Annotated in this window: 102 protein-coding genes and 1 riboswitch (2 of these 103 only partly in view); of the genes, 43 read left to right on the forward strand and 59 right to left on the reverse strand. The window is 65.3% G+C overall.

Features of this window, described 5'->3' with window-relative positions:
* The 5 genes from AC2YJX_RS19820 to AC2YJX_RS19840 all read left to right on the forward strand — a co-directional run.
* On the forward strand, positions 1–326 hold the end of the coding sequence (locus tag AC2YJX_RS19820) for a DUF808 domain-containing protein (protein ID WP_436130034.1). Its footprint begins 661 nt before the window's first position; only the last 326 of its 987 coding nucleotides appear in the window; the start codon falls outside the window, past its left edge; its stop codon occupies positions 324–326.
* 130 nt (positions 327–456) lie between these two features.
* The gene (locus tag AC2YJX_RS19825; protein ID WP_487257049.1) at positions 457–1,047 is read left to right on the forward strand and encodes an OmpW/AlkL family protein; all 591 of its coding nucleotides are present in this window, start codon (positions 457–459) and stop codon (positions 1,045–1,047) included.
* 243 nt (positions 1,048–1,290) lie between these two features.
* Positions 1,291–2,208 (forward strand): L-histidine N(alpha)-methyltransferase, encoded by a 918-nt coding sequence (gene egtD, locus AC2YJX_RS19830; protein ID WP_055393810.1) that lies wholly within the window; start codon positions 1,291–1,293, stop codon positions 2,206–2,208.
* Positions 2,209–2,220: 12 nt separating this feature from the next.
* Positions 2,221–3,417, forward strand: a complete 1,197-nt coding sequence (gene egtB, locus AC2YJX_RS19835) for an ergothioneine biosynthesis protein EgtB (protein WP_487257050.1) — start codon at positions 2,221–2,223, stop codon at positions 3,415–3,417.
* A 153-nt stretch (positions 3,418–3,570) separates the two neighbouring features.
* The gene (locus AC2YJX_RS19840) at positions 3,571–4,413 is read left to right on the forward strand and encodes an SPFH domain-containing protein (RefSeq protein ID WP_055393814.1); all 843 of its coding nucleotides are present in this window, start codon (positions 3,571–3,573) and stop codon (positions 4,411–4,413) included.
* A 141-nt stretch (positions 4,414–4,554) separates the two neighbouring features.
* Here AC2YJX_RS19840 and AC2YJX_RS19845 read toward each other — a convergent pair whose 3' ends face one another.
* The 3 genes from AC2YJX_RS19845 to AC2YJX_RS19855 all read right to left on the reverse strand — a co-directional run bounded on the left by AC2YJX_RS19845 (position 4,555) and on the right by AC2YJX_RS19855 (position 10,739).
* A complete protein-coding gene (locus AC2YJX_RS19845; protein ID WP_487257051.1) occupies positions 4,555–5,838 on the reverse strand; it encodes an O-acetylhomoserine aminocarboxypropyltransferase/cysteine synthase family protein in 1,284 nt (427 codons plus the stop codon).
* A 169-nt stretch (positions 5,839–6,007) separates the two neighbouring features.
* Positions 6,008–8,701: a cation-translocating P-type ATPase gene (locus AC2YJX_RS19850; protein ID WP_487257052.1), complete on the reverse strand. Its 2,694-nt coding sequence runs from the start codon at positions 8,699–8,701 to the stop codon at positions 6,008–6,010.
* A gap of 34 nt (positions 8,702–8,735) precedes the next feature.
* A complete protein-coding gene (locus AC2YJX_RS19855; RefSeq protein WP_228894871.1) occupies positions 8,736–10,739 on the reverse strand; it encodes a peptidase U32 family protein in 2,004 nt (667 codons plus the stop codon).
* 220 nt (positions 10,740–10,959) lie between these two features.
* On the opposite strand from AC2YJX_RS19855, the gene AC2YJX_RS19860 reads away from it, so the two are divergent.
* The gene (locus AC2YJX_RS19860; protein ID WP_228894873.1) at positions 10,960–11,634 is read left to right on the forward strand and encodes a hypothetical protein; all 675 of its coding nucleotides are present in this window, start codon (positions 10,960–10,962) and stop codon (positions 11,632–11,634) included.
* Positions 11,635–11,891: 257 nt separating this feature from the next.
* Positions 11,892–13,022 (forward strand): branched-chain amino acid ABC transporter substrate-binding protein, encoded by a 1,131-nt coding sequence (locus tag AC2YJX_RS19865; protein WP_487257169.1) that lies wholly within the window; start codon positions 11,892–11,894, stop codon positions 13,020–13,022.
* Positions 13,023–13,102: 80 nt separating this feature from the next.
* Here AC2YJX_RS19865 and AC2YJX_RS19870 read toward each other — a convergent pair whose 3' ends face one another.
* Complete coding sequence (locus AC2YJX_RS19870) at positions 13,103–14,107, reverse strand: GlxA family transcriptional regulator (RefSeq protein WP_228894875.1); 1,005 nt, start codon at positions 14,105–14,107, stop codon at positions 13,103–13,105.
* Between the two features lie 101 nt (positions 14,108–14,208).
* Here AC2YJX_RS19870 and AC2YJX_RS19875 point away from each other — a divergent pair, with 101 nt between their 5' ends.
* The 4 genes from AC2YJX_RS19875 to AC2YJX_RS19890 all read left to right on the forward strand — a co-directional run bounded on the left by AC2YJX_RS19875 (position 14,209) and on the right by AC2YJX_RS19890 (position 17,658).
* Entirely contained in the window at positions 14,209–14,829 is a 621-nt protein-coding gene (locus tag AC2YJX_RS19875; protein ID WP_487257053.1) for a LysE family translocator, read from the forward strand.
* 64 nt (positions 14,830–14,893) lie between these two features.
* A complete protein-coding gene (locus AC2YJX_RS19880; protein WP_487257054.1) occupies positions 14,894–15,139 on the forward strand; it encodes a hypothetical protein in 246 nt (81 codons plus the stop codon).
* Between the two features lie 58 nt (positions 15,140–15,197).
* Entirely contained in the window at positions 15,198–16,589 is a 1,392-nt protein-coding gene (tadA, locus tag AC2YJX_RS19885; RefSeq protein ID WP_487257055.1) for a tRNA adenosine(34) deaminase TadA, read from the forward strand.
* 85 nt (positions 16,590–16,674) lie between these two features.
* Positions 16,675–17,658, forward strand: a complete 984-nt coding sequence (locus AC2YJX_RS19890) for an LD-carboxypeptidase (protein ID WP_487257056.1) — start codon at positions 16,675–16,677, stop codon at positions 17,656–17,658.
* A 66-nt stretch (positions 17,659–17,724) separates the two neighbouring features.
* Here AC2YJX_RS19890 and AC2YJX_RS19895 read toward each other — a convergent pair whose 3' ends face one another.
* Complete coding sequence (locus tag AC2YJX_RS19895; RefSeq protein WP_487257057.1) at positions 17,725–18,078, reverse strand: hypothetical protein; 354 nt, start codon at positions 18,076–18,078, stop codon at positions 17,725–17,727.
* Positions 18,079–18,410: 332 nt separating this feature from the next.
* On the opposite strand from AC2YJX_RS19895, the gene AC2YJX_RS19900 reads away from it, so the two are divergent.
* The 3 genes from AC2YJX_RS19900 (at position 18,411) to AC2YJX_RS19910 (ending at position 23,054) form a co-directional block, all read left to right on the forward strand.
* Complete coding sequence (locus AC2YJX_RS19900; protein ID WP_199727006.1) at positions 18,411–19,340, forward strand: adenylate/guanylate cyclase domain-containing protein; 930 nt, start codon at positions 18,411–18,413, stop codon at positions 19,338–19,340.
* Positions 19,341–19,458: 118 nt separating this feature from the next.
* On the forward strand, positions 19,459–22,023 hold the full coding sequence (locus AC2YJX_RS19905) for a penicillin acylase family protein (RefSeq protein ID WP_487257058.1): 2,565 nt from the start codon (positions 19,459–19,461) through the stop codon (positions 22,021–22,023).
* Positions 22,024–22,046: 23 nt separating this feature from the next.
* Positions 22,047–23,054: an asparaginase gene (locus AC2YJX_RS19910; RefSeq protein WP_487257059.1), complete on the forward strand. Its 1,008-nt coding sequence runs from the start codon at positions 22,047–22,049 to the stop codon at positions 23,052–23,054.
* A 70-nt stretch (positions 23,055–23,124) separates the two neighbouring features.
* Here AC2YJX_RS19910 and AC2YJX_RS19915 read toward each other — a convergent pair whose 3' ends face one another.
* Complete coding sequence (locus AC2YJX_RS19915; protein WP_487257170.1) at positions 23,125–23,751, reverse strand: hypothetical protein; 627 nt, start codon at positions 23,749–23,751, stop codon at positions 23,125–23,127.
* Positions 23,752–23,972: 221 nt separating this feature from the next.
* Here AC2YJX_RS19915 and AC2YJX_RS19920 point away from each other — a divergent pair, with 221 nt between their 5' ends.
* Entirely contained in the window at positions 23,973–24,704 is a 732-nt protein-coding gene (locus AC2YJX_RS19920; protein WP_487257060.1) for a hypothetical protein, read from the forward strand.
* 215 nt (positions 24,705–24,919) lie between these two features.
* On the opposite strand, the gene AC2YJX_RS19925 is transcribed toward AC2YJX_RS19920, so the two are convergent.
* The 5 genes from AC2YJX_RS19925 to AC2YJX_RS19945 all read right to left on the reverse strand — a co-directional run bounded on the left by AC2YJX_RS19925 (position 24,920) and on the right by AC2YJX_RS19945 (position 30,600).
* Positions 24,920–26,194 carry an acyl-CoA dehydrogenase family protein gene (locus AC2YJX_RS19925; RefSeq protein WP_055393845.1) on the reverse strand — a complete coding sequence of 425 codons (1,275 nt, stop codon included), beginning with the start codon at positions 26,192–26,194 and terminating at the stop codon, positions 24,920–24,922.
* Positions 26,195–26,248: 54 nt separating this feature from the next.
* Complete coding sequence (locus tag AC2YJX_RS19930; RefSeq protein WP_121419831.1) at positions 26,249–27,334, reverse strand: phosphotransferase; 1,086 nt, start codon at positions 27,332–27,334, stop codon at positions 26,249–26,251.
* 35 nt (positions 27,335–27,369) lie between these two features.
* Positions 27,370–28,089 carry a Crp/Fnr family transcriptional regulator gene (locus AC2YJX_RS19935; protein WP_055393849.1) on the reverse strand — a complete coding sequence of 240 codons (720 nt, stop codon included), beginning with the start codon at positions 28,087–28,089 and terminating at the stop codon, positions 27,370–27,372.
* 165 nt (positions 28,090–28,254) lie between these two features.
* A complete protein-coding gene (locus AC2YJX_RS19940; protein ID WP_487257061.1) occupies positions 28,255–29,034 on the reverse strand; it encodes an oxepin-CoA hydrolase, alternative type in 780 nt (259 codons plus the stop codon).
* A 42-nt stretch (positions 29,035–29,076) separates the two neighbouring features.
* Positions 29,077–30,600: a 3-hydroxyacyl-CoA dehydrogenase gene (locus tag AC2YJX_RS19945; RefSeq protein WP_487257062.1), complete on the reverse strand. Its 1,524-nt coding sequence runs from the start codon at positions 30,598–30,600 to the stop codon at positions 29,077–29,079.
* A gap of 72 nt (positions 30,601–30,672) precedes the next feature.
* Here AC2YJX_RS19945 and AC2YJX_RS19950 point away from each other — a divergent pair, with 72 nt between their 5' ends.
* Positions 30,673–32,901, forward strand: coding sequence for a hypothetical protein (locus AC2YJX_RS19950; RefSeq protein WP_228894886.1), 2,229 nt, complete (start codon positions 30,673–30,675; stop codon positions 32,899–32,901).
* Between the two features lie 41 nt (positions 32,902–32,942).
* Here the strand turns inward: AC2YJX_RS19950 and AC2YJX_RS19955 are convergent, their stop codons facing one another.
* From AC2YJX_RS19955 to thiO, 4 genes are all read right to left on the reverse strand, one after another.
* Entirely contained in the window at positions 32,943–33,866 is a 924-nt protein-coding gene (locus AC2YJX_RS19955; protein WP_487257171.1) for a thiamine phosphate synthase, read from the reverse strand.
* On the reverse strand, positions 33,859–34,671 hold the full coding sequence (locus AC2YJX_RS19960; protein WP_431152755.1) for a thiazole synthase: 813 nt from the start codon (positions 34,669–34,671) through the stop codon (positions 33,859–33,861). The genes AC2YJX_RS19955 and AC2YJX_RS19960 overlap by 8 nt, the downstream gene beginning before the upstream one ends.
* An 84-nt stretch (positions 34,672–34,755) precedes the next feature.
* Entirely contained in the window at positions 34,756–34,953 is a 198-nt protein-coding gene (gene thiS / locus AC2YJX_RS19965) for a sulfur carrier protein ThiS (RefSeq protein ID WP_055393858.1), read from the reverse strand.
* A complete protein-coding gene (thiO, locus tag AC2YJX_RS19970) occupies positions 34,950–36,080 on the reverse strand; it encodes a glycine oxidase ThiO (protein WP_487257063.1) in 1,131 nt (376 codons plus the stop codon). Before thiO ends, thiS begins: the two co-directional genes overlap by 4 nt.
* Positions 36,081–36,367: 287 nt before the next feature.
* On the opposite strand from thiO, the gene thiD reads away from it, so the two are divergent.
* Positions 36,368–37,216, forward strand: coding sequence for a bifunctional hydroxymethylpyrimidine kinase/phosphomethylpyrimidine kinase (gene thiD / locus AC2YJX_RS19975; RefSeq protein ID WP_487257064.1), 849 nt, complete (start codon positions 36,368–36,370; stop codon positions 37,214–37,216).
* Positions 37,217–37,284: 68 nt separating this feature from the next.
* Here thiD and AC2YJX_RS19980 read toward each other — a convergent pair whose 3' ends face one another.
* The 13 genes from AC2YJX_RS19980 to AC2YJX_RS20040 all read right to left on the reverse strand — a co-directional run bounded on the left by AC2YJX_RS19980 (position 37,285) and on the right by AC2YJX_RS20040 (position 50,414).
* Entirely contained in the window at positions 37,285–38,565 is a 1,281-nt protein-coding gene (locus AC2YJX_RS19980; protein ID WP_487257065.1) for a purine-cytosine permease family protein, read from the reverse strand.
* A gap of 72 nt (positions 38,566–38,637) precedes the next feature.
* Positions 38,638–38,742, reverse strand: a riboswitch (TPP riboswitch).
* A 37-nt stretch (positions 38,743–38,779) separates the two neighbouring features.
* Positions 38,780–39,661, reverse strand: a complete 882-nt coding sequence (locus tag AC2YJX_RS19985; protein ID WP_487257066.1) for a GyrI-like domain-containing protein — start codon at positions 39,659–39,661, stop codon at positions 38,780–38,782.
* A 12-nt stretch (positions 39,662–39,673) separates the two neighbouring features.
* Positions 39,674–40,033 carry a nuclear transport factor 2 family protein gene (locus tag AC2YJX_RS19990; protein WP_487257067.1) on the reverse strand — a complete coding sequence of 120 codons (360 nt, stop codon included), beginning with the start codon at positions 40,031–40,033 and terminating at the stop codon, positions 39,674–39,676.
* A 125-nt stretch (positions 40,034–40,158) separates the two neighbouring features.
* Positions 40,159–41,214 carry an NAD(P)/FAD-dependent oxidoreductase gene (locus tag AC2YJX_RS19995; RefSeq protein WP_487257068.1) on the reverse strand — a complete coding sequence of 352 codons (1,056 nt, stop codon included), beginning with the start codon at positions 41,212–41,214 and terminating at the stop codon, positions 40,159–40,161.
* A 124-nt stretch (positions 41,215–41,338) separates the two neighbouring features.
* Positions 41,339–41,668, reverse strand: a complete 330-nt coding sequence (gene fdxA / locus AC2YJX_RS20000) for a ferredoxin FdxA (RefSeq protein WP_055393870.1) — start codon at positions 41,666–41,668, stop codon at positions 41,339–41,341.
* A gap of 114 nt (positions 41,669–41,782) precedes the next feature.
* The gene (locus tag AC2YJX_RS20005) at positions 41,783–43,147 is read right to left on the reverse strand and encodes a sulfate adenylyltransferase subunit 1 (RefSeq protein ID WP_055393872.1); all 1,365 of its coding nucleotides are present in this window, start codon (positions 43,145–43,147) and stop codon (positions 41,783–41,785) included.
* On the reverse strand, positions 43,147–44,100 hold the full coding sequence (gene cysD / locus AC2YJX_RS20010; RefSeq protein WP_487257069.1) for a sulfate adenylyltransferase subunit CysD: 954 nt from the start codon (positions 44,098–44,100) through the stop codon (positions 43,147–43,149). The genes AC2YJX_RS20005 and cysD overlap by 1 nt, the downstream gene beginning before the upstream one ends.
* A 14-nt stretch (positions 44,101–44,114) precedes the next feature.
* A complete protein-coding gene (locus AC2YJX_RS20015; RefSeq protein WP_121506681.1) occupies positions 44,115–44,738 on the reverse strand; it encodes a phosphoadenosine phosphosulfate reductase domain-containing protein in 624 nt (207 codons plus the stop codon).
* A 25-nt stretch (positions 44,739–44,763) separates the two neighbouring features.
* Positions 44,764–45,159 (reverse strand): DUF934 domain-containing protein, encoded by a 396-nt coding sequence (locus AC2YJX_RS20020; RefSeq protein WP_370460173.1) that lies wholly within the window; start codon positions 45,157–45,159, stop codon positions 44,764–44,766.
* Between the two features lie 192 nt (positions 45,160–45,351).
* Complete coding sequence (locus AC2YJX_RS20025) at positions 45,352–47,136, reverse strand: nitrite/sulfite reductase (protein WP_176885708.1); 1,785 nt, start codon at positions 47,134–47,136, stop codon at positions 45,352–45,354.
* A 29-nt stretch (positions 47,137–47,165) separates the two neighbouring features.
* The gene (locus AC2YJX_RS20030; RefSeq protein WP_055393880.1) at positions 47,166–47,969 is read right to left on the reverse strand and encodes a sulfite exporter TauE/SafE family protein; all 804 of its coding nucleotides are present in this window, start codon (positions 47,967–47,969) and stop codon (positions 47,166–47,168) included.
* Positions 47,970–48,081: 112 nt separating this feature from the next.
* A complete protein-coding gene (mnmC, locus tag AC2YJX_RS20035) occupies positions 48,082–50,052 on the reverse strand; it encodes a bifunctional tRNA (5-methylaminomethyl-2-thiouridine)(34)-methyltransferase MnmC2/FAD-dependent 5-carboxymethylaminomethyl-2-thiouridine(34) oxidoreductase MnmC1 (RefSeq protein ID WP_487257070.1) in 1,971 nt (656 codons plus the stop codon).
* 89 nt (positions 50,053–50,141) lie between these two features.
* Entirely contained in the window at positions 50,142–50,414 is a 273-nt protein-coding gene (locus AC2YJX_RS20040; RefSeq protein WP_487257071.1) for an oxidative damage protection protein, read from the reverse strand.
* A 158-nt stretch (positions 50,415–50,572) separates the two neighbouring features.
* Between AC2YJX_RS20040 and AC2YJX_RS20045 the strand changes: the two genes are divergently transcribed.
* From AC2YJX_RS20045 to AC2YJX_RS20095, 11 genes are all read left to right on the forward strand, one after another.
* Positions 50,573–51,595: a sulfate ABC transporter substrate-binding protein gene (locus AC2YJX_RS20045; protein WP_121506678.1), complete on the forward strand. Its 1,023-nt coding sequence runs from the start codon at positions 50,573–50,575 to the stop codon at positions 51,593–51,595.
* Positions 51,596–51,708: 113 nt separating this feature from the next.
* Entirely contained in the window at positions 51,709–52,299 is a 591-nt protein-coding gene (ssuE, locus tag AC2YJX_RS20050) for an NADPH-dependent FMN reductase (protein WP_121506677.1), read from the forward strand.
* Positions 52,300–52,479: 180 nt separating this feature from the next.
* Positions 52,480–53,448 (forward strand): sulfonate ABC transporter substrate-binding protein, encoded by a 969-nt coding sequence (locus AC2YJX_RS20055; protein ID WP_487257072.1) that lies wholly within the window; start codon positions 52,480–52,482, stop codon positions 53,446–53,448.
* A gap of 26 nt (positions 53,449–53,474) precedes the next feature.
* Positions 53,475–54,494, forward strand: coding sequence for a sulfonate ABC transporter substrate-binding protein (locus AC2YJX_RS20060; protein ID WP_487257073.1), 1,020 nt, complete (start codon positions 53,475–53,477; stop codon positions 54,492–54,494).
* Positions 54,495–54,546: 52 nt separating this feature from the next.
* The gene (ssuD, locus tag AC2YJX_RS20065) at positions 54,547–55,725 is read left to right on the forward strand and encodes an FMNH2-dependent alkanesulfonate monooxygenase (protein ID WP_487257074.1); all 1,179 of its coding nucleotides are present in this window, start codon (positions 54,547–54,549) and stop codon (positions 55,723–55,725) included.
* A 24-nt stretch (positions 55,726–55,749) separates the two neighbouring features.
* Complete coding sequence (gene ssuC / locus AC2YJX_RS20070) at positions 55,750–56,613, forward strand: aliphatic sulfonate ABC transporter permease SsuC (protein WP_487257075.1); 864 nt, start codon at positions 55,750–55,752, stop codon at positions 56,611–56,613.
* A gap of 187 nt (positions 56,614–56,800) precedes the next feature.
* On the forward strand, positions 56,801–57,610 hold the full coding sequence (locus AC2YJX_RS20075; protein ID WP_487257076.1) for an ATP-binding cassette domain-containing protein: 810 nt from the start codon (positions 56,801–56,803) through the stop codon (positions 57,608–57,610).
* 75 nt (positions 57,611–57,685) lie between these two features.
* The gene (locus tag AC2YJX_RS20080; RefSeq protein WP_055393898.1) at positions 57,686–57,901 is read left to right on the forward strand and encodes a TOBE domain-containing protein; all 216 of its coding nucleotides are present in this window, start codon (positions 57,686–57,688) and stop codon (positions 57,899–57,901) included.
* A gap of 250 nt (positions 57,902–58,151) precedes the next feature.
* Positions 58,152–58,466: a GNAT family N-acetyltransferase gene (locus AC2YJX_RS20085; RefSeq protein WP_353848481.1), complete on the forward strand. Its 315-nt coding sequence runs from the start codon at positions 58,152–58,154 to the stop codon at positions 58,464–58,466.
* Positions 58,467–59,028: 562 nt separating this feature from the next.
* A complete protein-coding gene (locus AC2YJX_RS20090) occupies positions 59,029–59,439 on the forward strand; it encodes a GreA/GreB family elongation factor (RefSeq protein ID WP_487257077.1) in 411 nt (136 codons plus the stop codon).
* A 136-nt stretch (positions 59,440–59,575) separates the two neighbouring features.
* Positions 59,576–60,568 (forward strand): universal stress protein, encoded by a 993-nt coding sequence (locus AC2YJX_RS20095; protein ID WP_487257078.1) that lies wholly within the window; start codon positions 59,576–59,578, stop codon positions 60,566–60,568.
* On the opposite strand, the gene AC2YJX_RS20100 is transcribed toward AC2YJX_RS20095, so the two are convergent.
* Entirely contained in the window at positions 60,537–61,871 is a 1,335-nt protein-coding gene (locus tag AC2YJX_RS20100) for an aminotransferase-like domain-containing protein (RefSeq protein WP_487257079.1), read from the reverse strand. The genes AC2YJX_RS20095 and AC2YJX_RS20100 overlap by 32 nt on opposite strands.
* A gap of 133 nt (positions 61,872–62,004) precedes the next feature.
* On the opposite strand from AC2YJX_RS20100, the gene AC2YJX_RS20105 reads away from it, so the two are divergent.
* The gene (locus tag AC2YJX_RS20105; protein WP_487257080.1) at positions 62,005–62,616 is read left to right on the forward strand and encodes a DJ-1/PfpI family protein; all 612 of its coding nucleotides are present in this window, start codon (positions 62,005–62,007) and stop codon (positions 62,614–62,616) included.
* A 102-nt stretch (positions 62,617–62,718) separates the two neighbouring features.
* On the opposite strand, the gene AC2YJX_RS20110 is transcribed toward AC2YJX_RS20105, so the two are convergent.
* On the reverse strand, positions 62,719–64,323 hold the full coding sequence (locus AC2YJX_RS20110; RefSeq protein ID WP_487257081.1) for a methyl-accepting chemotaxis protein: 1,605 nt from the start codon (positions 64,321–64,323) through the stop codon (positions 62,719–62,721).
* Positions 64,324–64,587: 264 nt separating this feature from the next.
* On the opposite strand from AC2YJX_RS20110, the gene AC2YJX_RS20115 reads away from it, so the two are divergent.
* A complete protein-coding gene (locus tag AC2YJX_RS20115) occupies positions 64,588–65,718 on the forward strand; it encodes a sensor histidine kinase (RefSeq protein WP_487257082.1) in 1,131 nt (376 codons plus the stop codon).
* Between the two features lie 37 nt (positions 65,719–65,755).
* On the opposite strand, the gene AC2YJX_RS20120 is transcribed toward AC2YJX_RS20115, so the two are convergent.
* Positions 65,756–66,442, reverse strand: coding sequence for a response regulator transcription factor (locus tag AC2YJX_RS20120; RefSeq protein WP_436130068.1), 687 nt, complete (start codon positions 66,440–66,442; stop codon positions 65,756–65,758).
* Between the two features lie 213 nt (positions 66,443–66,655).
* Here AC2YJX_RS20120 and AC2YJX_RS20125 point away from each other — a divergent pair, with 213 nt between their 5' ends.
* Together AC2YJX_RS20125 and AC2YJX_RS20130 are read left to right on the forward strand one after the other, a co-directional pair.
* Positions 66,656–68,374, forward strand: coding sequence for a methyl-accepting chemotaxis protein (locus AC2YJX_RS20125; protein WP_487257083.1), 1,719 nt, complete (start codon positions 66,656–66,658; stop codon positions 68,372–68,374).
* A gap of 232 nt (positions 68,375–68,606) precedes the next feature.
* The gene (locus AC2YJX_RS20130) at positions 68,607–69,887 is read left to right on the forward strand and encodes a cyclic di-GMP phosphodiesterase (protein ID WP_487257084.1); all 1,281 of its coding nucleotides are present in this window, start codon (positions 68,607–68,609) and stop codon (positions 69,885–69,887) included.
* A 343-nt stretch (positions 69,888–70,230) separates the two neighbouring features.
* Here the strand turns inward: AC2YJX_RS20130 and AC2YJX_RS20135 are convergent, their stop codons facing one another.
* From AC2YJX_RS20135 to AC2YJX_RS20155, 5 genes are all read right to left on the reverse strand, one after another.
* Positions 70,231–70,722 (reverse strand): hypothetical protein, encoded by a 492-nt coding sequence (locus tag AC2YJX_RS20135; RefSeq protein ID WP_487257085.1) that lies wholly within the window; start codon positions 70,720–70,722, stop codon positions 70,231–70,233.
* A 168-nt stretch (positions 70,723–70,890) separates the two neighbouring features.
* On the reverse strand, positions 70,891–71,568 hold the full coding sequence (locus tag AC2YJX_RS20140; protein WP_487257086.1) for a YkgJ family cysteine cluster protein: 678 nt from the start codon (positions 71,566–71,568) through the stop codon (positions 70,891–70,893).
* A 36-nt stretch (positions 71,569–71,604) separates the two neighbouring features.
* Entirely contained in the window at positions 71,605–73,908 is a 2,304-nt protein-coding gene (locus AC2YJX_RS20145) for an ATP-dependent DNA helicase (RefSeq protein WP_487257087.1), read from the reverse strand.
* Complete coding sequence (locus AC2YJX_RS20150) at positions 73,905–74,798, reverse strand: hypothetical protein (protein WP_487257088.1); 894 nt, start codon at positions 74,796–74,798, stop codon at positions 73,905–73,907. The genes AC2YJX_RS20145 and AC2YJX_RS20150 overlap by 4 nt, the downstream gene beginning before the upstream one ends.
* Positions 74,799–75,199: 401 nt before the next feature.
* The gene (locus AC2YJX_RS20155; RefSeq protein ID WP_395455093.1) at positions 75,200–76,132 is read right to left on the reverse strand and encodes a LysR family transcriptional regulator; all 933 of its coding nucleotides are present in this window, start codon (positions 76,130–76,132) and stop codon (positions 75,200–75,202) included.
* Positions 76,133–76,215: 83 nt separating this feature from the next.
* Here AC2YJX_RS20155 and AC2YJX_RS20160 point away from each other — a divergent pair, with 83 nt between their 5' ends.
* Positions 76,216–76,959: a sulfite exporter TauE/SafE family protein gene (locus AC2YJX_RS20160; protein WP_487257089.1), complete on the forward strand. Its 744-nt coding sequence runs from the start codon at positions 76,216–76,218 to the stop codon at positions 76,957–76,959.
* 6 nt (positions 76,960–76,965) lie between these two features.
* Positions 76,966–77,157: a hypothetical protein gene (locus AC2YJX_RS20165; protein ID WP_487257090.1), complete on the forward strand. Its 192-nt coding sequence runs from the start codon at positions 76,966–76,968 to the stop codon at positions 77,155–77,157.
* Between the two features lie 209 nt (positions 77,158–77,366).
* On the opposite strand, the gene dgoD is transcribed toward AC2YJX_RS20165, so the two are convergent.
* The 13 genes from dgoD to AC2YJX_RS20230 form a co-directional block, all read right to left on the reverse strand.
* Entirely contained in the window at positions 77,367–78,515 is a 1,149-nt protein-coding gene (gene dgoD, locus AC2YJX_RS20170; RefSeq protein ID WP_487257091.1) for a galactonate dehydratase, read from the reverse strand.
* 57 nt (positions 78,516–78,572) lie between these two features.
* Positions 78,573–79,232 (reverse strand): 2-dehydro-3-deoxy-6-phosphogalactonate aldolase, encoded by a 660-nt coding sequence (locus AC2YJX_RS20175; RefSeq protein ID WP_116749616.1) that lies wholly within the window; start codon positions 79,230–79,232, stop codon positions 78,573–78,575.
* Positions 79,229–80,278, reverse strand: a complete 1,050-nt coding sequence (locus AC2YJX_RS20180) for a 2-dehydro-3-deoxygalactonokinase (protein ID WP_487257092.1) — start codon at positions 80,276–80,278, stop codon at positions 79,229–79,231. The genes AC2YJX_RS20175 and AC2YJX_RS20180 overlap by 4 nt, the downstream gene beginning before the upstream one ends.
* An 11-nt stretch (positions 80,279–80,289) precedes the next feature.
* Entirely contained in the window at positions 80,290–81,228 is a 939-nt protein-coding gene (locus tag AC2YJX_RS20185) for a dihydrodipicolinate synthase family protein (RefSeq protein WP_487257093.1), read from the reverse strand.
* Between the two features lie 108 nt (positions 81,229–81,336).
* The gene (locus AC2YJX_RS20190) at positions 81,337–83,070 is read right to left on the reverse strand and encodes an IlvD/Edd family dehydratase (protein ID WP_487257094.1); all 1,734 of its coding nucleotides are present in this window, start codon (positions 83,068–83,070) and stop codon (positions 81,337–81,339) included.
* Positions 83,071–83,104: 34 nt separating this feature from the next.
* A complete protein-coding gene (yjfF, locus tag AC2YJX_RS20195; protein WP_431152789.1) occupies positions 83,105–84,142 on the reverse strand; it encodes a galactofuranose ABC transporter, permease protein YjfF in 1,038 nt (345 codons plus the stop codon).
* A complete protein-coding gene (locus AC2YJX_RS20200) occupies positions 84,139–85,191 on the reverse strand; it encodes an ABC transporter permease (protein ID WP_487257095.1) in 1,053 nt (350 codons plus the stop codon). The genes yjfF and AC2YJX_RS20200 overlap by 4 nt, the downstream gene beginning before the upstream one ends.
* Complete coding sequence (locus tag AC2YJX_RS20205; RefSeq protein ID WP_487257096.1) at positions 85,184–86,734, reverse strand: sugar ABC transporter ATP-binding protein; 1,551 nt, start codon at positions 86,732–86,734, stop codon at positions 85,184–85,186. Before AC2YJX_RS20205 ends, AC2YJX_RS20200 begins: the two co-directional genes overlap by 8 nt.
* A complete protein-coding gene (gene mmsB, locus AC2YJX_RS20210) occupies positions 86,734–87,963 on the reverse strand; it encodes a multiple monosaccharide ABC transporter permease (protein WP_487257097.1) in 1,230 nt (409 codons plus the stop codon). Before mmsB ends, AC2YJX_RS20205 begins: the two co-directional genes overlap by 1 nt.
* 59 nt (positions 87,964–88,022) lie before the next feature.
* Positions 88,023–89,618, reverse strand: coding sequence for a multiple monosaccharide ABC transporter ATP-binding protein (mmsA, locus tag AC2YJX_RS20215; protein WP_487257098.1), 1,596 nt, complete (start codon positions 89,616–89,618; stop codon positions 88,023–88,025).
* Between the two features lie 110 nt (positions 89,619–89,728).
* A complete protein-coding gene (gene chvE, locus AC2YJX_RS20220; protein ID WP_142145499.1) occupies positions 89,729–90,799 on the reverse strand; it encodes a multiple monosaccharide ABC transporter substrate-binding protein in 1,071 nt (356 codons plus the stop codon).
* Positions 90,800–90,986: 187 nt separating this feature from the next.
* Positions 90,987–91,952: an ABC transporter substrate-binding protein gene (locus AC2YJX_RS20225; protein ID WP_137746565.1), complete on the reverse strand. Its 966-nt coding sequence runs from the start codon at positions 91,950–91,952 to the stop codon at positions 90,987–90,989.
* Between the two features lie 78 nt (positions 91,953–92,030).
* Positions 92,031–93,482 (reverse strand): aldehyde dehydrogenase family protein, encoded by a 1,452-nt coding sequence (locus AC2YJX_RS20230; RefSeq protein WP_487257099.1) that lies wholly within the window; start codon positions 93,480–93,482, stop codon positions 92,031–92,033.
* A 132-nt stretch (positions 93,483–93,614) separates the two neighbouring features.
* Between AC2YJX_RS20230 and AC2YJX_RS20235 the strand changes: the two genes are divergently transcribed.
* On the forward strand, positions 93,615–94,577 hold the full coding sequence (locus AC2YJX_RS20235) for a LysR substrate-binding domain-containing protein (RefSeq protein ID WP_108497702.1): 963 nt from the start codon (positions 93,615–93,617) through the stop codon (positions 94,575–94,577).
* A gap of 994 nt (positions 94,578–95,571) precedes the next feature.
* Here AC2YJX_RS20235 and AC2YJX_RS20240 read toward each other — a convergent pair.
* The gene (locus AC2YJX_RS20240) at positions 95,572–96,393 is read right to left on the reverse strand and encodes an SDR family NAD(P)-dependent oxidoreductase (protein ID WP_218299652.1); all 822 of its coding nucleotides are present in this window, start codon (positions 96,391–96,393) and stop codon (positions 95,572–95,574) included.
* A 120-nt stretch (positions 96,394–96,513) separates the two neighbouring features.
* Between AC2YJX_RS20240 and AC2YJX_RS20245 the strand changes: the two genes are divergently transcribed.
* Together AC2YJX_RS20245 and AC2YJX_RS20250 are read left to right on the forward strand one after the other, a co-directional pair.
* Positions 96,514–97,464 (forward strand): SMP-30/gluconolactonase/LRE family protein, encoded by a 951-nt coding sequence (locus AC2YJX_RS20245; protein ID WP_487257100.1) that lies wholly within the window; start codon positions 96,514–96,516, stop codon positions 97,462–97,464.
* 190 nt (positions 97,465–97,654) lie between these two features.
* Positions 97,655–98,608 carry an aldose 1-epimerase gene (locus AC2YJX_RS20250; RefSeq protein ID WP_487257101.1) on the forward strand — a complete coding sequence of 318 codons (954 nt, stop codon included), beginning with the start codon at positions 97,655–97,657 and terminating at the stop codon, positions 98,606–98,608.
* Between the two features lie 98 nt (positions 98,609–98,706).
* On the opposite strand, the gene AC2YJX_RS20255 is transcribed toward AC2YJX_RS20250, so the two are convergent.
* Both AC2YJX_RS20255 and AC2YJX_RS20260 read right to left on the reverse strand, forming a co-directional pair.
* A complete protein-coding gene (locus tag AC2YJX_RS20255) occupies positions 98,707–99,141 on the reverse strand; it encodes a DUF1801 domain-containing protein (RefSeq protein WP_487257102.1) in 435 nt (144 codons plus the stop codon).
* A gap of 12 nt (positions 99,142–99,153) precedes the next feature.
* Entirely contained in the window at positions 99,154–99,690 is a 537-nt protein-coding gene (locus AC2YJX_RS20260; RefSeq protein WP_487257103.1) for a GrpB family protein, read from the reverse strand.
* A gap of 184 nt (positions 99,691–99,874) precedes the next feature.
* On the opposite strand from AC2YJX_RS20260, the gene AC2YJX_RS20265 reads away from it, so the two are divergent.
* Positions 99,875–101,224, forward strand: coding sequence for a midcut-by-XrtH protein (locus AC2YJX_RS20265; protein ID WP_487257104.1), 1,350 nt, complete (start codon positions 99,875–99,877; stop codon positions 101,222–101,224).
* A 305-nt stretch (positions 101,225–101,529) separates the two neighbouring features.
* Positions 101,530–102,666: a GGDEF domain-containing protein gene (locus AC2YJX_RS20270; RefSeq protein WP_487257105.1), complete on the forward strand. Its 1,137-nt coding sequence runs from the start codon at positions 101,530–101,532 to the stop codon at positions 102,664–102,666.
* A gap of 1,003 nt (positions 102,667–103,669) precedes the next feature.
* Here the strand turns inward: AC2YJX_RS20270 and AC2YJX_RS20275 are convergent.
* A complete protein-coding gene (locus tag AC2YJX_RS20275) occupies positions 103,670–104,380 on the reverse strand; it encodes a hypothetical protein (protein WP_487257106.1) in 711 nt (236 codons plus the stop codon).
* Between the two features lie 59 nt (positions 104,381–104,439).
* Entirely contained in the window at positions 104,440–105,387 is a 948-nt protein-coding gene (locus tag AC2YJX_RS20280; protein ID WP_487257107.1) for a LysR family transcriptional regulator, read from the reverse strand.
* Between the two features lie 97 nt (positions 105,388–105,484).
* Here AC2YJX_RS20280 and AC2YJX_RS20285 point away from each other — a divergent pair, with 97 nt between their 5' ends.
* The gene (locus AC2YJX_RS20285; RefSeq protein ID WP_487257108.1) at positions 105,485–106,729 is read left to right on the forward strand and encodes an MFS transporter; all 1,245 of its coding nucleotides are present in this window, start codon (positions 105,485–105,487) and stop codon (positions 106,727–106,729) included.
* 111 nt (positions 106,730–106,840) lie between these two features.
* Here the strand turns inward: AC2YJX_RS20285 and AC2YJX_RS20290 are convergent, their stop codons facing one another.
* On the reverse strand, positions 106,841–107,437 hold the full coding sequence (locus tag AC2YJX_RS20290) for a putative pterin-binding protein (protein ID WP_426304244.1): 597 nt from the start codon (positions 107,435–107,437) through the stop codon (positions 106,841–106,843).
* Positions 107,438–107,676: 239 nt separating this feature from the next.
* Here AC2YJX_RS20290 and AC2YJX_RS20295 point away from each other — a divergent pair, with 239 nt between their 5' ends.
* Positions 107,677–108,873, forward strand: a complete 1,197-nt coding sequence (locus tag AC2YJX_RS20295; RefSeq protein WP_487257109.1) for an MFS transporter — start codon at positions 107,677–107,679, stop codon at positions 108,871–108,873.
* Between the two features lie 18 nt (positions 108,874–108,891).
* Here AC2YJX_RS20295 and arsB read toward each other — a convergent pair whose 3' ends face one another.
* The 4 genes from arsB to AC2YJX_RS20315 form a co-directional block, all read right to left on the reverse strand.
* The gene (gene arsB / locus AC2YJX_RS20300) at positions 108,892–109,914 is read right to left on the reverse strand and encodes an ACR3 family arsenite efflux transporter (RefSeq protein ID WP_063463003.1); all 1,023 of its coding nucleotides are present in this window, start codon (positions 109,912–109,914) and stop codon (positions 108,892–108,894) included.
* Positions 109,915–110,157: 243 nt separating this feature from the next.
* Entirely contained in the window at positions 110,158–110,670 is a 513-nt protein-coding gene (locus AC2YJX_RS20305) for an arsenate reductase ArsC (protein ID WP_252659671.1), read from the reverse strand.
* 13 nt (positions 110,671–110,683) lie between these two features.
* Positions 110,684–111,199: an ArsI/CadI family heavy metal resistance metalloenzyme gene (locus AC2YJX_RS20310; protein WP_487257110.1), complete on the reverse strand. Its 516-nt coding sequence runs from the start codon at positions 111,197–111,199 to the stop codon at positions 110,684–110,686.
* 51 nt (positions 111,200–111,250) lie between these two features.
* A complete protein-coding gene (locus AC2YJX_RS20315) occupies positions 111,251–111,577 on the reverse strand; it encodes an ArsR/SmtB family transcription factor (RefSeq protein WP_055397556.1) in 327 nt (108 codons plus the stop codon).
* 295 nt (positions 111,578–111,872) lie between these two features.
* Between AC2YJX_RS20315 and AC2YJX_RS20320 the strand changes: the two genes are divergently transcribed.
* Both AC2YJX_RS20320 and AC2YJX_RS20325 read left to right on the forward strand, forming a co-directional pair.
* Positions 111,873–112,928 (forward strand): methionine ABC transporter ATP-binding protein, encoded by a 1,056-nt coding sequence (locus tag AC2YJX_RS20320; protein WP_487257111.1) that lies wholly within the window; start codon positions 111,873–111,875, stop codon positions 112,926–112,928.
* A gap of 11 nt (positions 112,929–112,939) precedes the next feature.
* Positions 112,940–113,438: the 5' portion of a methionine ABC transporter permease gene (locus tag AC2YJX_RS20325; protein ID WP_055397552.1), read on the forward strand. It continues 167 nt past the right edge of the window; 499 of the gene's 666 nt are visible here — the first part of the coding sequence; it begins with the start codon at positions 112,940–112,942; its stop codon lies off the right edge, out of view.

The raw sequence follows: 113,438 nt of genomic DNA on the forward strand, positions 1-113,438 counted from the left end.
TGTGGCTCAACAACAAGGCCAGCAGCGCGGCCCGTGCCGTGGGGGCAGGCATCCTGCGCGCTGCTCCCTGGCTCATGAAGGGCCTGTCCATTGCTGGCACGGCGGCGATGTTTCTGGTGGGCGGTGGCATCCTGGTGCATGGCGTTCCGGTGCTGCACCATGCTGTAGAGGGCGTAGCTGCCGCAGCAGGCCAATGGCCGACGGGCGGGTTGTGGAAGGTGGTGGTGGAGAATCTGCTCAACGCGGTGGTGGGCATCGTGGCCGGGGGGCTGGTGCTGGCCGGTGTCACGCTGGTGCAGCGCCTGCGCGGCAAGTCCACAGCGTGAGAATGGGTATGCCTTGATCTAGGTCTAAGGGTTAGTACGGAGGTCTTGAGATAGGGCAAGGTCGGCGGGTGGATGCAGCGGTTCAATACATGCACGGGGGTCGTCCCCGTCCAACCGATGCGAAATCACCATGAAAAAAACTCTGCTGGCTGTAGCCGCTCTGTGTGTTCTGTCTTCTGGCGCTGCGCTGGCGCAACAAGCAGAAGGCCCCTGGATGGTCCGCGCGCGCGTTGTCAACCTTGACAGCGCCAACAAGGACAGCACACCGCTGGGCCTGACGGTCAACGACAAGACCATCCCTGAAGTAGACATCACCTACTTCTTCAATAAGAACATCGCCGCCGAGCTGATCCTCACCGTCCCCCAGAAACACACCCTGCGTGCGGGCGGCGCTGCCATCGGCACGCTCAAGCACCTGCCTCCCACGCTCACTGTGCAATACCACTTTGACGTAGCCGGCTTTAAGCCCTACGTGGGTGCGGGCCTGAACTACACGCGCTTCTCCGGCCTGCACCTGCCCGCTGGTGTGGACATTGACCGCAACAGCTTTGGCCCCGCCTTGCAAGCCGGTGTGGACATTCCGCTGTCCAAGAACCTGTACCTGAATTTCGACGTGAAGAAGGTCTACATCAAGACCGACGTGAGCGCAGGCGGTGCCAAGCTGGGCACCTTCAAGGTGGACCCCGTTCTGGTGGGCGTGGGTCTGGGCTGGCGCTTCTAAGGAGTCTGCGGTCAAGGTTGGCCCTGCATTCCTGGCAGCAAGAGTTCTCCAAGGTTAAAAGGGCTGGCGCCTGCGCCAGCCCTTTTTTTTTTGGGGTGCGGAAATGGCCTACACACAGTTGCAGGCGAGGCGACGCACAATGGCGTGAAGGGAGCGTGTGGGGCGTGCCGCCGTGCGTGCGCCCCAGGTGCCTCTGCTTTTGACCACCCGGCGGCGCTGCCGCACCCAACGTCTCATTGACCCATGCTCCTGCCTCGCTACTCCGACATCACGCACGGGCTGACCCAGCGGCCCGCACGCATCTCCCCCAAGTATTTTTACGACCAGCACGGCTCGCAGCTGTTTGAGGCCATCACGCGCCTGCCGGAGTACTACCCCACGCGCACCGAGATGGCACTGATGCAGACGCATGCGGACAGCATTGCAGGCACGGTGGGCCCGGGGCGTACCCTCATCGAACTGGGCGCAGGCAACTGCCAGAAGGCCCGCACCCTGTGCCGCCTGGTGCAGCCGGCGTGTTTTGTGGGTGTGGACATTTCAGCGGATTTTCTGGAACAGGCGGTGCAGGGGCTGCGCGACGACTTCCCCGCACTGGATGCCCGCGCACTGGCGGGCGACATGACCCTGGGGGTGGCACTGCCGGACGACATTCCCCGCACCGGCCGGCTGGTGTTCTACCCGGGCTCTTCCATCGGCAACTTCGATCCCCCGCATGCCCTGGAACTGCTGGGCCACATGCGCGAGCTTGTGGATGACGATGGCGGCCTGCTCATCGGCATCGATCTGCCCAAGGACGTGGCCGTGCTGGAGGCGGCCTACGACGATGCGGCGGGCGTGACGGCCGAGTTCAATCGCAACGTGCTGCGCCACGTGAACCGCCTGATCGGCAGCGACTTTGATGTGGGGCAGTGGCAGCACCGTGCGTTCTTTAACCCCGAGGCGTCGCGCATTGAAATGCACCTGGAGGCGACATCCGATACCGAGGTGTGCTGGCCCGGCGGTGGCCGCAGGTTTGAGCAGGGCGAGCGCATTCACACCGAGAACAGCTACAAGTACCCCTTGCCCGTGTTCACCGACATGCTGGCCCGCGCTGGTTTTGCACAGGCCCAGGCGTGGACGGACGAGCGCGGCTGGTTTGCGGTGGTGCACGCGCGTCCCTGATCAGTGGCTGCAATGACCACGACATCCAACACACTGCAGTCCCGCTACACCGCCGTGCGCGATCGCTCGGTGGCACTGGCGGCGCCCCTGTCGCCCGAGGACTGCTGCGCGCAGTCCATGCCGGACGCCAGCCCCACCAAATGGCACCTGGCGCACACCAGCTGGTTTTTTGAAACCTTCGTGCTCGAAGCGCACGAGCCCGGGTTTGTGCCGTTTGCGCCCGCGTTCCGGGTACTTTTCAACTCTTACTACAACGGTGTGGGGGCCAAGCACCCGCGCCCGCAGAGGGGGCTGCTGACGCGCCCCGCGCTCCATGAAGTGCTGGCCTACCGGGCCGATGTGGATGCCCGCATGGCGCGCCTGTTGTCTACCGTGGCGCACGATGCCGCTTTGTGCGCATTGATCGAACTGGGCTTGCAGCACGAGCAGCAGCACCAGGAGTTGATGCTCACCGACATACAGCACCTGCTGTCGTGCAACCCGCTGTTCCCTGTCTATGCGGCGGCTTGCGATGTGGCGCCACCGCCCGTGGCTGCAACTTTGACGTGGCATTCTTTCGACGGAGGGCTCATCGAAATCGGCCATAAAGGCGAAGGCTTTGCGTTTGACAACGAAGGCCCACGCCATCGCACGTACCTGCACCCTTACGCACTGGCCTCGCGCCTTGTTACCCAGGCTGAATTTGCGGCCTTTGTGGAGGGCGGGGGCTACCAGAACCCCATGCTCTGGCTGGCGGAAGGTTGGGATTGGCGGGCAGCACAGGGTCTGAATCACCCGCTGTATTGGCACCGCGTGGAAGGCGAGTGGTACTGCTTCACGTTGGCCGGCCTGCAGCCGCTGGAGGGCGACCAACCGGTGGTGCATCTGTCGTACTACGAGGCTGATGCCTACGCGCGCTGGGCGGGAGCCCGCCTGCCCACCGAGGCCGAATGGGAGCACGCGGCCGCGCAGGATGCCGACCCCATGGTGCAGCTCTTTGGCGTCGCCTGGCAATGGACACATTCGAGCTACGCCCCGTACCCCGGCTTTCAGGTGGCGGCAGGTGCCGTGGGCGAATACAACGGCAAGTTCATGGTGAATCAGTACGTGCTGCGGGGCTCGTCCTGCGCTACGCCACCGGGGCATGAGCGGCTGACCTACCGCAACTTCTTCCCGGCCACCGCGCGCTGGCAGTTCACGGGCATCCGGCTGGCACGCGACCTGGGCTGATACGGGGCTCTGCCGTCCCGAAGGCTGCTGTAGACAGCGGCGAACCACACGTTTTTGGTGGGGTAGGGCTCTCCTACAATCGCGCTCGCTCGCCCTGCCGGCGCAGCCACGGCGCGCCGTGCCTACCAACCCCTTTTGACCCGTGAGACTCCCATGACCGCTTTGCGAACCTTGTCCCTGTTGTGCCTGAGCGTTGCGCTGGGCGCGTGCAGCCAGATCGATACCGGCAATGTGGGTGTGGAGCGCACGCTGGGCAAGGTGGGGCAGGAGGCCCTGCCGCCGGGGCTTTACTTCACGCTGTTCAAGACGGTGGACGAATTCACCGCCAAGGAGGTGAGCTTTTCGCTGGAGAACCTCACCCCCAAGAGCCGTGACAACCTGACCATGCAGGACGTGGACATCGACATCTATTTCAAGACCACGCCGGCCTCCATCCCTACGCTGTTCGTCAAATACCAGGGCGATGTGGTGCAGCACAGACAAGTGGTCAAAGACGGCACGGCGGACTTGCTGGTGGCCTACAGCCGCGTGCAGCGCGAAGCCCGTGAAGCCATCTACAAGGCCATTGCCCAGATGGATGCGACCACCATGCACACCAAGCGCGCCGAGCTGGCAGAAAGCGTGCGCACCACCTTGCAGGCCGAGCTGGACGCCACGGACAAAGGCGCCTTCACTGTCACCGCCGTGAATGTTCGCAACATGCTGACGGACAAGGCCATCGAATCCGCCATCCGCCAGCGTGCCGAGACGGACCAGGCGATCGAGAAGAAGCGCAAGGAGATCGACCTGGCCAAGGCCGAGGCAGAGCGCCTGATCGTGCAGGCCGAAGGCGAGGCACGGGCCAATCAGATCATCAGCGCATCGCTCACGCCCGCGCTCAAGGAAATCCGGCTGGCCGAGATCCAGCGCGACACCGCCCTGGCCATTGCCAGCAAGCAGGGCAACACGGTGCTGATGGGCGGCGGCGCTGCACCACTGGTCAGCGTGGGCCGGTGAATCAGGGCGCCAAGCGTTGCCACTGTGGGTTGATTTGCTATTGAAATAATAGCTAATAGCGCTTTCCAGTCAAGCGCTGGAGGCTAAAAACACTTGAAATTTTGAGTGGCCACGCGCCTTCAGCGCATGGCCACTCGCCGTTCACACCTTGTCGAGCGCCTGGGCCAGGTCGGCCTGCAGGTCGTTGATGTGCTCGATGCCCACCGACAAGCGCACCATGCCCTCGCTCACGCCGGCCTTGGTCAGCTCCTCGGGGTTGAGCTGGCGGTGGGTGGTCGATGCGGGGTGCGTGGCGAGGGACTTCGCATCGCCGATGTTGACCAGGCGTGTGAAGAGTTGCAGCGCATCCAGAAAACGTGCACCGGCCGCACGCGGGTCGGCGTCGCTGTTCTTCACGCCAAAGCTCAGGATGCCCGAGGCCTTGCCGCCTGACTGGCGCTGCACCAGCGCGTGGTCCGGGTGGTCGGGCAGACCGGCGTAGCGCACCCATTCCACCTTGGGATGGCTTTGCAGGTACTTGGCAATGGCCAGCGTGTTGTCGCAGATGCGGTCCATGCGCAGCGCCAGGGTTTCGATGCCTTGCAGGATCAGGAAGGCATTGAGCGGCGCCAGCGCCGCGCCGGTATTGCGCAGTGGCACCACGCGCGCCCGACCGATGAAGGCAGCCGGGCCCAGGGCCTCGGTGTAGACCACGCCGTGGTAGCTCACATCGGGCTCATTCAGGCGCGGGAAGCGCGCCTTGTGCTCTGCCCACGGGAACTTGCCGCTGTCCACAATCGCGCCGCCCACGCTGTTGCCGTGGCCGCCCAGGTACTTGGTGAGCGAGTGCACCACGATGTCGGCGCCATGCTCGATGGGGCGCAACAGGTAGGGGCTGGGCACCGTGTTGTCCACGATCAGCGGCACGCCATGGTCGTGCGCCACCTTGGCCAGCGCAGCGATATCGGTCACGTTGCCCAGCGGGTTGCCGATGGACTCGATGAAGATGGCCTTGGTGCGCGCATCGATGTGCTGCGCAAAGCTGGCCGGGTCACGCGGGTCGGCAAAGCGCGTGGTGATGCCCTGCTGCGGCAGCGTGTGGGCAAACAGGTTGTAGGTGCCGCCGTAGAGCGTGCTGGCCGAGACGATGTTGTCGCCCGCCTCGGCAATGGTCTGGATGGCATAGGTGATGGCTGCCATGCCCGAGGCCACGGCCAGCGCGGCAATGCCGCCTTCGAGCGCTGCGACGCGCTTTTCGAGCACGTCGGTGGTGGGGTTCATGATGCGGGTGTAGATGTTGCCCGGCACCTTCAGGTCGAACAGGTCCGCGCCGTGCTGGGCGCTGTCAAACGCGTAGGCCACCGTCTGGTAGATGGGCACGGCCACGGCCTTGGTGGTGGGGTCGGGGCTGTAGCCGGCGTGGACGGCCAGGGTTTCGATTTTCATGAAGCTTGTCTCTTTCGTTGAAGGGAAGGGAGTGGCACCACCGGTCTCCACCCGTGGCTGGGCGGAGCTCGGTGCGCCGATGGCGCGGGCCATTCTGGCACCGCTGGCCGCTGGCGTCATCGAATCGTTGGCTATGTGCTTATGACGTTCTTGTGCGGGTTGGGCAACCTCACGCAGCAGGCTCGTCCATGGCGCTGTCGATGGGCTCTGGCGCGGTGCGCCGCTCCTGCTGGCTGCGCCGCCAGGCCTTCTCGATTTCCACGACCACCAGCACCACCAGTGCGGCGCCAATGCACAGCGCTAGCTCGCCAATACTCAGCGGCTCCGTGCGGAATATGGGGTTGAGCCAGGGCACATAAATCGTGGCCATCTGCAGCGCAAAGGTGAGCAGCACGGCGCCCAGCAGCGGGCGGTTGCTCAGCAGGCCTAGGCGCCAGATGGGTTCGGATTCGGAGCGGATGGCGATCACGTGCGCCATCTGCGCCAGCGTGAGCACGGTGAACACCATGGTCTGCCAATGCGCGTGGCCGGTGTGCAGGGCCCAGGCCTGCACCGCCAGGCACAGCCCGCCAATGAGCAGGCCCACGCCCAATATGTGCTGCCACATGCCGTGTGCAAACAGGCTCTCGCGCGGTGCGCGGGGCGGGCGCTGCATGATGCCGCGCTCGGCTGGCTCGGCCGCCAGTGCCAGGCCGGGCAGGCCGTCGGTCACCAGGTTGACCCACAGGATGTGGATGGGCAGCAGCGGAATGGGCAGCAGCAACAGCGGCGCGAGGAAGATGGTCCAGATCTCGCCCGAGTTGCCCGTCATCGCGTAGCGCACAAACTTGCGGATGTTGTCGTAGATGCGGCGGCCTTCGCGCACCGCCGCGACGATGGTGGCGAAGTTGTCGTCCAGCAGCACCAGGCTCGATGCCTCGCGCGCCACGTCGGTACCGCCCTGGCCCATCGCAATGCCGATATCGGCGCGTTTGAGGGCCGGGGCGTCGTTCACGCCGTCGCCTGTCATAGCCACGAAGTGGCCCTGGGCCTGCAGCGCTTCGACGATGCGGATCTTCTGCGCCGGGTCCACGCGGGCGTAGACCTGCACCTGTTCCACGCGGGCGCGCAGTGCGGCATCGTCCAATGTGGCCAGGTCGGCGCCGGTGAGCACGGGCGCGTCGGTGCTGGTGACGATACCCAAGCGGTGAGCAATGGCACGTGCGGTGGCGGGGTGGTCGCCGGTGATCATCACGGGCGTGATGCCTGCGCTGATGCAGGCGCGCACTGCGGCCTTCGCCTCGGCACGGGGTGGGTCGATGAGGGCGATCAGGCCCAGCAGCTCCAGCTGGTTTTCTACCGCGTCGATGTCGTTGGTGTCGGGCAGGCGGGTGTGGCTGCGGCGGGCCAGGGCCAGCACACGCAGGCCCTGGGCGGCGAGTTGCTGGGCGGTGGCGAGGACCTGGGCCGTGTCCAGTGCGGCAGCGCCTTCGGGCGTCCAGTGGGCGGTGCAGCGGGGCAAGACTGATTCCGGCGCGCCCTTGGTGTAGGCCACAAAACCATCGGCAGCGCGGTGGAAGGTGGTCATGCGCTTGCGTTCAGAGTCAAAGGGCTGCTCTTGCACGCGGGGGCTGCTCACATCTAGTTGGGCCTTGTCCAGCCCGCCGGCGTGGGCGGCGAGCACTAGCGCGGTTTCGGTGGGGTCGCCCAGCCACTGGGTGCCTGAATGACCCTCTTCGTTCTTTGTCTGGAGCGTGGCGTCGTTGCACAGCGCGGCGGCGCGCAGGGCCTCGGCATGGGCGGGGCCGGGCAGGGGGTCACCGGGCACCCAGCGCACGCCGTGGGCCAGCAGCAGCTCGGCATGCATGCGGTTTTGCGTGAGGGTGCCGGTCTTGTCCGAGCAGATGGTGGTGACCGAGCCCAGGGTTTCGACCGACGGCAGGCGCCGCACCAGCGCATGCACGGCCACCATGCGGCGTGCGCCCAGGGCCAGGAGCACGGTGACCACCGCAGGCAGTGCCTCGGGGATGGCGGCCACGGCCAGACTGATGGCGGTGAGGGCCATGAGCAGCGGCGCCTCGCCGCGCAGCACACCCACCACAAAGATCACCGCGCAGATGCCCAGCACCGCGATCGCCAAGCGCTTGCCAAAGGCCGCCAGGCGCAGTTGCAGCGGCGTGCTGCGGTCGCCGGTGTCGAGCAGCGTGGCCACCTTGCCCAGCTCGGTGTGCATGCCGGTGGCCACCACCAGGCCGCGTGCCCGGCCATGCGTGGCCGTGGTGCCCTTGAAGGCCATGTTGGTGCGGTCGCCCAGCGCGCCCACATCCTCGGCGGCCAGGGCCTCCGTCTGCTTGGCTACGGTGACGGACTCGCCCGTGAGGGCCGATTCATCCACCTGCAGCTGCGCAATCTCGATCAGCCGCAGGTCGGCCGGAATCTGGTTGCCCGCCTCCAGCAGCACGATGTCGCCCGGCACCAGCGCCGTGGCGGGCAACACCTGCACGGCTCCGCTGCGCAGCACCGTGGCGTGCGCCGCCGCCAGCTGGCGCAGCGCCGCCATGGCCTGGTCGGCGCGCCAGGCCTGAACAAAGCCGATGACGGCATTGAGCACCACGATCACCAGGATGACCAGCGTGTCGGTGACCTCCCCCACCAGGCCCGAGATGACGGCGGCGCCCAGCAGCACCAGCACCATGAAGTCCTTGAACTGGTCAGCCAGCAGATGCCACCAGGGGCGGTCTTGCCCCGCCGCCAGCTCATTGGCGCCGTGGGTGGCGCTGCGGCGCAGGGCTTCGTCGGGGTGCAGGCCCGCATCGGGGTTGACGCCATGTGCCTGGGCGACGGCCTCGGCGGTGTGCAGGTGAGGGGCTTGAGGAGGGGGCATGCGGCAATCTGGACAGAGGCCGCACGCCAGTGCGTCAGTGCGCGTTCTGCGGCCGGGCTTTGTAGAAGGTCAGGGGGATCTCGTTGGCCTGGTTCAGCACCTGGCGCTTGATCTTGCCCACCACATGCATTTCACAGGGCTTGCAGTCAAAGCGCAAGGTCAGCTTCTCCTTGCCGTTGATCAGCATCAAGGGTTCGGCCTTGATGGTGCCTTGCACGCCCGTCACGCCCTTGGCCTGCTTGGGGCACAGGCTCATCGAAAAGCGCACGCAGTGCTTGGTGATCATGAGGCTGACTTCGCCTTCCTCTTCGTGCGCCTCGTAGGCCGCGGCGATCACCTTCACGCCGTGGCGCACGTAGAAGTCGTGGGCCTTGTGGTTGAACACGTTGCCCAGAAAGGAGAGCGTGTCTTCAGGGTAGAGCGCAGGGGGTTCCACGGGCGTGGCGCGTGGCAGGCGGGCGAAGTTGCGGGCGCGGCTGGCTTCCAGGTCGGCTACGGCATCGCGGCGCAGGGCATTGAGCACCGAGGCGGGCACAAACCACGGCTGCGAGAGCTGCAGCGCAATGTCATGCACCGCAAACACCGTGGCGCCAAAGCGGCCCAATTGCTCGCGCAGGCTGGCCTCGGCCTTGGTGGCGTCGGTAGCACTCTGGTGGGGTTGCAGCACGTCGGCGCAGCCCACATTGCCGTCCTCGTCGGTCAGCAGCAGGCTGAAACCCGTGGGCGTTTCGCTCAGTTGCGCCCACAGGCCGATGCGGCGGTCGCTGGATTTTTTCTCCAGCGTGCGCACCCAGTCCATGTCGCGGTTGCGGTTGACCTCGGTGCCCTTGCGCAGGTCCTTGAATCCTTCCATCGGGTCTTTGGGGTACACCCGCCACTGGCCGACGCTGCGGGCCGACACGGGCTCGGCCACGTTGATGGCCATGCCCACCAGCTCCTTGTGCAGGTCGTAGTAGCACAGGCCGTCGCCGTTGTGCAGCACGGTGGCGGGGTCGCTCAGTTCCAGCTCCACAAAGTCTGGGCCCAGCTTGGTTACCCAGCCGATGGCCTGGCCGGGGTTCTTGGGGGTGTCGAATGCGCCGATGTCTTCCTTGCGGCCCGTCACGAAGTAGTCGGTGAACTCGCGGTTGAAGTTCTGCAGCGGGTCGGGCGTGAAGGTGAAGGTGGTGCGACCGCTGGACGAGCGCGACAGCGGTCGGCCTTGGGCCTCGCGCTCTTCGATGATCTCGTCGAGCAAGGTGCGGTAGTGGGCGGTGATGTTCTTCACGTAGCCCATGTCCTTGTAGCGCCCTTCGATCTTGAAGCTGCGCACTCCGGCGTCGATGAGCGCGCGCAGGTTGTCGCTCTGGTTGTTGTCCTTCATGGAGAGCACGTGCTTGTCGTGCGCAATGAAGCGGCCCTGCGCATCCGTCACCTGGTAGGGCAGGCGGCAGGCCTGGCTGCAGTCACCGCGGTTGGCGCTGCGGCCGGTCTGCGCATGGCTGATGTTGCACTGGCCGCTGTAGGCCACGCACAGTGCGCCGTGGATGAAGAACTCGATGTTAGCCCGGCCGGGGGCGTCCACTGGCCCCAGGGCCTTGTGCACGGCGGCGATCTGCTGCACCGTGAGCTCACGCGCCAGCACGATCTGCGAGAGGCCTGCGTCCTGCAGAAAGCGCGCTTTTTCGGGCGTGCGGATGTCCGTTTGCGTGCTCGCGTGCAGCTGGATGGGGGGCAGGTCGATTTCGAGCAGGCCCATGTCCTGGATGATGAGGGCGTCGGCACCGGCCTCGTACACCTGCCACGCCATTTTGCGAGCGGCCTCCAGCTCGTCGTCGCGCAGGATGGTGTTGAGCGTGATGAAGATGCGGCTGTTGAAGCGGTGCGCATGCTTCACCAGGCGTTCGATGTCGCGGATGTCGTTGCCCGCACTGGCCCGCGCGCCAAAGGCTGGGCCGCCGATGTAGACGGCATCGGCGCCGTGGTTGATGGCTTCGATGCCGATGTCTGCGTCGCGCGCGGGCGAAAGCAGTTCGAGCTGGTGGGGCAGGAGAGACATGGGGCGTGATTATTTCAGTTTCGCGGTGCCGTGGAGCTTCCGTCGGGTATCGGGCACTGCACTTTTGGTAACCATGTGACGATGCATTGTGCGGTGGGGGTCTGGTACAACGGGCGCAGCGTGCAAGCCTCGGCGGCCACCCCATGGTCTCTGTGAACCGCGTTCTTGCAAGGCCGTCGGCATCGTCGGCCACCCCGTAAAACCCAGTGAAAGGACTCTGATGAGCACCTCCCGCGTGAAGAAGCCCACCCAGCTGACACTGGCGATCAATGACCTCGACTTTTGCTACCTGCCGCCTCGGCTCAGCTTGTCTCCCATGCGGCACAACGACTTGGTCTGCACGGTGGACTGTTCGTGGTTCTTTTCCGAAGGTGCCAACCACATGGTGTTTGCACTGGACTGCACCGGCGGGCAGGGCAGCTACAACCCTCACTGCGGGCCGATCTACCGCCATGGCCAGAACCTTTGGTCCGAGGCCCGGGGCTTCATCATCTTTGCGGACGGCATGGTGATGGCCGAGCGATGGAACGGCACGGCCATGCCGGGGCTGGTGACGGTTACCAACACCTCGGGGGCGATCTTCAACCCGGCGACGCACCCCGTATTCACGCTTCGCGTCCAGGCCGGCTATCGGATGGGTGGGTTTGCCGACCGGATGCGCATCACCATCCACCAGGGCATCGCGGCCGATGGCCCGGTTTTGTTCGAAGGCGAGGTGACCGGGGCCGGGTGGGGCTGGGACTGGACGGGGTCGCACAAAGTGGCCATTGCCGGTATTGGTCCGCACTTCGTGACCCCCAATGACACGGGCTGCGTGGAAGAGCGCGTACCCCGCGACGCACCGAACGCCATCCTGCCGTTTACCAACTTCAAGTTGCGGATGGTGAAAGGTTGAGCGCTTGCCAACGGGCGCGCTGCCGCTCAAAGGGCAGCTTCATAGGGTGACTTCGGCGAATCATCTTGCGCCATTAGCCGTTTTAATGGCCCAGCAAATTACTAAGCTTGCATAGCAATTGGCGACGGCAAGGGAGGATGGTGGCTAGGATGCCGTGCGTTTTGCCCCGAAATGGTGCGCAAAGGCTGCGACTATATTTTTTGGAGATTTCTACCGTGTTCCGAGCTTTCACCCGCCTGCGTCCGTCGTCTTTTCCCGTGTCCGTTGTGCAGCTGGCTGCCGTGGGTGTGTGTGTTGCCGCCGCCACTGCAGCCACCGCACAGGATGTGCAAACCGTCAAGATCGCCCACGCCGGCCCCGTGTCGGGCGGCATTGCCCACATCGGCAAGGACACTGAAAACGGCGTGCGCCTGGCGATTGACGACCTGAATGCCCAAAACCTCGTGATCGGCGGCAAGAAGATCAAGTTTGAAATTGCGGCCGAAGACGACGCGGGCGACCCGCGCCAGGCCACCGCCGTGGCGCAGAAGCTGTGCGACCAGAAGGTGGCGGGCGTGGTGGGCCACCTGCAATCGGGCACGTCCATCCCCGCATCGGCCATCTATGCCAAGTGCGACCTGCCGCACATCACGGCATCGGCCTCCAATCCTGACCTGACCAAACCCGGCCACAAGACCACCTTCCGCCTGATCGCCAACGACAACGCGCTGGGCGCGGCGCTGGCCCTGTTTGGTGCCGACCATCAGAAGCTCAAGAGTGTGGCCATCATCGACGACCGCACGGCCTACGGCCAGGGCGTGGCCTCGGTCTTCAAGGCCACGGCGCAACAAAAGGGCCTGAAGGTGGTGGCTGAGGAGTTCACCAACGACAAGGCCACCGACTTCATGGCCATCCTCACCGCCATCAAGAACAAGAAGCCCGATGCGATCTTCTACGGCGGCCTGGACGCGCAGGCCGGCCCCATGCTGCGCCAGATGGAGCAGCTGGGCCTGGGCAATGTGAAGTTCTTTGGCGGCGACGCGCTGTGTACCGAAAAGCTGCCCGAGCTGTCGGGCAAGACCCCAGCGCTGAAGAACGTGACCTGCGCCACCGGCGGCGCATCGGTGGACAAGATGCAGGGCGGCGCCGACTGGAAGAAGCGCTACGACGCCAAGTTTCCCGGCCAGTTCCAGATCTACAGCCCCTATGCCTATGACGCCGCCATGGTGCTGGCCGACGCCATGAAGCGCGCCAATTCGGTGGACCCGAAGGTGTTTACGCCCTTCCTGGCCAAGGCGGAATACAAAGGCGTAACGGCCAACATCGCCTTCACCGCCAAGGGCGAGCTGACGACGCCCGCTGTGACGCTCTACACCTTCAAGGACGGCAGCCGCGTGGCGCTGAACTGAGGGGTCGCCCGCGCATGGATCGGTGCCGGTGGACTCGGGCACCCGATGGTCCTGCCTGCAGAGTGGAAGCGGAGCTTCAGTCAGTCCCTCGGACCGCCCGCGCGGGCCGCTCCGGGGCTGGTGCCGTAGTGCCGCCGGAAGAGTCGTGCCAGGCTGCTGGCGTTGCCCAGACCCACCTCGTCAGCGATGGCGGAGAGGCTGTGGTGTGAATGGGTTACGCGCCAGTGGGCGTGTTCCATGCGCATCGCTGTCCAGTGGTTGTGAGCGCTGTGGCCGAAGCGCTCGGTGAACAACCGATCCAGCTGTCGGCGGCCAATGCCGATGCGCTCGGCGATGCTGGCCACGGTAAGGCCGTCGGCCATGGAGGTGCGCATCAGCGCGACCGCACGCACCAGGTGGCGGCCCAGGTCCGGCCCGCCGCCTTCCATCGATTGCAGGTGGTGCCCCTGGTGGCGTGGTTCGTCCACCAGCATGTCGGCCAAGCCCTTGAAGGCGCGCTCCCGGCCGCAGTGGCGTGACAGCAACTCCACCGCCATGTCGATGGCCGCGGTGCCGCCCGCGCAGGTGATGCGGTCGCGGTCAAAGCAATAGATCTGCTCGCTGGCCACCGCTATGCGTGGGAAGGCATGGCGGAACTCGGTCACATGGCGCCAATGCAGCGCCACGCGGCGGCCTTTGAGCAGACCCGCCTCGGCGAGCAAAAAGCTGGCGTTGTCGATCGCCACGAGGGGCAGGCCCCGCGCTGCAGCCTGTCGCAGCACGGGCCCATGGGTGTGCACATGTCCCAGCGACGCTTGCACCGTGCGGCTGCCAAACACCACCAGATAGTCGAATGCCGCCAGGTCCACGGAGTCAGGCGTGGCCTCCATCGTCACCTGCACCCCGCTGCTGGACACCACGGGCGCGCTGTCGACGCCCATCAGCGTCCAGGCGCAGTAGCGCTGGCGGCTGCGGTCCGCTTCGTCGGCCGAAAAGCGCAGCTTGTCCAGAAACGCGCCAAATGGCAGCAGCGCGAAGTCGGGTAGCGGCATCAAGAGCAGGCGTACGTCTGGGCGCTGGAGAGGGCGGTCGTTGGCGGTGCTCATAAGGTATCCATTTTGGTATCAAAAATAGCCAGATTGGATTGCATACCACGGACAGGAGGTGCCTAGACTCCAGACCATGCTTTTCCAAGAAGGGTGCTGCGATGGAACTGAAAATATGGCTCGTCTACCTGTTGGCGGTCATCGGGCTGTCCTTGACCCCGGGGCCCAACAGCCTGCTGGTGCTGGCCCATGGCGCGCTGCATGGGCGCGTGCGCACGCTGTGGACCATTGCGGGCGGGGCGGTGGGCTTTGTGAGCCTGATCGGGCTGTCCATGCTGGGCATCGGCGCGCTGCTGCAGTCGTCGGCCCACGCGCTCACGGTGATGAAATGGGTGGGCGGGGCGTATCTGGTGTGGCTGGGCATCCAGCTGTGGCGGGCGCCGGCCATGCAGGTGCAGGCCTTGCCCCGTGCTGCGGGACCGGCATCGGTGACGGGCGGCAGGATGTTTCGCCAAGGGCTGCTGGCAGCCATTTCTAACCCCAAGGTGCTGCTGTTCTATGGGGCCTTCCTGCCGCAGTTCATCGCGCCGGGGCGCGACCTGTGGGTGCAGTTCGTGGCCATGGCGGGCACCTTCGCGGCGGTGGAATGCCTGGTCGAATTCGGCCTGGCGAGCGTGGCGCACCGCATCCGGCCCTGGTTGCAGCGCACGGGCCGCAAGTTCAACCGTGCCTGCGGCGGGTTGTTCGGCCTGATGGGGGCGGCGCTGCCAATGACGCACTGACTGAAGGCAGGGAAGGCCTTGCCCGGTTTACAGTGCAGTCCTGCACAGCATAGGGAGCACAGGCATGCGGGGATTGTTTGGTTTGGTGGGGCTGGTTGTCGTGCTGGCCATCGTGGGCCTGTTGGCCAAGAAGCAGTTGTCGGCCACGCGCGCCCCGGTGCCCGCGCTGCAGACGGCGCCCGGGGCCGACCCTGCGTCGGCACCGCCTGTCACCGTGCGCGACAAGAGTCAGCAGATCCAGCAGCAGGTCAAGCAACAGGTGGAAGGCCTGATGCAGCAAGCCCGGCCCATGCCCGACGAGGAAAAATAAGCGAAATTGGCCCCAGGCGCTTGTATATCAAGCGCTAGTAGCTATCATTTAAATAGCAATGACCCTTGACCAAGATTTGCACTGGATGCGCCTGGCCCTGGCCGAGGCGCAGGCAGCCGCGCAAGCGGGTGAGGTGCCCGTGGGCGCCATCGTGGTCAAGGACGGCCAGGTCATCGCCACGGGCCGCAATGCCCCCGTGGAGGGCCACGACCCCACGGCCCACGCCGAGATCGTGGCCCTGCGCGCGGCGGCGCAGCGGCTGGGTAACTACCGGCTCGACGGCTGCAGCCTCTACGTCACGCTGGAGCCTTGTGCCATGTGCAGCGGCGCCATGCTGCATGCGCGGCTGGCGCGGGTGGTGTACGGTGCGGCAGATCCCAAAACAGGCGCGGCCGGTTCGGTGCTCAACCTGTTCGGGCATCCCGAGATCAACCACCAGACCCAGGTGCGAGGCGGGGTGCTGCCCGAAGAATGTGGCGGTCTGCTCAGCGGCTTTTTCCGCCAGCGCCGCCATCAGCAACGCACCGAGGCACTGGCCCGCCATCCGTTGCGGGACGACGCTTTGCGCACGCCCGATGCGGCGTTTGCCAACGTGCCCGGCTACCCCTGGGCGCCTCACTACATCAGCGATCTGCCCAGCCTGGCGGGCCTGCGTTTGCACACCCTCGACGAAGGTCCTCGCGATGCGCCCCGCACCTGGCTGTGCCTGCATGGCAACCCGGCCTGGAGCTACCTGTACCGGCGCATGCTGCCCACCTTTCTGGCTGCAGGCGACCGCGTGGTGGCGCCCGACCTGATTGGCTTTGGGAAAAGCGACAAGCCCAAGAAAGAGGGCGCCCACCAGTTCGAATGGCACCGCCAGGTGCTGCTGGAGCTGGTGGAGCGGCTCGATCTGTGCAACGTGGTGCTGGTGGTGCAGGACTGGGGCGGCATGCTGGGCTTGACGCTGCCCATGACCATGCCGGATCGTTTTGACGGCCTGCTGGTGATGAACACCCTGCTGGCCACGGGCGATTCGCCACTGCCTGCCGGATTTGTCGACTGGCGTGCCATGTGCCGCGACAAGCCTCTGTATGGAGTAGGGCGCCTGCTGGCGCGTGGCAACCCGCATCTGACGGCGGCGGAGTGCGCTGCCTACGATGCGCCGTTCCCGGACAAAGGCTACCGCGCCGCGTTGCGGGCCTTTCCAGAACGCGTGCCCGCTGCTGCGGGTGACCCGGGCGCCGCCGTGTCGCGCGCGGCCCGCGATTTTTGGCAGCACCAGTGGCAGGGCCGCAGCCTGATGGTGGTGGGTGCGCAGGACCCGGTGCTGGGCCTGCCCACCATGCGTGCGCTGCAGCAGTGCATCCAAGGCTGCCCCGAGCCCATCGTGCTGCCCCAGGCCGGCCACTTTGTGCAGGAGCATGGCGAGGCCATTGCCACACAGGCTGTGGAATACTTCGCGCACTGACTTGTCCGTTGGCGCCGCCTGACCGCATGTGGCGCCCGGCATTCCCCCTGTTTACGGAGCAGGCCCCTCGGCGGGTCTGAGCGCTTTGCACGACCACCATCACGACCCTTCCCATTGCGACCACGACCACGGTCCCAAGCACATCTACATCTACTCGCCCTCCAGCGCCGTGCGCGACAAGGCCGCCTTCAAGCGCGGCATTGCCCGGCTCAAGGCCCTGGGCCATGAGGTGGAGGTGGATGAGGACGCGCTGGCCACCCACACCCGCTTTGCGGGCGACGACGAAACCCGGTTGGCCGCCATCCACCGTGCAGCGGCCAGCGGCGCCGATGTGGCGCTGATCTCGCGCGGGGGCTACGGCCTGTCGCGCATCCTGCCGGGCATCCGCTACAAGGCGGTGGCCAAGGCGATTGAAAAGGGCATGCACTTTGTGGGCGTGAGCGATTTCACCGCCTTCCAGCTGGCCGTGTTGGCCAAGACGGGGGCCACCACCTGGGCGGGGCCATCGCTGGGGGCTGACTTTGGTGTGGCGGGCGAGCCCGACGACATCATGGAAGCCTGCTTTGACGACCTGCTGACCGGCCACGGCGAAGGCACGGGCTGGCGCATGAACAAAGAGCAGCCCAACGCCGCCACGGGCAAGCCCGCTGTACCCAATGTCTATGTGAAAAGCGCCACGCTGTGGGGTGGCAACCTGGCGGTGCTGGCATCGCTGGTGGGCACGCCGTATTTCCCGCAGGTCAAGGGCGGCGTGCTGTTCATCGAAGACGTGCACGAGCACCCCTACCGCATCGAACGCATGCTGACCCAGCTGCTGCACGCCGGTGTGCTGGCCCAGCAGAAGGCTGTGGTGCTGGGGCAGTTCACCAACTTCAAGCTGGCACCGCATGACAAGGGCTACAAGCTGCAGTCGGTGGTGGACTGGCTGCGCACCCAGATCAAGGCGCCGGTGCTGACCAACCTGCCGTTCGGGCATGTTGAAACGAAGGTGCTGCTGCCCGTGGGCGCGACGGTGTCGCTGTCGGTGGAAGAGCGCGATGCGCTGATCTACTGGGGGCACCAGCACTGACGCGGTGAGGCCTTTACCCGCATGACACCGCCACAACGGCGGTTTGCCACGCGCGCGTGGTGCGCGTCAGGAGGGGGTGTGAGGGGCGGCCTGTGCTGGGCGCAGGGCGCGTGGGAGCTGCCCCTGGAACAGCTGGGTGACCTGGTCGATCACGCCCCGGGCACCGTGCTCACCCTGCAGCGGCACCAGTGTGCTGAAGAGGTCGGTGCGCAGGTACCACAGCGCCTCGATGTCGCCGGCATAACGCAGCCGCATGTTCATGCGTGCCACCTCGCAACCGGTCATGCCGGCGAGGCTCTGCAGCATGGCCCGGCGCACCTCTTCCAGCCCCTGGTTGCGCACCCATGCCGTGGACGACGGCTTGTCACGGCCCAGCAGGTCGTGAAGGTTGTTGCGGAGAGTCGGCTTGTTCCAGCGCATGGCGGGGTGAGGGCGGGCTTTTTGTAACAGGGACGGCCAAAGTAAGCGGGAGCGAGGTGCAGCGCAAGGGGCGTGCTCCTGTTTTTGCATAAAGACAACAACTTGCCCCGGCTTGTTGCGAATTTTTACGTGTTGGTGGATTTTCAGGCGACCGGGGTTGCACCTCCCTTTCGCGACGCTGACGATGTGCGGAGTCGTTGTGGTGAACGCTGCAACCGCCCCTTTCGCTGCGGCTGCGGCCTCAGGCAACACTTGTTGGCGCTTTGAAGGGTGCGCAGCCAGGGCGCTTGCACTAAACTGATTCACATGATGTTACCAACGGGCCCGCGTTCATGAGTGTGTTGTCGACGATGGTCTTTGCGGACATCTCAGGCAGCACTGCCTTGTATGAAGCGCTGGGCAACGAACGCGCTACCGAGGCCGTGACGCAGGTCACCCAGTGGATTGGTGACACCATCGAGGCCCACGGCGGCCGGGTGGTCAAGAAGCTCGGGGATGGGGTGCTGGGCGTCTTTGGCGATGCCTCCAGTGCGGTGTCTGCAATGGCCACCATGCTGCGCCAGCACAAGGTCCGCCTGGACCGCTGGCCCCATCCCTTGCGCATGGAGATCCGCGTGGGCGTGGCCAGCGGCGAAGTGGTGGATGTGGATGGCGATTGTTATGGCGACGCCGTCAACGTGGCTTCCCGGCTGTGCGAACGGGCCGGGCCCGCTGAAATCTGGGCTACCGAAACCACCGTGCTGCTTGCGGGCACGGCGCCCGATGTCTGGTACCGCAAGCTGGGCATGATGGACATTCGGGGCAAGGCCGAGTTGCTCATGCTCTACCACGTCGAATGGCGTGAGGACGAAGCGCCCGATTCCCTCACCATGCAGGCGGCACTGGTCAGCAACTTTGCACCGGTCGATTCCATCCTGGGGCAGATCCAGTTCTCCTGGCATGGGGTGGACCGCACCTTCACCTCGTCGGATGCCCCGGTCATGGTGGGGCGGGCCGAGCATGCCCAGCTGCGCATCAACGACCCGCGCGTGTCGCGCCTGCATGCGCGCATCGACTGGCGCAACAGCGGGTTCGTGCTGACCGACATGAGCAGCTTTGGAACCTGGGTGCGGTTCGAGGGCAGCGACTCGCCCGTGCGCTTGCGGCGCGATGCCTGCATCCTGCATGGCGCGGGGCACATTGCGCTGGGCGTTTCGTTCAACGAGCCCAGTGCGCCGGTCATGAGCTTTCATGTGGCGGGCGGCAGTGTGCACTTGAGCTGACACGCGCAGAGCTGGCGGCTCCTTCTGCATTGCAGTGTGGCCGCAGCGCAGGCGCGGAGCCACCATGGCTTTGCGTGCACAACATCAACAACAAGACCAACGGCAGGAGACAAGAAACATGGCATGGATGAAGCGGACAGCCCTCGGGCTGGTGGCAGTGGCGCTGCTGGCAGGCGCGGGCGCGGCGGTGTATGTGCAGCGCAGCTTTGCACAACTCGATGGTTCCCTGGCTGTGGCGGGGCTCAGCGAAGCAGTACAGGTGCGGCGCGATGGCGCCGATGTCACCCACATCCAGGCTCAGACCCCGCAGGATGCCTGGTTTGCAATGGGCTATGTGCATGCGCAGGAACGCACCTGGCAGTTGGAATTCAACCGCCGGGTCATGCACGGCCAGCTGTCCGAGGTTTTTGGCCCTGCCACGGTCGAGACCGACAAGCTCATGCGCAGCCTGGACATCATGGGCGTGGCCCGGCGGCAGTACGCAGGGCTGCCGCTGTATGCCCAGGAGGCCTTGCAGGCCTACAGCAAGGGCATCCATGCCTTCCACCAGAAACGTCCCCAGGCCTTGCCACCGGAGTTTCTGGTGCTGGGCGTGCAACCCGGAGGCGCCGCAGGCGCGGTGTGGGAGCCCGAGGACAGCGTGGGCTGGGCGCTGATGATGGCGCTGGACCTGGGTGGCAATTGGGGCACCGAGTTCGCACGCCTGTCGGTGGCGCGCACGCTGGACACCGACCGGCTGTGGCAACTGATGCCACCCTATCCGGGGGAGCCGCCCGCTGCGTCCGCAGACCTGGCGGCGCTGTATCGCCAGCTGGGGGTTTATCGTGCACCTGCCGCCGGTGCTGCAGCGGCTGCTGTGGCGCCACCCAACCGCGAAGGTCCGTTGTCCCGGCAGATCAGCGCCGGCATGCTGGCCTGGGCCGACGAGCTGACCCGCAACGCAGGCACCAACGAGGGCAAGGGCAGCAACAACTGGGTGATTGCGGGCACCCGCACCGTGAGCGGCAAGCCGCTGCTGGCCAACGACCCGCACCTGGGCCTGTCGGCCCCCGCCATCTGGTACTTTGCGAGCCTGCAGGCCCCTGCGGGCAAGGCGTCTGACGGTACGCCCTTGGGCCCCATTGATGCCGTAGGCGCCACCTTGCCTGGCCTGCCCTTCGTGGTGCTGGGCCGCACCGACAAAGTGGCCTGGGGCTTTACCAACACCGGTCCCGATGTGCAGGACCTGTATCTGGAGCAGATCAACCCGGCGGACGCCACGCAGTACCGCACCCCAGACGGCTGGGCGCCGTTCACGGTGCGCAACGAAACCATCCGCGTCAAGGGCGAGGCCGACCTGTTGCTGCAGCTGCGCAGCACGCGCCATGGCCCCGTGCTGAGCGACGTTCAGAAGTCGCACGCCGAGGTGCTGGACCTGGGCAAATATGTGATCGCGCTGCGCTGGAGCGCGCTGGACGATGACAACCAGACCGTGCTGGCGGGCTTCAAGACCAACCAGTCCAAGAGCGTGGATGAGCTCTTTGCGGGGCTGGCGCACTACCACTCGCCGATGCAAAGCGTGGTGGCTGCGGACGATCAGGGCAACATCCGCTTCAAGGCCGCAGGCCGTGTGCCGCTGCGCGATACCGCCAACGACATTCGGGGCGTGGCGCCTTCGCCGGGCTGGGACGCGCGCTACGACTGGAAGGGCTGGCTGCCGTATGAGCAAACCCCGCAGGACGATGGTGTCAGCGGAGGGGCGGGCGTCCAGGGCGCCCGGGGCTGGATCGCCACGGCCAACCAGCGCGTGACGGCGCCAGGCTACCCCCACTTTCTGACGCAGGACTGGGCCTTGCCCTACCGCTACGAACGCATTGCGCAGCTCATCGAGGCCACGCCCAAGCACGACGCGGCCAGCATGCAGGCCATCCACCGCGACGTGACCTCGCTCGCAACGCGGCGCCTGCTGCCGCACCTGCAGCAGGCGCAGTCCACGCACCCGCTGGCCGCCGCTGCGCAGAAAGAGCTGCAGGGCTTTGACGGCGTGATGGACGCGGGCCGCGCCGCGCCGCTGATCTTTGTGGCCTGGACGGACGAATTGGCACGCGGCCTGATCATTCCGCGCATTGGCGAAGACCGGTTCACAGCCACGTATGGCAAGCGCGACTACCGCGCGGCCATTGAAGGCATTCTGGAGCGCAACGACACCTGGTGGTGCCAGCCCGCATCGTGTGCCGAACAATCTGCCGCTGCCCTGGGCCGCGCGCTCGACCGCTTGCAGACTGCGTATGGCGCGGACCCGGCCCAGTGGCGCTGGGGCGCGGCGCACCCGGCGCTCAGCGCGCACCGGCCCTTCGGCAACGTGCCCGCACTCGCGCGTTTCTTCGATGTAAGCGTGCCCTCGCACGGCGATTCGTACACCGTGAACGTGGGCCAGTACAACGCGGGCGAAGCCTCTGGCCCGTACGTGAACCGCCACGCCGCCTCGCTGCGCGCGGTGTACGACCTGGCCGATCTGGAACAGTCACGCTTCATTTACCAAACCGGTCAGAGCGGGCTGGTGTTCTCGCCGCGCTACCGCGACATGAGCACCACCTGGGCCGAGACCGGCTATCGCGCGCTGCAGCGCCAGCCCGCGCGCTGGATGCACGAGCTCACACTCACGCCTTCCACTGCCGCCAGCAACGCCGCTGCTGCGCAGTGATGCAGGCTGCAAGAAAGCACACCATGGGTTTTGTACCGTTGATCGAAGTCAACCGCGGCGGACTGGTCGAGTGCCAGCACTGGGGCGCAGTGGCCGTGGCCGACCGCGACGGCAGGGTATCGGCCCAGGTGGGTGACCCGTACACCGTCACTTTCACCCGCTCCACCATCAAGGCGTTCCAGGCGCTGCCTTTCATGCAGTCGGGCGGAGCCCGCGCGCTGGGCTGGGGGCAGGGCGAGCTGGCGCTGCTGTGCGCCAGCCACAACGGCGAGCCCATGCATGTGGCGCAGGCCGAGCGCATGCTGGCCAGCGTGGGCAAGGACTACCACGCGCTGCGCTGCGGGTGCCACCGGCCGCTGTTTGCCGAGCTGGGGCTCGCCTCGCTGCCACAAGGTTTTGTGCCAGACGAACGCCACAACAACTGCAGCGGCAAACACGCGGGCTTTGTCGCGCACTGCGTGCAACAAGGCTTGCCGCTGGACGATCACCTCGACCCAGCGCATCCGCTGCAGGTGGCCATTCGCGACCACGTTGCGCAAGCGGTGGGGCTGGCACCAGAACAGCTGGCCATGGGCATTGACGGCTGCTCGGCGCCCAACTACGCCATGCCGCTGGCCAGCCTGGCCCGGGGCTACGCTCGCCTGGCCGGTGGTGCACCGGACACGGACCTGGACCAGAGCCTTGCCGAACTGGCCGATGCCATGGTCGCCCGGCCCGAGCTGGGCTCGGGCACCGGCCGGCACGACCTGGACTTTATACGGGCCGGGCAGGGCGACTGGGTATCCAAGACCGGCGCCGACGGCGTGCAGGTGGTGGGCAGCCGTAGCCGGGGCGAGGCCTTCGCGCTCAAGGTCATGGACGGCAACATGGTGGCGCAGGTGGCCGCCGCAGTGGAGGTCATGGACCAGCTCGGCTGGCTCGACGCCCGGCAGCGCGAGGCACTGGCGCCGCGCCGGTCGGGCCGTATCCTCAATGCCCGGGGCCTGGAGGTCGGCGGGCGCAGGGCCGTGTTCCAGCTGCGGCCTGTCTGAACCGGGAAGCCTGACGCCGCGCGGCGGCAGGCCGGATTCGAAAAATCAATTAAAAAATGGCCCTAGCGCTTTATGGGTAAGCGCTAGCAGCTATAAAAAAAGTAGCAAATGGCTCTGTGTCCGGCAGCACATACACCACGCCGCGTGCCTGGCCGAACACAGGCGCGATGAACTGGTTGTAGAACGCCTCGGGTGCGTTCACGCAGCCGTAGCTGATGCGCTTGTCGCTCACGCCCCGGCTTGCCAGGCGTTGCTGGCGGCGCTCAGCGGCATGAACGCTGCGCACGCGGTGCAGCGAGACGGCGGATTCATAGTCGATCCACACAATGTCGTCGCCGCGCAGGTTTCGCCCGGGTTCTGTCACGAACCGGCCAGCGGGCGTGGTGCGCTCCTCCGTGCGGATCTGTGACAGTGGCCGCTGCCCAATGTCCGGCGCAGACCGGTCGCCCAGCGCCGCGCCCAGCAGCACCGGAGCACTGCTCAGCCACTGCCCCTGGGCCGAGAACACATGGATGCGGGCGGTGGGCTTGTCGATCACGGCAAAAGGCAGACCCTGGTGGTCGCCGGTTTCGGTGGCCCAGCGCACCAGCTGGCGGGCCGTGGCCGAGGTGTCCCTGGGCAATTCCGCTGCGGCCGCAGGCAAGGTCCCCAGTACACCCGCAGCAGCCATGGCGGTCAGGGCAAAACGGCGGTTCATAGTCAAAAGTGGCATGTCGTTCATCCAAGCGCCGTACCAGGCCCCCACCTGCCGAAACTGGCGCGCCCCAGGCCAGTGCACCCGTGGATCTGGCTTTGCCAGTCCACCGGGTGCGTCCCCCTCAGGGGGAAGGCGCCGCAGGCGACTCAGGGGGAATTTCAATTTTCGCCCAATAATGCCTGTACCCGCGACTCTTGCGAAGCCTTGCGCTTCGGCCTCTCATGTTTGACCGCCTCCGCAAAGCATTCGGTACTTCCGGCTCCCCGGGTTCGGACCTGGGCCGGCCTGCCACCAACCGGGACGTGGCCCGCTGGGCTGCGAAACAGCAGCTGGCCATCGTTGCACATTCCACCGAGGGGCATTTCGATCTGGGCGGTGACATCCACGGCCACCCGTGGCGGCTGGAATGCGGTACACCCACACGCGACTACGTGTCGGGCCTGGAGCTGCGCGGGCGCGCCGACGTGGGCGCCGACCCCGATGCCGCCGTGATGGTGATCAACCGTCCCTTGCAGGAAATTCTGGAAGGCACGGCCTACACCGCCATCACCGATACGCTGCAGACCGCGGTGAGCAGCAGCCTGCCCGAAGAAATGCGCTGGTTGTCCATGTACGAGGAAATGGCCTGGCCCGGCCTGCCCGTGTCATTCCGCGAGCACTTCGCGGTGGTGGCAGAGCGCATTGAGCTGGCCCAGCGCTGGATCCATGCGCCCGTGGTCTCGCAGCTGCTCAATGCCGTGGAGGGGGAAGGGGGCTCCGAACGGGCGAAATCGCCCATGGTGCTGATGCTGGCGCGTGGCAAGGTCTACCTGCGCATGGAACACACGCAGCGCAGCCTGGCCGAGATCGCGCATGCCAAGCAACTGCTGCTGGTGGCCGGGCAGGCGGCCCTGCAGAACCTGCCGCCCATGTCGGTGGCGGGGCCGGACGACGTGCCCAACATCACCCGGTAGCGTTCCAGCCAGCGCCTGCGCCAAAGAAAACGCACAACGGAGCCTGTGGCCCCGTTGTGTGTTCTGCAATATGTTCCCGCAGGTTATGACGCTGGCACGCTGCAAGCCAATGCCCTGCGCAAGGGTCGCCCAGCCGCGTTGGGTGCGGTTCCCTCCCGCGCGTAGTGCGAGAGAGGAGGGGGAAAGGCCCAAGGGGCCTCTGGGGGGATTTCCAGTCAGCTTCCACGGGTGACGGGCACGGCCGCATCACGGCCGTAGGTGCCGTACTTGCCCAGCTCCCACTTGGCAATGGCGTTGCGGTGCACCTCGTCCGGGCCGTCTGCAAAGCGCAGCGTGCGTGCACCGGCGTAGGCATAGGCCAGCGGGAAGTCATCGCTCATGCCGCCGCCGCCGTGCACCTGCATGGCCCAGTCAATCACCTGGCAGGCCATGCTGGGTGCCACGACCTTGATCATGGCGATCTCGGTCTTGGCGACCTTGTTGCCAGCCACATCCATCAGCCAGGCGGCCTTGAGCGTGAGCAGGCGCGCCATGTCGATCTTGCAGCGGGCTTCGGCAATGCGCTCTTGTGTCACGGTCTGCTGGGCCACGGTTTTGCCAAACGCCACGCGCGACGAAGCACGCTTGCACATCAGCTCCAGCGCGCGCTCGGCCAGGCCGATCAGGCGCATGCAGTGGTGGATGCGCCCGGGGCCGAGGCGGCCTTGAGCGATCTCGAAGCCACGGCCTTCCCCCAGCAGGATGTTGGAGACGGGCACGCGCACGTTCTCGAACGTCATCTCGACGTGGCCGTGGGGCGCATCGTCATAGCCCAGCACGTTCAGCGGGCGGACGATGGTGATGCCCTTGGCATCGGCGGGTACCAGCACCATGCTCTGCTGCGAATGGCGGGGTGCGTCGGGGTCTGTCTTGCCCATGGTGATGAACACTGCACAGCGCGGGTCGGCCGCGCCGGAGATCCACCATTTGCGGCCGTTGATCACGTACTCGTCGCCCTGGCGCTCGATGCGCGTCTCGATGTTGGTGGCGTCGCTCGATGCCACGTCGGGCTCGGTCATCGCAAAGGCCGAGCGGATCTTGCCGTCGAGCAGCGGCTTGAGCCAGCGGGCCTTGTTGGCATCGTCGCCGTAGCGGGCAATGGTTTCCATGTTGCCGGTGTCGGGTGCCGAGCAGTTGAACACCTCGCTGGCCCATGGCACGCGGCCCATGATTTCGGCCAGCGGCGCGTATTCCTGGTTGGTCAGGCCCGCGCCTTCGTAGCCCGAGGCGGCGGCGCTATCGACCGGCAGAAACAGGTTCCACAACCCGGCAGCCTGCGCCTTGGGCTTGAGGTTCTCGATGGTGTTCAGCGCGCTCCAGCGCTTGCCTGCGGCTGTGTTGGCGGCCAGTTCGTCTTTGTAGGCAGACTCGTTCGGATAGATGTGGTCATCCATGAACTGGAGCAGCTTGGCCTGCAGTTCCTTGGTTTTGGGCGAGTAGTCAAAGTCCATGGGTTTCTTCTCCGTTGGTAATCGAGGGGCGGCGCTTGTACTTGCGTCGTGTGTTTAGCCGCGCTGGGCAAACGACCAGGCCAGTTGGGCCATGGGCCGCGCGGTGTCGCCCGATGCCTTGGCCTGCGCGCTGGAGGCCGTGCCAGCCTCCACCCGCTTGGCAATGCCTTGCAGGATGGCCGCGATGCGGAACATGTTGTAGGCGAGGTAGAAGTTCCAGTCGGCACGCAGTGCCTCGGGCGTTGTGATGCCGGTGCGCTCGCAGTACAGGCGGATGTAGGTGTCTTCGTCGGGGATGCCCAGCGCGGCCAGGTCCAGCCCTGCGATGCCGCGCCCGAGCGAGGCGGGGATGTGCCAGCTCATGCAGTGGTAGCTGAAGTCCGCCAGCGGATGGCCCAGCGTGGACAACTCCCAGTCGAGCACGGCAATCACGCGCGGCTCTGTGGGATGGAACATCAGGTTGTCCAGGCGGTAGTCGCCGTGCACGATGGACACATGGCCCTCGTCCCGCGCGCTGGCGGGCATGTTGGCGGGCAACCACTCCATGAGGCGGTCCATCTCTTCAATGGGCTGCGTGATGGACGCCACGTATTGCTTGCTCCAACGGCCGATCTGGCGGTCAAAGTAGTTGCCGGGCTTGCCATAGCTGGCCAGGCCTCTATCTGCAAATTTCACCGTGTGCAGCGCTGCGATCACCCGGTTCATCTCGTTGTAGATGTCGCCGCGCTCGGCTGGCGTCATGCCGGGCAGAGATTGATCCCACAGCACGCGGCCCTGCATGCACTCCATCACGTAGAAGGCGCGGCCGATGACGGATTCGTCCTCGCACAGGACAAACATGCGGGGAACGGGAACGTCGGTGCCATACAGGCCGCTCATCACCGCAAACTCTCGCTCGATGGCGTGGGCCGAAGGCAGCAGTTTGGCCACGGGGCCAGGCTTGGCCCGCATCACGTAGCTGGCACCGGGCGTGATGAGCTTGTAGGTGGGGTTGGACTGCCCCCCTTTGAACATTTCCACGGTCAGGGGGCCCACGAAGCCTTCCATGTTCCGTGCAAGCCACGCGGTCAGCGCTTCGGTATCAAAGGCGTGCTGATCGGAAACAGGACGGGTGCCGACGAAATGGTCAAAGTTGCTCATGGAGGAATGGGGGAGAGGTTCGGTCAGTCAATGAGTTAGTTGTCGGTTTCGGCAATGCGCATCAGGGCTTCGCGGTCACGCACCACCAGGCCGCCCGGCTCGATGCGAATGGCGTCCTCGCGCTCCATGGCCTTGAGTTCCTGGTTCACGCGTTGGCGCGATGCGCCCAAGAGCTGCGCCAGTTCTTCCTGCGCCAGTTGCAGGCTGATGCGCATCTCGCTGCCGTCCGACAGGCTGGGCACGCCGTAGCTGCGCACCAGGTGCACAAGCTGCTTGGCCAGGCGCGAGCGCAAGGGCAGGGTGTTGAGGTCTTCCACCAGCCCGAACAGCTGGCGAATGCGCCGCGCATGCAGTCGCAGCATGGCTTCGTACAGCTCGGTGTGCACCGCCAGAATCTTGCGGAAATCGGCCTTGGCCACACACAGGATCGTGGTGTCGCCATGCGCGTAGGCGTCGTGTGTGCGCCGGTCCCCGTCGAAGATCGCCACGTCGCCGAACCAGATGCCCGGCTCCACATAGGTCAGCGTGATCTGCTTGCCCGAGATGGAGGTCGAGCTCACCCGCACCGCACCGCGCGCGCAGGCAATCCACTCCTCGGGCGGATCTCCGCGTGCGGCAATGAGGCCGCCGTCCTTGAAGCGTTTGACGTATGCACATCGGAGGATGTCGTGGCGTAGAGAAGGTGAGAGAGATGAAAACCAGCGACCTGAGTTGATCGCTTCACGTTCTTCGATAGTAAGAATCGGGTCGTCCATGGCCTGTCTTTTGGGTGACTAGAAACAGACCCATTGTCGCGTCAGGGACCTTCGTGCTGCGTCAGGGTTGTCACCTGCGTGTCTGCACGGTGGCCACCAAAAAAGAAAACCCCCGGGCGCTGGAGTGCAGCGGGCCGGGGGCGGTCGGGTGGGTGTGTGCAGGTGCTATTCGTAGCGGGGCACGCGTTTCTCTAGGAAGGCAGAAATACCGGCCCCGCCGTTCGCATGGTGCAGGTTCTTCACGAAATGGTCGCGCTCATGGGCGAGGTGGTGTGTGAGCTGGGCATGGGGCGCTTCGTTGAGCAGCTCCTTGATGCTCGCGAGGGCATTGGGTGCACGCGCGTTGAGCTGCTCGGCCAGTGCCAGGGCGGTCTCCAGCGCGCTGCCGGTTTCTGCAATGCGGTTGACCACCCCGAGAGCGTGCAGGCGTTCTGCGCTGATGCGGTCACCACACATGAGGATCTCGGTTGCCACCTGGCGGGGCAGGGCGTGCGACAGGCTCCAGCTGGCGCCGCCATCGGGCGACAGGGCCACATTGCTGTAGGCCATCACAAACACCGCGTTGCGGGCCGCCACGATGAAGTCGCAGGCCAATGCCAATGAAAAGCCCGCACCGGCCGCCGCGCCTTCCACGGCTGCAATCACAGGCTTGGGGTAGGTGCGGATGGTCTCGATCCAGTTGTGCAGGCCTTCAATGCTCTGTGCCTGTACCTCGGGGGCTTCCTGGCGGTTGGCCAGCAGGCGCTGCAGGTTGCCGCCCGAGCAGAACATGCCATCGGCCCCCGTGATGACCACGCTGCGAATGTCAGGGCTGCTTTCGGCCACACCCAGCGCCTCCACGCCCGCTGCGTACATCACCGGGTCGATGGCGTTGCGCCGCTCAGGGTTGCGAAGGGTCAGGACCAGGGTCTGGCCCTGGCTGGTGCTCTGGAGTTCTGCGGGCATGGTGGCCTTGGTTGGGGAGCGGCTCTTGCTCTGTTCGCGCGATCAGGCTTCTTCGACGTGGGTCAGGCTCAGGCCGATGGCGCCGCGCCTGCGCAGCCAGGGGCTCGGGCGGTAGCGTGTGTCGCCGTACACGGTCTGCATGTTGAACAACACTTCGAGGATGTTGGTCGGCCCCCAGCGGTCGCCCATGGCCAGGGGCCCCAGGGGGTAACCCAGGCCCAGTGTCACAGCGGTTTCCAGATCCTTGGGGGAGCAGATGCCTTGCTGGCAGATGTCGCTGGCGATGTTGACGATGGTGGCCACCACACGCTGCGTGACAAAGCCGCCGCTGTCGCGGATCACGCTCACGGCCTTGCCGTCGCGGGCAAACAGCGCATGCGCTGCGTTGCGGATGTCCACGCGGGTGGCGGGGTTGGTGGCCAACACGCGGCGCTTGGTAGCGGCGTCGTCGATCAGCATGTCGATGCCGATGGTGCGCGCCGGGTCCAGGCGCTCCACGACCGCCACGGTGGTGATGTCAAACCCCAGCGGCGCGACCAGCGTGATGGCCTGGGGCGAGGGCGACTGGCCGGTTTCGATGGTGGCGCCCAGGTCCTTGAGCAGCTGGTACAGCGGCGCGCGGCGCGCGGCACGGGGCGAGACCCACACGGGGGGAATCTCTGCCACCACGGGCGGCGGCGCCTCTGCCGGTATCTGCGCCACGCCGTCCACGTAGCGGTAAAAGCCTTCGCCCACCTTCTTGCCCACCACGCCGCCTGCCAGGCGCTGCGCGGTGATCACACTGGGGCGAAAGCGCGGCTCGTCGTAGTACTGGCGGTAGATGGATTCCATCACCGGGTGGGAGACGTCCAGCGCCGTCAGGTCCATCAATTCAAAGGGGCCGAGCTTGAAGCCGACCTGGTCGCGCAGGATGCGGTCGATGGTGGCGAAGTCGGCCACGCCTTCGCCCACGATGCGCAGGGCCTCTGTGCCAAAGCCGCGCCCGGCGTGGTTCACGATGAAGCCGGGGGTGTCTTGTGCCTGAACGGGGGTGTGTCCCATTTCCCTCGCATACGTGGCCAGGGCGGTGCACACGGCTGCATCCGTCTTGAGCCCGGCAATCACTTCCACCACCTTCATGAGCGGCACGGGGTTGAAGAAGTGGAAACCTGCCAGGCGCTCGGGCCGCTGCAGGCCCGCGCCGATGGCGGTGACCGAGAGGGATGAGGTATTGGTGGCCAGCACCGCATCCGGGCGCACCACAGCTTCCAGTTCGGCGAACAGCGTCTTTTTCACATCCAGCCGCTCCACGATGGCTTCTACCACCAGGTCGCAGCCTGCCAGGTCGGCCACGACCTTGACGGGGTGCAGCCGCGCGGTCAGGTCACCGGCCTGCGCGGCATCGACGCGGCCCTTGGCCACCAGTTTGTTCCATTGCTCCTGGAGCGCCGCCTTGGCCGCATCGGCGGCGCCGGGGTTGGCATCAAGCAGAAAAACCTGGCTGCCAGCCTGTGCGGCGATTTGTGCAATGCCCCGACCCATGGCGCCGGTGCCCACGATAGCGATGTTGGGAAACTGAATTTTCATAGCGCCATTATGGCTCTGGCGTTGCGCGGGACTTATGTGCAAGAATGGGTTGCACCAAAAACAGAACATATTGTGAAAATCCGTAACGCCATTTTGGGGACCAGTCTGTGGGCGGTCGCTGCAGGCGCCTCGGCACTGTCCTTGGGCGGCAGCAGGGGCGTGGTGGTGTTGGGTGCCCCGGTAGATCTTTCCTTCGATATCCAGCCCGACCCAGGCACCGATCTGGCCTCTTCCTGCGTGACGGCCAAGCTGGTGGCCGGCGATACGGTGATTGGCGATGCCAAGGTGCGGGTAGTGCCTTTGCCCGACATGCGGGGGCGGTCTCCGGCGGTGCGGGTGCAGGCCGCCATCGCGGTGGACGAACCGGTATTGATGGTCACCTTGTCGGCAGGGTGCACAGGCAAGGTCACGCGCACCTACACATTTTTTGCCGAGCTTCCATCCACGGTGGCACGGTCCGCATCGCCGGTCGACGTCTCGCGGCTACCTTCCCTTGCGGCCGGTGGGGTCGAAGCACCCCGTCCGGCCCAGGGTGCAGCAGGGCAGCGCGCTGCAGGGGCTGCCACTGCGCCTGTGGCGCCTTCTCCGTTGGCATCCGTGCCCTTGTCTTCCGAAAATCGGCCCGAGCCCGTACCCAGCACCCCGTCGGTGGCCAAGCCTGCTGCGCGGACGGCACCGGTACGGCCCCCAGAGCGTCCGGTGGCGCGCCCCCAGGCCAGCGCTGAAAAAAACAAGCTGCCTACAGCCCCCAAGCCTGCTGACCGGGCTCGCTTGGTCGTCGAGCCACTCGACCTCTGGGTAGACCGTCCGCTGGCACTGCGCACCTCGCCTGAACTGCTGGTCATGCCATCAGACCAGCCCTCGGCCCAGCGTGCCCAGGCGGCAGCGCTCTGGAAAGCGATGAATGCCCAGCCCGAGGATGTCAACCAGGAGGCTGACCGGCTCAAGGCCCTGGAATCCGACGTTGCTGCCCTGCGGGCGCAGGCCGCCCGCGACCGGGCCAGCGCAGCGCAATTGCAGCAACAGCTGGAGCAGGCAGAGAGCGAGAGATTTCCTGCCACGGTGGTCTACGCGCTGGGCGGGTTGCTGCTGCTAGCACTGTTGCTCGCTGTGTGGGCCTGGGGGCGGATGCGCAGCGCCTCCGAAAAGGCGGTGCGCGCATGGCGCGATTCGGTGGCTGCGCTGGGTGGCCGAGATGCCGTGGTCGAGCATGGGGCTGCGCTGGGCCTGCCCCCCGACCCCAGCGATCACTGGCTGCCGTCCGACGAGTCCGCCGAAGCCAGGGAACCTTCCCCGGGCTCAGCTGCAGCCCCGCTGGTACCTCCTTTTGTGGCCACGGCCCCTTTGCCCAGTGCCCCGGTCCCCCTGAAGGCGACCGTTCCCCCGCCAGCACCTGCCGCTGTAGTCACGCAGCAACCCGCGCTGCACATCGTCAGCCCGGAAGAGCTTTTCGACATCCAGCAACAGGCCGAGTTTTTTATCTCGGTGGGGGAACACCAGCAGGCCATCGAAGTGCTGAAAACGCACATCGCTGAGCGCGGTGCCACTTCGCCGCTGGCGTATCTGGAGCTTTTGCGGCTGTACCACACGCTGAGCCGGGTGGAGGAGTTCACGCAACTGCGTACGCAGTTCATGCAATCGTTCAACGCGCAGGTGCCGGAATTTGCCAGCTTCCACCGCACGGGCCGCATGCTGTATCACTACACCGATGCGCTCGCTGACATCGAGGCTGAATGGACGTCTCCGTCCGTGCTGCAGCTGCTCGAAAAGCTGCTGTTCCGGCAGAACGGTGTCGGTTCGGTCGAGCCCTTTGACCTTGCGGCTTACGACGACCTGCTGCTGTTGCTCTCCATTGCGCAGACCACGCCCGCAAGTGCCCGAGGGGAGCCTGCGCCCCGCAAGCGCACCACACCGCTCGCCGCACCTCGGGACGAAACCCAGGTGCAGCAAGCGCCAGCCCCGAAGGTACCTGCGACAACGGCGGCATTACCGCAGGACTCGCGCGCGGCCAGCCTGGAGTTCGACTTTGACGGGATGCCTCCCGCTACAGGGCGGCCAGCTCAGGCATCGGGTGTTGCAGCGCCCTCCGCACTGGATGGCGACACGCGCGGTACGCCGCTGGATCTCGACCTCGACCTCGACCTTGATCTGTCAGAGCCGCCCCATCTCACCCTGAGCGATCTGCCGGCCGTGCCGGTGACCGCGCCCCCGGCCGCGGGTCAGGCCGTCGGTTTTGGCATGGACAACGACCTGGTCGAACTGCGGCTGGAACTGGAGCAGAAGAAAGGCGACCGCAAATAGGCCGATAGGCCGATAGGCCGATAGGCCAATGGATCGTCCCTTCAGCGGCTCGCGCGCTGGCTGTTTTGTTCCATCAGGCGCATCAAGTGCGTGGCGGTGGCTTCAGGGTCTGGGGCATTGACAAGGGCCCGCACCACCGCAATCGACCCCACGCCTGTGGCCTGCACCGGCGCAAACTGCTCGGCGCCGATGCCGCCAATGGCCACCTGGGGGTAGTGGCGCAGCAGGCGCGCATACACACCCAACCGGCCCACACCCTGCGGGGCCGTGGCCATCTTCTTGAGGGTGGTCGGGAATACGGCGCCCATTGCGATGTAGCTGGGGCCTACTGCATCTGCACGCACCATTTCTGCGTAGCCATGGGTGCTGACACCCAGGCGCAGGCCCGAAGCGCGCAGTGCTTGGAGTTCGTCGGAGGCCAGGGCATCCAGATCTTCCTGGCCCAGGTGTATGCCATAGGCACCCGCCTGGATGGCCATGCGCCAATGGTCGTTGATGAACAGCAGCGCACCCGTGCCCTGCACGGCCTGTACGGCGGCGTGCACTTCCCGGTCAATGGCGGCAGCGTTGTCCGACTTGAAGCGAAGCTGCACGGTGGGTACGCCCGCACGCGCCATGCGGCCTACCCAGTCGGCGTCGGGCAACACAGCGTACAGGCCCAGGTGCTCAGGGCATGGCGCGAACGCCTGGGCACGTGGCACTGGTTGCAGGCCAAAATCCTCTGGCGCGTCGGGCCATTGCTCAGGCTGGAAGGTGCCGGTGCGCAGGCTCTGTGCCAGCCAGGCCTGGGCCAGGCACTCCGCGTCGTGGGCAATAAAGCCCAGCGTGCTGCAGGCCTGCAGGGCTGCCAGGTAGGCGGCTTCCTGCCGCGTGGGTTTCGGGGCGGGCTCGGCGCCAAAGCCCGTGAAGGTGGCGGCGTGGTGCGCAAGAATGGCCTGCACCATGGCGCTGGTGTCGTCACGCATGTTGCTCATGGTGCCAGAAGGGGGTGCCGAGCACGGGCGTACTGGGCTGGGCCGCATCCTGCGCTGCCATGGCACCTGCCTGGCGCGCGGCGCGCCCGGCATTCACTGCGTCGGCGAAGGCGCCGGCCATGGCCACAGGGTCTTGCGCCAGTGCGACCGCAGTATTGAGCAGCACGCCGTCATAGCCCCATTCCATCACCTGGCAGGCGTGGGATGGCAGGCCCAGCCCGGCATCCACCAGCATCGGCACGTTCAGCCGTTCACGCAGCGTTTGCAAGGCATAGGGGTTGACGGGGCCGCGCCCGGTGCCGATGGGTGCCGCCCAGGGCATCACGGCCTGGCAGCCCACATCCACGAGGCGCTGGCACAGCACCAGGTCTTCCGTGCAGTAGGGCAGCACCTGAAAGCCTTCCTTGATGAGGTGTTCGGCCACGCCCACCAGGTTCAGGGTGTCGGGCTGCAGGGTGTAGTCGTCGCCAATCAGCTCCAGTTTGATCCAGGGGGTGTTGAACACCTCGCGCGCCATCTGTGCCGTGGTGATGGCCTCTTGCGCGCTGTGGCAGCCTGCCGTGTTGGGCAGCACAGGCACGTTGAGCTTGCGCAGCAGCTCCCAGAAGCTGCTGCCGCTTTCGGCCGGGTTGCTGCCCTGGCGGCGCAGCGATGCGGTGACCATGGCAGGCTTGGCGCGCAGCACGGCGGCTTCGAGCACTGCGGGGGATGGGTAGCGCGAGGTGCCCAGCAGCAGGCGGCTGGCGAACTGCTGGCCGTAGAGCACCAGGGGGTCTTGGGGCGTTGAAGTGGTCATGGTGTTTACTATGCTTTTGATAGCTGCTAGCGCTTATTTATCAGGCGCTAGGTGCCAATTTGGCTTCAAGTTTCAGGCGGCGGATCAGCCCCCCGTGACGGGCGAGATGATTTCCACGCGGTCGCCGGGCTGCAGGGCCTGCGCGGCGTAGCGGGTGTTGGGCACAAAGGTGGTGTTAACGGCCACGGCAAAAGGCGGGCGGGCCGCGATGGCGGCCACGGCGTCGGCCACGGTGGCGCCCTCGGGCAGTTCGTGCGGGATCTGGTTGATGGAAATGTTCATGCGAAAGCGGCGGCCGCGCTGGGTGGGGGCAGGGGGGTGGGCTCCAGGTCCAGCGCGAGGTCAAATCGTTGCGAAAGCTGCGATTGTCCTGCGTTCAGCACTTCCAGCGTCACATCCAGCATCGCGGGCGCGATCATGAAGCCGTGGCGGTACAGGCCGTTGATTTCCAGCACGCCCTTGCGCGGCTGGCGGATGGCGGGCAGGTTGTCGGGCAGCGTGGGGCGGCACTGCGTGGCCAATTCCAGGATGCGGCCCTCTGCAAAGCCGGGGTGCACGGCGTAGGCGGCGGAGAGCAGCTCCAGTGTGGAGCGCACACTGGCGGGCGAGAGGTCGTCCGATTCGATTTCGGTGGCGCCGATGACGAACAGATGGTCTTCCTTGGGCGCAATGTAGATGGGGTAGCGCGGGTGCACCAGCCGTGTTGGGCGCTGCAGCGTGACATCCGGCGCGTGGATGCGAACCACCTCGCCGCGCACGCCGCGCAGTGCACTCCACTGGCCCTTGGCGCCCAGGCCACGGCAGTCCAGCACCCAGTCGGGTTGGCCAGGGGCGCCGGGGGTGAAGGTTTCGGGCGACTGGGGGCTGTGCCAGTGCGTGCGCACCGACAGCCGCTGCATTTCCACCACCAGGGCGGCCAGCAGCTGCCGGTTGTCGAGCTGGCCTTCGCCGGGCAGGTACAGGCCCTGCGCAAAACGCTGCGCGAGGGTGGGTTCCGCCTGGGCCAGCGCGGCACCGTCCAGCTTTTGCAGGGCGGGTAGCTCTGGCACCTGGTGCTGGTTGGCCTCCAGCTGGCGCGTGAGCCGCTGGGCTTCGGCCACGTCCTGCCGGTGCCACACGATGAGCGTGCCGGCCTGCTGGAAGAACACGGGCTCGGCCAGCGCCGCCAGCAGTTGCGGCCAGCGGGTGAGGGCGTGGTGGCCCATGCGTACCACGCCGGGCTCGGTGATGGCCGATTCGGCCAGCGGCGCCAGCATGGCGGCGGCCACGGTCGCGGCCGAATGTTCGGCGGCCGGGCTGCCCGCGTCGTAGATGTCCACACGGTGACCCTGGCGGGCCAGCTCCACCGCAAGCAGGCGGCCCATGAGGCCCGCGCCCAGAATCGCAAAAGAAGAGGGTTGAAGTGGCATAGGTCCGTCGGTGTGTCCGTGTTGGCTGGCAACCATGGACAAAACGGGGGCAGCGCCGCTCTTGGAAACTCCCCACGCCAGCATGACCTGGATCGGGTAGCGGGGCCACGTTGCAGGCAGTGCCATGCAGCGCTGCGTGCGAGCCCCAGGGTATTTCTCAGTCGCACACCGAAGAACCTGATCAGGTTCTGAACGGAGGGACACCCCTGTTTCGTCCGGAAAAAATCAATTACAGCACAACCCTTGGTCGCTCTTTTTGCGCTAACGCATAGGCCATAATTTTTGCCATGACTTCATTGACCCCACCGACCTCCGCAGCGCGCCACTATGTGCGCGTGCTTTCCATTGCCGGTTCTGACAGCGGCGGCGGGGCGGGCATCCAGGCCGACCTCAAGACCTTCAGCGCCCTGGGCTGTTACGGAATGACGGCCATCACGGCCATCACCGCGCAGAACACCTGCGGCGTGACGGGCATCCACGGCATTCCGCCCGAGATGCTCAAGGCCCAGATCGACGCCGTGGTGCAGGACATTGGCGTGGATGCGGTCAAGATCGGCATGCTGCATTCGCCCGAGGTGGTGCGTGTGGTGGCCGATGCCATCCGCACCTACCAGCTGCCGCACGTGGTGCTCGACCCCGTGATGGTGGCCACCAGTGGCGACCGGCTCATCGCTTCAGAAACCGTGAGCGTGCTGGTGCAGGAGCTGTTTCCACTGGCCGAGGTGATCACCCCCAACCTGGACGAGGCCGGCTGGCTGCTGGGGCGCAGCATCAAGGGCGTGGAAACGCTGGACGAAGCCGCGCAGGCACTGTGCGCTCTGGGTGCACGTGCGGCGCTGCTCAAGGGCGGCCACCTGCCTGGAGACTGGGTGGTGGACGTTCTGGCCACCCGCAGCGGTGTGCGGCAGCGGCTGGAGTCTGCACGCATTGCCACGCCCAACGGGCACGGCACCGGCTGCACCCTGTCGTCGGCCATTGCGGCCCACCTGGCGCAGGGCCTGCCCTTGCAGCAGGCGGTGGAGCGCGCACGCGCCTACATTCTGGGCGCCATCGCCGCAGGGGCTGATGTGACCACCGGCCGCGGCCACGGCCCGCTCAACCACTGCTATGCGCCTGTGGCGCAGTTGGTGCTGTAGAAATTTAAGTGTTTTTGGCCGCTGGCGCTTATCTGGTAAGCGCTAGCAGCTCACAATTCGATAGCTATTCAACGGCCCCGTGGCCGTGTGGCCCAGGCCAGCAAAAAGCTGAACGCCAGTGCCGGCAGCGCCGAGCCCGCACCCGGCAGCACCTTGGGAGCCAGGTGGTAGACGGCAATCCCCACCAGCCAGATCGCCACGGGCGCCGCATTCACCTTGCGCGCCGCTGCCAGCAGTGCAGGTGCATCGGTGCCAAACGCCAGCCGTCCCAGGATCACGCCAAACAGCGGCACAAACACCGAGCTGAGCAGCAACAAAAACGGCTCCAGGCTGTGCATGGGCAAGACCAGCGCAAGGCCTGTGCATACCGCCGCCATGGCCAGGCCCCACTTGCGCACGTCCCAGCGCGGCAGCAGGCTGTGGGCCGACACCGCGCCCGAATACGTGTCGCCATAGGCGTTGTCCACCTCGTCGATCAGGATCAGCGACAGCGCAATCAGCCCGCCCTGGGCCAGCAGCAGCGCCTGCACCAGATCCTTGCTGGGCAAGGTCAGCGCCACCAGCACACCCAGCGAGTAGCACCACATGTTGGCCAGCGCGTAACCCAGCCAGGTGCCACGCAACGCGGAGCCGCCGTTCTTGCCGTGGCGCGCATAGTCGGCCACCAGTGGCAGCCACGAAATGGGCATGGCGATCACCAGATCCAGCGCAGGGAGCACTCCCATGCCGCCCGCGCCCTGGCGGTTCCACAGCGCATCAAACCCCTGGGCCTGCGCCAGCGACAAAAACTGCCACGACAGCCATAGCAGCGACAACACCACGAGCGGCAGCGCCACGCGCGCAATCACCTTGCGCACCAGCTGCACCATGGAGCCGCTGATCAGCAGCATCACCACGCCGCCCCACAGCAGCGTCGCCAGCACCGGCCAGTGGGAACCGGCCATGGCCCCTGATTGTTGGCCGATGGCCACGGTGGCATCGCGCATCACCACCAGCTCGAACGTGCCCCAGCCCACCAGCTGCACGATGTTCAGGATGATGGGCAGGCTGGCAAAGGTGCGGCCATACACGGCGTGCATCAGCCCCGCACTGGCCAGGCCGCTGTCGCAGCCCAGCTTGGCCACCCAGCCCAGCAGGCCCGCGCCCACGATGGAGCCGGCCACGATGGCGATGAGGGCTTCTTTGGTGCCCAACGCGGGCATCAGGTACGCACCCACCTGCATGACCAGCAAGCCCACGCCCAGGCTGAACCAGAGCGAGGCGTGGTCATGCCACTGGAAGACGCGGCGGTCGGGGGAGACGGGGGCCAGCGCTTCGTTGTGGGAAGGCGCGGCGGGCGATGAGGACATGGATGGCTCCGTGGCAGTACAGAGCAGGGGCGGCCCGCCAGCGCGCCCCAAAGTCATTTCATTCAGGGCTGGGCCAAAGCGGACGTGCTTCCCTGCGCGAGGATGATCTCAATCAGGTTCAAAGGGACTCTCTCAGTCGGTTCCGGCAGGCCGGTCTCGACACCCCTAGCGATGGCGCGCCCGAAGGAGCGCGGTTGCCATTGTAGAGGGTGGGTCAGCGCCCGGCCTGGGTGATGGGGATGGCGTAGTGCATCACGGAGTCCGCGGACGTCGGGTGGTATTGCGAGCCGTAGATTTCCAGATCCGGTCCCAGGCTGTGCGACTGGCTGGCCGACAGCAGCCAGCTGGAGTAGATGTAGTTCACCGTCGCATCGACGTTCTGGGCAGGACCCCGGTGGGTGAAGCATGCATAGGTGGATGCGGGGATTTCCATGGCCTCCATGCCCGGTGGCAGTGCACCGGGGCCACTCACTTCGATGCACGCCAGGTAGCGCAGCTCTTCCGTGTGCGGCCCCGCCGGGGCCACGACGCCATAGCAGACCCCGGGCACGGTGTTCGCAATCTCGCCCAACCGGGGCAGAAACTTCGCCCACAGGGGCGGCAGTTTCTGGCCCAGGTTGTTTTTTTCGGAATCGATGCCGTAGTAGTCGGTGGGCAGCCCGACCAATTGCATGGCGGGCTGCTGCTGGATGTCGGGTTCCAGGGAAATGTTGTGGTGAATGTGCGCGAGGTAGCTTTCGTCGAACCGGATCTTGCGCACGAACAGCGAGCGGTTGCCCATCTTGCGGTACTGCGACGGCGTGAGCCGAAAGCAATCGCGGAACGCGCGCGTGAAACTCTCCTGCGTCTCGTACCCGGACGCCAGCGCAATATCGAGCACGCTCAGCCGCGTGTTGGTCAACTGCTCCAGCGCCCGCGAGAACCGGCGCGAGCGGATGTAGGTCTTGAGGGTTTCGTTGGTCAGCGCCTTGAAGATCCGCTGGAAGTGCCACTGGCTCATCCCCGCAGCCCGTGCCACCTCGGAAAGCTGGATATCGGATTCGAGATGGGCCTCGATGAAATCGATGCCCTCCTGGATTTGCCGGAGATAAAGCACGGCGGCGTCGGTTCAAGGGGTTTCAAAGAAACCGGTCATGGCCACTAGACGGTTCTGGTCGTTGTACCGGCCGTAGCTCACGCCTTCCCCGATCACCTGCCCACTGCCATCCACCATGTTCCATTTGGCGATGCTCTGCTGGTTGTGGCTGGCGAAATAGTGGGTCACAAAATGCCCGCCGGGCACCTGGCTGTGAAAGTTGTCCATGTAGGCCGTCAATTGGTCCCAGCCCTGGGCTGTGGCCAGCGGGTCGTTGTAGGTGCAGGCGGGGTCGAGGGACTGGGTAAAAAGGGCTGTGCGGTCCGCGACCGAATCGGTCTTCCACGACGCGGTGTAGGCGTCCCAGATGGATTGAAGGGGTTGTTGGCTCATGGCGTGCTCCTGGTGGGTGGATGGAGACACCATCGTGCCGGGCGCTTGCGCGCCTTTTGGACATTTTGTGCTTATTTGTGGGCGCGTCGTTTGGGCACGAAGTGACGAACCCTGGCCCGCCGGGACTACACGGCGGCAGAAGGTGCCGATAACGGTGCGACACCCAGCAACTGGTGCAGCCGTGGACTGGTGGTGGTGTATTGCAGCGCCACCTTGTCGCCCTTGAGCACCTCGGCCGCACCAAAAGCCGCCAGCGTGGCTTCGTGGAAGCCGCACAGGATGAGCTTGCGTTTGCCGGGGTAGGTGTTGATGTCGCCCACGGCGTAGATGCCGGGCACGCTGGTGCGGAAGGCTTCGGTGTCCACCACCAGCTGTTTGCGGTCCATGGCCAAACCCCAGTCCGCAATGGGCCCGAGGCGGGGCGAGATACCCAGCACGGCCACCAGCAGGTCCAGCGCCAGGGCGCGGGTGCTGCCATCGGCGTCCACCACCTGCAAGGCCGTCAGCTGGTCGCCAGCGGTTTCAATGCCGGTGATCTGCGCAGACTCGACATGGATTCGGCCCGCATCGCGCAGTTGCTGCAGGCGCTGCAGCAGAGCATTCGGGGCGTGAAACACATCGCGGCGGTGCAGCAGGCTGACGCGTGCGGCCTGGCCTTGCTCGGCCAGTTCCACGGCGCGGGCCACGGCGGGCTCGTCGCCGCCGTGCACGACCACATGGAGCCCGGCTACGTGGGCCGTGGCGGGCAGGTTCTGGTAGTGGACCTGGGCGCCCACAAAGCGCTCGATGCCGTCCACCTTGAGCGTGCGTGGCACAAAGGCGCCCACACCGGCAGCAATGAACACCGTGCGGGCCAGCAGTTGTGCGCCCTGGGAGGTTTCGACCAGCAGGCGCCCATCGGCCTGCACGGTGAGTGCGGACACCAGCGTGTTCAGGTGCCACTGGGTCTTGAACGGCGCAATCTGCTGAAGCAGCAAAGCGGCCAGCTCACGCCCGGTGGAGACCGGGATGCCCGGGATGTCGTAGATGGGTTTGTCGCCGTACAGCTCGACGCACTGGCCGCCCGCATGGGGCAGGGCGTCGATGACATGGGCTGTGATGCCTTGCAGGCCCAGCTGGAAGACCTGGAACAGGCCCACGGGCCCCGCGCCGATGACGACAGCGTCGGTTTCTTGAATCATGCTCAAGCCACGCGCACAGCGCCCGAAACTGGCGCTGCCAAAGACCTGTTCCACCGTGGAACTGGCTTTGCCAGGCCACTGGTGGCGTCCCCCTTGGGGGATGGCGCGAAGCGACTCAGGGGGGTCACTTGACCAGTTCGTTGACCTTGCCCGGCTTGCCGTTCCATTCGTCGGCGTCGGGCAGCGCCGGCTTGCGCTTGGTGATGCTCTTCCAGCCGTCGGCAAAGGCCAGGTCGGCGTTGAGCTTGATGAAAGCAATCTGGTCGGCCGGCAGATCTTCTTCGGCAAAGATGGCGTTGGCCGGGCATTCGGGGATGCAGACGGCGCAGTCGATGCATTCATCGGGGTCGATGACAAGCATGTTCGGGCCTTCGCGGAAGCAGTCCACGGGGCACACGTCCACACAATCGGTGTACTTGCACTTGATGCAGTTTTCGGAGACGACGTGGGTCATGACAGGAGTTGTGTGGGTCGGTGAAAACCCTCAATTTTAGAAGCTTTCACCGACCTTTGGTTACAGGGTCCCTCACCCCGATGGGGTGACTGGGGTTCCGGGCGCTGATCTAGATCAGTTGACCAGCACGGCACCGGCCGTTTTGTGGCTCGCGGTGTCCACCAGGATCAGCGATCCGAGCACCCGGGCTTTGCCAAAGGGGGCGGCCGGAATCGCCTCTTGCAGCAGCAGGTCGACATGGCCGATGGCATTGGGGTCCAGCTGGGTGGCGGCTTCTTCGGCCAGCGTGTTGATGTTGAGCTTGTGCACCACGGCTTTCACCTTGGCCTTGACCCAGCGGTGGCCGTGCAGCGCCCAGTACACGCGGCCTGCGACCAGGGGCTCGTCGTCCATCCAGGCCACCGTGGTGCGCAGCTCGCGGCTGGCGGGCCATGCAGGCACGCTGGCGGGCGTGTCGAAGTCGTCTTCGGCGGGGGTGGCGACGGCAGGCGCCGCCAGAATCCAGTCGCCCCGCGAGACATCCACCTCGCGGTCCAGGATGATGCCGGCGCTGGTGCCTGCGGGCACGTCCTTGGGGCGACGGGCATGGTCCAGCACTTGCGCCACGGTCGCCAGCTGGCCGCTGGGGAAGATCTGTACAGCGGTGCCGGGCGCAAAGCTGCCCGCAGCCACGCGGCCCCAGAACACACGGCGGCCTTGCGAGGTGTCGGAGGACGACGAGAACTTCTCGACCCACTGCACCGGGAAGGCCGGTGCCAGCGCTGAGTCTGCGGGGGTGTTGGGCAGTGCTTCCAGCACCTGAAGCAGCGTGGGGCCGTCATAGCCGCACCAGCCCGCATGGGCGTCCACCACGTTCCAGCCCTTGAGGGCCGACACCGGCACCATGGCGCGCACGGTGATGCCTGCCGCTTGGGCAAAGGATTGCAACGCGCCCTGGATGTGCTGCCACGCCAGCGCGGGGTCTTCCACCGCGTCGAGCTTGTTGACGGCAAACACCAGCGAGTGCACGCGCAGCAGGTGGGCCAGCAGGCTGTGGCGGCGGGTTTGGGGCAGCAGGGCCAGGCCGGGGTTCTTCCAGTCGAGCTTGGTGGCATCGACCAGCACCACGGCTGCATCAGCGCTCGATGCGGCCGTGACCATGTTGCGGGTGTATTGCTCGTGGCCGGGCGCGTCGCCGATGATGAACTTGCGCTCTTCGGTGGCGAAGTAGCGGTAGGCCACGTCGATAGTGATGCCCTGTTCGCGCTCGGCGCTGAGGCCGTCGGTCAGCAGCGCCAGGTCGGTCTCGCCCTGGCGCTGCACCCCGGCGAGGTGGTCCTGCAGCACGGCCTTGCTGTCCACCAGCAGACGGCCGATCAGCGTGCTCTTGCCGTCGTCCACGCTGCCGCAGGTGATGAACTTGAGCGCGGAAATATGGTCATTTTTCCCTGTAGCGCTTGTAGGGATTGCGCTGGAAGCTATCGAATTCATAGTGGTCATCAGAAGTACCCGTCTTTCTTGCGCTTTTCCATCGAGGCATCGCTGGTCTTGTCGTCCATGCGGGTGGCGCCGCGCTCGCTCACGTCGGCGGCCAGGGTCTCGATGACGATCTCGGCCGGGGTGGCGGCGGTGCTCTCCACCGGTGCGGTGCAGGTGATGTCGCCCACGGTGCGAAAGCGCACGTCGCGTGTCTCGACCACGTCGCCTTCACGCGGCGGTGTCAGCTCGGTCACCGGCATCAACAGGCCCTTCTTGTCCACCACCTGGCGCTTGTGGGTGTAGTAGATGCTGGGCAGGGCGATCTGCTCGCGGTCGATGTACTGCCACACGTCCAGCTCGGTCCAGTTGCTGATGGGGAACACGCGGAAGTGCTCGTTTGGCTGCAGGCGGGTGTTGAACAGTGTCCACAGCTCGGGGCGCTGTGCCTTGGGCTGCCATTGGCCAAAGCTGTCGCGGTGCGAAAAGATGCGCTCTTTGGCGCGGGCCTTTTCTTCGTCGCGGCGGGCGCCGCCGATCAGCGCGTCAAAGCGGAACTCTTCAATCGCTTCGAGCAGCGTGACCGACTGGTGCACGTTGCGCGACTCGCCCGGGTGGGCCAGGCGCACGGTGCCGCGCGCCATCGAGTCTTCCACGCTGCGCACGATGAGGTCGGCGCCCAGCTCCTTGGCGCGGAAGTCGCGGAAGTCCGTCACTTCAGGGAAGTTGTGGCCCGTGTCGATCATCAGCAGCGGGTAGGGGATGCGGCCCGCGCCAAAGGCTTTTTCGGCGCACTTGAGCATGACCAGCGAATCCTTGCCGCCCGAGAACAGCAGGGTGGGGCGCTCGAAGGCGGCGGCGACTTCGCGCAGGATGAAGATGGTTTCTTCTTCCAGCGCGTCCAGGTGGGAGTTGTTGAGGTGGTAGCTCATGTTGTTGGTTTTCTCAAGCAGCGCTGAGTCTGTGCGGGCGTTCATGGTCGGGCCTGGGGTCAGTGGGCCAGGTGCAGGCCACACTCGCGGTTGTCTTCGCCCTTGGTGGGGTCCACATAGTCGAAGTTGTTGGGCAGGCCGTGCTTCACGCAGTATTCGTGCAGCTCCTTGGACGACCAGTGCAGCAGCGGCGCGACCTTGATCAGGCCATCGGGGTTGATGCTGACCGGGTCCATTTGGGCGCGCACGGCGGTGTCGGTGGCGCGCAGAGCGGTGAACCAGACCTTGGGCGCCGTTTCGCGCAGGGCGCGGGCAAAGGGTTCCAGCTTCACTTCTTCGGTAAAGGCTGCGTGGCGTGGGTCATCCAGCGCGGGGGTGGCGCCTTCCACGGCTTCACGGTGCGCGCGTGAGCGGCGTGGCAGGTAGATCTGCAGCTTCAGGCCCAGTTGCTTTGTCACCTCGTCGGCAAAGCGGTAGGTGGCTTCGGTGTTGTAGCCGTTGTCCATCCACACCACCGGCACATCAGGGTTGACCTGCGTGACCATGTGCAGGATCACTGCCTCGAAGGGGCGGAAGTTGGTGGTGACGATGGCGGGCTGGCCCAGCCCCAGCGCCCAGGCCACAAGGTCTGGTGCGTTGCGGCCGAGGTCGGCGTTGATGCGTGCGAGATCGATTTGGCTCATGGTGCAGGGCTTGTGGGTTGGGTTCTCAGGCGGCGGCGCGGTGGGCAAACAGCGGCTGGGGATTGACGGCGTCGCCCTGGTAGAAGCCTGGGAACAGTTCAAACTGGCGCTGGGCATCGGCGGCATCCACCCCCTCGGCCAGCACCGCGCTGCTAAAGCCCGTGCGCTGCATTTGCACGAGTTGGTCGATCAGCACATCACCCGTGGCGCGGATTTCGCCAGCAAAGCCACGGCGGCGGCGCAGCAAAAAGGCCTGGCTGAACGCACGGCCATCGGTGAAGTTGGGGAAGTGCAGGTCCACGCGTTCCACGCCTTCCAGCGGCAGGGCTGTGGCGTCGGCATCGTTGGCCAACGCCACCACGCGGGCGTCGCCTTCCGCCGGGGGCTGGTGTTCGTGGGATGCAAGAAGTGTCAGGTTCATCATCGTTCGGATTTCGGTGGCAGGGCGGCTTCAGAGGCTGGGAGTTTTTTGCCAGTGCCCGAAAGGTGTGTCAAAACGCCGCTGATCGAGGCGCAAAGCACAGCCATAGCTCGGGCCATGGCGCGCATTTGCAACGATGAGCAGCGGTGTTTTGGCGTGCATGGCGGGCATAGGAAAAAGACTCTCAGCCTCTTAGGCCGTGGCCAGGGTTTCGTCTTTGTGGCGGGCAAGCTTGGCGGCTTCCTTGAACGGGTCCAGGCCGGTGCGGCGCACGGTGTTCTGGAAGGTCTCGCCGCTTTCGCGCAGGTCGCGGTAGGTGCTGAGCACCGCCTCGATCACGTCGGGCACTTCGGCGGCCGAGAACGAGGGGCCGATCACCTTGCCCGCGACGGCAGCGCCCGACAGGTCGGAACCATCGGAGCCACCCAGCGTCACCTGGTACCACTCCTTGCCGTCTTTATCGACGCCCAGGATGCCGATGTGGCCGCTGTGGTGGTGGCCGCAGCTGTTGATGCAGCCGCTGATGTGCAGGTCGATCTCGCCGATGTCGTCCAGCTCGTCCAGGTCCTGGTAGCGCTGGGTGATGGCCTCGGCAATGGGCAGCGAGCGGGCGTTGGCCAGCGCGCAGAAGTCGCCGCCGGGGCAGGCGATCATGTCGGTCAGCAGCTGCACGTTGGCGCTGGCCAGGCCCAGGGCCTTGGCTTCTTGCCAAAGGTCAAACAGGCGGCTGGCGTGCACCCAGGGCAGCAGCACGTTCTGGTCGTGCGTCACGCGGGCTTCTCCGGCGGAGTATTTGTCCACCAGGTCAGCCAGGGCGATCAGTTGTTCGCTGGTGGCATCACCCGGCGACTGGCCGGGGCGCTTGAACGACAGTGTCACGGCGCGCAGTTGCGGGTTTTGGTGCGGGTGCACATTGCGCTGCAGCCAGCGGCCGAACATTACGTGCTCTGCCGCCAGGGCGTCCAGCGATGCCTGCAGTGCTGAGGGGGGCACATCGGCAATGTTGGCCAGCTTCGGCGTCACAAAGCAGGCCGCCACGCGGTCAAACTCAGCCTGCGGAATGGTGTGGGGGCCACCGTCGATCTCGACGATCTGGCGGTACTCTTCTTCCACATCGTCGATGTACTGCTGGCCTTCGGCCTTGACCAAAATCTTGATGCGGGCCTTGTACTTGTTGTCGCGGCGGCCGTGCTCGTTGTACACGCGCACGATGGCCTCGATGTAATTCATGATCTGGTTCCAGGGCAGGAACTCGCGGATCACGGTGCCAATCACCGGCGTGCGACCCATGCCACCGCCCACAAACACCTTGAAGCCGATCTCGCCCTGCTCATTCTTGAGCAGGTGCAGGCCCACGTCGTGCCAGCCCGTGGCGGCGCGGTCGTCCTTGGCACCGCTGATGGCGATCTTGAACTTGCGTGGCAAAAAAGCGAACTCGGGGTGCAGCGTGGTCCACTGGCGGATGATTTCCGCATAGGGGCGCGGGTCCACGATCTCGTCCACGGCAATGCCGGCCAGGGCATCGGTGGTGGTGTTGCGGATGCAGTTGCCGCTGGTCTGGATGCCGTGCATGTCCACAGTGGCCAGCAGGTCCATCACATCCGCACTTTTGGACAGCGGAATCCAGTTGAACTGCACATTGGTGCGGGTAGTGAAGTGGGCGCAGTTCTTGGGCAGGAAGGTGGTGCCCAGCTTGCCCTGGCCTTCCATGGCGGCCTTGAAGACGGCCGCTTCGGGTTCGTCGTATTCGCGGGCGATCTGGGCCAGCACGCGCAGCTGGCGGCTGGCGATTTCGCCGTAAGGCACAGCCACGCGCAGCATGGGGGCGTAGCGCTGCACATACCAGCCGTTTTGCAGGCGCAGTGGGCGGAAGTTGTCTTCGGGCAGCTTGCCGGTCTGCCAGCGCGTGAGCTGGTCACGGAATTGCCGTGCCCGCTGTTGCACAAATTGTCGGTCGAATTCTGTGTATTGGTACATCGTGGTCAGTGCAGTTCAGTGCGTGCAACTCAAATCAAGATCAGTTTGAAGCCCGCCCAGGCGAGCAACAGCGAGAGGATGGAGCGAATCAGGCGCTCGGGCGTGCGGGTCACCAGGCGCGAGCCCAGCCAGATGCCCGGCAGCGAGCCAGCCAGCAATTGTGCAAGCAAAGGCCAGTCCACCGAGCCCAGCGAGGCGTGGCCGAGGCCCGCCACCAAGGTCAGGGGCACGGCATACGCAATGTCGGCGCCAATGATGCGCGGCAGGGGCAGCATGGGGTAGACCAGCAGCAACACCGTGACGCCAATGGCGCCCGCGCCCACCGAGGTAAAGGTGACCAGCGTACCGATGACGGCACCCATCAGCACAGGCAGGCTCCAGTGGCGAGGGCGTGTGGGGTCGCCCGTGTGGCTCTTGCGGGCTGCGGCTTCGGCCGCCTGGCGCTGGGCAGAAAACGCCACCACCTTATAGAGCGTGGCCGCTGCCGTCAGCAGCAGGGCAAAACCCAGGGTGGTGGTCATCACACGCTGCGCGGTGCTGCTGGCCGGGCCCATCACCTTGAGCGCCCACAGCGCCAGCAACGCGGCCGGAATGCTGCCTGCGCAAAGCTGGCCCACCACTTTCCAAGGCACCAGGCGCTGGCGGGCCAGGCTGACGGTGCCGCCCATCTTGGTGAAGGCCGCGAACAGCAGGTCGGTGCCCACGGCCATGTGGGGCTTGATGCCAAAGAAGAAAATCAGGATCGGCGTCATCAGCGAGCCACCGCCCACGCCGGTCAGGCCCACAATCAGCCCGACCGCAAAGCCCGCAAAAACAAACGCCAATTCATGCATGGGTGCGAATGTAGGGGAGAGGCTTATGGAAGCAAACTATTGTTTCGCTCTGCTGATATGTCAATTTGCTTATAAGCAAGTGTGGGCGCGGTTTTTTACGCGTTTTCGGCGTTTACAGACGCTCGGTACCCAGCGCCCTGGCCAGCTTGGCGTCCAGCGGCAGGGGTTCGCCTTGCAGGCGGGCTGCCAGCAACTCGCCACAGAGCAGCGCCAGCGTCAGCCCCCGCGCGCCCATGGCGGTGTTGACCCACAGGCCCGGAAGGTCCGTGGCGTCCACAGGGCCGACGATGGGCAGGCGATCCGGTGCGGTGCAGCGCACGGCGGCCCAGGTTTTCAGGGCAGGCGGCGCTGCTAGCCCCCCTTCGGGTTCTGACGCTGCGGTGGGGGGAGCGAGCGACCCTTGGTGGAACGCGGGCGCCAATTGCGGTGCAATTGCGGGCAGCAGTGCCTGCAACTTGCCCCAGTTGGTGGCATGGGCTGCCTGAACGTCGGCGGCGCTGGGCGGCAGGGCCTGCACATCCCGCTCAAACGTGGAGCCCATTACCCAACCCCAGCCCTGGCGGCCACCCGCATCGCCGCCGAGCGGAAAGCGGGGCACCAGGTTGCCGTTGCCGTTGGCCGGAAACGGCAGCAGCGGCGCCGCAGGGTCTGCATGGTCCCCCCACGACACCTGCCCCCGAACCGGCTGCAAAGGCCAGCGGTGGTTGAGCAGCTCCAGACTGCCAGCGCCCGCCGCAATGACCACTGTGGGTGCCTCGGCCAGCACCTGGCCCTGGGCGTCCAGCGCCTGCCAGACCGTGGTGGCCGGGTGGTCATCGGCGGCGGGGGGCTCTGCGCGTCGTAGCTGTGCCACCTGGCACCTCCCTTGCCAGCGTATGCCGGGCTGCGCCAGCAAGGCCGTGGCCAGGCGGGCAGGGCGCACCCAGCCTGCCTGGTGGTGCCAGCAGGCCGTGGCATCGGGCGGTAGCTGAGCGGCAGCCAGGGCGGCGGGGGACGCAGGCTCGCTCCAGGCGGCGCCTGGCCCTTGGTCCCAATCGGGCGACAGGCCGGGCGTGCCATCGGTGCGATGCTCCAGCACGCCGCAAGGGTCCCAGTCCACGCCCTCGCTCAGCAGCCAGCGGGCCTGCTCCAGCGTGGTGCGGATGCCGCTGCGCGACAGGCGCGACAGCACGCTGTCGTCGGGCGACACATGGGGCGCAAACACCCCGGCAGGCAGGGCCGATGCGCCTGCGGCGGGCTCGGGGGCCTGGTCCAGCACTGTGACCTGCCAGCCGCGCCGGGCCAGGCTGGCGGCGGTGGCGGCGCCTGCAATGCCGCCGCCGATCACGATGCAGGGGCCGGGCAGGGCGGGCTCGGGCGTGGCCACAGGCTGGCGCGTGGTGCGCGGCTCCCAGCGTGGGTTGTAGGTGGCGTGCAGGTTGTCGCGCTTGGGCGGCACGCCGGGCACGCGGTTCACTTCAAAGCCACATTGCGCCAGGGCATCGCGCACGGCGCGTGCGATGGTCCACGTGGCGAGCTGTGTACCGCGCCGGCAGCAGCGCGCCACGGCTTTCAGGGTGTGCGGGTCCCAGATCTCGGGGTTGCGCTGGGGGCTGAAGCCGTCGAGGTAGACGGCATCTACCACCAGGTTTTGCTGGCGCAGCATGGCCTGGGTGTCGCCCACATACAGGGTGAGCAGCACCCGGCCGTCATCAAAACGCAGGCGGTGCACGCCCGGCAGCAGGCCCCACCACTGGCGGTGCAATGCCTCAGCCAGCGGCGCCAGCTCGGGGTGGACCGAGGTGGCTCGCAGCAGGTCGCCGGCACTCACGGGCCAGGCTTCTGTCGATACGAAGTGCAGCAGCGTGGGCCGCGCGGGGTCGGCCCGCCAGGCGGCCCAGGTCACCAGGAAGTTCAGGCCAAAGCCAAACCCGGTCTCCAGAATGCGCCATTGCGGCTGCCCCGCCCAGGCGTCGGGCAAACCACAGCCGTGCAGAAACACCCGGCGGGCCTGGGTGAGGCCGCCGTTTTCGCTGTGGTAGCGGTCGCCGAAGCGGGGGCTGTAGGGGGTGCCGTCCGGCAGCCACTCGATGGGTTCAGTCATGAGAACGGCAAAAGGCCGGCGTGGCGCCGGCCTGTTGGAAAGGGAAGGCGGTTTTTACCGCGAACCGCTCCAGGGTGCGTTGCGCTGCGTCACGCGCCAAGCGGGACATATCCCGCCGCAGCGTCAGCGCCGCCGCCAAAGAAATGGTTTTCCATCTGGCGCGCCAGGTACTGGCGGGCGCGCGCATCGGCCAGGTTCAGGCGGTTTTCATTGACCAGCATGGTCTGGTGCTTGAGCCAGCCAGCCCAGGCTTCCTTGCTCACGCTTTCCCAGATGCGTTTGCCCAGTTCGCCGGGGTAGGGGGGGAAGTCGAGGCCTTCGGCTTCCTTGCCGAGCTTGATGCATTGAACGGTGCGTGCCATGGGAATTCCTTGTAGTGGGGGCGAGCGAAAAAGGCTTCGCTCAGATGATTTGGATATTAAGAACTGAAATCTCAGTAGTTCCAGTTTTGAAGAGGGCCTTCCAGAATGCGTTCCATCGGTGATTTGCACCGCAACACATTCACAAAAGAGGCCCTCCCATGAACTTTCGCCGCGACTTTATCAAGTTTCCCTTCGCCGCCGCCCTGGTGGGCAGTTTGGCCCTGACGGCATTGCCGTCGTTTGCACAGTCTGTGACGCTGCTCAATGTGTCGTACGACCCGACCCGCGAGCTGTACGTGGAGTTCAACCAGGCGTTTGCCAAGCACTGGAAGGCCAAGACCGGCCAGGACGTGACCATCAAGCAAAGCCACGGCGGCTCGGGCAAGCAGGCACGCTCCATCATCGACGGGCTGGACGCCGACGTGGCCACGCTGGCCCTGGCGGGCGACACCGATGCGCTGCACACCAACGGCGGCTGGATTCCCAAGGACTGGCAAAAGCGCCTGCCACACAACAGCTCGCCCTACACCTCGACCATCGTGCTGGTGGTGCGCCAGGGCAACCCCAAGGGCATCAAGGACTGGGACGACCTGGTGCGCGCCGATGTGAAGGTGATCACGCCCAACCCCAAGACCTCGGGCGGCGCGCGCTGGAACTACCTGGCCGCGTGGGAATTCGCCAAGCGCAAGTACGGTGGCGACGCCAAGGCCAAGGACTTCGTGGCCAAGCTGTATGGCAACGTGCCCGTGCTGGACACCGGCGCGCGTGGCTCCACCATCACCTTCGCTCAGCGCAACCAGGGCGACGTGCTGATCGCCTGGGAGAACGAGGCCTACCTGCTCGAAAAGGAGTTCGGCACCAAGTTCGACGTGATCGCGCCTTCGATCTCCATCCTGGCCGAACCCGCCGTGTCGGTGGTGGACAAGAACGTGGACAAGAAGGGCACCCGTGCCGTGGCCGAGGCCTATCTGCAGTACCTCTACACAGAAGAAGGCCAGGACATTGCGGGCAAGCACTTCTACCGCCCCGCCGTGTCTGACAAAGCCAAGGCCAAGTACGCCAAGCAGTTCCCCAAGCTGAACCTGTTCACCATCAACGACGCGTTCGGTGGCTGGGACAAGGCGGCCAAGGACCACTTTGCGGACAACGCGAGCTTTGACCAGATCTACACGCGGAAATAAGTTCACCCCGAAGCGGCCTGCGGCCGCCTCCCCTCAAGGGGCGCCACCCCTGGCCCGGCAAAGCCGGATCCACGGTGGCGCTGGTATTGCCACGCCCTCTGGAATCGCATCACATGTCAGCCCTTCTCATCGCCGGTAGCCCCTCCGAGCGTTCCCGCTCCGCCGCCTTGCTGGATGCCGTGGCCCAGCGCCTTTCGGTGCGCGGTGCGCTGGTGGACCGCATCCACATCCGCGACCTCTCGCCCCAGGCGCTGCTGCTGGCCGACTTTGGCCACCCCACGGTGGTGCATGCCATCGACCAGGTGGCCGATGCCAGCGTGCTGGTGGTGGCCACCCCGGTCTACAAGGCGGCCTACAGCGGCGTGCTCAAGGTGTTTCTGGACCTGCTGCCGCAAACGGCCCTCAAGGGCAAGGTCGTGCTGCCCCTGGCCACGGGCGGCAGCCCGCACCACATGCTGGCGCTCGACTACGCGCTGCGGCCCGTGCTGCAGTCGCTGGGCGCCAAAAGCATCCTCCCGGGCATTTACGCCACCGATGCCCAGGTCACGCTGACGCCCGAGGGCAGCTACCACCTGCAGCCCGACATCGCCACGCGGCTGGACGACGCGGTAAATGTGCTCGTGACCGAAACCCTGCGCCCATCGCCCGCCCAGGCCACGCGGTTTGCGCCGGTTCCGTTCTCGCAGGTGCGATGTAGCGTCTGACAACGGCCTGGCGCTGCGGCCCTGCCGTGGTGCCAGCGCCAGCCTTTCTCCCCCTTCGTCCTCTTTATTTTGATTTTGTTGCTGCGCCGGGTGCGCGGGCAGGGCGGTGTGCCGCCTGCTGCCAACCCAACCCAGCCCGGTCGCCCATCCCACAACTGTTTTGAATCTGGAATCCGCACCATGAACGAACTGAACCGCTTTTCCCTGCAACGCCGCCAACTGCTGGCTGCGGTTGCTGCCAGCACCGCAACAGTCGCAACGCCCCAGGCCTGGTCGCAAAACGCTGGCCGCGTGCTGCGCGTGGGCCACCAAAAGGGCTGGCTCTCCATCCTCAAGGGCCGTGGCACGCTCGAAAAGCGCCTGGCCCCGCTGGGTGTGAAGGTGACCTGGACCGAGTTCAACGCGGGCCCCGTTCAGCTCGAAGCCCTCAATGTCGGCTCCATCGACTTCGGCGACGTGGGCGAGGCCCCGCCCATCTTTGCCCAGGCCGCTGGCGCGCCGCTGGTCTATGCCGGTGCCACCGTGCCGCGCCCCGCACTGGAGGCGGTCATCGTTCCCAGCGGTTCGCCCATCCGCAGCGTGGCCGACCTCAAAGGCAAACGCGTGGCCTACAACAAGGGCTCCAACGTGCAGTACTTCCTGGTCAAGCTGCTGGAGAAGCACGGCCTGAAATACGGCGACGTGCAATCCATCTTCCTGGCCCCGGCCGACGCGCGGGCCGCGTTTGAACGCGGCGCGATCGATGCCTGGATCATCTGGGACCCCTTCCTCGCCGCAGCACAAAAGCAGCTCGATGCGCGCCTGCTGGCCGACGCCACGGGCGTGGTGAACAACCGCGCCTATTACTTCACCTCGCGCGACTTCGCCACCAGGAACGCCGACGTGCTGCGCATTGCCATCGAAGAAGTCAACACCATCGACACCTGGGCCTCCAAAAACAAGGAGGCCGCGGCGGCCGAGCTGTCGGTCGTGCTGGGCCTGGACAAATCCATCACCGACCTGTACCTGAGCCGCGCCCGCTTCGGCACCGCGCCCGTCACGCGCGAGATCCTGGCTGAGCAGCAGGCGATTGCCGACACCTTCTTCGACCTCAAGCTCATCCCCAAAAAACTCAACCTGCTACACGCCGCGCCGGTGGATCTGCTGTGACCCGGGCCACGAAAGGACACATCGCCATGACCCACCCCACCATCAACTCCGAGCGCCGCCGCGCACTGCAGCTGCTGGGCGTTACCGCTTTCAGCTGGGCGCTGGCCAGCCGCTATGCCCACGCGCAAAGCGCCGTCGTGCAAGGGCCTGAGCAACTGCGCATTGGTTATCAGAAGTCGGCCGTCAACCTCGTCATCCTGAAGCAGCAGGGCGTGCTGGAAAAACGCTTTCCAGGCGCGCGAATCAGCTGGCTGGAGTTCCCGGCCGGGCCGCAGCTGCTGGAGGCGCTGTCGGTCGGCAGCCTCGAATTCGGCCTGACTGGCGACTCGCCCCCCGTGTTTGCCCAGGCCGCTGGCAAAGACCTGCTGTACGTCGGCGCCGAGCCGCCCAAGCCCGATAGCTCGGCGTTGCTGGTACTCAACGATTCGCCCCTGCGCAAGCTGGCCGATCTCAAGGGCCGCCGCATTGCCGTGCAAAAGGGCAGCAGCGCCCACTACCTGCTGGTGCGCGCAGTCGAAAAGGCAGGGCTGCAGTGGGCCGACATCCAGCCCGTGTACCTGGCCCCGGCCGACGCGCGCGCCGCGTTCGAGCGAAAAAGCGTGGACGCCTGGGCCATCTGGGACCCGTTCTACGCCGCCACCGAGCTGGCCATCCAGCCCCGCGTGCTGGCCACGGGGCGCGACCTGGCCAGCAGCAACAACTCCTTCTACCTGGCGGCCCGCCCCTTCGTGCAGGCCCATCCCCAGGTACTGCGCGTGCTGTTTGAAGAACTAAGCCGCGCCGACCGCTTGGCGCAAGAGGCGCGCAAGGACGCGATCAAGCTCATTGCCGACTTCAGCGGCCTGGACGTTGGCGTGGTGAGCCTGTTCATCCAGCGCCGTCCGTCGTCACCCGTGGGCCTGCTCAGCACCGCCACCGTGGCTGACCAGCAGCGTGTGGCCGATGCGTTTTTCAAGCTCGGCCTGATTCCCAAGCCTGTGAACGTGGCCGACATCGTGTGGCGACCTGCGGCTGCGCAACTGGCCGCTGCCACCTCCAAGCCCTGAGTCACCTCCGCCACATCCACCGCATCCAACCCATATCTATTCCGAGGCATTCATGAAAATTTTCTGGTTCATCCCCACCCACGGCGACAGCCGCTACCTGGGCACCGCCAAAGGCGCGCGCCAGCTCAACCACGACTACTTGAAGCAAGTAGCAGTGGCGGCTGACAGCCTGGGCTACGAAGGCGTGCTCATCCCCACTGGCCGCTCGTGCGAGGACCCGTGGGTGGTGGCGGCCAGCCTGCTGCCCGTCACGCGCAACCTCAAGTTTCTTGTGGCCGTGCGCCCTGGCCTGCACCAGCCCGCGCTGGCTGCGCGCATGGCGGCCACGTTCGATCGCCTGTCCGGCGGGCGCCTGCTCATCAACCTGGTCACAGGCGGCGACCAGGCCGAGCTGGAGGGCGACGGCGTGTTCCTGGACCACGCCACGCGCTACGAACAGTCGGCCGAGTTCATCCGCATCTGGCGCGAGATTCTGGCGCGCAGCCACCGGGGCGAGAGCCTGGACTTTGAAGGCCAGCACCTCTCGGTGAAAGGGGCCAAGCTGCTCTTTCCGCCGCTGCAGCAGCCCCACCCGCCCGTGTACTTTGGCGGCTCGTCGCCCGCCGCACACGACCTGGCGGCCGAGCAGGTCGAGACCTACCTGACCTGGGGCGAGCCACCGGCGGAAGTCGCCAAGAAAGTGGCCGACGTGCGTGCGCGCGCTGCAAAACATGGCCGCACAGTGAAGTTCGGCATCCGCCTGCACGTCATCGTGCGCGAGACCGATGAGCAGGCCTGGGCCGCTGCCGAAGAACTCATCAGCCATGTGGCCGACGACACCGTGGTGCGCGCCCAGGCCGTGTTTGCGCGCATGGACTCCGAAGGCCAGCGCCGCATGGCCGCCTTGCACGCTGGTGGTGCCAAGCGCAGCCGCAAGGACCTGGAAATCAGCCCCAATCTGTGGGCCGGCGTGGGCTTGGTGCGTGGCGGTGCAGGCACCGCCCTGGTGGGCGACCCGCAGACCGTGGCTGCGCGCATTGAGGAATACGCAGCGCTGGGGCTGGACACCTTTGTGCTGTCGGGCTATCCGCACCTGGACGAGGCCTACCGCTTTGCCGAGCTGGTGTTCCCGCTGCTGCCCCTGCCGCTGCGCAACCAGCTGGCCAGCGGCAATCCCTTGTTTGGCAACCCGCTGGGCCCGTTTGGCGAAACCGTGGCCAATGACTTTGTGCCGCGCGCGTCGCAAAGCTGACTTGTCCCCGAACCGGAACTCTCCATGACACACACCGCAAGAGAACTGCAGGTATCCCCGGTGGCCGACGCCGTGGACCTGCCCATCGAAGGGCCGTTTTTGCCCGCACCCGTGGCCCGCTTTCTCGCCAGCGTCGCACAGCGCCTCTTGCCCTGGGCCGTGCCCATCGGCCTCATCGCGCTGTGGCAAATCGCATCGTCACAGGGCTGGTTGTCTACCCGCGTGTTGCCTGCACCGCTCGAGGTCGTCAAGGCCGCGTGGACGCTGGCCGCTTCGGGCGAGCTGTGGACCCACGTCCAGGTCAGCGCGGGCCGCGCGCTGGCCGGGCTTGCCGTTGGCGGCGGCCTGGGTCTGGCGCTGGGCCTGCTCACCGGCTCGGTCAAGCTGTTCGAAACGCTGCTCGACTCCACCATCCAGATGGTGCGCAACATCCCTGCGTTGGCGCTGATCCCGCTGGTGATCCTGTGGTTCGGCATCGACGAATCGGCCAAGCTGTTCCTCATCAGCGTGTCGGTGTTCTTCCCCATCTACCTCAACACCTTTCACGGCATCCGCAATGTGGATCCGGGGCTGATCGAGATGGGCCGCACCTATGGCCTTGGCCGCTGGCAGCTCTACCGGCTGATCATCCTGCCCGGGGCGCTCTCCAGCATCCTGGTGGGGCTGCGCTTCTCGCTCGGTTTGATGTGGGTGATCCTGATCGTGGCCGAGACCATCTCGGCGCAGGCGGGCATCGGCTACCTCACGATGAACGCGCGGGAGTTCCTGCAGACCGACATCGTGCTCGTGGGCATCCTGCTGTATGCGCTGCTGGGCAAGCTGGCCGACGTCTTCGCCAAGGGGTTGGAGCGCTACTGGCTGAGGTGGCATCCCGGATACCAGGCGTGACACCCCCTGAGGCGCTGCGCGCCTTCCCCCCGCTCTCGCTTCGCGGGCAGGGGGACGACGCACTCGCTGCGGTGCGGCTCTTGCTCTGCGTCCCTCGCATGGGGCCACGCCCTCAGCAAGGTCCTGTGTCAGATTACTCACATTTTTATAGCTGCTAGCGATTGATATATAAGCGCGGGAGGCCATTTTGACCACTAATACATCTCCACAACCCCAAGGCGTGCGCCTGGAAGTGCGCGGCGTGGACAAACGCTACGGCACGCGCGACGTGCTCAAGAAGACCGAACTGGTCATCGAACCCGGCCAGTTCGTCGCCATTGTGGGCCGCAGCGGCTGCGGCAAGAGCACACTGCTGCGCCTGGTGGCGGGGCTTGAACCTGTCTCCGGCGGCGCGATCCGCCTCGATGGCCAGGACGTTGCAGGCCTGAGCGGTGACACCCGCATCATGTTTCAGGACTCGCGCCTCTTGCCCTGGAAGCGCGTGCAGGACAACGTGGCCTTGGGCCTGCCGCCCGCGCAGCGTGGCGCAGCCGCCGACGTGCTGGCCCGCGTGGGCCTGGGTGATCGGTTGACCGAGTGGCCCGCGCGCCTGTCCGGCGGTCAGCGCCAACGCGTGGCCCTGGCGCGTGCGCTGGTGCACGACCCGCGCCTGCTGCTGCTCGATGAACCATTGGGCGCGCTGGATGCGCTCACCCGCATAGAGATGCACCGCCTCATCGAAGGCCTGTGGCGCAGCAGCGGCTTCACCGCGCTGCTGGTCACCCACGACGTGCAAGAGGCCGTGGCCCTGGCCGACCGTGTGATCCTGATCGAAGACGGCCAGATCGCGCTGGACCAGCGCATCGACCTGCCACGCCCGCGTGCACATGGCGACGCCGCGTTTGCCGCCATCGAGAAACGCATCCTCGACCGGGTGCTGCAAAAGCCCGAGGGGGAGCCTGCGCACGAGGTTTCCTGGCCCGGCGTGCCTGCGCATGGCTTGCGCTGGGCGGTCTGATTTCTCTCTCTCTTTTCGTTTGCTTGTTTTTCTTTCTCTGACCTCTTTTTCAACGGACTATTCAAGGAGAACCCCATGTCCATTCAAGCCATCAACGTACGCAACCAGTTCAAGGGCAAGGTCCGCGAAATCATTCGCGGCGACGTCGTCTCCGAGGTCGATGTCGAGACGCCCTGGGGCGTTGTCACCTCGGTCATCACCACCCGCTCGGTGGACGACCTGGGCCTCATCGTCGGTTCCGACGTGGTCGCGCTGGTCAAGTCCACGGAGGTGTCGATTGCCAAGCTGTGAGACAGCTTTGGGACAGAAAATTTGAATGAAATTCGGCTCCAGCGCTTGGTGGGTAAGCGCTGGAAGCTATAAAAACGAGAGTTTTCCTGAGACGCGCTTACATTTGGTAGACGCTATTCGCTTGAGCAAATACATGATGCTGCGTATCACTACGAACAAGTCAGAACTCGATGTCTCGCTGATTCACGAGTTCCTCAGTAAGCACTCCAGTTGGGCCTGAGGGATTCCTCGCCCTCTTGTTCAGCGGGCGATTGACAATTCCCTTTGCTTCGGCGGGTTCGTTGGCGATAGGCAAGTGGCTTTTGCGCGAGTTGTCTCTGATTTAGCCACCTTCGCAAACCTTTTGGATGCTTTCGTCTTGCCTGGCCACAGAGGTAACGGATACAGCAAGGCCATCCTGGGTCCCGTCTTGGCGGACCTGCACTTGCAAGATCTTCGGCGCTTCAGTCTGGCGACGGGTCACGCACATGGTCTGTATGCGCAATTCGGCTTCACACCTCCGCTGAAGCCGCAATCTCTGATGGAGCGGTATTGCCCGAGCATCTACCACGGCAATACGCAATAACCAGGTTTTTTGGCTCTGGAAAGGACCTAGCACACCGTGTTGAGATCCTCCTGGCCGGGAGGCTGCGACCGTGGTCCGCGAGGCCTGCTGTCGACATAGGCAACACAGGCAACCATCAGCTGCGCGGCGAGGTACTGTCGCAGCACGATGCCCTCCGTGACACGACACACCCGTTGGAGATATGGTTCGAATAGAGCCCCAGCGATTGATGGGTAATCGCTAGCAGCTATCAAAAAATGAGTATTCTGCGCCTGCTATCTGGCAAGAACCCTGGGGCCATTCAGCCCAAAACCGCCTACGCGGCTTAGACTCAGCCGCATGACGACTCTCCTTCTTTGCACTTTTGCCGCCTTGGCTGCGCTGCTCCACGCAGCGGCTGTCGCGCGAGCGGCAGCAAAGAAGAATGCGCGTCGTCAGCTGACGCCAGCACATTCATAAGCCCGGCGGCACCCTCTCTCCCCATCCTCTTTCAGCGCAACCATCCACCGCCGGGCACCAGCCTCGCGCGGTAGCGGCCGTCTTGTTCACACGGGGCGACAGCCGCATTTGATGGAGTGCTTTCATGCATGAAGCTGTTGTTGTCGTTCACGGCGAGCGCACGCTCACCGACCTGGACTATTCGCGCCTGACCAAGCTGGTGGGCCACCAGCTCCCCGCTGTTCTTGACGATCTGCTTGCCAATGCAGACATCACCAACTCGCGCGCCGTGTCGGCCAACGTGGTCACCATGTATTCCCGCGTGGAACTGGTGGACGTGCACACCCACCGGCGCCAGGTGCTCACCATTTGCTACCCGCAAGACGCAGAACCGGCTGCGGGTTTCATTTCGGTGCTGTCGCCCGTGGGCATCAGCCTGCTGGGCCTGAAGGTGGGGGATGTTGCCACGTGGCACACGCCGCATGGCGAAGAGTGCGCGGCCGTTGTCGAAGGCATTCAGTTCCAGCCTGAGGCCACGGGCGACTACGTCACGTAGTCGTCTGCCCCGCAGCAACCCGTCTGCGGCCCACCAGGGGCCGCGCTCAGCAGCATCACCGCCGCCAGCCCGGCGCCACCTTGCATTGGCGCTTCGGGATAGGTGCGCGCTGTGCAAAACAGAAGGACCTTCAACTATGACCCCTCGCTCCATCCTCGCCATCACTGATTTCTCTCTGCAGGGAGGCCATGCCATCGCGCGCGCTGCGCTGCTGTGCGCTGAGCACCGTGCAACTCTGAGGCTCGTCTATTTGGCCCCACCCGCTGAGGCACCCCCGCCGGACGCAGGCGTGCGCCTGTCGCACCATGCGCTGCAACTTCGGCAGCGCCACGGCATCCACGTTCACGCGGCAACGCGCATCGACTTCACCGCTGCGGATGTGGCGCGCGAGGCGGCGGGCGCCGACCTGGTGGTGTGGGGCACGGCGCCGTTGCGTGGCCTGCGCGCCTGGTTCACCGCGCATCCCGCCATCCAGATGCTGCGTGCCTGTCAGCGCCCTGTGATCGTGGTGCGCAATCCTGCCGACCAGCCTTACCAAACTTTGATGGTGGCGGTGGACTTCTCGCGGGTGTCGCACCGTCTGGTCGAGCTGGCTTTTGCGCTGCATCCCACCGCGCGGGTTGAGCTGTTCCATGCGATCAGCACCGCCAACGAGGGCAAGCTGCGGTATGCCGAAGTGTCTGAACGCACCATTCAGATCTACCGGGAGGAATGCCGCCGCCATGCGCAAGACCGGATGTTCACACTGACCGATTCGTACGACGCACGGCGCAACCGGCTGTCGTCTTCCATCGGGCGAGGCGATCCAGCCCGGCAGGTGGTGGTGCAGCAGCAGAACACGGCAGCGGACCTCATCGTGGTGGGCAAGCACCCGGCGTCCAGGCTCTCTGACCTGCTGTTCGAGAGCGTGGCGCAACGCGTCGTGCGCGATGCGCTCGCGGATGTGCTGGTGGTGCCGAACGACTTTCAACCGGCGTCACGTGGCTCGGCGGTACAGCGCCTGGCCACCGATCTGCCGGTGCGCCGCGTCAAGGCGGGTTCGCCGCGTTTGCCGAGTTATCCCAACCCGGCCGCGCTACCGGACTCCTTGCGCCTGTTCACGAACAGTCCTGCACCACCACATCCTTGACCACGGCCAGCGCCCGGGCCAGGTCTTCAAGCGCCACCGACCCCAGCGCGATGCGCAGCGCGTGGGGCACATGGGTGGTGGTGGCAAACCCTTCGGCGGTCGACACGGACACTCCGCGTTCTGCCAGGGTGGCGGCGATGCGGTCGGCCCGTTGGTCGTCGCCCAGCGGCAGCCAGATGAAGTAGGAGTTCGGGTGCCGTACCAATTTCAACCCCGCCAGCGCCCGGGTGGCAATGGCCTGGCGCTGCGCGGTGTCTGCGCGTTTGTCGGCCTCCAGCCGGGCCACGGTGCCGTCTTCGATCCAGCCGCAGGCGATGGCGGTGATGACTCCGGCCGTGTTCCAGGCGGTGGCACGCACGGCGCGTTCGATGGGGCCGATCAGTTCGCGCGATGTGGCCACAAAGCCAAACCGCAAGCCCGTGGCCACGTTCTTGGACAGGCTGGAGAGGTACACCGTGCGCTCGGGTGCCAGCGCCGCGATGGGGGGCGGCGCCTCGGGCGCAAGGTAGGCATAGGGTGCGTCTTCGATCACCAGCAGGTCGTGTGCACGCGCAATGCCCACCAGGCGCTTGCGGGCGCGGGCGCCCATCACGCAGCCCAGCGGGTTGTGCAGGGTGGGCATGGTGTAGATGGCACGCACGGGCCGGGTGTCGCACAGGCGCTGCAAGGCGTCCAGGTCGGTGCCAGCGGGGCCCACGGGCACCGAGGTCAGGTCCAGCCGCAGGCGTTCGGCCAAAACCCGAAAGCCGGGGTAGGTGAGAGCGTCTACCGCCACGACGTCGCCGGGGTTGAGCAGGCCCATGGCCGCCACAGCCATGCCGTGCTGCGCGCCGTTGACGATGAGCACCTGCTCGCCCGTCACTTGCAGCTGGCGCGTCTTCAGGTGCCCGGCCACGATGGCGCGTTCATGCGGCCGGCCGCCGTAGGGGTGGTAGTGCAGCAGCGATTCCAGGTCGCCGGAGGCGGCCAGCTTGCGCAGGGCATCCCGCAGCAGGTCTGCCTGACCCGGCACGCTGGGGTTGTTGAACGAGAGGTCTGCGGCGCTGGGCGCGGGCGTGGTGAGGTCGGCGTCGGCACCGCGCGGGGAGGCGGGGTCGCGCACAAAGGTGCCGCGCCCGGTTTCGCCCACCACCAGGCCGATGGCCTCCAGCTCGGCATACACGCGGCTGGCCGTGGCCAGCGCCAGTCCATGCCGCTGGGCCAGTGCGCGGTGGGTGGGCAGGCGTGTGCCCGGCCGCAGCTGCCCCGCGCGGATGTCCGACGCCAGTGCGTCCACCACTTGCTTGTACCGAACCTGGCCCATGGCGTTGTGCCCCTGCGTTGAAACGTATCTATGACAATTTTTTGATTGTATTGAATGCTGTCGATAGGATGCGCTTCGCACATTCCGTGCCTCATTCACTCTCCTTTCCGCTACAGAACAGGACTCCACCGCCATGCGCATCGCCATCCTGACCTTCGACGGTTTCAACGAACTCGACTCCCTGATTGCCCTGGGCCTGCTCAACCGGGTGAAGAAACCGGGGTGGGAGGTGTCGCTGTGCTGCCCTACAGACCAGGTGCGTTCCATGAACGGCGTGACGGTGCAGGCCCAGTCGCTGCTGCCCTATGCGCGGTCAGCCGATGCCGTGCTGGTGGGCAGCGGCGTGAAGACGCGTGAGGCGGTGCAGGACGCCGCCCTGATGGCGGAGCTCGACTTCGATCCGGCGCGCCAGTTGCTGGGCGCCCAGTGTTCGGGGGCTTTGATCCTGGCCAAGTTGGGGCTGCTTGACGGCGTGCCGGCCTGCACCGACCTGACCACGAAACCCTGGGTGCAAGAGGCTGGTGTCACCGTGCTGAACCAGCCTTTCTTTGCCAAGGGAAACGTGGCCACGGCGGGCGGGTGCCTGTCGGCGCAGTACCTGGCCGCCTGGTTGATCGCGAGGCTGGCAGGGCCCGAGGCCGCCCGCGAGGTCATCCACTACTTTGCCCCGGTGGGCGAGAAGGAGGAATATGTCGCCCGCGCCCTGGGACATATCGAAAACCAGGGTGCCACAACGAGCTGCTGATCCGCGCGCGCACCTGCAAAAGGCATAGCTCAGGCCTGCAGCGTGCTGCAAGCCCCTCGGTGGCGCTGGGTGGCGGCTAGAGGCGCTGGGTAGGCGCAGTCTTTACGCCGCACTCAGGGCCAAGGCCGGGACGCGGCCGCGCATCCCGCCACCGCCACCCCCATGGCCCGGCAGCGTGAATACCGCCACGGCGTTCACCAGATCCTGTGCCTGGGTGCGCATGTTGTTGGCGGCGGCGGCCATTTCTTCGACCAGCGCTGCGTTTTGCTGGGTGGCCTGGTCGATCTGGCTGACCGCTTCGCCGATCTGGGTGACGCCGGTGCTTTGTTCGCTGCTGGCGGCGGTGATCTCGCCCACGATGCCGGTGACGCTGCGGATGGAGTTGACCACTTCGGTCATGGTGGCACCGGCTTTGTCCACCTGTGCGGTGCCACGTGCCACACGCTCCACGCTGGTGGAGATCAGGAGCTTGATTTCCTTGGCCGCGTCGGCCGAACGGCCAGCCAGGTTGCGCACCTCGCTGGCCACCACGGCAAAGCCCCGGCCTTGTTCGCCGGCTCGGGCGGCTTCCACGGCCGCGTTCAGCGCCAGGATATTCGTCTGAAAGGCAATGCCGTCGATCACGCCAATGATGTCGGCGATTTTCTGGGAACTTTCGTGGATGCCCTTCATGGTCTGCACCACCTCGGCCACCATGGCACCGCCTTCGGCCGCCACCGTGCTGGCGCTCAAGGCCAGCCGGTTGGCCTGGAGGGCATGGTCTGCGTTTTGTCGCACCGTGCTGCTCAGTTGCTCGGTGGAGGCGGCGGTTTCCTGTAGCGCGCTGGCCTGGTGTTCGGTGCGGTTGCTCAGGTCCAGATTGCCCTGGGCGATCTCGGTGCTGGCGTTGGCCACGCTGTCGGAGGTCTGGCGCACACTTGCCACCACGTTGGACAGGCTGGCCTGCATGGCCCCCAGGGCCTTCATCACGGCTGCCACCTCGTCCTTGCCGCTGGTGTCGATGGGCTGGCTCAGGTCGCCGTGGGCCACCGCATCGGCCACTTGTCCGGCCCGCTGCAGCGGCCGGGTGATGCCACGCACCAGGGCCAGGCCAAAGAGTGCGGCAAACAGCACGCCGAGGGCGATCGAGCCAATCACGATCCAGCGGATGGTGCCAAACCGCTGCACGGCAACGTAGTACTCGTCCCGGGCTTCCTTTTGGGTCAGGGCCAGCAGCGCGCCCATGTCGCTGCCTATGGGGTCGTACAGGCCATCGAACTTCCGCACCACCAACACCCGCGCCGTGGCCACGTCGGCGTCCTTCAGCGCTGCCAGCGCGGGGGCCAGCCCCTCTTTCATGATCTTCTGGCGCTGCTCGCCAATGGCCTGCACGTACTTCTGCCGTTCGGGGCTCATGGCGGTGGCCAGCAAAGCCTCCCAGGCCTGGTCGCTCTTGCCGATGTTGGCCTCTGCCTCTTCAATGGCCTTGGCCACTTTCTCCGGTGCTGGCGACAGCAGCGCGTTGGATACCAATTGCCGATTGCGGGTGGTCAGGTAGCGAAAGTCGGCCACCGCCCGCTGGGCCTGCATGCGGTTCTGGTACATCGACTCCATCGCCGCGTTGGACCTGGCGATGCCAAACAGGCCGATGGCCCCCAGCGCCACGAGCAGGGCAGAGAGCACGCCCACCAGCACCAGCAGTCTCGTGAATATCTTGAAATTTCTCATGCACGGTCCCTCTTGCCGTTTGTGTCACTGAGTATTCAGAATACCGTGCGAGGCACCCCCGTTTGGCTTGAAACAGCGTCGAAAACGGTGGATTTCAGGGTAAATCGGGGTGTGTTTTTTGGACGCGTGCGATTGCCGTTTCGGCATCCCTGCGGTGCGCGTACTGGCTCTTCATCAGCGCGTAGAGACGGGACTGTCAAGACCTATCGGGTTCTGATTGAGGTCAGAATGGGCACATCCACAGTCCTCCATTTCAGTACCACGATGTCCGACCTTGACCCTGATGCCCAGCACCATATGCGCCTATTGGTGGACCAGGTTCCGTCGATGCTCGCGTATTGGGACAGCCAATTGATGTGCCGGTTCGCCAATCAGGCCTACGAGCGATGGTTTGGCGTATGCCGCGAGAAGCTGCTGGGCACCTCCATTCGCGATCTGCTGGGCCCGGAGTTGTTCGCGAAAAACGAGCCTTACATTCGCGGAGCGCTGGCGGGCAAACGGCAGATATTCGAGCGGATCGTACCGGGGCCAGGGGGTGTGCAGAGAAACAGCTTGGCGGAGTACATCCCGCATATCGTCGATGGAGTCGTGCAGGGTTTCATGGTGCAGGTCACCGAACTGACCGAGCTGAAGCAAATCCAGGAAGCCCTGCGCCGGGAACAGGAGCAGCGTGCACAGATCGAAAAGCATGCCGCCGAGGTGGAGGTGCTGCTGCGGGAACGCACGGAAATGCTTTATGTTCTTGCCCACGAAGTGAGGCAACCGCTGAACAACGCCTCCGCCGCAATGCAGAGCGCTCAGGCCGAGATGCGTGGTGCGGGCATGGGGGGCGCGTCGGAGCGGGTTGTGCAAGCCCAAGCCGTCATCGGCCAAGTGTTGACCAGCATCGACAACACCCTTGCCGTCGCCTCGCTGCTGGCGCGGCCGGACTCCATTGCGCTGGATGACACGGACATTGACACGTGGATTCGCATCGTCATCGCGGATTTGCCCGAAAGCGAACGCAACCGCATCCAGGTGCTCAGGGAGACGACCACACGGACGGTGGTCATGGACATGAGCCTGATGCGACTGGCCCTGCGCAACGTATTGTCAAACGCGTTGAAGTTCAGCCCCAACGGGTCGAAGGTGGTGGTGCGAGTGGCTGATTCAGATGAGCCTTTGGCTTTGATCGTGGATGTGACCGACACGGGGCCGGGCTTTTCTTCAGAGCTACGGGACAAACTCTTCACGCGCGGCGCACGAGGCGATCACAAGAATGCTGGCCATGGACTGGGCCTTTACATCGCCCGGCAGGTTATGCAGTTGCACGGCAGCACCGTCGAAGTCATAGGTACGGCGGCTGAAGGGACCACCCTGAGGTTGACCATCCACCAATCGGAGATGAGCGAATAGCGCAGTCACGCAGTCACGCAGTCAGGTAGTAAGGCAGTCACATCATGCGCAGTGGAGCGCGAAAAACGTAGCCCACCCCGGATTTGGTTTGTAGGGGTACGGCTCCTGGCGTCGCACGCTCGATGCGCCGACGAAGCCGAAAAATGGTGCCGTTCAGCCCCCCGGATGCCTCAAAGTCTGCGGTCTTGCCCAGTTGGGCGAGCAAGGTCTCGCGGGGCACAACCTCTCCGTTGGCTTTGACGAAGCACTCGATCAGGGTTCGGTCCACATCGCTCAGGTCCACCACGGCACCATCGGGTGCAATCAATTGACCAACGCGTCCGTCCAGCCGCCACATGCTTTGAATGGGATCAATGGCGCTGGCCCGCCGTTGCACGGCTTCTATGGCCAGCGCGACCTGCTCGAACACCACAGGTTTTGTCAGATACATATCCGCTCCGGCGCGAATGACTTCCTTGAAGGTATCCGCCGAGGCGCGTCCTGAAACGACCAGAACCCCTGCATTGGTGCGCATGCGCAGGACTTTGATCAACTCCGTTCCGTCAATGCCGGGCAGCATCAGGTCGGCAATGTAGAAGTTGAAACCGTAGGGATCTGGGTGCGCGAGGAAGTCGCGGCCATCAGCGAACGTACTCACGACGATCCCCTCGCCGCGCAAATAGCCGGCTAGGCCATCCACATACACCTGGTCGTCATCGATCAGGGTCAGGGTTTTGGGAAACATGCATCAAAGAAAGGGAGCGGGAGGGGCAGTTTAACCACAGCGTAGTGCATCGATGAGACGCAATATTTTCTTATTGCAAATAAATTTGCGGCATGCAAACAAATTTGATTCAAAATGTGTTGTCCGTTTTCCGTTGAATCTGTGGCAAGGGCCGTTGGATCAATCAACTCCCTGGTCGAGTAACGAACTACTGCTGTCCCCGCGAAGAGAAAAATGAAAAACCTCTCCATCAAGAAGCTCCTCTCGCTGGCGTTCGGTGCGCTTGCACTGCTGGTACTGGTCGTCAGCTTGTTTGCCCTACACGGGTTGAGCGGTGCCAACGACCGTTTCTCTGGCTATGTTCATGGCGCTGCGGAACGCGAGAGCCTGGCCACCGACGTGCGTACTCTCGCCAACCGCCGCGCCATCGGCGTGCGGGACATGGTCCTCGTCAAGAAGGATTCCGACCGCCAGTCAGCCAAGTCCATGGCTGTCAACGCCCATGCACAGCTCCAGGTAACGCTCAAGTCGCTGAACGATGCAGTTTCAGGCGCTGCAGACGCCAATGAGCGCGAGCGTGCTCTGGTCAGCGCCATCGGAAAGATTGAATCCCAATATGGCCCCGTGGCAGTGGCTATCGTGGAACTGGCGGCTTCAGGCAAGCAAGATGAAGCCGTGGACAAAATGAACAACGAGTGCCGACCGCTGCTGGAGGCGCTGTTGACGGCTGTAGGTGACTACATCCGCTACAGCGGCGAACAGGCGAAGCTCAATGTCGAGTCATCTGCCATCGCATATGTCTCCCAACGCACCATGCTGGTTGTCATCAGCGCCTTTGCTGTTTTGCTGGCTGTGGTCCTTGGCTGGCTGATTCCTCGGCGTTTGGCGACCTCGCTCGGTGCGGAGCCGGGTGAACTCAGCGATGTGGCCAAACGGGTGGCCCAAGGGGATCTCAGCCCCGTGCATGGCGCTGATGCCGCACCCAGTGGTAGCGTGTTGGCGTCCATGGGCGCCATGCAGGGTCAGCTGGTGGGATTGATAGGACAGGTTCGCAGCTCGGCCGATAGCATCGCCACGGCCAGCGCCCAGATCGCGGAGGGCAACAACGATCTCTCGGGGCGCACCGAACAGCAGGCTTCGGCACTCGAAGAGACAGCGGCTTCGATGGAGGAGCTCAGCTCGACCGTCAAACAGAACGCCGACAACGCCTATCAGGCGGACCAGTTGGCTCAGAGTGCCAGCGCTGTCGCCATCGATGGGGGCGCAGTCGTGAGCGAGGTGGTCGCCACCATGAAGGACATCAACGAAAGCTCCAAGAGGATCGCCGACATCATCAGCGTCATTGATGGCATCGCCTTTCAGACCAACATCCTTGCGTTGAACGCTGCTGTTGAAGCGGCGCGTGCTGGCGACCAAGGTCGGGGTTTCGCGGTTGTGGCCGCTGAAGTGCGCAACCTTGCGGGGCGCTCTGCGCAAGCAGCCAAAGAGATCAAGGACCTCATCAGTGCCAGTGTGGAGCGCGTTGAGGCGGGCACGGTTCTTGTGGACAAAGCCGGTGCGACGATGACGGAGGTTGTGGGCTCCATCAAGCGTGTTACGGACATCATGGGAGAAATCAGCTCGGCGAGCAAAGAGCAAAGTGCAGGCGTTGCGCAGATTGGCGACGCGGTGAGCCAGATGGACCAGGCGACCCAGCAGAACGCAGCCCTGGTCGAAGAAAGCGCCGCAGCCGCAGACAGCATGAGGGTGCAGGCGCAACAGTTGGTGGAGGCCGTGGCCGTGTTCAAGCTGTCTGACCAACGCGCAAGTGTTGCTGGCCCAAGCATCGCCACCGCACAAGCCCGAACTGCATTGGGCTCCTCGGTCAAGAAGACGTCGCACTCGGTAAAACCCGCGTTGGCCCGTACCGTCCGGCTAGGGACAACGCCCAAAACGGAAAACGGCTGGAAATAGGCCCTGGAGCAATAGTACCCAGTGCCCAGAAATGCAGGAATGACTGAGACGGGACCAGCGACCGGGGGCAGCGTTTGCTATCAGGCGTTGGGTAGTTAGCGTAATCAGAAGGATCATGCTCCGTTCAGGCTCGCAGTGGGCGACTTGGTGGCGAATGCCGTTGTGCTGGTGGGTGCCGTGTTTGTCAGTGGATCACTTTTGCTGCCTGCAATTTTGACAAACCGGAAATCCCATGCTCAAGCGCATCAGCACCGAAAATCTCAGGCAGGGCATGTATGTGCATGACTTCTGCGGTTCCTGGATGGATCATCCGTTCTGGCGTGCCAAATTTGTGCTCAAAGATCCCAAGGACCTGGCCCGAATCCAGGCGGCCGCCATTGAAGAGGTGTGGATCGACACCTCCAAGGGGTTGGATGTTGCGGCCGGTGTGCGCTCCGTATCCCGCGCAGAGGCCGACTTCCAAGTGGACACTGATTTCGGCATGCTCGACAGCCTGCCTTCGCTAGTGCTTGACCCTCCTCGAAAGCCGCCACCGGCGCGCCGCGAGCGCGACCGGGCGCCTGCATCCATGCACAGCGAATTGCAGGCAGCGGCTTCGATTTGTGTGGAGTCCAAGCAGGCAGTTGCCTCCATGTTCCGCGAAGCGCGCATGGGCAAGGCCGTGAATTCTGAAAATGCCCGCAGCCTGGTGGAGGAAATATCCGACTCGGTCACGCGCAACCCTGGCGCACTGATCAGCCTGGCGCGGCTCAAGACGGCGGATGACTACACCTACATGCATTCGGTGGCGGTGTGCGCCCTGATGGTGGCGCTTGCCAAGCAAATCAACCTCAATGAAGAGCACACCCGCAGCGCTGGCATGGCGGGGCTGTTGCATGACTTGGGAAAAGCCGCTATTCCACTGGCCGTGCTCAACAAGCCCGGCAAACTCACCGACACCGAGTTCGTCGTTGTACAGAGCCATCCGGTTGAGGGCTACAAGATGCTCAAGGAAGGCGGAAATGTGGAAGATGCGGTGCTGGATGCCTGTCTCCACCACCACGAAAAGATGGACGGTACAGGCTACCCTGACAAGCTGAAGGGCGATGAGATCAGTCTCATTGCTCGCATGACGGCGATTTGCGACGTCTACGACGCCATCACATCCGACCGACCTTACAAGCGAGGATGGGACCCTTCAGAGTCACTGCGCCGCATGGCCGAGTGGACCAAGGGCCACTTCGACCCCCAGCTGTTCCAGGCTTTCGTCAAGAGTATCGGTATCTACCCGGTGGGCTCGCTGGTGCGGCTGACTTCCGGGCGAATTGGCGTGGTGACTGAGCAGGGACGGCAATCGCTGACCACGCCCAAGGTGAATGTCTTCTTTTCGAGCAAGTCGGCTTTGCGCATTCCTCCCGTCATCGTCGATCTGGCCGATCCAGGCTGCACCGAGAAGATCGTGGCGCGCGAAGACCCCGACAAATGGAAATTCCCAGACCTGCACGAAATGTGGTCTGGTACGCCTGCAGTTTGAGGGGCAGCGCGCCCTGGCGCCTGTCTGGGCAAGTCCATCAAGATCGGGCCTTTCGTCCGCGTGTTTGCCGTAGCCCGAGGTGCAAATTCTGTGGTGTTGGGGGGGCTGCAGTGCAATGGTGCGAGCTGGGGCCCAGAGACTTGGCACCTCCTTGCCGACCAAGCGACGCAGGCCATTCGTGGGAGAGAAACCTTCACAGGTCTGCCGTGTGATCCCGGGCCTATAGCGCAGCCCGGCACCACCGGATGAGAAACTTTCGCCCATCAAGAAATCAATCAAATCGGGCTCTGGCGCTTTCTGTGTAAGCGCTAGCAGCTATCAATCTGATACTAATTGCCGCCGATCAACGCGGCAAACACCCCGCAAACCCCTTCGGCCCCGCCGCATCCACATCCGCCAGCGTCAGGGCGTCCAGCCGGTCGTTTTGCCCCGGTATCTTGGTCAGCCGCTGGCCGTTCTGCCAGCGCCATTGTTTGCCATCAAAACTGTAAACGAAGGTGTGGGTGCGGTTGGAGAGCAGGTGCGCCGGGGTTAGGGTGATGGCCTGGGCGGCGGCTTCGGTGGTGGCGGTGGCCTGGGCCTCGTTGTCTTTGATGACGATCTTGCCCACGTAGGGGGTCACGGCTGATTCGGTGCGGGTGACCTCGGGCTGTACCAGGGCGGGGCTGTATCCGGTCTTGATCCATTCGCCGCTGCCCCCGGGGCGCACATGGGGCTCGCGCGCAGCAAGGGCCTGGGTGCACGCTGCTGCCAGCGCGTCAAAACCTGTCTGCGCGGGGCCGCTGGCTTCGGGCTTTTTGCACCCCAGCAGGGGCAGGGTCAGCGTAGCGGCCATTAGAAGGAGAGCAGAGCACAGGGGCGATGGCATGTTCATCAAGGCGATGGGGCGGTGGTGTGGAGGGCACGCGATGTGAAGGGGGGAAAGCTCCCAGCCTCCTCTATCGACGGTGGGGCATTGTGTGCCGCTGCGCAGGGTGGGGCTTGATGGAAGTCATTTCGCCAATCAATTCTGCGCGTCCTTCGGCATCAAAGCGGCTGCATCGCCCTGGTACCAGCGCGCCTGGGCGGTGGGGTCTTTCAGGGCGGCCAGCACGGCGGCGTTCAGCTCGTGGGCTCTGGCGGGCAGGGGCTGGTCGCGGTAGGCCAGGGCGGTGCCTGCCATCAGGGCCTCGGCATCCACCAGCAGGCGCAGGTTTTGGGGGATGGTGGGGGATTGTTCTGCGCAGTGCGGGGCCGACAACGAGTGTGCCTTGCGGCAGGCGGCGGGGCGCACGGGGTAGATGCTGCAGCGCTCATCCACGAGAAAGCTGCAGGCCTGGCGTGCAGGGTTGATGGGGTTGAGCGCGGCGGTGGTCACATGCCGCTGCAGAGCGCTGAGGGCATCGGCCAATGCCTCTGCGGGCTGGGCACGCAGGTGCTGGGCGATGTGGAAGACCTCGGGCTCGGTCGCTTCGACCCGCAGGTGGCAGCAGTGGGCGCAACCGGCCTGGCAGGCGGGCTGGGGGCCGGTGGCGCGGGCCTGCTCGGCCACGGTGTCCAGGCCCCGGTGCAGCTGCGCGATGAAGGCCACGGCGCCATCCGCACCATCGGCGCCCTGGGCCTGCCGCAGCGCCTGCGCTGCCCGCTGCCGCACGCGGGCGATGGATTGCAGGAAGGCGGAGCGCTCGTCGTCGGTCAGCATGGGCGGTTGGGGGGGAAGGTGGCTGTGCCTCGCACCTTAGCGTGTTTGCCACCACGCGGGCAGCAAGCTGCGCACCTGGGCCTGTGCAAAGCGCTCGTCCATCAGGTGCACCACGCCCTCGTCACTGGGCGTTCGGATCACGCGGCCAGCGGCCTGTACGACCTTTTGCAGGCCGGGGTAGAGGTAGGTGTAGTCATAGCCCGCGCCAAACAGTGCCTGCATGCGCTCGCGGATCTGCTCGTTGACGGGGTTGACCTGCGGCAGGCCCAGCGTGGCAACGAACGCGCCAATCAGCCGCTGGCCCGGCAGGTCGATGCCCTCGGCAAACGCGCCGCCCAGCACGGCAAAGGCAATGCCCTGGCTGGTGTCGGTGAAGCGAGCCAGAAACTCGCGCTGCTCGCCTTCGAGCATGCGGCGCGACTGGCACCAGTGCGGCACATCGGGGTGCTGCTGCGCAAACAGCGCGGCGGCCTGCTGCAGGTAGTCATAGCTGCTGAAAAACGCCAGGTAGTTGCCGGGCCGCTCGCGAAACTGCTGCGCCATCAGCGCCGCAATCGGTGCCAGCGATGCCACGCGGTGCGGGTAGCGCGTGGAGATGTGGCGCGCCACCTGCACCTGCAGCTGGTGCGCGGCAAAGGGCGATTCCACATCCACCCATACATGGTCGTCGGGCAGGCCCAGCAGGTCGGCGTAGTAGCGCGCGGGCTGCAGCGTGGCCGAGAACAAGGTGCTGGTGTGTGCAGCTGCAAGGCGGGGTTGCAGAAAGGGCGCGGGTACCACGTTGCGGATGCAAACCACGGAATCGCCAGGTTTGAAGGCCCGCTGGTGGCGGGCGGCAGAAGCCTGGGTGATGTCCACCATCGAATGCGCATCGAGCAGGTCGGCCATGCGCTGCAGGTGCAGGGCGTCGAAATAGAAGGTCTGCAGCGCGCTGTCGGGTTCTGTGGGGTGGTCGGTGAAGTGTTCAGTGAGCGTGGTGGTGCACTGCTGCAGCGCGGCCAGCAGCTTGTCGGGGAAGGTCTCGAGCACCGTGTACGGGGCCGGGTGCGCCTTGTCCAGCGCCACCCAGGCGCGGCGCACCTTGTCCAGCGCCTTCTTCACCGGCGCGTGCTCCGCAGCGGTGGGGCTGCTGCGGGCCTGGGCCAGGGCGGCGGGGTGCAGCTCGGCCGTGAACATCTTGCGGCCGCGCTCCACCAGGTTGTGGGCCTCGTCCACCAGCAGCGCCGTGCGCCACTGGTTGGCCTGGGCCAGGCCGTGCAGCAGGCCGCCCTGGTCAAAGTAGTAGTTGTAGTCGCCCACCACCACATCGGCCCAGCGGGCCAGTTCCTGGCTCAGGTAGTAGGGGCAGACGTCATGCTGCAGGGCCACGTCGCGCACACGGGCTTGTTGCAGGACGGGCGCGGGTTTGTCTGCGCTGGCGGGGGCCACGGCGGCAGCGCGGGCGGCAGGCAGCCGGTCGTAAAAGCCCCGGGCCAGCGGGCAGGATTCGCCGTGGCAGGCCTTGTCGGGGTGTTCGCACGCCTTGTCGCGCGCCACCAGCTCTAGCACACGCAGGGGCAGCGCCGGTGCGCTGTCGGCCAGGCGCGCCAGCGCATCCAGCGCCATCTGCCGCCCCGAGGTTTTGGCGGCCAGAAAGAACACCTTGTCGATGCGCTGCGCAGGCGCAGCCTTGAGCAGTGGGAACAGCGTGCCCATGGTCTTGCCAATGCCCGTGGGCGCCTGGGCCAGCAGGCAGCGGCCCACGACTGCCGTCTTGTACACGGCCTCGGCCAGCGGGCGCTGGCCGGTGCGAAAGTCGCCAAAGGGAAACGCCAACGTGCTCAGTGCCGCATCGCGTGCGGCAAGGTGGGCCACCTGCTGTTCGGCCCAGGCAATGAAGTGCTGGCACTGGGCCTCGAAGTGCTGGCGCAGGTCGTCGGCGTTGCAGCGTTCGGTGAACACCGTCTCCTGCTGCGTGCCCACGTCCAGATACACCAGCGCCACGTCGATGTGCGCCAGCTGCTCCTGCTCGCACAGCAGCCAGCCATACACCTTGGCCTGCGCCCAGTGCAGGTGGCGGTGCGATGCGGGTTGGCGGTCCAGCCGCCCTTTGAAGGTCTTGACCTCGTCGATGCGCTGCTGCGCGGGGTCGTAGCCATCGGCCCGGCCGCGCACGCGCAGGCTTTGGTAACTGCCGCTCAGTGCCACCTCGGCGCGGTAGCCTGCACCCCGGCGCGACGCTGCCACCGCATGACCCGCCATGCCCTCCAGCGCGGTGGGCGCAGGCGTAAAGCGCAGGTCCAGGTCGCCCTGCTTGGCGGTGAACTCGCACAGCTCGCGCACCGCCACGGTGTAGGTCATGGCGGGGTGGTCGGGGTGTCAGTGGCGGGAGGAGCAGGCTCGCCCAAACGGGTCTGAGCCATGTCGTCATCGCTGCGCAGCGGCGTGGCCTTGCACAGCGCCATCCACACAGAGAAGGGCAGGGTGCAGCGGTTGTGCCGCGCGGGGCGCAGCAGCTCAAAGCGCCCGTCCTCCACACTGCCGTGCAATACCCAAATGCCGAAGTGCTCGGGGATCTCTTTGGGCTCGGCAATGCCTGCCGGGAAGACGTAGTAGCACTCCTCGCACAACCACTGATAGGCCTGCCGCTTGGCGTCGTGCCGCAGGTCTGACAGCAGGTCGGCGCGGCTCGCCTTCACCTCATGCACCATGGGCTGCAGGTAGGCGGGCACAGAGGTGTTGCGCACCGAGAAAAGATCAGGCCGGGCCATGCGCCACACGTTGGCGGCGGCGCGGGCAGCGGGGGCGTGGTCATCCTCGGCCCACAGCGGCGCCACGGCGGGCGCGGTGTTGGTGGGTGCATCGGCCGTGGCCGCAGGCAGCAGCACATCCCCCATCGGCACGGTGTCGATCACCGCGCGCAGTGACAGTTCGGTCCATACGATGCGCCCCGAAGCCAGCAACTGCGCTGCAAACTTCTGCCCCAGCCGGTCGTGCAGGCTCAGCGCCCGCACGCCACGCTGGCGGGCCTGCGCCAGGGTGCGGATGCCTTCGTCGGTGAGGCGCAGGGTTTCGCAACCATCGGCCGCAATGTGCAGACTGATGAGGCCCGCAGCCAGCAGGTCAATCTCCAGCCCATCCTTGCACGGCCAGCCTGCCGAGCGCCAGATCTGCATCAGGCGGGTGCGGTGAAAGCGGGTGATCGGGGTGGAGGGCGGGGAGTCCGAATTGGGGGAGGGCAGCGCCGTCATGGTGGGGTGGTAGGGCTGGCGTGGCACTGATTTTAATCACAGTGTCTGGGAGGGACTGTTTTTTGGACAAGGGTAGAACAGGGTTGCAGAGGAGTTGGGGGTGTGATCGGCACCTGGCGCAATATGGGTGGGTGCTAACAGCTATTGAAATGTGAGCATCCCCACGGTGACATTCCGAGGGAGAAGCAATGAGTCCACAGGGGCCTGAATGAGGACGCTCCTGCCCGCCATTGGGCTAACAACCGGAAGTTGTTGTCGCGTGGCCGTCTATGCCGCAGGAAAATTGGAAGCGGTTGCGTGAGGCTGCAACGTAGCGTTTGTGGCCGGTCAGTTTTCTGACGCTGATAGCAGACTCCCGGGCAACTGCAATCCTTATCCCATACCCTACCAACGTCCTCTGCTCACCGGCTCCCAACCTGCGGTCGCGCTGTCAGCAGCGCATTGCCCAGCGCGCTCACGCTGGGCAGTTCGCTGCCTGCCGGGGTCATGCAAACGAGCAGCTTTCTCCGAGACCAAGCATCAGATAGTCCTAGGATCTGGGTGCCTGACTTGGCAAAGCGCGCAGCCGCGCTCTCGGACATGACCGCCACTCCGACGCCTTCGGCTACCAATTGCGCGACAGCGTCAAATCCGCCCAGACGCACCCGATGGCGCGGGACCCGGCCACTGCGACTGGCCTGTGCTGCCAGAAAGCGGCTGAGTCCACTCTCCCGGGCCAAACCTACAAAGGGATGCTCTAGCAATTCGCCATACGCCACGGAACGGCGGCGGCCCAAAGACCAGCGCTTTGGCAAGAGTGCCACCAGACGGTCATCGACCCATGGCTGCACAAGCAGCCCAGAGGTGTCCACGTAATCGGCGACGATGCCCAGATCGGCAGTGCCACGGCGCAATGCCTCTACGACCGCCTCGCTCGAAAGCTCTTGCACGTCCACATCAAGATCAGGGGTCTTCACCAAGAATTGGCCAATCGTGCGCGGAAGGCTCTCGGACATGGCGGCTGTGTTGCACAGCAGCCGAACGGTCCCGCGCAATCCATGACCAAAGCTCGCCATCTCTACATGCAGCGATTCGAGCTCAGCCAGCACGCGGTTGGCATGGCGCAGCAGAGCGCGTCCCGCATCGGTGGGTATTGCGCCCGACTTGGACCGCTCCAACAACCGCGAACCGGTCGCGTCTTCAAGACCCTTGAGGCGAGCGCTGGCCGCAGCCAACGACAGATTCACGGACGAAGCAGCGGCAGTGATGGTTCCATGCTCCATCACGGCGGCAAAGAGGTGCAGGTCAAAAGGATCAACGCGGTAATCCGTGGTGCGGCGCTTAGGGGTACTCATGACCGCCATCCTACGGAATACGCGAAGGATCTGTTCACTGCTATCCGATGGACAGCACTTGGGCCATGCGGACACCATAGGGCATGGACATATTGCAGCTCTTGATGGTGGTCGTTGTTTTCGTTCTGGCCGGTGGTGTGAAGGGCGTCACCGGCATGGGGCTGCCTACAGTGGCCGTGAGCTTGCTCGGGCTGTGGATGCCCCCTGTGCAAGCGGCCGCACTGTTGGTCATACCCTCGCTGGCAACCAATATCGCGCAATGCCGTGGCCCTCACCTGCGCTCACTGGTATCCCGGCTGTGGCCTGGTTGGCTGGCAATCGCGATCGTGACTGTGAGCGCGCCCGGTCTGGGGGACGCCGTTTCCGCACAAACGACCAAGGGCTGGCTGGGCGGGATTCTCATGGCCTATGGCATCTGGGGCTTGTGGCGACCTCAGCTGCCCGATCTTTCACTCACCAGCAAATGGCTCAGCCTGCCGACAGGCGCGGCCACTGGGTTCGTGACGGCACTCACGGCCGTCTTCGTATTGCCCTGGGTTCCCTACTTGCAGACGCTGCGGCTGGGCAAGGACGAGATGGTGCAAGCGCTGGGCCTTTCGTTCACCGTGGCCACTCTGTCGCTCGCCGTGAAAGTGCAGATGTCCGCCCCTTTGGGGTTGATCTCGTCGTCTGTTGCTATTGCAGTCGGTGGAGCATTGATCGGCGCATTGAGCGGGCTCAAGCTTGGTGAGCTGCTACGTAGCCGCCTTGTCGGTCCCGTCTTCCAGAAGGCACTTTTTATGGTGTTCCTCGGATTGGGTGCAGCCAACCTGATCCAGGCACACTGACACAGCATGAGCGGAAAAAAGGAGTTTCTTGAAGCTGCAGCCTTGTTAGAGCGGGCTTACCGGCTGGCACACGTGTTGCAAGGCGAAGGTTTGCTTGAAATCGGAAGCAGACAGTTTGTTGCAGATGAGCTTGTCGAGGTGCTTGACGAAGCTCGTGTGGCGCTTTTTGCAGCCAGTGATTTGCCCAAGTCGCTCTGATTTTTTCTGAGCTGGAATGAGTCCTCCACGTGCAAGCTAGGGTTCGAAAGATGGAACCGCGCGACTGCTCCTGGCCTATTGATCTGGCGCAATCCATTCATGAGCCCCGTTCGAGCCGAGGCTGCCGAAGCCCTGGGCAAGCTGAGGTACAGCGCCATCGATACTCTGAAATAAACCGCGCCGCATCAATAGCAAGGCGCCCAACCCCCTCACCACTCCGCAAAACTTCCATCCCGGTGCCGCCACACCGGGTTCCTCCACCGGTGCCCCTCCTGCGCACGCTCGCGCACATAGTCTTCGTTCACCTCAATCCCTAGCCCCGGCCCGGTGGGGATGGCGACCATCCCGTCCTGGTACGCAAACACCCCTGGGTTGGACACATAGTCCATCAGGTCGTTGGCCTGGTTGTAGTGGATGCCCAGGCTTTGCTCCTGGATGAAGGCGTTGTAGCAAACGGCGTCCAGCTGCAGATTGGCCGCCAGTGCAATCGGGCCCAGCGGGCAGTGCAGGGCCAGGGCCACGTCGTAGGCCTCGGCCATGCTGGCGATCTTGCGGGTTTCGGTGATGCCGCCTGCATGCGAGGGGTCGGGCTGGATGATGTCCGCATAGCCGCCTTGCAGCACGCGCTTGAAGTCCCAGCGCGAGTACAGACGCTCGCCCAGTGCAATGGGGGTGGATGAGATGCGGGCGATCTCCTTCAGCGCCTCTTCATGTTCGCTCAGCACAGGCTCTTCGATGAACATGAGCTTGTAGGGCTCCAGCTCCTTGACAAGCACCTTGGCCATGGGCCGGTGCACGCGGCCGTGAAAGTCCACGCCAATCCCCACATTCGGCCCCACGGCCTCGCGCACGGCGGCCACGTTTTGCAGGCAGCGCTCCACCTTGTCGTAGCTGTCCACGTACTGCAGTTCTTCGGTGCCGTTCATCTTGACGGCCGTGAAGCCGCGCGCCACGGCGGCCTTGGCGGCGGCGGCTGTCTCGCTGGGGCGGTCTCCGCCGATCCAGCTGTAGACCTTGATGTGGCTGCGCACATTGCCCCCCAGCAGCTCGGACACGGGTACGCCCAGCGCCTTGCCCTTGATGTCCCACAGCGCCTGGTCGATGCCGGCCAGCGCGCTCATGTGCACGCCACCGCCCCGGTAAAAGCCGCCCCGGTACAGCACGGTCCAATGGTCTTCGATGTGGCGTGGGTCTTTGCCAACGAGGTAGTCGGCCAGCTCATCCACCGCAGCCGCCACGGTGTGTGCGCGGCCCTCCAGCACGGGCTCGCCCCAGCCGGTGATGCCTTCGTCGGTTTCGATTTTGAGGAAGCACCAGCGTGGCGGGACGATGAACGTGGTGAGTCGGGTGATCTTCATGGGGGCTGGGCAGTCGGTTCAGAAATGCTGGGTTGTCTGGAACGAGTAGGGGGCGGTTCAGGCCGTGGCGGGCGCGGTGCCAAAGGACGCCTGCCACGCCCGCGCAAACGCTGCGGCTTTGTGCGCCACCTCGGGGGCCTGGTCACCGGGCCGGTACAAGGCCGAGCCCAGGCCAAAGCCGCTGGCGCCTGCTGCGGCATAGGGCGCAATGCTCTCGGGCACGATGCCGCCCACGGGCACCAGCGCCATGGGCGGCGTGATGACGGCGCGCCAGGCCTTGAGCACATGGGGCGGCAGCGCCTCGGCCGGGAACAGCTTGAGCATGTTGGCGCCCGCTGCCAGCGCGGCATAGGCCTCGGTCAGCGTGGCCACGCCGGGCGCGCAGGCCATGCCGGCAGCGCGGGCGGCCCGGATCACATCGGGATCGCTGTGGGGCATGACGATGATCTGCCCACCGGCTGCGGCCACATCGGCAACGGCATCGATGGAGAGCACCGTGCCTGCGCCCACGAGGCAGTCGGCAGGCAGTGCATCGCGCAGCGCGCGGATGCTGGCCAGCGGCTCGGGCGAGTTGAGCGGCACTTCGATGATGCGGAACCCTGCGTCGTACAGCGCGTGGCCGATGGCCACCACCTCATGCGGCTGCACGCCGCGCAGGATGGCGATGAGCCCGCAGCGCTGCAGGATGTGGAACAGGGCTTTGTCGATGGGGTTCATGCGGCCAGACTCCCGGCGGTGAAGGGGTGTGAGGAGGAGGGTGCTGGCGCAACGACCAGCCCTGCCGCCAGCGCGATCTGCCACAGCCCGGTGGCCGTGGCTTGCGTGGCGATGGTGGGGGCGGCAAAGCCGTAGGTCTGCAGCGCGATGGCGTAGCGGCGGCACAGGTCGGGCTCACCGCACAGCACCAGCGTTCGTGGTGTTGTTGGGGTTTGATCCTGTGCGCGGCTCAGGCTCGCCACCTCGTGCCCGATCAGCAGGCCCGAGAGGTAGTCCGCTTGCGCGGTAGGCGCCAGCGCTCCCGTCAGCCCCAGCGTGCGGGTGCTGAAGATGTGCGAGAGCAGTCCCAGCGCGGCATCGCTGCCCCGCGCAACCTCCAGCCCGCGCGCAAAGGCGCCGTCGTCGGGGGCCGCTGCAGCCTGCATGGTCTTGCCCAGAATGGTGTGGCCGCGCAGTGCGGCAAACACCTCGCCGGTCATGAAGGTGTGGAACTGTTCGATGCGGCCCCTGCGTGCCAGCACCCATTTGCTGTGCGTGCCGGGCAGGCCGATGAGCACGGGCGCATCCGCAGGCAGTGCAAGGCCTGCCAGCACGCCCAGCACCTGGGTTTCTTCGCCGCGCATCACGTTGGGCAGTGCGCCCTGCTGCAACAGGCCCGGCACGATGTGCAGCGGCGGGCCGTCGCGCCGCTCCACCAGCGTCAGGCCCCGCGCCAGTGCATCGAGCGAGGTGGGCGTCGGCAGGTATTTGGCCTCGCGCCAGCCCTGGGCGCTGCCCACCATGCCGCAGGCCAGCAGGGGCAGGCCAGGTGTGGCGGCCAGCCAGTCACCGCAGGTGTCTTGCAGTGCGCGTTCAAATGCGGCGCTGGGTTCGCCGTCTGCCACGCTCGCGGTGGCGGGGGGCAGGTTCATGATGCCCCAGGGGCGGTGCCGCGTGTCCAGCACCTCGCCATGCGCGCCCATGCGGAAGGCGCGCAATGCGCTGGTGCCCCAGTCCAGGGCGATCAGGCCCGCCTCGGCGGGCACCAGATAACGTGCAGGCACCATGGGTGTCCTGCTTAACGTGCCCAGCGCAGAACGAGCGGGTCCAGCCGCCGCGCGATATCGATCAGGCCGCGCCGCACTTCGGGGTGCATGGCCGGGAAGGGGTGGCGGCCTGCCTCGCAGGCGATCACGCCGCCTTCCTTCATCAGTGCCTTGGCCGTGAGGATGCCGCCCTGGCGGTTTTCGTGGTTGATGAGGGGCAACCAGCGCTGGTAGAGCGCAAACGCCTGGTCCATGTCACCTTGGCGGTGGGCTTCGATGATGGGGCGAATGCCGTCGGGGAACGCACCGCCCGTCATCGCGCCCGTGGCGCCCGCATCCAGGTCGGCCAGCAGGGTGATGGCTTCTTCGCCGTCCCACGGGCCTTCAATCGCATCGCCGCCCAGGCGGATCAGCTCGCGCAGTTTGCTGGCGGCGCCGGGCACTTCGATCTTGAAGTAGGCCAGGTTCTCGATCTCTTGCGCCATGCGGGCCAGGAAGGGGGCCGACAGCACGGTGCCGCTGGCGGGTGCGTCCTGCACCATGATCGGGATGCGGATCGCATCCGACACACGGGCATAGAACTCGTAGATCTGCGCCTCGGGCACGCGGAAGGTGGCACCGTGATACGGCGGCATGACCATCACCATGGCGGCGCCCATGTCCTGCGCGGCGCGGCTGCGCTCGGCGCACACGCGGGTGCCGTAGTGGGTGGTGGTGACGATGACCGGCACGCGGCCCGCCACGTGCTCCAGCGATGTGCGGGTGAGGACTTCGCGCTCGGCGTCCGACAGCGAGAACTGCTCGGAGAAGTTGGCCAGGATGCAGACGCCATCCACGCCCGCATCGATCATGAAGTCAAGGCAGCGCTTCTGACTCTCGAGGTCGAGCGTGCCGTCTTCGAGGAAGGTGGTGGGCACCACGGGGAAGATGCCTCGGTAGCGAGGGTTCTGAAGGGTGTGGATGGCTGGCATGCGGAGGAAATGTGGAAATTTGAGTGAAATGCGGCTCTAGCGCTTATCCATAAAGCGCTAAGAGCTATGAAATATGTAGCATTCTCCATGGCGGGTGGGCCGTCGGCATCAGTGAGAGTGGCGAGGGACGGCGGCGCCACGGCAACCCACCAGAAAGTCAAAGTCACAGCCATCGTCCGCCTGCAGTACGTGGTCCACATACAAGCGCTGGTAGCCGCCGCGTCCGCCGTTGTCCGTGCCAGCCAATGCGGCCAGGCGTGCTGCTAGTTCCTCGTCGCTGATGTCCAGATGCAGGCGGCCGTTCTCGCAGTCCAGCTCAATGAAGTCGCCATCGCGCACGGCAGCCAGCGGGCCACCGGCTGCCGCCTCGGGCGCCACGTGCAGCACCACGGTGCCGTAGGCGGTGCCGCTCATGCGGGCGTCGGAGATGCGCACCATGTCCTTCACGCCCTGGCGCAGCAGCTTCGGGGGCAGGCCCATGTTGCCCACCTCGGCCATGCCGGGGTAGCCCTTGGGGCCGCAGTTCTTGAGCACCATCACGCAGCTCGCGTCGATGTCCAGGTTTTCATCGACGATGCGCTCCTTGTAGTGCTCCAGGTTCTCGAACACCACGGCGCGGCCCCGGTGCTTGAGCAGTTCGGGCGAGGCGGCGGAGGGCTTGAGCACCGCGCCACGCGGCGCCAGGTTGCCGCGCAGGATGCAGATGCCGCCGTCGGCAATCAGCGGGTTGCTGATCGGGCGGATCACCTCGTCGTTGTATTGGGGCGCTTCGCGCACGTTGTCCCACAGGCTCTTGCCGTTGACGGTGAGGGCGTTGGGGTGGGGCAGCAGGCCGTTCTCGCCCAGGCGGCGCAGCACGGCGGGCAGGCCGCCCGCGTAGTAGAACTCTTCCATCAGGAAGCGGCCCGAGGGCTGCAGGTCCACCAGCGTGGGCGTGCCACGGCCGATGCGCGTCCAGTCCTCCAGGTCCAGCTGCACGCCCATGCGGCCCGCGATGGCTTTCAAATGAATGACAGCGTTGGTCGAGCCGCCGATGGCGGCGTTGGTTCGGATGGCGTTCTCGAAGGCTTCGCGCGTCAGGATCTTGGAGAGCGTGAGCCCTTCGTGCGCCATCTCCACAATGCGCTTGCCGGACATGTGGGCCAGCACATAGCGGCGCGAGTCCACCGCCGGGATGGCTGCGTTGTGTGGCAGGGATGTGCCCAGCGACTCGGCCATGCAGGCCATGGTGCTGGCCGTGCCCATGGTGTTGCAGGTGCCGGCAGAGCGGGACATGCCAGCCTCGGCCGCGAAGAACTGGTGTTCGTTGATCTCGCCGGCCTTCAGTGACTCGTGCAGGCGCCACACGGCCGTGCCCGAGCCGATGTCCTTGCCGTCGAGCTTGCCGTTGAGCATGGGCCCGCCCGTGACCACGATGGCCGGCACGTCGCAACTGGCTGCGCCCATCAGCAGCGCAGGCGTGGTCTTGTCGCAGCCCACCAGCAGCACGACCGCGTCGATGGGGTTGCCGCGAATGGCCTCTTCCACGTCCATGCTGGCCAGGTTGCGCGTGAGCATGGCCGTGGGGCGCAGGTTGGATTCGCCGTTGGAGAACACCGGGAATTCGACGGGGAAGCCACCCGCCTCGTAGATGCCGCGCTTCACATGCTCGGCGATCTTGCGAAAGTGGGCGTTGCACGGGGTCAGCTCGGACCAGGTGTTGCAGATGCCGATCACGGGGCGGCCGTCGAACGCGTGGTCGGGGATGCCCTGGTTCTTCATCCAGCTGCGGTACATAAAGCCGTTCTTGTCGGCCGTGCCGAACCATTCGGCGGAGCGGAGTTTGCGCTTGGGGGTGGTCATGGTGGGGTGCGAGAGAAAGAGGAGAAATGAAGAGTCAACGGGCCTTGCCCGAGCGGCGCGAAAGCAGCCGCTGCAGCAGACAGAAAGCGAACAGCAGCACACCAACGACGATGCGTGTCCACCAGGAGCTGAGCGTGCCGTCGAAGGAAATCAGGGTCTGGATGATTCCGAGCATGAGCACGCCAAACAGCGTGCCCGCCACATAGCCCACGCCGCCCGTGAGCAGCGTGCCGCCAATGACCACGGCGGCAATTGCGTCCAGTTCCATGCCCACGGCATGCAGGCCGTAGCCCGACAGCATGTAGAACGTGAACACCACGCCCGCCAGCGCCGAGCAAAAGCCCGAGAGCGTGTACACACCGATCAGCGTGCGGCGCACCGGCAGGCCCATGAGCACGGCCGAGTGCTCGCTGCCGCCCACCGCATACACGCTGCGGCCAAACGGCGTGCAATGCGCCACAAACAGGGCCACCAGCAGCACGGCGATGGCGATGAGCGCGCCCAGCGAGAGCGATGCGCCTTCCCACAGCGGAAGTCGCCACTGGGCCAGCTCCGAATAGCCCTCGTGCGTGATGCTGATCGAGTCGATGCTGATCAGGTAGCACAGCCCCCGCGCCAGGAACATGCCTGCCAGCGTGACGATGAAGGGCTGCAGCCGAAAGCGCTCGATGAGGAAACCCATGAACGCGCCAAATGCCGTGCCCATCAGCAGCACCAGCGGGATGGCGACCATGGGATTCCAGCCCCGGTGCTCGACCAGCGCGGCCAGCACCATGGTGGTTAGTGCCACCACCGAGCCCACCGAGAGGTCGATGCCGCCCGACAGGATCACGAACGTCATGCCCACCGCCACGATGATGAGGAAGGCGTTGTCGATCAGCAGGTTGAGGAAAACCTGGGCCGAGAAGAAGCCGGTGTACAGCACCGAACCCAGCGTGGCCATGGCCACGAACAGCGAGATGGTGGCTGCCAGCGGCAGGTACTTGGGGTTGAACCGCGCGCGCGCGGCGGTGGCCTGTGGGACAGGGTGGTTCACGGTGCCGAAGCCTGCGGTCTTGGGTACGGCGCTCATGGCAAAGCTCCCGCGCCGGGGCGGCGTGCCAGGGCGCCCACTTGCGCCCGGAACTCGGGCGACTGCAGCAGCATCACGATGAACACCACCACGGCCTTCACCACCAGGTTGATCTCGGGCGGCACGCCCAGCGAATAGATGGCGTAGGTCAGCGTCTGGATGATGAGTGCGCCAATCACGCTGCCCACCAGGCTGAAGCGGCCGCCCGTGAGGGCGGTGCCACCCAGCGTGACGGCCAGGATGGCGTCCAGCTCCAGCAGCTGCCCGGCGTTGTTGCCGTCTGCACTCTTTACGTTGGAGCTGATAAGCAGCCCCGCAATGCCCGCGCACACTCCGCAGAACACATAGGCCGCCACGATAAGCCGCCCCGCCTGCACGCCCGCCACCCGCGCCGCTGTGGGGTTGATGCCCACTGCCTGGATGAACAGGCCCAGCGCTGTGCGCGTGATCGCGAGGTACAGCACCACGAAGACAGCGGCCACTACGAACACAGAGAACGGCAGCCCTGCCAGGTACCCACCGCCCATGAAGAAGTAGGGCGTGTAGTAGATGGTGATGATCTGCCCGTCGGTGATGAGCTGGGCAATGCCCCGGCCTGCCACCATGAGGATCAGCGTGGCGATGATGGGCTGCATGCCCACCTTGGCGACGAGCACGCCGTTCCACAAGCCGCACAGCAGTGCCACGCCGATGGCGCTCAGGATGGCGACGGGCAGTGGAAACCGGCTCTCGGTGCCCGACACCGAGCCGCCGATCAGCCACGCTGCCACGGCCGCTGCAATGGCCACCGTCGCGCCCACCGAAATATCGATGCCGCGCGTTGCGATCACCAGCGTCATGCCCAGCGAAACCAGCACTAGCGGTGCGGCGCGGTTCAGTATGTCGATGAGGCTGCCGTACAGGTGCCCATCGCGCCATTCGATGTGCAGAAAACTGGCGTTGAAAGCCGTATTGATGGCCAGTAGGAGCAGCAACGTGACGGCGGGCCACGCCAAGCGGTGTCGCATCAGCGCGGCAAAAAGGGAAGGAGAGGGGGGACGTTCAAGCATGTTCTGCGGCGATGAGTTCGTAGACGGCGTCTTCGCTGCTGCCCGCAGGCAGCTCACCCACCTTGCGGCGGTCGCGGAGCACCACGATGCGGTGCGCCACGCGCACCACCTCGCTCATTTCGGAAGAGATGAACAGCACGGCCATGCCGGCCTGCGCCAGCTGCAGGATCTGCTCCATGATTTCCTGCTTGGCTGCCACATCGATGCCGCGCGTGGGTTCGTCCAAGATGAGCAGGCGCGGTTCGATGGCCATCCAGCGCGCGAGGATCGCTTTTTGCTGGTTGCCGCCCGAGAGCAGGCCGATGGGCTTGTCCACACTCTCGGTCTTGATGCCCAGCAGCTTCACATAGCGCTCGGCCAGCGCCGTTTGCTCTGCGCGCGAGAGGAACTTGCCCACGCCCATGCGGGCCTGCAGCGCCAGCGCAATGTTCTCGCGCACCGACAGCTCGGCCACGATGCCGTCGGTCTTGCGCTCTTCGGGGCACAGGGCGAGGCCATGGCGGATGGCGTCCATGGGGTTGGCAAACTTCACCACCTGCCCGTCGATGCGCAGTGCGCCCCGGTCGGGCTGCTCCAGGCCGAACAGCAGGCGCGCCAGCTCGGTGCGGCCCGAGCCCAGCAGTCCCGCCAAGCCCACCACCTCGCCCGCACGGATCTGCAGGTCCAGTGGCTGCAGTTGCGTGTCTTGCCCCAGGCCTTCGGTTTGCAGCAGCGTGGTCTGGCTGGTGTCGAACACGGGCGACACCGCTGGCTCGGTCGATACGGCGGCCAGGTCGCGCCCCAGCATGGCTGCGATCAAAGCCTGCGGACCCAGGTCTTGCGCGCTCCACTCGCCCACCCAGCTGCCGTTGCGCAGCACGGTGATGCGGTCGGACACGGCATACACCTGGTTCAGGAAATGCGTCACAAAGACGATGGACAGCCCCTCGCTGCGCAGGCGCCGCAGCACCTCGAAGAGCTTTTGCACCTCGTCGTCGTCCAGGCTGGAGGTGGGCTCATCCAGAATCAGCACGCGCGACTCGATGCTGAGTGCGCGCGCAATCGCCACCAGCTGCTGCACGGCCACGGGGTAGTCCGACAGCAGGCGCGTCACGTCGATCTGCAGTCCGATGCGCGCCACCAGATCACGGGCGCGCAGGTGCAGCGTGGCCCAGTCGATGCGAAAGCCCTGCGCAATGCCGCAGCGCGGATAGCGGCCCGCAAAGATGTTCTCGGCCACCGAGAGGTTGGGGCAGAGGTTGACCTCTTGGTACACGGTGCTGATGCCCAGGCGCTGCGCGGCCAGAGGCGAATCGGGCCACACGGCTTCTCCGCCCAGCCGCATCTGCCCGCCGCTGGCCTCCAGCACGCCCGTCAGCACCTTGATCAGTGTGGACTTGCCAGCACCGTTTTGCCCCATCAGCGCATGGATCTCGCCAGGGTAGAGGTTGAGCTGCACATCGCGCAGCACGGTGATGCCCGCAAACTGCTTGTGGATGCCCGAAAGCTGCAGCACCGGCGCGGCAGCGGGGGCGTGAGCGGTGGACGCGTCCATGGGGGTCATCACGCTTTGTTCTTGTTGTAGACATCCACGAGCACGGCTGCGAGCAGCACCACGCCCTTGATGACCTGCTGGTAGTCGATGCCGATGCCCAGGATGGACATGCCGTTGTTCATCACGCCCATCACAAAGGCGCCGATGACCGCGCCCATCACCTTGCCCACGCCGCCCGATGCCGATGCGCCGCCGATGAAGCACGCCGCAATCACGTCCAGCTCAAAACCCAGGCCCGCCTTGGGCGTGGCGGTGTTCAGCCGCGCCGCAAACACCAGCCCGGCCAGGGCCGCCAGCACGCCCATGTTGATGAAGGCGTAGAGCGTGAGCCGCTCCGTCTTGATGCCAGAAAGCTTGGCCGCCTTCTCGTTGCCGCCCATGGCATAGATGCGGCGGCCGATGGTGGTGCGGCTGGTGACAAAGTCGAACAGCACGATCAGCAGCGCCATCACGATGAGCACGTTGGGCAGGCCCTTGTACGAAGCGAGCAGGTAGCTGAAGTACACCAGCAGCCCGCCAAAAACGATGGTGCGGGCGATGAAAAGACCCGCAGGCTCTGTCTGCACGCCATGGCGCAGCCGGTTGGTGCGCTGGCGCAGTCCGCCCACGGCCAGAGCCGCAGCCACCGCAGCGCCCAGCAGCAGCGAGGTCAGGCGCAGCCCCTCCACGCTGAACAGGTCGGGGATGAAGCCCGAGCTGAGCATCTGGAACGCCGAGGGGAATGGCCCCACCGACTGCCCCGCCAGCAGCGCCAGCGCCAGGCCCTTGAACACCAGCATGCCCGCCAGCGTGACGATGAACGACGGAATGCGCGAGAACGCCACAAAGCTGCCCTGCACCGCACCAATGAGCCCGCCGCAGAGCAGGCACACCAGCGTGGCGGGCACAAAGTGCCAGTTGTATTCGACCATCAACACCGCAGCCAGCGCGCCGATGAAGCCACACACCGAACCCACCGACAGGTCGATGTGCCCGGCCACGATGACCAGCAGCATGCCCAGCGCCATGATGACGATGTAGCTGTTCTGCAGCACCAGGTTGGTGAGGTTCAAGGGCTGCATCAGCGTGCCCTCGGTCATGTACTGGAAGAAGCCCATGATGGCCACCAGCGTGATTAACATGCCGTATTCGCGCAGGTTGTGCTGGAGGTGCTGCAACAGCGATTTGTCGTGCCGCGCCGCTGCTGTCGGGCTGCCGTCGGCCAGCGTGCTGGCGGGGGGATGGGTGGTCTGGCTCATTTCGGTCATCAATTCAATGCGTTGTGCGGTTCATCAGGCGCTGAAAAGGGGCGATGCAGCTATGCGCGGCTGCCGTGCAAGGGCCGCCCCGCCGCACTGGCGGCGTCCCCCTTGGGGGGGATGGCGCGAAGCGCCTCAGGGGGGGCACTCACGATGGCTCGCATGATCTTTTCTTGCGAGGCGTCTGAAGTTGGCATCTCGGCCACAAAGCGGCCTTCGTTCATCACATAGATGCGGTCCGTGATGCCCAGCAGCTCAGGCATTTCGGAGGAGATCACGATCACGCATTTGCCCTCGGCCGCCAGCTGGGCGATGAGGGTGTAGATCTCGTACTTGGCGCCCACGTCGATGCCGCGCGTGGGCTCGTCGAGGATGAGCACTTCGGGGCTGGTGAACAGCCATTTGCTCAGCACCACTTTTTGCTGGTTGCCGCCCGAGAGGTTCAGCGTCTTCTGGTCCACGCCCGAGCAGCGGATGCGCAGCTTCTCGCGGTAGTCCTGCGCCACGCGGTGTTCCTGCCCGCTGTCGATCACGCTGGCGAACGACACGCCCGGCAGGTTGGCCAGCGAGGTGTTGAACTGGATGTCTTCGTTCAGCACCAGGCCATTGCCCTTGCGGTCTTCGGTCACATAGGCCAGGCCGTGGCGCACGGCCTTTTCCACCGTGCTCACGTCGATGGGTTGGCCGTGCAGCCGCACTTCGCCGCTGATGCGCTGGCCCCACGAGCGGCCGAAGATGCTCATGGCCAGCTCGGTGCGGCCTGCGCCCATCAGGCCTGCAATGCCCACAATCTCGCCGCGCCGCACATTCAGGTCGATGCCCTTGAGGTGCTCGCGGTCGTTGCGCTGCGGGTGGTGGGCGCGCCAGTTGCGCACCTCAAAAACAATGTCGCCCACTTGTGGCTGGCGCTGGGGGTAGCGGTCGCTCATCTCGCGGCCCACCATGGCCTGGATCACGCGGTCTTCGCTCACCGCGCCTTCGCGGCAGTCCAGCATCTGCACGGTGCTGCCGTCGCGCAGCACGGTGATGGCATCGGCCACGCGCGAGATCTCGTTGAGCTTGTGCGAGATCAGGATGCAGGTGATGCCCTGGGCTTTCAGCTCCAGCAGCAGGTCCAGCAGGGCCTGGCTGTCGTTTTCGTTCAGGCTGGCGGTGGGCTCGTCCAGGATCAGCAGGCGCACCTTGCGCGACAGCGCCTTGGCAATTTCCACCAGCTGCTGCTTGCCCACACCCAGCTGGCCCACCGGTGTGTCGGGCGACTCGCGCAGGCCCACCTTGTGCAGCAGCGCCTGGGCGCGGCTGTGTGCGGCCATCCAGTCGATGACGCCGTGCCGCGCGGTTTCGTTGCCGAGGAAGATGTTCTCGGCAATCGACAGCAGTGGCACCAGCGCCAACTCCTGGTGAATGATGATGATGCCCAGGTGCTCGCTGTCGCGGATGCCTGCAAACTCGCGCTCCTGCCCGTCGAACAGGATCTGGCCGCTGTAGCTGCCGTGTGGGTACACACCCGACAGCACTTTCATCAGCGTGGATTTGCCCGCCCCGTTTTCGCCGACGATGGCGTGGATCTCCCCAGCCTGCACCTGCAGGTTGACCTGATTCAGCGCCACCACGCCGGGAAAGGTTTTGCGGATGTTCCGCATTTCAAGAAGCATGGTCTCTCAGTCTGTTGGTAGGGCCTCTGGCCCCATCCCGGTTGCAGGCCGCCTGCGCTGCCTCAGAGGCATTCGCAGGCGGCGGCTTTAGATGCAGAAGCCGCTCGCGCTCACTTGATCTGAGACTCTTTGTAGTAGCCACTGCCCACCAGCACCGTGTTCCAGTTGGATACGTCCACCGATACGGGCTTGAGCAGGTACGAGGGCACCACCTTCACGCCGTTGTTGTAGGTCTTGGTGTCGTTGATCTCGGGCTGCTTGCCTGTCAGTACGGCGTCCACCATGTTGGCGGCCACCTTGGCCAGCTCGCGGGTGTCCTTGAACACGGTGGAAGACTGCTCGCCCTTGAGGATGGACTTGATGGAAGGCACCTCAGCGTCTTGGCCGCTGACCACAGGGCAGGGCTGCTGGGCGGTGCAGTAGCCCACGCCCTTGAGGGAGGACAGGATGCCGATGGAGATGCCGTCATAGGGCGAGAGCACCGCATGCACCTTGTCCTTGCCATAGTAGGCCGACAGCAGGTTGTCCATGCGCGCCTGGGCCACCGAGCCATCCCAGCGCAGCGTGCCCACCTTGTTCATACCGGTCTGCTTGCTGCGCACCACCAGCTTGCCGCTGTCGATGTAGGGTTGCAGCACGCTCATGGCGCCGTCGTAGAAAAAGAAGGCGTTGTTGTCGTCGGGCGAGCCGCCGAACAGTTCGATGTTGAATGGGCCCTTGCCTTGCTTGAGGCCCAACTTGTCCACGATGGACGTGGCCTGCAGCACGCCCACCTGGAAGTTGTCGAACGTGGCGTAGTAGTCCACGTTCTTCGATCCCTTGATGAGGCGGTCGTACGCGATGACCTTCACGCCCTTGTCGGCCGCACTTTGCAGCACGCGCGACAGCGTGGTGCCGTCAATCGACGCGATCACCAGCACCTTGGCACCCTTGGTGATCATGTTCTCGATCTGCGCGAGCTGGTTGGGGATGTCGTCTTCGGCGTACTGCAGGTCGGTCTTGTAGCCCCGGTCCTTAAGCACCTTGACCATGTTGTCGCCATCGGCAATCCAGCGCGCCGAGGACTTGGTGGGCATCGAGATGCCGATGGTGCCCTTGTCCTGGGCCGATGCCACGGACGTGGCGCCCATGGCAGCCAAGGCCACGGTGGCCAACACGGCCTTGAAAATTGCACGCTTCATTTGAGTCTGTCTCCTGATGTTGTTTTGATTTGATTGACGCTTGGATATGCAACGGCCTTGCGAAACTGTCGCTGCCCAATTCCAGTGCCAACGCGCAAGGGCCGCCCCGCCGCGCCGGTGGCGTCCCCCTTCCCGCATCGCAAAGCGATGCGAGAGAAAGGGGGAAGGCGCGCAGCGCCTCAGGGGGTTAATACTTCCTGTTCGGCATTTCCTTCGCCGCCACTTCCATCGGGAAGATGCCTTCTTCGGTCACGATGCGCTTGGGCACGGCCTTGCCAGCCTTGATGTCCTTCACGGCGCTCATCAGCTGCGGGCCGAGCAGGGGGCTGCACTCCACGCTCACGTTGAGCTTGCCGGCGATCATGGCTTCGAAGGCGCCCTTCACTGCGTCGATGGAGATGATCACGATGTCCTTGGCGGGCTTCATGCCGGCCTCTTCGATGGCCTGGATGGCGCCAATCGCCATGTCGTCGTTGTGCGCGTACAGCACATTGATCTTCTTGCCCTCGGCCTTCAGGAAGGCCTCCATCACTTCCTTGCCCTTGGCGCGGGTGAAGTCGCCGGTCTGGCTGCGGATGATCTTGAACTTGGGGTCGGCCTTGATGACTTCTTCAAAGCCCTTCTTGCGGTCGATGGCAGGGGCCGAGCCCACAGTTCCTTGCAGCTCGACGATGTTGACCTCGCCCTTCTGGTCCTTCATCTTCTCCACCAGCCAGCGACCGGCCTTGCGGCCTTCTTCCACAAAGTCCGAGCCCATGAAGGTCACGTACAGCGACGTGTCCTTGGTGTTCACTGCGCGGTCGGTCAGCACCACGGGGATCTTGGCGGCCTTGGCCTCGCGCAGCACGGGTTCCCAGCCCGACTCCACCACGGGCGAGAACGCAATCACGTCCACCTTCTGCGCGATGAACGAGCGGATGGCCTTGATCTGGTTCTCCTGCTTCTGCTGCGCGTCCGAGAACTTCAACTCGATGCCGGCCTCTTTGGCGGCCGACTTGATGGACTCGGTGTTGGCGGTGCGCCATTCGCTCTCGGCCCCCACCTGGCTGAAGCCCAGCACGAGGGGCTTTTGCGCCCAGGCGGCGCCGGGCAGCAAGGCGGCCACGGGCACGCTGGCCAAGGCGGCAGCAACGGTGCGGCGGTTCATTTTCATCATCTTGTCTCCTGTCTGTAATGGTTGGTTGACGATGGTTGCGGGATGGAAAGAAGGAACGAACGAAAAGGGCAGGGCTCAAGCCAGCATGTAGCCCGTCTTGACCGTGGTGTAGAACTCAGCGGCGTAGCGCCCCTGCTCACGGGCGCCGTAGCTCGATTCCTTGCGGCCACCAAAAGGCACATGGAAGTCCACACCCGCCGTGGGCAGGTTCACCATGGTCATGCCCACGGCAGCGTGGCGCTTGAAGTGCATGGCGCGCTTGAGCGACGTGGTGCAAATGCCCGCGCACAGCCCAAAGGGCGTGTCGTTGGCCAAGGCCAGTGCGTGCTCGTAGTCGTCAGCCCGCAGCACGCAGGCCACGGGGCCAAAGATTTCCTCGCGCGCCACGCGGTGCTCGGGGCGGGCCAGGAAGAGGGCGGGGCTCATGTAATGGCCTGGGGTGGGGCGCTCCAGGCGCTCGCCACCCCAGACATGCTCCGCTCCCTCGCTCTTCGCAATGTCGATGTAGTCCAGGTTTTGTGCCAGCTGGTTGTCATCCACCACCGGGCCCATCTCGGTGCCGCGCTCCAGCGCGTGGCCCACCTTCAGGCTGGCCAGCCGGTTGCGCAGGCGCGCCACAAAGGCGTCGTGCACCTCGGCCTCCACGATGAGGCGGCTCGACGCCGTGCAGCGCTGGCCGGTGGAGAAATACGAGCCCTGCAGCGCGCAGTCCACCGCCTGGTCCAGGTCGGCGTCGGCCAGCACGATGAGCGGGTTCTTGCCGCCCATCTCCAGCTGCACCTTGGCGCGCCGTGCTGAGGCCGCGCGCAGGATGCGGTCGCCCGTGGCGACCGATCCGGTAAAGCTCAGCGCGTTGATCAGCGGGTGGTCCACCAGCGTCTGGCCCACCTCGCGGCCGCTGCCCATGACGAGGTTGAAGGCGCCGGCGGGCAGGCCGCTGCGGCTGATGATCTCGGCCAGCGCCCAACCACAGGCGGGCACCAGCTCGGCGGGCTTGAACACCACGGTGTTGCCGTAGGCCAGCGCCGGGGCGATCTTCCAGGCCGGGATGGCGAACGGGAAGTTCCACGGCGCGATGATGCCCACCACGCCCACAGGTTCGCGGGTTACGTCCACCTGCACGCCCTGGCGTACAGAGGCCAGCAGCTCGCCCTGGATGCGCAGCGCCTCGCCCGCAAAAAACTTGAAGATCTGCCCGCTGCGCGCCACTTCGGCGATGCCTTCGGGCAGGGTCTTGCCTTCTTCGCGGGCCAGCAGTGCGCCCAGCTCGTCCTTGCGTGCCAGCAGCTCGCTGCCAATCATGTCCAGCACGTCGGCGCGGCGTTGGGGGGGGCTCTGGCTCCAGGTGGGCAGGGCGTCGGCCGCCGCGCGCACGGCCAGCTCGGTCTGGTTGCGGTCGGCGCGGGCGTATTCGGCCACCACCTCGCGGGTGTCCGACGGGTTGGTGCTGATGCCGGTGGTGGTGCCGATTTCCCACCGGCCGTTGATCAGGTGCCGGGGGCTGAGCTGGAGGTCGCCGAGCTTCATGGAGAGAGGCCTTTGTTGCAGTTGCGGCGAAGTCTATGGAAGGTTTAGATATCAATCCAATCGTTTTTTAGACAAAATACATATCGTTCTTTGCATTCTGGAAAACCCCTCCCTTTTCCCGTCGTCCCATTCATGAGCACCTACAACCACTGGTTCATCCGCGCCCGCCTCAAGACGCGCCAATTGCTGCTGCTGGTGGCCCTGGCCGAAGAGGGCAACATCCACCGCGCCGCCCAGGTGCTCAGCATGACCCAGCCCGCTGCGTCGAAGCTGCTCAAGGACCTGGAGGACGTGCTGGAGGTGTCGCTGTTTGACCGCCTGCCGCGTGGCATGCGCCCCACCTGGTACGGCGAAACGATGATCCGCCACGCCCGCATGGCCCTGGCCAACCTGAACCAGGCGCATGACGAGATCGGCGCGCTCAAGCGCGGGCACTATGGCCAGGTGGGCATCGGCGCCATCACCTCACCGGGCCTGAGCCTGTTGCCCGCCGCCGTGGCGCTGGTCAAGCAGGAGCATCCCAGCCTGCGCATTTCGCTCGACATTGAAACCAGCCCGGTGCTGCTGGAGCGGCTGGAGCAGGGCAAGCTCGACATCGTGGTGGGCCGCCTGTACGAGGAGCACGACAAGGAGAATCTGCGTTATGAGTCGCTGACGGAGGAGCTGGTCTGCGCCATGACACGCCCGGGCCACCCGTTGTCGAGCATGACCGGGTTGACGCTGCGCGATGTGGTGTCGGCCAGCTGGATCGTGCCGCCAGCGGGCAGCGTGCTGCGGCACCGGTTTGACCTGATGTTCCAGCAGGACGGGCTTGCGCCGCCGCTGCACACGGTGGAGACATCGGCCCTGCTGTTCATCACGCGCATGCTGCAGCAGAGCGACATGATTGCGGTGGTGGCGGAGGATGTGGCGCGCTATTACGCGGCGCATGGGATCGTGACGGTGTTGCCGCTGGCGATGCCGTGCCATATGGATGCGTTCGGGATCATCACGCGGTCGGACCGGCTGTTGTCGCCGGCGGCGAAGGTGATGATGAAGGCGTTGAAGCAGACGAGTCTGGTGCAGTATGGGCGTAGGTTGGAGGTGGGGGATTGATTTTTTTTGGATGAAATTGGCTGCTAGCGCTTGTGAGGTAAGCGCTGGCAGCTATTGTTTTTGTAGTTTTAGGCCTCCTGTCCGTTCGGGCTGAGCTGGTCGAAGCCTTGCGTGCTGGTTTGAGAGGCTTGCTTTTGCCAAGGGCGGAGGCCGGGTCTCGGCCCGGCGGCCGAGGTACTTGTTCTTTGCTTCGCCAAAGAAAAGTACCCAAAAGAAAGGCGACCCCCAGTCTGCGACCCCTGCGCTTCGCTACGGGGCAACCTGCGCCGGGGCGGTTGCGGGGTGCGCCGCAGAACTCACTGCGCTGCTTCGCAGCTCCGTTCGGACAACTGCGGCGAGTCAGTTCACGAAGCATGGGCGCTTCGACGCCCATGCCACCCCACAACCGCCCCGCCGCAGGCGCAGCCAGCAGGGGGTTGGGCAGCCGAACCTCCAACAGCCGAACAGCCACACGGGCCATTGCTGCGCTCGGCCGTGCCTGCGCAGCGCGAGGCGCTTGCGCCCGCGAGACCGTGCCGAGCGCAGCGTAGCGAAGCAATGGCCCGTGTGGATGTCCGCTCCCCCGGGTTCCCTTCTGGAAGCGCCTGGGGCGCGCAGGGCGCGGGGTGGCGCGTGTGCCGAAGGACACACGCGCTTCGTGAACTGACTCACCGCAGTTGTCCGAGCGGAGCGCCAAAGGCGCGCAGCGAGTTCTGCGGTGCACCCCGTGACCGAGCACCCCAGGTTGCCCCGGAGCGAAGCGCAGGGGTCGCAGACAGCAGGGTCGCCCTTTCTTTGGTTCCTTTCTTTCGGCGACGCGAAAGAAAGGGACTCGCCCGCCGGGGCGACAACCCGGCCTCCGCCTCCAACCCAAGCACGCCGCCCAAACCAGAGAACGAGCTTCCCCCGGCTTCGACAGGCTCAGCCCGAACGGGCGGGAGTCATCAGGACTGCAAAAACAATAGCTGCTAGCGCTTGATGGATAAGCGCCAGAGCCCAAAAAAACTTCAAAAAATCAAACCCACCCCGCATCCACCTTGAACTCCTGCGCCGTACACATCGCCGCATCATCCGACGCCAAAAACAACACCATCCGCGCAATGTCATGCGGCCGCAGCTTGTCCGGCAAACACTGGTTGCGCGCCAATTCCTTCTCGCCCTCGGCATCCAGCCACAGCTTGATCTGCCGCTCCGTCATCACCCACCCCGGCGAAACCGTGTTGATGCGGATCCGGTCCTGCCCCAGCGTCTTGGCCAGCCCGCGCGTGAGGCCGTTCACCGACGACTTGGCAATGGCATAGCAAGGGTAGCCCGTGCCCTTGCCCTGCCAACCGGTGGAGCCCAGGTTGATCACCGAGCCCGCGCCCAGCCTGCGCATGCCCGGCACCACGGCCTGGATGGCGAAGAAGGCGGGGCGCTCGTTGATGGCCATGCGCTCGTCGTAGTACTCAGGCGTCACGGACTCCAGCGTGTGCCGGTCGTCGCTGGCCACGTTGTTCACCAGCACCGCAAAGTCGCTTCCCAGCTCGGCCGCCGCTTCGGCCACACAGGCCTGCAGGGCGTTCACATCGCGCACGTCACACACACGCCACCAGGGGCGGGGCAGGCCTGCGTCGGCAATGTGCTGGGCTAGGGCTTCGCTGGCGTTGCGCGCCACGTCCACAAAGGCCACGCGGGCGCCTTGTTCGGCAAACGCCGCAACGATGGCCGCGCCAATGCCGCTGCCGCCGCCCGTCACAAACACGGCACGGCCTTGCAGGCTGGGGAACTTCGCCAGGCCCTGGGGGGCGCCGGTGGCATCGGTCGAGGAAGAGGAGGGGGTAAAAACCTTTGACATATAAATATTGCAATCAATCAATTGAAAAAAATTTCATTTCAAGCATCAATTGGCGTTGATAAGATGCCGTTCGTCAAGTGCCTGGCGGCAGGCCGATACAAAAAAAGACCGGAGACACGCATGCGCCCCTTGCTGGATACCCCCTTCTCTTCGCCCGAGGGCGCTGCCCGTTCCGCGCCCATCACCGGCGCCGTGCGCTGCGTGATCGCACTGGGCAACGCGCTGGGCGAAGGCGTGCTCTGGTCGGTGCGCGAGCAGGCCGTGTACTGGGTGGACATCCTTGGGCGCGAGTTGCACCGCTGGGACCCGGCCACCGGCGCCCACCAGCGCTGGACGCTTGACGAAGAGATCTCCGCTATCGCCGAACGCGCGCATGCCCCCGGCTTCATCGTCACGCTGCGCCGGGGTTTTGCGCTGTTCGACCCGGCCACCGACATGGCCCCGCGCTACCTGCACCAGCCCGAGCCCGACCGCGCGGGCAACCGCTTCAACGACGGCAAGTGCGATGCACAAGGGCGCTTCTGGGCGGGCTCCATGGACTTTGCGTGCGAGGCGCCCACGGGCGCGCTCTACCGCTATGACCCCGACGGCAGTTGCACCCGCCACGACGACGGCTTTGCCGTGACCAACGGCCCCACCTGGTCTGGCACGGGGCAGGGTGCGGCCATGTTTTTCAACGCCACCATCGAAGGCAACACCTACCGCTACGACAGCGATCTGGCCGCAGGCACCGTGTCGAACAAAACGCTGTGGAAGCATTGGCTGCCCGATGACGGCCTGCCCGATGGCATGACCACCGACGCGCAGGGCCGCCTGTGGATTGCACACTGGGGCGGCTGGTGCGTGACCTGCCACGACCCGGTAACCGCCGTCGAACTGGGCCGCGTGCGCTTGCCAGTCAGCCAGGTCACCACTTGCGCGTTTGGCGGCGCAGACCTGCGCACGCTGTTCATCAGCTCGGCGCGGGTAGGCCTCACGCCCGAGCAACTGGCGGCCGAGCCGCTGGCCGGGGCGCTGTTTGCGGTGGACACCGACAGCCTGGGTCTGCCCGCCCATCCATTTGGCGGCTGAGAGCGGCTAACAAATACCTTCTGGCGTCGTTGCCGCGTCTTGTCGTACTACCCGTACTGCCTGCGACGCGGCGCCTGGCCAGAACCGCTTCGCTGGGTTTTGTTATCCGCTCTAAGCACTGAAGAACGCAGCCCCGCGCGCTCTGCCAACCCGCAATCCCTGTCAACACACCAAAGAAAGCACACCGCCCATGACCGAGGCCGCATCCTCCCACCCCATCATCTGGCTGCACCACGCGGGACAGCACCTGGGCCTGGTGCCTACCCTCGGCGGCAGCGTGGCGGCCTGGCAGATCGACGACCCGCAAGAGGCTGGCGCACGCATCGACCTGTGGCGCCCGTGGGACGGCGCCACGCCCGACCTGTACCAGCTCGCGTCGTTTGCCATGGTGCCCTGGTCCAACCGCATCAGCGGCGGCGGGTTTGAGCACGCGGGCCAGTTCCACCCCATGCGCCCCAACCGCGTGGGCGAGCCGTACCCTATTCACGGCGATGGCTGGCTGCAGCCCTGGCAACTTACCCAGCCCGCACCCGACACGCTGCAGATGCAACTTCGCTCCGAGCGCTTTGACGGCAACCCCTACGAGTACGAATGCGTGCAGACCTTCCGCCTGGTGGACGGCGGCCTGGACCAGTCGGTGCAGGTGCGGCACCTGGGCGCGCAGCCGCTGCCCTACGGCCTGGGCCTGCACCCCTGGTTTCCGCGCACGCCCCGCACGCGCATCACGGCGCCGGTGCAGGGCGTGTGGCTGTGTGGCGATGACCCTCTGCCCACACAGCACACGCAGCACTTCCCGCCCGGCTGGGACTTGAACAGCGGCGCTCCCGCCAATGGCGGCCTGATCGACAACGCCTACACCGGCTGGGGCGGCACGGCCCAGATCGACTGGCCCGAGCGGGGCCTGCGCTTGACCGCCCAGATGCCGGACTTTGCGCAAGACGGCGGTACCGACCAGCACTACTGCCTGATCTACCGACCGCCACAGGGCCCAGCATTCTGCTTTGAGCCCATCACACAACCCATCGACGCCTTCCATCAGCCCGGGCAGCCCGGCCTGCGCACGCTGGCGCAGGGGGAGTCGATGGCGCTGCGTGTGCAGTGGCGCTACAGCAGCTGCATGAGTGAGGTGGATGTGGGGCAGTAGATTTTGATTGAAATTGGCCCTAGCGCTTAATGGTTATCGGTTGTTTGCTATCGAAATAATAGTTTTCAGACACGACTGACTCCGCGGGCTGTCTGCACCTAACTGGCCGTGCGTGCACCCCGTGCCGATTTCGCCTTGGCCTTCGCACCCCCGGCATTCAGGGCGACCGCTGCGCGGATCAGCGCCTTGAAGGCCTCCGCGTCCACGGTGTCCCCTTCGTGGATGTCTATGGCACGCCGCGCGTTACCGTCCAGACTGGCGTTGAAGAGCTTCGCCGGGTCTGGTAACGAAGCGCCCTTCAGAAAGGTCAGTTTTACCGCTGACTTGTACGACTCGCCCGTGCACAGAATCCCGCCCAGCGACCACACGGGCGTGCCGTTCCACTTCCATTCCTCCAACACCTCGGGCGCCGCCTCATGGATCAGCAGGCGCATGCGGCCCAGTGCTTGCCCGCGCCAATCGTTCAGGTCGGCGATGCGCTGGTCGATCAGCACCGATGCGGGCGGGCCTTCGGGGGTTTTTGCAGTGCTCATGGGGTCTCCTGGTCAGTCAAGGTTGCAAGCCCCGCCTGCAACCGGTGCGGATTCCGCGCAGCGGCCGGGTAGCACCTGAGGGGTCAGAACGTTGGTGATGAAGCGTGATTTTTCCTCACGGTAGCGCTCCATGCCAAAGGGCGCAAAACGCTGCTTGAGCTGGTTGTACTGCTCCACCAGGCGCGGGTCTGCACGCAAGGCATCGCGAAAGTGCAGAAAGAACTCAAACTCCGATCCCTTGGCCACTACCTGCAATGCCACGTCCGTGTCTGTGCGTGGCGACAGCAGCATGCACAGCTCTGGCGTGCGCAAGGTGTCCTTTTTGGCCACGTAGCCTGCGCCCTGCAGCACCTGAACGGCCCGCGCGTGCTCTTGCGCAGTCACCAGCACGCAAATGTCCAGATCGCCTTTGGACACCGCTCCAGGAATGGCGGAGGCACCAATGTGCTCCAACTGGGCAAGGGGTAGGAGCCGGGCGATCTCTTGCACTACGGACAGATATACGGCACCAGCGGCTGCCTGGTACTCGGAGGGTTCCAACAACTTCATGGGGTCATGATGATGCCAGTCTGGCGGGGCAGCGGCCCCTGCAAAAGCCTGGTTCAGGACGGCTCGGGCTGCTGCTTTCGATCACCCCCATGCGCCCCCGTCCGCCCTGCTGAGGTTGTGATAATTTGCAACTATCCGACCGCCACCCCAACCACCCCAACCACCCCGCAGGGACGATCAACCGATGAAGAACACCCAACCTGGAAGCGCTGGTCCGTTTGCACCGCTGGCCATGCTGATGCTGCTGTCCACGCTGCCCTTTGCCGCGTCGGCCCAAACGATCTCCAGCGGCGCCCCTGCCGTGGCCAACGTGCCGGTGGACAGCCCCTTGGCGCTGGGCGCCTTGCTGGTGGCGGTTGCGCTGGCCGGGTGGTGGTCGCTGCGCCGCAGTCACGGCGTGCGGCGTGTGGCTTCGCTGCTGCTGGTGGCCGCAGTGGTGGGCCTGGCGGGGCAGGGGTCAGGTTTGATGGCGCAGGTTGTCAGTGCCTTCACCCAACCTGCGGGCGAGACACTGCCCATTACCGTCAGCCCCATCACAGCCGGTGGCTTCACAGGCTTTCAGCCTGCGGACTTCAGCAACAACTCAGGCGCTGCGCTGCGAATTGCCGCCATCGACCCGCCCGACCTGGCCCAGTGTTTTGCCACCAACCCGGCCAACACCTTGCTGCCCCCCGGGCCTCCCACGCCATCGCCCCATCCCGCCTGCGGCGTGGGGGCCATGCTGGCCAATGGTGCCACCTGCCGGGTGGATGTCGAGGCCATCTGCCGCAGCCTCTACGTCTCGGGCGCCACGCTGACCGCCATCAGCCCCACCTCTGGCACTGCATCGGGTGGGGTCGGCGTCACGCTGACCGGCACCGGGCTCACCGGCGCCACCAGCATCACTTTTGACGGTGTGCCCGCTACCTCGGTCAACGTGGTCAACGCCACCACCATCACGGCGGTCACGCCAGCGCATGCAGCGGGTGCCGTCAATGTGGCGGTTTTCACCCCGGCCGGGGCCGCTCAGCTGGCCAACGGCTATACCTACCTGATCACCGCTGTGGGGCAAACCAGTGGCGGCGGCGTGATTGCTGCGCTGGGCGGCGGGCTGAACAACCTGATTGCGGCCACCGCAGACAACAGCACCGGGATCGGGTGGGGTGGCTTCGGCACGGCCGTGGGGCCGGGTGCGCAAAGCGACACCGACGGTGCCAGCAACACCGCCGCCGTCGGTGCGACGCTGGGTGCGGGTGTTTATGCCGCGCAACTGTGCAGCACCTACCAGGTCGATTCGCAAGGCAATACGCCCTGCCAGGCGGGCAACACCTGCTACAACGACTGGTTCCTGCCCGCCCGCAACCAGCTCGCAGCGCTGTATACCAACAGGGTGGCGGTAGGCGGCTTCGCCAACGCCCTCTATTGGAGCTCCACCGAGAGCTCGGCCTCGCCCCTGACCGACGCATGGATCAATGATTTTTCCATCGGCAATCCGGTGACCATCCCCAAGACCCAAAACCTGCAGACGCGGTGCGTGCGTGCCTTCACGCCTTGAAGGCCGGGGCGCATGCCGTAAAACGCCGAAAATTTGGCTGAAATATGCTCTGGCGCTTGATGGACAGGCGCCAGAAGCTATCAAATAGTGAGCAATCGACCTTGGGCATATGCAGAACACCGGCCGGGCCGCAACGGCCCGTGGTTTACCCGCTTGCTGCCCATTGCACCTGCCCACACCCTTAACGTCATCCGCAGCGGGGCGTAGGCTGCAAGTGGTGGTGCATGGCGCCCCTCATGCTCTGTCGCCTTGGCCTGTGCAGCCCATCCCCCAAACTGGAACGATTCCGGCAAACTGGCACCACCATGAACGTGATAGACCCGCGCACCGCCATCGTGTTGATCAGCGCCATGAGTGCGCTGATGGCGCTGGTGCTGTGGGCCCTCAAGCGCAGCTACCCGCCTAGCATTCAGGGTCTGGGCCAATGGGCGCAGGCGCTGTTGATCATTGTGGTGGGCGGCATCCTGGCGGCCTCGCGTGGGCAACTGCCTGAAATCCTCACCACGGCCGTGCCCAATTTCTTGCTGTGCTGGGGCGTGTATGGCCTGTATGCGGGCACCCAGTGTTTTTACGGCGTGCGCCCAGCCACCTGGCGCTGGCTGGCAGTGACTGTCGCCGTCACGCTGGGCACCCTTTGGTTTGCCCTGGGCGACCCCAGTTACACAGCCCGCCTGCGGCTTGTGACGGCACTCTTGGCCGTGATGTTTGCCGTGCACGCCTGGTTCATCGTGCGGCAGGGCATGGGCAGCTTTTCGCGCTGGCTCACGGTGGGGGTGATCGTGTACATCGCCGTGATTCAGCTGGTGCGGCTTGCCACCACGTTCTTCCTGCCCATGGGCGACACTATCTTGAGTGGCACGCCGCAGCACGTGCTGTTCATCGCCAGTTTTTCCGTGTCTGTCCTGCTGTTTTCGGTGGGCGCCGTGCTGATGGCTGGCGACCGCCTGCGGGCCGAGCTGGAGCTGCTGGCCACCCGCGACTCGCTCACCAACACCCTGACCCGGCGCTACATGGACGAAGCCTGCGCCATCGAGCTGGAGCGCAGCCACCGCACCGGCCAGCCCCTGGCCATGCTGATGCTGGACCTGGACCATTTCAAAACCATCAACGACACCCACGGCCACCAGGCCGGCGACCGCGTGCTGGTGGAGTTTGCCGCCAAGGTACAGCGCTGCCTGCGCAGCAAGGACCTGCTGGGCCGCTTTGGCGGCGAAGAATTTGCCCTGCTGCTGCCCAACACCCCCCTGGACGCCGCCCTGCAGGTGGCCGAACGCATCCGCGCCGCCTGCGTGCCCCAGGGTAACGAGGTGGGCTGCACCGTCAGCATCGGCGTCACCCTGAGCCTGCCGCAGAACGACTCGATGGACAAGCTGCTGGCGCGGGCGGATGCGGCGCTGTATGAAGCGAAGAACACGGGGCGGAATCGGGTGGTGGCGGGGTAAGAGGGCTCTCTGACGAAGGGTAGAAGTGGGGCGTTTTCGGCCCGAAACGGCCCATGGAGGAGATCCGGCAGATGATCGCCCAGCAGCGGTTGATGTCATCCGCGCTTCGTCGTTGAACGCGTGCTATCGGCCAGGAGCAGCCGGTCACCGCAAATGAAAGCGGACGTTCAACGTTTGACATGAGCTGCGTGACCCGGCTTGCCGGAGCACGTCAGCTCGATGGAAGGGTTGGGCCTCACGCATATACGGCGAGGCCTTATCTGGAATATTGCGTTGCTCAACGGGAGTAAATGGCCGCGCCAACCATGTGAAGCGCACCCCAAAGCAGGAGGAGTAGCAATGCCCCAAGTATGAGGCTCACGGTGAGACCTGTTGAGCTTCTGGATACAGCAATACCCGCAGCCACCAGGAGACACAAGACGGCTGGTACTCCTGCGAGTGCGCCGCCGTTGCTTCCCATCGCACCTGCGAGGACGAGCAAGACCACGCCAATCAGAATGAGCGGGATAGCGAACAGTCCTTTGACGACTCGAGTGCCGGCGGATGATTTCGAACCAGCTGCCGGCGGATGAGCTAGCGGGGTTGCCGTTGGCTTCCAAGCGGCGTTTCCGCTGAAGGATGCAGAGCATTTCGGACAGCTGATAGCAGCCTCCCCGACATCTGCAGAACAATTGGGGCAATAGGGCATAGGTTTGTCGGTGAGGCCTAACGCCTAACGTGATGTATCCCGCAAAACCTGCGGAATAAACTGGACCGTGCGGGATATTCTGGACACTAATTTCTCCTGGAAGTGGCTTGCAGCTTAGATTTGCAAGGTACGACCTATTTAAACGTCCAGGTATAAAAACTCCATGAAATCCGGCACGCGTCAACTCGGCAAACTATAGCTCGCCAGTCGGAAGGCACCGAGATTTCCAACAGTAGCGTGCAGCAAGTCAAAGGCAGCTTCTGGGCGTCGCTTCTGAACGGCGGCTCTGGGCCCATGTCCGACATTCGACAACCTTCATGTGAACTGGTCATAAAACACCTCAATCTGGCTGGTAGCGACCAGGGCTTGGAGCGGAAAGACCAGCCAAGGAGTTGCGACCTCCATGTCATTGAGGCGAACTAACAATTGATCTCGCACATCCGGTTTCACCTCCTGCCGCCAGTTCAGCACTTGGCCCCAGGTCGAACTCCCGTTCAAGTGCAAGGGAAACCGTGCGGACTGAACTGAAGCGCTATAGGCCGTTGGAAAGAGTCGCTTGTATGCCTGCAGGTTGTAGAGCCAAGAAACGCCGCGCACGGTTGTAGCGCGTGGCTCCGTGCGCTGAACATGCGATATCAGTTCTTGTAAATCGGCCCTCCTTGCGCTGGAATTCTCAATAGCAAGCGGACTGGAATTGATTCCATCTGGCGCAACAAAGTGGATGCGCAAGGTACCGTATGCATCGGGCGGATCGTAAGAAAAACAGCCGAACGACCGTTTGACTTCGATGTAGGAAAGAGATTGTTGGAACTCGGCACATAAAGCGACTTGCTCGGCACGGTCATCAACCGCGCTTTTTACCTTGTTCAGAAAGAGTTTCCACCTACTTCCGCCAGTGTCCCCCCACAGATTCAGCCTGCGTCGCAAGTTGGTACAGCGGTCAATGGCGACGTCGAGAGACACTGCCGCTTTCGCTGCGTAGTGCGTGGCAAATTTCAATTGCAGGGAGAAATAGTCTTCAAGCATGTATATGACGTTAGCACCGTCTTGCCAACTTCCACTTCTGGCCGGCAGTCGTCGTCCGCTCAAGACACCACCCCCCGCATCCCCGCCAACCCCGGCATTGCCCCCCGCATCCCCTCCAAAAACAACCGCAACCGCGCCGGATAAAACCGCGCATGTGGATACACCAGATACACCGGCAACGAGGGGGCCTGCCAGGTGGGCACCAAGTGCAGCAAGCCGCCTGCGCGCAGATCCGCATCTACGATCCACGCCGATGCAATACACGCGCCGAGCCCGGCCAGGGCGGCGCTGCGCAGGGCGTACAGGCTGTCGGTGGCCAGGCGGGGGGTGATGGCGAAGGTGCTGGCCTCGCTGCTGTGCTGGTGGGTCAAGGTGACTTCGCGCTGGTAGAAGGTGCTGAGCGCCAGCCAGGGTAGATCCTTCAGATCCTGCGCGTGTTGCGGTGTGGGCCGACTTGCCATGAGGGCGGGCGATGCCAGTACGATGCGCGGCACTTCGGCAAGGCGAATGGCGACCACCGAGGGGTCTTCCACCGCACCCACCTGGATGGCGCAGTCAATACCTTCTGCGATGAAGTCAGGGCGGCGGTCGTGCAGCATCCATTCCACCGAAACATCGGGGTAGCGGCGCAGGTAGTCCATCAGCGGGGGGATGAGCTGGTTTTGCCCGAAGGCGTGGGGCGCCAGCACGCGCAAGGTGCCGCGCGGTGTGTCGGCCGTGCCGCGCAGGTCGTCTTCCATGGCGCGCCAGTCTTCCAGCAGGGCTTTGGCGTGGGCAAAGCAGCGGTCGCCGTCTTCCGTCAGTTTCATCACATGGGTGGAGCGCTGCAGCAGCTTGACGCCCAGGCTGCGCTCCAGCGCTTGCAGGCGGCGGCTCACGGTGGGCTGGCTGGTGCCCAACTGCTGGGCGGCGGCAGACAGGCTGCCGGCCTCGACGATGCGGACAAAGGTCTGCATCAGCTCGATGCGGTCGGCGCCGGGCGGCTGGGTCGGGAGGGTGTTGGTCATACGTCAAGCGTATAACGAATCTGCAATTCAGCCTACTACCCAGCGCGGCGACGGGATAGAACAATCGCACCATTCCTTTTAAACCGATGGTGTTGTGATGTCTTCCATTCAAAATGTGCATGCAAGGGGTGTGGCGGGGCGGGCCCCGGTGGCGCTGGCTGAAGAGAGTGCGGCAGGCGCGGTGGGCGCGCCGCTGCTGTTGCTGCTGGCGACCACGGCGGGGCTGAGCGTGGCGTCGCTGTATTACAGCCAGCCCATGCTGGGCGTGCTGGGGCACGACATGCAGGCCGACAGCCGCGTGGTGGGGCTGGTGCCCACGCTCACGCAGCTGGGGTATGCGCTGGGCATCTTGCTGCTGGCGCCGCTGGGTGACCGGTTTGACCGGCGCCGCATCATCGTCATCAAGTCCATCGCGCTGATGCTGGCGCTGCTGCTGAGCGGCCTGGCGCCCGGCATGGGCGCGCTGCTGGCGGCCAGCCTGGCCGTGGGTCTGGCGGCTACGGTGGCGCAAGACGTGGTGCCCGCTGCCGCCACGCTGGCCCCGGCCGCACAGCGCGGGCGCATGGTGGGCACGGTGATGACGGGGCTGCTGCTGGGCATTTTGCTGTCGCGCGTGGTCAGCGGCTTTGTGGCGCAGCAGTGGGGCTGGCGCACGGTGTATGTGGCGGCGGCGGTGGCCGTTGCGCTGCTGACGGTGGCGGTGTGGCGCGGCCTGCCGCGCTTTGCGCCCACCACGCAGATGGGCTATGGCGCGCTGATCGGCTCCATGGTGGCCTTGTGGCGCCAGCACGCAGCGCTGCGCCGCGCGGCCTGGGCGCAGGGGCTGCTGGCCGTGGGCTTCAGCGCGTTCTGGTCCACGCTGGCGGTGATGCTGCACAGCCAGTTTCAGCTGGGCACGGCGGCGGCGGGTGCGTTTGGCTTGGCTGGGGCGGCAGGTGCCTTGGCTGCCCCGCTGGCCGGGCGCCTGGCCGACAAGCGGGGGCCCGAGGTGGTCACGCGCTATGGCGCCGGGCTGGCGGCTGCGTCGTTTGCCGTGATGGCGCTGGCACCGCTGCTGCCTGCGCAGGCCCAGCTGGGCTTGATTGTGGTCAGCGCCATCGGCTTTGACTTTGGCGTGCAGGCCACGCTGGTGGCGCACCAGACCATCGTGTACGGCATCGACCCTGCAGCGCGCAGCCGGCTCAATGCGCTGCTGTTCACGGGCATGTTCATCGGCATGTCGGCCGGGGCGGCGCTGGGCGCCTTGGTGCTGGCGCAGTGGGGCTGGCTGGGCGTTGTGGCGTTGGCTACCGCGGGGTCGCTGGCTGCACTGGCGGTGCGGATCGCGGGGCGGACACGGTGATTTGAATGGAAAATGCCTCTAGCGCTTGATGGGAAAGCGCTAGCAGCTATCAAAAACAGAGCGGCCAGGAAGCCGCTCTTTCTTTTTTGCTGGGCTACCTTGCCGGTGGCCTCAGGCCTTCTTCACTTCAATGTGATACAGCCCCCAGGGGCACAGGCCAAAGCGTTCCTTCACCGGCTTGTCCTTGAAGGCGGGCAGCACGTCCGCGTCGTACACCGCCCACTGCGGGCCCAGGCCGCCCAGGGCCATGGGCTGGCCGTCGATGTGGGTGGCGACGATCATGCGGTAGGCCTGCACGTCGGCCATGCTGATGGTCACGTTGTAGCCGTCCACCGCGCGCAGCACCAGCTGCACGGGGCTGCCAGCGGCCACACCGGCAGCGGCCAGCACGGTGGTGAGCAGGGGGCCTTTGAGCGTGTGGGGCTTGCTGTCGTATTCGAGCGTGGGCTTGATGGTGACGGCGGGCATGCGCTGCAGGGCGGCGGCGTCCAGCGCGTGGGCTTTGTCGAACTGGATGCCGTGTTTGCCCATCATCTGGTCGATGGTGGCATCGAGCGCGCCCCGGTTGGGCTGGGTGATGGCGCCGCTGATGGTGAGCAGGGCGGGGCTGGCGGATGTTTTGGCGGGTGGGGCGGCGTGGCTGCTGGTGGTGGCGGTCCACAGGCCTGCCAGGCCGACGCTGGCAGCCACAAAGTTTCTTTTGTTCATGCTCGGTTTCTCCTCGTGTGATGCTTGGTTGATTGATCGATGGATGGGGCACATCAATCCGGGGCGCATGGTAAGCGCAGGACTGGCGCTTGCCACCCAAAAAAGTGTCAGTACCTGTGTGGACGTGCCGCGCGTGCTGCGTGTGCCGTGTGGCATGCGTGTCCTGTGGCCTTCAACCCCCAGGGTGCATGGCGCACCCTGCCAGCGCGCAGACGCGAGCCGCACCACAATCGGCGCCCATGACTTCTTCTTCGACGATGCTGCGGCTGATCAGCCTGGCGGCCTTTTGCAGCATGGCCTCCATGCGTGTGTGCGACCCGATGCTGGTGGCACTGTCCCTTGAGTACAAGATCACCACGGGCGACGCCTCGGCCGTGATTGCCGCGTTTGCCGTGGCCTATGGTGTGCTGCAGCTGGTGTATGGCCCGCTGGGCGACCGGGTGGGCAAGGTGCGCGTGATCATTGGTGCCACGGCGGCGTGTGCGGTGTTCAGCGCCATGACGGCGCTGGCGCCCAGCTTCAGCCTGCTGGTGGTGGCGCGGGCGGCCATGGGGGCGGCGGCGGCCGGGATCATTCCGCTGTCGATGGCGTGGATTGGCGATGAGGTGGCCTACGAGCAGCGGCAGGAAACATTGGCGCGGCTGATGGTGGCCACGGTGACCGGGATGATGGCGGGCCAGTGGTTTGGCGGCTTTGCCACCGAAACGCTGGGCTGGCGCGCGGCGCTGGGTGTGCTGGCCGTGCTGTTCTTTACGGCGGCCACGCTGCTGTTGCGGCACGCGCGTGCCATCGGGGCGTTGCGCACGGTGGTGGTGCCGGGTGCACCGGCGTTTTCGCTGGCCAATTACGTCGCGGGCACGGCGGCGCTGCTGCGCATTCCGCGTGTGCGCTGGGTGCTGACGGTGGTGGCGATTGAAGGCGCGCTGGCGTTTGGCACGCTGGCCTTTGTGCCCGCGCGCATGGTCGATGGGTTTGGCCTGTCCGCCTCTGCGGCGGGTGGCGTGATGGTGCTGTATGGCGTGGGCGGGCTGATCTACAGCGTGTTTGCGCGGCGTTGGCTGGCGGCGCTGGGCGAGCGGGGGCTGGCCGTGCTGGGGGCCAGCTTCATTGCCATCGGCCTGCTGTCGCTGGCCTGGGCGCCTGCGGTGGGCTGGGCCATGCTGGGCTGCTTTTTGGCGGGTATCGGCTTTTACATGTTGCACAACACGCTGCAGGTGCAGGCCACGCAGATGGCGCCCGAGGCGCGGGGCACGGCGGTCACGCTGTTTGCGTGCCTGCTGTTCCTGGGCCAGTCCACGGGCGTGCTGCTGGTGGCCTTCAGTGTGGACCGGGGCTGGTTGCCGCCGGTGTTCACGGTGGCGGCGGTGGGGGTGTTTGTGCTGGGGCTTCTGATCTCGCGCCGGGTGCAGGCGCGCGGGGCGGTGGCAGGCGCGTGATCACCCCGTCAGTGGTTGTCAGCCCCGCGCCTCGTACCAGCCCTTGCTGCGGTTGACCACTGCCACCACCAGCAGCATCACGGGCACCTCGATCAGCACGCCCACCACCGTGGCCAGCGCTGCGCCTGAGTGAAAGCCAAACAGGCTGATCGCCGTGGCCACGGCCAGCTCGAAGAAGTTGGACGCGCCGATCAGCGCCGAGGGGCAGGCGATGTTGTGCTTTTCGCCCACGGCGCGGTTCAGGCCGTAGGCCAGGGCCGAGTTGAACAACACCTGGATCAGGATGGGCACGGCCAGCAGGGCGATGACCAGCGGCTGCTGCAGGATGGCCTCGCCCTGGAAGGCGAACAGCAGTACCAGCGTGGCCAGCAGGGCGGCGATGGACCAGGGCCCGGTGCGCGCCACGGCGGCGTCGAAGGCGGCCTGGCCTTTGCGCAGCAGGCGCTTGCGCAGCCACTGGGCGATCACCACGGGGATCAGGATGTAGAGGACCACCGAGGTGAGCAGCGTGTCCCACGGCACGGTGATGGCCGACAGGCCGAGCAAGAAGGCCACCAGCGGCGCAAACGCCACGATCATGATGCTGTCGTTGAGGGCCACCTGCGACAGCGTGAACAGCGGGTCGCCGCCGGTGAGGCGGCTCCACACAAACACCATGGCCGTGCAGGGCGCGGCGGCCAGCAAAATGAGCCCGGCGATGTAGCTGTCGATCTGGTCGGCAGGCAGGTACGGCGCGAACCAGTGGCGGATGAACAGCCAGCCCAGCAGCGCCATCGAAAACGGCTTGACCAGCCAGTTGACGAACAGCGTCACGCCAATGCCGCGCACATGCTGGCGCACCTCGGCCAGCGCGCCAAAGTCCACTTTCAGCAGCATGGGGATGATCATCACCCAGATGAGCAGACCCACCGGCAGGTTGACGCGTGCCACCTCCAGCGCGCCCACGGCGCGCGCCGCGCCGGGCAGCCACTGGCCCAGCGCAATGCCCACCACGATGCACAGCAGCACCCAGACGGTGAGGTAGCGCTCGAACACCGCCATGCCAGCGGCCGGGGAGGGGGGCAACGCGCTGGCAGCAGCGCGTTGCGAATGGCTTGGTGGCAGGGTCATTTCAGTGATCCCTTCAGTGATCCATTGCGCTGCGCGCCACCCGCGATGCATGAAACTGGCGCGGCCCAAACCCGTGCACCCGTGGAACTGGCTTTGCCAGGCCACCGGGTGCGTCCCCCTCCCGCGCAGCGAGAGAGGGGTGAAGGCGCGAAGCGACTCAGGGGGTGTTTCATCTTATTGCGCGGGCAGGTTGCGGGCCGTGGCTTGCAGCGCGGTGGCGGCGAGCTTGTCGTCGGGCAGGTTCACCAGCAGTTCCAGGCGCTGCTTGATGGCGTGCAGGGTTTTGCGGAAGGCCTCGGCCTTGTCGGCATCCGAGCCATCGCCCGCTGACGGGTCGGCATAGCCCCAGTGCGCCGTGGCCGGGTGGCCGGGCCAGAAGGGGCAGACCTCGCCCGCTGCGTTGTCGCACACGGTGATGATCAGGTCCATGTGCGGCGCACCGGGGGCGGCAAACTCGTCCCAGCTTTTGCTGCGCAGCCCTTCGGTGGGGATGCCCGCGTGGGCCAGCGCCTGCAGGCCCAGCGGGTGGGGCTGCTGGTTGTCGCGCGGGCTGCTGCCGGCTGAATAGGCCTTGAAGCGGCCTTGGCCCATGGCGTTGAGCAAGGCCTCGGCCAGGATGCTGCGGGCGGAGTTGTGCGTGCACAAAAAGAGCACGTTCAAAGGAGGACGTTGTGGGGTGGCGTTCATCGTGGCTCCAGGCTCAGCAGCATTTGTTGGTGTTGTTGGCAGTGGGGCCGCAGCAGGTGGCCTGCCCAGGTGCGGGGGCCGATGGCGCGCCCGTGGGGCAGCAAGCGGCCTGGGCTGGCTGCTGCGTGGTCTTGGCTGGCTGCTGCGCAGCGGCTTCGTTGAACACGGGGATGTTGCCCAGCGTGTGGAAGTGTTCCCAGGCCACGCCCTGCGGGTCGGTGATCCAGTGCTTGTCGCTGCGGGCGTAGCAGCAGGTTGTGGCGCCTTCGTCCAGCAGGGCCATGTCGGCACCCTGGGCGCGGGCCTTGAGCTCGGCCAGCTCGTCGGCCTCGTCCACCTGGAAGCCCAGGTGGTCCACGCCGGGCTTGTCGCCCCGGGTAGAGATGGCGAAGTTCACGCGCGGGTCTTCGAGCATCCATTTGGCGTAGTCGGTCTCGACACGTGCAGGCTCGGCCGCGAACAGCCTGGAATAGAACGCGATGCTCTTGGCAAGGTCATCGACATGCATGTGGACGTGGAATCGCTTCATGGTGGTTTCCTTTCGGCTGTGGGTCGTGGGGTGGAAGTTGTTGGGGGGCGATCAGCACTGGCAGGCGGCGGTGGCCTCGTCGGTCAGGCAGGCAGCGCCCTGGCAGCAGTTCTCGGTCAGGTAGGCCAGCAGGTCGTTCATGGTGGCAAACGAGGCGCGGTAGATCAGGTTGCGGCCCTGGCGCTCCTGGCTCACCAGGCCCGCGTGGGTCAGCTCCTTGAGGTGGAACGACAGCGTGTTGGGCGCAATGCCCAACTGCTCGGACAGCCCGCCGGGCGTGAGCCCCTCCTGGCCCGCCACCACCAGGGCGCGGAACACCCGCAGGCGCACTTCCTGGGCCAGGGCGGCGAGGGATCGGATGACGTCGGTTTCTTGCATGATTCGATAATACAACAAAAGTTGAAATATAGAAGTGTGGCCTGGAGAAGTTTTCGGAGTCGTCAGGAAAGTTCAAGGAAAAATGGCAGCCTGCGCGCTATGGTGTTGACCTGATAGCTATGAATTTCATAGTTACTGAAGTCTGTGTACCACGGTCTTCATAACTCGGCGATCTAATCACCCGATTTTTTAATTGTTTGTGAACTTACGATTCGCCGATACAGTCGCCCATCCTTTTCCAGACCCGCGCGGCAGCGGCCACTCACTGTGGGGCCGCTGCCGCGCACTGCTTTCCATGATCGATTTACGGGGTATCACCCAAATCTACCAGGGCCCACAAGGCCCCGTCGAAGCCCTGCGTGGCATCGACCTCACCATCCAGCCGGGCGAAGTGTTCGGCATCATCGGCAAGAGCGGCGCGGGCAAAAGCTCGCTGGTGCGCGTCATCAACCTGCTCAACCGGCCCACCACGGGCCAGGTCATCGTGGGCGGCCGTGACCTGACACAGCTGAACGACGCGCAACTGCGCGAGGCCCGGCGCGAGATCGGCATGGTCTTCCAGCACTTCAACCTGCTGTCGTCGCGCACCGTGTTCGACAACGCCGCGTTGCCGCTGGAACTGGCGGGCATGGACAAGGCCGCGATCCGCGAGCGCGTGAATCCGCTGCTGGAGCTGGTGGGCCTGGCCCACCTGGCCGACCGCTACCCCGCGCAGATCAGCGGTGGGCAAAAGCAGCGCGTGGGCATTGCGCGTGCGCTGGCCAGCCGGCCCAAGGTGCTGCTGAGCGACGAGGCCACCTCGGCGCTGGACCCGGAGACGACCCGCTCCATCCTCGACCTGCTGCGCCAGGTCAACCGCGAGCTGGGCCTCACGGTGGTGCTCATCACCCACCAGATGCAGGTCATCAAGCAGGTGGCCGACCGCGTGTCCGTGATCGAGGCGGGTCGCATCGTGGAGCAGGGCCGGGTGCTCGATGTGTTCACGCGCCCGCAGCAGGCCATCACCAAGAGCCTGATCGACGAAATCCTGCCGCAAGAGCTGCCCGTGAGCGTGCTTGACCATGTGCGCAAGCTCACCCGCCAGCTGGCCACCACGGCGCCCGGCCACGCGGGGCGGCTGCTGCGGCTGTCTTACTCGGGCGACAGCGCCTACCAGCCCATCCTGTCGCAGCTGATCCGCGAGTTCGGTGTGGACATGAGCATCCTGCACGGCCAGGTGGACGAGATCCAGGACGAGACCTTCGGCTCGCTGGCCGTGTACGCCAGCGGCGAGCCCATGCAGGTGCGCGGCGCGGTGGAGCACTTGCGCGCAGGCGGCGTGGCAGTGCAAGAAGTCACGATCGAGATCTGAGGAGGAAAGCCATGTTCGACCATTTCACTCCGGCCATGCTGGACCTCTTTGCCTCCTCGTTGTGGGAGACGCTCATCATGGTGGGCATCTCCGGCATCGTGGGTGGCCTCATCGGCGTGCCGCTGGGCGTGTTCCTGCGCCTCACGGACCACGGCGGCGTGTTGCAGAACGGCCCCGTCAACAAGCTCGTAGGCTGGCTGGTGAATGCCGTGCGCTCCACGCCTTTCATCATCCTGCTGGTGGCCATCATCCCCTTCACGCGCTTCATCACGGGCTCGTCCATCGGCACCGCCGCCGCCGTGGTGCCGCTGACGATTGCTGCCGCACCCTTCGTGGCCCGCCTCGTTGAAGCCGCGCTGCGCGAGGTGGACCACGGCCTCGTCGAAGCTGCTCAGGCCATGGGCGCCACCACCAGCCAGATCGTGTGGAAGGTGCTGCTGCCCGAGGCGCTGCCCGGCATCGTGGCGGGCCTGACCATCACCTTCGTGAGCCTGACCGGCTACTCGGCCA

The organism is Acidovorax sp. SRI_002 (genome assembly GCF_057586455.1).

Coding starts and splice junctions, on each gene's coding strand:
- AC2YJX_RS19825 (WP_487257049.1), top strand. CDS start 457: ATGAAAAAAACTCTGCTGGCTGTAGCCGCTCTGTGTGTTCTGTCTTCT.
- egtD (WP_055393810.1), top strand. CDS start 1,291: ATGCTCCTGCCTCGCTACTCCGACATCACGCACGGGCTGACCCAGCGG.
- egtB (WP_487257050.1), top strand. CDS start 2,221: ATGACCACGACATCCAACACACTGCAGTCCCGCTACACCGCCGTGCGC.
- AC2YJX_RS19840 (WP_055393814.1), top strand. CDS start 3,571: ATGACCGCTTTGCGAACCTTGTCCCTGTTGTGCCTGAGCGTTGCGCTG.
- AC2YJX_RS19845 (WP_487257051.1), bottom strand. CDS start 5,838: ATGAAAATCGAAACCCTGGCCGTCCACGCCGGCTACAGCCCCGACCCC.
- AC2YJX_RS19850 (WP_487257052.1), bottom strand. CDS start 8,701: ATGCCCCCTCCTCAAGCCCCTCACCTGCACACCGCCGAGGCCGTCGCC.
- AC2YJX_RS19855 (WP_228894871.1), bottom strand. CDS start 10,739: ATGTCTCTCCTGCCCCACCAGCTCGAACTGCTTTCGCCCGCGCGCGAC.
- AC2YJX_RS19860 (WP_228894873.1), top strand. CDS start 10,960: ATGAGCACCTCCCGCGTGAAGAAGCCCACCCAGCTGACACTGGCGATC.
- AC2YJX_RS19870 (WP_228894875.1), bottom strand. CDS start 14,107: ATGAGCACCGCCAACGACCGCCCTCTCCAGCGCCCAGACGTACGCCTG.
- AC2YJX_RS19875 (WP_487257053.1), top strand. CDS start 14,209: ATGGAACTGAAAATATGGCTCGTCTACCTGTTGGCGGTCATCGGGCTG.
- AC2YJX_RS19880 (WP_487257054.1), top strand. CDS start 14,894: ATGCGGGGATTGTTTGGTTTGGTGGGGCTGGTTGTCGTGCTGGCCATC.
- tadA (WP_487257055.1), top strand. CDS start 15,198: ATGACCCTTGACCAAGATTTGCACTGGATGCGCCTGGCCCTGGCCGAG.
- AC2YJX_RS19895 (WP_487257057.1), bottom strand. CDS start 18,078: ATGCGCTGGAACAAGCCGACTCTCCGCAACAACCTTCACGACCTGCTG.
- AC2YJX_RS19900 (WP_199727006.1), top strand. CDS start 18,411: ATGAGTGTGTTGTCGACGATGGTCTTTGCGGACATCTCAGGCAGCACT.
- AC2YJX_RS19905 (WP_487257058.1), top strand. CDS start 19,459: ATGGCATGGATGAAGCGGACAGCCCTCGGGCTGGTGGCAGTGGCGCTG.
- AC2YJX_RS19910 (WP_487257059.1), top strand. CDS start 22,047: ATGGGTTTTGTACCGTTGATCGAAGTCAACCGCGGCGGACTGGTCGAG.
- AC2YJX_RS19915 (WP_487257170.1), bottom strand. CDS start 23,751: ATGAACCGCCGTTTTGCCCTGACCGCCATGGCTGCTGCGGGTGTACTG.
- AC2YJX_RS19920 (WP_487257060.1), top strand. CDS start 23,973: ATGTTTGACCGCCTCCGCAAAGCATTCGGTACTTCCGGCTCCCCGGGT.
- AC2YJX_RS19925 (WP_055393845.1), bottom strand. CDS start 26,194: ATGGACTTTGACTACTCGCCCAAAACCAAGGAACTGCAGGCCAAGCTG.
- AC2YJX_RS19930 (WP_121419831.1), bottom strand. CDS start 27,334: ATGAGCAACTTTGACCATTTCGTCGGCACCCGTCCTGTTTCCGATCAG.
- AC2YJX_RS19935 (WP_055393849.1), bottom strand. CDS start 28,089: ATGGACGACCCGATTCTTACTATCGAAGAACGTGAAGCGATCAACTCA.
- AC2YJX_RS19940 (WP_487257061.1), bottom strand. CDS start 29,034: ATGCCCGCAGAACTCCAGAGCACCAGCCAGGGCCAGACCCTGGTCCTG.
- AC2YJX_RS19945 (WP_487257062.1), bottom strand. CDS start 30,600: ATGAAAATTCAGTTTCCCAACATCGCTATCGTGGGCACCGGCGCCATG.
- AC2YJX_RS19955 (WP_487257171.1), bottom strand. CDS start 33,866: ATGCGTGACGACACCAGCGCCATGGTGCAGGCCATTCTTGCGCACCAC.
- AC2YJX_RS19960 (WP_431152755.1), bottom strand. CDS start 34,671: ATGACCACTTCAACGCCCCAAGACCCCCTGGTGCTCTACGGCCAGCAG.
- thiS (WP_055393858.1), bottom strand. CDS start 34,953: ATGAACATTTCCATCAACCAGATCCCGCACGAACTGCCCGAGGGCGCC.
- thiO (WP_487257063.1), bottom strand. CDS start 36,080: ATGCCACTTCAACCCTCTTCTTTTGCGATTCTGGGCGCGGGCCTCATG.
- thiD (WP_487257064.1), top strand. CDS start 36,368: ATGACTTCATTGACCCCACCGACCTCCGCAGCGCGCCACTATGTGCGC.
- AC2YJX_RS19980 (WP_487257065.1), bottom strand. CDS start 38,565: ATGTCCTCATCGCCCGCCGCGCCTTCCCACAACGAAGCGCTGGCCCCC.
- AC2YJX_RS19990 (WP_487257067.1), bottom strand. CDS start 40,033: ATGAGCCAACAACCCCTTCAATCCATCTGGGACGCCTACACCGCGTCG.
- AC2YJX_RS19995 (WP_487257068.1), bottom strand. CDS start 41,214: ATGATTCAAGAAACCGACGCTGTCGTCATCGGCGCGGGGCCCGTGGGC.
- fdxA (WP_055393870.1), bottom strand. CDS start 41,668: ATGACCCACGTCGTCTCCGAAAACTGCATCAAGTGCAAGTACACCGAT.
- AC2YJX_RS20005 (WP_055393872.1), bottom strand. CDS start 43,147: ATGACCACTATGAATTCGATAGCTTCCAGCGCAATCCCTACAAGCGCT.
- cysD (WP_487257069.1), bottom strand. CDS start 44,100: ATGAACGCCCGCACAGACTCAGCGCTGCTTGAGAAAACCAACAACATG.
- AC2YJX_RS20015 (WP_121506681.1), bottom strand. CDS start 44,738: ATGAGCCAAATCGATCTCGCACGCATCAACGCCGACCTCGGCCGCAAC.
- AC2YJX_RS20020 (WP_370460173.1), bottom strand. CDS start 45,159: ATGAACCTGACACTTCTTGCATCCCACGAACACCAGCCCCCGGCGGAA.
- AC2YJX_RS20025 (WP_176885708.1), bottom strand. CDS start 47,136: ATGTACCAATACACAGAATTCGACCGACAATTTGTGCAACAGCGGGCA.
- AC2YJX_RS20030 (WP_055393880.1), bottom strand. CDS start 47,969: ATGCATGAATTGGCGTTTGTTTTTGCGGGCTTTGCGGTCGGGCTGATT.
- mnmC (WP_487257070.1), bottom strand. CDS start 50,052: ATGACTGAACCCATCGAGTGGCTGCCGGACGGCACCCCCTACAGCCCC.
- AC2YJX_RS20040 (WP_487257071.1), bottom strand. CDS start 50,414: ATGGCACGCACCGTTCAATGCATCAAGCTCGGCAAGGAAGCCGAAGGC.
- AC2YJX_RS20045 (WP_121506678.1), top strand. CDS start 50,573: ATGAACTTTCGCCGCGACTTTATCAAGTTTCCCTTCGCCGCCGCCCTG.
- ssuE (WP_121506677.1), top strand. CDS start 51,709: ATGTCAGCCCTTCTCATCGCCGGTAGCCCCTCCGAGCGTTCCCGCTCC.
- AC2YJX_RS20055 (WP_487257072.1), top strand. CDS start 52,480: ATGAACGAACTGAACCGCTTTTCCCTGCAACGCCGCCAACTGCTGGCT.
- AC2YJX_RS20060 (WP_487257073.1), top strand. CDS start 53,475: ATGACCCACCCCACCATCAACTCCGAGCGCCGCCGCGCACTGCAGCTG.
- ssuD (WP_487257074.1), top strand. CDS start 54,547: ATGAAAATTTTCTGGTTCATCCCCACCCACGGCGACAGCCGCTACCTG.
- ssuC (WP_487257075.1), top strand. CDS start 55,750: ATGACACACACCGCAAGAGAACTGCAGGTATCCCCGGTGGCCGACGCC.
- AC2YJX_RS20080 (WP_055393898.1), top strand. CDS start 57,686: ATGTCCATTCAAGCCATCAACGTACGCAACCAGTTCAAGGGCAAGGTC.
- AC2YJX_RS20090 (WP_487257077.1), top strand. CDS start 59,029: ATGCATGAAGCTGTTGTTGTCGTTCACGGCGAGCGCACGCTCACCGAC.
- AC2YJX_RS20095 (WP_487257078.1), top strand. CDS start 59,576: ATGACCCCTCGCTCCATCCTCGCCATCACTGATTTCTCTCTGCAGGGA.
- AC2YJX_RS20100 (WP_487257079.1), bottom strand. CDS start 61,871: ATGGGCCAGGTTCGGTACAAGCAAGTGGTGGACGCACTGGCGTCGGAC.
- AC2YJX_RS20105 (WP_487257080.1), top strand. CDS start 62,005: ATGCGCATCGCCATCCTGACCTTCGACGGTTTCAACGAACTCGACTCC.
- AC2YJX_RS20110 (WP_487257081.1), bottom strand. CDS start 64,323: ATGAGAAATTTCAAGATATTCACGAGACTGCTGGTGCTGGTGGGCGTG.
- AC2YJX_RS20115 (WP_487257082.1), top strand. CDS start 64,588: ATGTCCGACCTTGACCCTGATGCCCAGCACCATATGCGCCTATTGGTG.
- AC2YJX_RS20120 (WP_436130068.1), bottom strand. CDS start 66,442: ATGTTTCCCAAAACCCTGACCCTGATCGATGACGACCAGGTGTATGTG.
- AC2YJX_RS20125 (WP_487257083.1), top strand. CDS start 66,656: ATGAAAAACCTCTCCATCAAGAAGCTCCTCTCGCTGGCGTTCGGTGCG.
- AC2YJX_RS20130 (WP_487257084.1), top strand. CDS start 68,607: ATGCTCAAGCGCATCAGCACCGAAAATCTCAGGCAGGGCATGTATGTG.
- AC2YJX_RS20135 (WP_487257085.1), bottom strand. CDS start 70,722: ATGGCCGCTACGCTGACCCTGCCCCTGCTGGGGTGCAAAAAGCCCGAA.
- AC2YJX_RS20140 (WP_487257086.1), bottom strand. CDS start 71,568: ATGCTGACCGACGACGAGCGCTCCGCCTTCCTGCAATCCATCGCCCGC.
- AC2YJX_RS20145 (WP_487257087.1), bottom strand. CDS start 73,908: ATGACCTACACCGTGGCGGTGCGCGAGCTGTGCGAGTTCACCGCCAAG.
- AC2YJX_RS20150 (WP_487257088.1), bottom strand. CDS start 74,798: ATGACGGCGCTGCCCTCCCCCAATTCGGACTCCCCGCCCTCCACCCCG.
- AC2YJX_RS20155 (WP_395455093.1), bottom strand. CDS start 76,132: ATGAGTACCCCTAAGCGCCGCACCACGGATTACCGCGTTGATCCTTTT.
- AC2YJX_RS20160 (WP_487257089.1), top strand. CDS start 76,216: ATGGACATATTGCAGCTCTTGATGGTGGTCGTTGTTTTCGTTCTGGCC.
- AC2YJX_RS20165 (WP_487257090.1), top strand. CDS start 76,966: ATGAGCGGAAAAAAGGAGTTTCTTGAAGCTGCAGCCTTGTTAGAGCGG.
- dgoD (WP_487257091.1), bottom strand. CDS start 78,515: ATGAAGATCACCCGACTCACCACGTTCATCGTCCCGCCACGCTGGTGC.
- AC2YJX_RS20175 (WP_116749616.1), bottom strand. CDS start 79,232: ATGAACCCCATCGACAAAGCCCTGTTCCACATCCTGCAGCGCTGCGGG.
- AC2YJX_RS20180 (WP_487257092.1), bottom strand. CDS start 80,278: ATGGTGCCTGCACGTTATCTGGTGCCCGCCGAGGCGGGCCTGATCGCC.
- AC2YJX_RS20185 (WP_487257093.1), bottom strand. CDS start 81,228: ATGCCAGCCATCCACACCCTTCAGAACCCTCGCTACCGAGGCATCTTC.
- AC2YJX_RS20190 (WP_487257094.1), bottom strand. CDS start 83,070: ATGACCACCCCCAAGCGCAAACTCCGCTCCGCCGAATGGTTCGGCACG.
- yjfF (WP_431152789.1), bottom strand. CDS start 84,142: ATGAGCGCCGTACCCAAGACCGCAGGCTTCGGCACCGTGAACCACCCT.
- AC2YJX_RS20200 (WP_487257095.1), bottom strand. CDS start 85,191: ATGCTTGAACGTCCCCCCTCTCCTTCCCTTTTTGCCGCGCTGATGCGA.
- AC2YJX_RS20205 (WP_487257096.1), bottom strand. CDS start 86,734: ATGACCCCCATGGACGCGTCCACCGCTCACGCCCCCGCTGCCGCGCCG.
- mmsB (WP_487257097.1), bottom strand. CDS start 87,963: ATGAGCCAGACCACCCATCCCCCCGCCAGCACGCTGGCCGACGGCAGC.
- mmsA (WP_487257098.1), bottom strand. CDS start 89,618: ATGCTTCTTGAAATGCGGAACATCCGCAAAACCTTTCCCGGCGTGGTG.
- chvE (WP_142145499.1), bottom strand. CDS start 90,799: ATGAAGCGTGCAATTTTCAAGGCCGTGTTGGCCACCGTGGCCTTGGCT.
- AC2YJX_RS20225 (WP_137746565.1), bottom strand. CDS start 91,952: ATGAAAATGAACCGCCGCACCGTTGCTGCCGCCTTGGCCAGCGTGCCC.
- AC2YJX_RS20230 (WP_487257099.1), bottom strand. CDS start 93,482: ATGAAGCTCGGCGACCTCCAGCTCAGCCCCCGGCACCTGATCAACGGC.
- AC2YJX_RS20235 (WP_108497702.1), top strand. CDS start 93,615: ATGAGCACCTACAACCACTGGTTCATCCGCGCCCGCCTCAAGACGCGC.
- AC2YJX_RS20240 (WP_218299652.1), bottom strand. CDS start 96,393: ATGTCAAAGGTTTTTACCCCCTCCTCTTCCTCGACCGATGCCACCGGC.
- AC2YJX_RS20245 (WP_487257100.1), top strand. CDS start 96,514: ATGCGCCCCTTGCTGGATACCCCCTTCTCTTCGCCCGAGGGCGCTGCC.
- AC2YJX_RS20250 (WP_487257101.1), top strand. CDS start 97,655: ATGACCGAGGCCGCATCCTCCCACCCCATCATCTGGCTGCACCACGCG.
- AC2YJX_RS20255 (WP_487257102.1), bottom strand. CDS start 99,141: ATGAGCACTGCAAAAACCCCCGAAGGCCCGCCCGCATCGGTGCTGATC.
- AC2YJX_RS20260 (WP_487257103.1), bottom strand. CDS start 99,690: ATGAAGTTGTTGGAACCCTCCGAGTACCAGGCAGCCGCTGGTGCCGTA.
- AC2YJX_RS20265 (WP_487257104.1), top strand. CDS start 99,875: ATGAAGAACACCCAACCTGGAAGCGCTGGTCCGTTTGCACCGCTGGCC.
- AC2YJX_RS20270 (WP_487257105.1), top strand. CDS start 101,530: ATGAACGTGATAGACCCGCGCACCGCCATCGTGTTGATCAGCGCCATG.
- AC2YJX_RS20275 (WP_487257106.1), bottom strand. CDS start 104,380: ATGCTTGAAGACTATTTCTCCCTGCAATTGAAATTTGCCACGCACTAC.
- AC2YJX_RS20280 (WP_487257107.1), bottom strand. CDS start 105,387: ATGACCAACACCCTCCCGACCCAGCCGCCCGGCGCCGACCGCATCGAG.
- AC2YJX_RS20285 (WP_487257108.1), top strand. CDS start 105,485: ATGTCTTCCATTCAAAATGTGCATGCAAGGGGTGTGGCGGGGCGGGCC.
- AC2YJX_RS20290 (WP_426304244.1), bottom strand. CDS start 107,437: ATGAACAAAAGAAACTTTGTGGCTGCCAGCGTCGGCCTGGCAGGCCTG.
- AC2YJX_RS20295 (WP_487257109.1), top strand. CDS start 107,677: ATGACTTCTTCTTCGACGATGCTGCGGCTGATCAGCCTGGCGGCCTTT.
- arsB (WP_063463003.1), bottom strand. CDS start 109,914: ATGGCGGTGTTCGAGCGCTACCTCACCGTCTGGGTGCTGCTGTGCATC.
- AC2YJX_RS20305 (WP_252659671.1), bottom strand. CDS start 110,670: ATGAACGCCACCCCACAACGTCCTCCTTTGAACGTGCTCTTTTTGTGC.
- AC2YJX_RS20310 (WP_487257110.1), bottom strand. CDS start 111,199: ATGAAGCGATTCCACGTCCACATGCATGTCGATGACCTTGCCAAGAGC.
- AC2YJX_RS20315 (WP_055397556.1), bottom strand. CDS start 111,577: ATGCAAGAAACCGACGTCATCCGATCCCTCGCCGCCCTGGCCCAGGAA.
- AC2YJX_RS20320 (WP_487257111.1), top strand. CDS start 111,873: ATGATCGATTTACGGGGTATCACCCAAATCTACCAGGGCCCACAAGGC.